Here is a 114,967-nt window from a genome sequence, read left to right on the forward strand (position 1 = left end):
TCTGAAGATAAACACTCCTGCTCAAAACATGATTGCCAGGACATGAAGATGAACCTTACAAAAATAAAAAATATCGTAGTAATCCCTGCCCTTGCTGCAAGTGTTATGCTTGGTGGTGTTGTCAATACCAGCGTGTTCTCTGATGAAGCAGAGGCTGCTACTAAGAAAAGCACCTACGTCAAGCTGATTGAACAGAAAGCTAAAAAGCACGGCGTACCACACCACATCGCGAAGGCCGTTGTTGAAGTGGAAAGTAACTTCAACGAAAGAGCTCGCGGCAGAGCCGGTGAAGTTGGTCTTATGCAGATCAAGCCAGCGACTGCGCGCGGTATGGGATACCGTGGTTCAACCAAGGCTCTTTATAAACCAGAAAATAATCTGGAATGGGGCATGCGCTATCTTGCTGGTGCTTATAAGCGCGCCGGTGGTGATCTGTGCGGAACCATTTTGCGATACAATGCTGGTCACTATGCCAAGCGTATGAACCGAATTAGTGCCAAGTACTGTAAGCGCGTTAAGGATATTATTGCTCGCAGCTAAATGCATCTTGCATATTCGGGTCGAGACCTGTAAGTTCCCAATCAAAGTTTCCTAGAATTTTATGAATGTCTGACCGACGGTCAGTCTGTCTGCAAGAAATATCAGGGGTGGGTGGTTGACCGGGCAAAGTCAACCACCCTAACTCTTAAAATTTTAGGCGAATTCCCCGAAAATTAGGCGAACTTCCGAGCGGCATTGGCTGGTGAAGCCGGTAGTTTGACGCCGTCTAGAACCTTTCCGTCATCGATCGGCTTTCCGAGGGATGTGGTCACAGGAATAACGCCTGCCCAGAGAGGAAGGGCGTAATCCTCTGCATCATCCACTGGTCCACCCTGACGGATTTTGGCTGAGGCATGCTCGATCTCAATGGCGATGACGCCGGTTGAGATCTGCTCTTTCTCAGTCATGGGGCGAACCTCATCCCATCTGCCGGGCAGGAGGTGCTCGGTGATGGCTTTCAGGGAGTCCCATGCTTCCTGGTGGTCTGTGACGAGGCGAGCCGTGCCATGAATGATGGCTGTTCGGTAATTGACGGAGTGGTGGAACGCTGAACGGGCCGCGACGATGCCATCCACGTTGGTGAAGGTGAGGCAGACTTTGGAGTCCTTGCTCATCTTCTTCACGATCCGGGCTGCTTTGGCGCCGTGGATGTAAATGGTGCGGTCCATAACTGCGAAGGCCATGGGAATGACCATTGGTCGGTCTTCGTCTAGGAAGCCCACATGGGCAACCAGGGAGCTTTCCAGAATTGGGAGGATTGTGTCCCAATCATAATCAGCGCGCAGGCTTGTTCTGACACGAGCGAACTTAGGTGGCTTAGCCTCACGAGTCTTTGTGGTCGGAGCTGCCTCAAGTGTCATTTCTGCTGTCATCGTCTTAACCGTTTCTGGTCCCCGGTTTTGAGCACAATCGGCAATATGGGACCAGTTGGCCCGGCAAGCTGTTTGAGCTTCAGCTCTCACGGCTTGCCGGGTTTTCTGTTTCAATAGAGCACTTTGCCTCCGCTGCGGGGCGAAGAAGCATTGTGCTTCTACGTATTCTCTGTAAAACTGGTTCCGCTTGTAGATCCGCTTAATCTAATTTTGGGGTGCCAGTTGTTCGAGTATGTTGTGATGATCAATCGCGAGGTCAGTACCCCGCTGTCGAGCCAGATTTATCAGCAGTATCGGGAAGCGATATTGAAGCGGCGCATCCCGGAAGGGGAACGGTTGCCTAGCTCCCGGCAACTGGCTGTCAGTCTCTCTGTTTCGCGGAATACTGTGAACACGGCTTATGATTTGCTGCGTTCTGAAGGATTGGTGGACGTACGCTCAGGTGCAAAGCCGAAGGTGGTTGCTTTGCCTGAGGTGGAAGGAACATCTGCTGAAGGCAGTGTTCGCGAAACTGCACCTCCGTTATCATCACGCGGTCAACGGTTTGCGCGGAACCATCGGTACACGAGCCCAGATGGGCGCGGCTCTTCCATGCAGCCGGGGGAGCCATCACGAGCGCTGTTTCCTAAAGAGCAGTGGGCGAGGAGCTTGCGGCGGGCTGCACGATTGCTCAATGGCATTGCGCTTGGGTACGAGCATACCTCCGGATTGCCGGAGTTGCAGCGAGTTTTGGCACAGTATCTGGCACAGGAGCGTGGCGTCGTCTGTTCGCCAGAGCAGGTACTTGCGTTTCCGACAACGCAGTCTGCGCTCTCCCTTATGTCTCAATGTTTCTCTGAGGAAGGGGATGTCGCACTGCTTGAGGAGCCGGGGTATCTGGGGGCTCGATCTGCTTTTGTTGCTGCGGGTCTGAATGTACGCGCACTCTGTGAGATTGAGCAGATTAAGCGGGCATCGCTGATCTATGTGACCCCGTCTCACCAATATCCGACAGGCAGGCGTATGGAGATGGGGGAACGGCTGACCTTGCTCAAGCAGGCCAATGAGCGCGGGGCTGTTATTCTTGAAGATGATTATGACAGTGAGTTCCTGTTTGAAGGACGGCCTATTGCTGCACTTCAGGGACTGAGTGATCGGCATTCGGTGATCTATATCGGCACCTCAGCCAAGTCGCTCATGCCGGGTATTCGTCTCGCTTACGCTGTGGTTCCCAAAGAGCATGTGGAAGGGTTGGAGTTGGCGCAGCGGGCCTCTGGTGCTTTGACGAATGTTCACGTGCAGATGGCCTTTGCTGATTTCATAGAGAGTGGCCACTTTCGTGCCCATCTGAATAAGATCCGCAGTGCCTATCATGAGAACGGTGTTGCTTTGTGTCAGTTGATTTCTGAGCGATTTGGCAATCAGGTTGGTGTTTCCATGCCCACAGGTGGCTTACAGACTTGCTTTTATCTGCCAGAGACCTGCGATGATGTTGCCGTTGCGGATGTGATGAACCAGAAGGGATTTGGCGTTAATCCGCTCTCCGTTTTCTATCTGGGAGAGCCCAAGCGCGGGCTGATTGTTGGGTTTGCGGAGGCCAACGAGAAACTTCGGGAAGGCTTCGTGCGTACGCTTGAGATGGCGCTGAAGGTGACCGGAGATCGTGTGCAAGCGTAATTCTTTACTTGACCTTTTTCCGAAGGCTCCGTAGTTCAGGTGCACCAGTCGGCCGGACGGTTGCTGCTGCTAGTGCCGAAAGGCCGCAGGGGAGGAAAGTCCGGGCTCCATGGAGACACGGTGCCGGATAACGTCCGGCGAGGGTGACCTTAGGGAAAGTGCCGCAGAAAGCAAACCGCCAGTGCATGCATTGGTAAGGGTGAAAGGGTGGAGTAAGAGCCCACCGCGTTTTTGGCAACAAAAACGGCATGGTAAACCCCACCGGGAGCAAGACCGAATAGGGGCGGCGCGGAAGTTTTCTTCCAGTCATGTTTCCAGACCTGACCGCCCGGGTTGGTCGCTAGAGGTGTTCAGCAATGGGCATCCCAGATGAATTGCCGTCACGTACAGGGGTAACACCCTGTGCCTTACAAAACCCGGCTTACAGGCCGACTGGTATTTTTCTTATTCGCGGAATAGATTGCTCGCATATTCTTAGAGCTGCTTGCTTTTGTGTAAGCTGGTTTCATTCTAATGTTTTAGTTGTTTATCGAGACAATCTGCATGTCACCGCGAAAGCCCTCCAAGCTCGTTTACTTCTGTCATGGTGTTCCAGGCAGTGAGTATGACAGCGCTTTTCTGAAAGATGCCTTGCCTGCGGATGTAGAGCTTGTTGCTCCTAACCTGTTTTTATCAAAGGGTGATCCAACAGAAGCCTGCGTCCGTCAGTTTGATGAAGTGACCGCTGGCAAGGATGTATCTGAGATTCATGTTGTTGGGTTTTCTATTGGGACCATGGCTGCTGCGCATATCGCGAGTGCCCGCGCTGACAGAGTTACCAAGCTTACTCTTGTTTCTTCTGCGGCTCCGCTGAGCCTTGGGGACTTTCTTCCCAAAACCGCAGGAGCGCCTGTGTTCAAGGTGGCAAAGTCATTGCCTCGTTTGTTGAAGATCCTGATTATGGTTCAGAGATTGATCTTCCGTGTGCGGCCAGCTCTTTTGTTGAATGGGCTGTTTGCGAAGTGCGGACCTCAAGAAAAAGAACTTATTGGGAGGCCATCGGTTTCTAGCGTGTTGTGTGCTGGGCTGGCGAATAGCCTCGTTGATCATCCAGAGGGCTATGCTGCTTATCTGAAGTCCTATGTTGCTGATTGGTCTGTTGTTCTCTCTGGTATCTGTTGCCCGGTAGACCTCTGGCATGGGACAGCTGATACATGGTCACCACTCGAGATGGCGCATGCAATCAAGGCTGCCCTACCGACAGGTGCGGATTTGCATGTAGTTGAAGGGGCGGAGCATTACTCCACGCTTCAGGCATACTCAGAGCACCTTTGTCGGAATGTGATTTCTGAGAGTGCGTAAACACAAAAGAAAACACCGCTTTGGTGGGCGGTGCTTTGGAGGTGGTGGCAAACGTTGAGGGCATTGCCACTAATGTTTGACCTGGGAAGTCTTGAGCTTGTCGGGCTTAGATGCGGATGACCAGTTTGCCCTGATTGGTGCCGTCGAAGAGTTTGTTGATGGCTTCGGGGGCTTGCTTCAGGCCCTCTACGATATCAAGGCGATACTTGATCTGGCCTTTCTGAGCGTAGGCGCTCAGCTTCTCAAAGATCTCGCCGAACCGGTGCTGTTGATCAATGATCACCAAGCCTTTCAAGGTGAGGCGTCGTGCAATGGCGCGAACCAGATGTGGGCCTACGGATGGTTCGGTGTCGTTGTAGGTGGAGATCAGGCCGCACAATGTGATTTTGCCGCCAATCTTCATGTTATCGAGCGCTACTTCCAGCACTTTGCCGCCGACGTTTTCGAAGTGGCGATCAATGCCATCCGGTGCGTACTTGGCGACCATCTCTTCGAGATTTTCGGTTTTGTAGTTGATGACAGCGTCGAAGCCGAGCTCATTGAGGAGCCAGTCTTTTTTCTCGTCGGAGCCGGTGACACCGATGACTTTGAGGCCTTCGGCTTTTGCGATCTGGCCAACGAGGGAGCCGACGGAGCCAGCTGCACCAGAGATAAGGACGGTTTCGCCTGCTTTTGGCGTGTCGATCAACTCCATGAAGCCGTGGTAAGCGGTGGCACCTGGTAGACCGAGGAGGCCCATGAAGTGTTCCAGTGGCACGTCTTCTGGAAGAGGGATCAGATCTTCGCCGGTGGTGATGTAGTGCTCACTCCAGCCGAACATGCCGTTCACTCTTGTGCCGACGGTGAAAGCTGGGTTGTTGGAGGCTTCTACGATGCCGATGCCAAAGCTGCGCATGGTTTCGCCGATGCGGACTGGCGGCATGTAGCTGCCTTCGTCATCGTCCAGCCAGCCACGCATGGCAGGATCCAGAGACATATAGACCTGCTTGACCAGAACTTCGCCGTCTTTCAGTTCCGGCAGGTCTTCCTGCACTATCTTGAAATCAGTTGGCTTGATCATGCCGTTTGGGCGGGATGTTAATGTAACTCGTGTGTTTGTCATTTCATTCTCGCGCACAGCGCGTACCTAATTGTTTTATTGGAAGGTTTGATTGAGCCAGAGCCGGGAAAACTGGTCTGGCTCAATCTGTTTGAAGGTGAGGGAAGGATTACGCGGCTACCCGAAGGCCGGAGTATTTTTCCACGTAGTCAGCGTTGCTTTTCAGAAGGCCGCGCAGGCCTTTCTTGAACTGGAACTTCATGAGAGGTGTCAGAATCTTACCGAGGATGCCCATCTTCGGAGTGAAGCTCATGGTCATGGTGACGCGGGTTTTGCTTGGGCCTTCCGGAGTGAATTCAAAGATTGCTTTGCCATCTCTGAATGGCGCATTGGTGTCGTAGATATCGATGGTGATGCGCTGATGCTCTAGGTACTCGGAGATGCGCTCTTTCAGGAAGGTTTTGCCATCGGTGAAGTCGCATTGACGAACAGCGCCAACACCGGTTTTCTGCTTTTTGCCAAGCAAGTAGGAGGCATTTAGGCCCGGGTGAAATTTGTTGATGTTGCCGTAGTCGTCCCAGCTGTCCCAGACAGTGGCGATAGGGGCATTTACGGTTTGGTGGACTGCAATCGAAACCATCTGAACTCTCCTCATGTTGAAAAGGGGGAGGCAGACAATACCGAGGCCAGAAACCACCTCTGTCATTGGGGGACGGGTCTTGTCTGCTCCCTTGAGTTCATAGATAGCGTGATGAAAAATGAACCGGTAGATAGGTAAAGATGGACATGATGGTTCAAAAATGAACCAAGTGATTTCTGCTGGTTTTGTGAGGATAGGCTGATCGCAGGATCAGGCAGATTGCCTTGTGGCTGTAATGACCAGTTCGCGAATGTTCACGTTCTGAGGCTGATTGTAGGCAAACAGCGTTGCGTCCGCCACACTTTGTGGGTCAAGTGCGCCGCCGATCTGCCTTTTTTGCTCTTCGTAATCTTCGCGGATCTTTGCATCGCGAGTGCTGTCCGGCAGGGCGGTTTCGACGAGACCGGGGACGATGGTGATGATGCGAACGTTGTGCCCCGCCACTTCCTGACGCAAGGCTTCACTGAGACCGTGAATGGCGATCTTGGTTGCGCCGTAAGCGGCTCGCATGGGGAAGGCTTTCTTGGCTGTCATAGAGCCGATGTTGATGATGGTGCCAGAACCGCGTTTGTACATTTGCTGCAGCACTGCATGAATTCCATTGAAGACTCCGCGCAGGTTCACATCGATCATCCTGTTCCAGTCTTCTGGTTTCTGGTCTTTGAGTTCGCCCAGAAACATACAGCCTGCGTTGTTGACGATTGCATCTGCCGGGCCAAGGGCCTGCTCAGCGTGGCGGATGGCTTTGGCCATTTGCTCGCGGTTGGTCACATCCACTTTGCGGCAGATTGTGTTGGGAAGGTCCATGGCGACCATAGGCTCTTTACGTCTTGCTAAAAGCAGCAGGGGGTGCCCGTCTTTGCTGAAGGTTCTTGCAATGGCTGCGCCGATGCCAGAGCTGGCACCTGTGATCACAACAAGGGGCTTTGTCATGGGTTTGCTTGGGTTCCGGTCACCGTGAGTGTCATGATCTCTAACCCATTACGCGAAATAGTTTTCTGAAGCCTGTTATGAGCGGCTAAAGTTTGTTTCTATTCGTCGGGTGCCTTTACAGAGTTTGAGCAGGGTGGAGGGGAACTGTTGGAAGATCTGAGTTTTATTCTGATGCCAGAAATGGTGAGTGTTCCAGCTGGTGTTCTTTCTCAAAAGGATGATCGCAAGGGGATGAGATGGACGGTTCAGGTTCAGTCTTTTGAGGTTGCGAAGTATCCTGTCACGCAAGCGCTGTATGGCTCAGTTTTGGGTGAGTGGCCCTCACGTTTCAAAGGAGATGAGCTTCCGGTCGAGTCTGTGAGCTGGTTTGATGCTTTGCGGTTTTGTAATGGGCTTTCGAAACGCTGTGGGCTGGAGCCTTGCTATGCTTTGTATGCGGATGATGTGGTTGAGCAGCATCCGATGAGCGGTGGGTTTCGTTTGTTGACGGATGCGGAGTGGGAGTTTGCCTGCCGTGGCGGTTCTCATGAACCGCGATATGGGCCGCTGGATGAAGTGGCCTGGTATGCTGAGAATTCCGGAGGAGCACCGCAGAAGGTTGGCCAGAAAGCTGCAAATGCTTTCGGGCTTCATGATATGCTCGGCAATGTTTGGGAGTGGTGTTGGGATCAGTATGATCCTGATGTCTATGGCGAGTACCGGATCTTCAAGGGCGGTGGTTGGGCTGATGAGGCGAGGGGATGTCTTGTCACCAATCGGCGGCGAAGCCACCCGACTTTCCGAGTTGATGATCTGGGGTTTCGCATTGCCAGGACAGTGAGGTTGACTGATACAACCTGATCAAGTACTCATGATTTATATATGTATACATTGGAATACAATATGGATTTATGGGTTTGGTTTTCTTTCGTTCTGATTTCTGCTGCGAATATTGTTACGCCGGGGCCAGCGATCCTTAATACTGTGCGGCGGGCAGCGCAGTTGGGAATGGGCAGGGTGTTTCCGACCATTCTGGGTAACACGCTTGGTCTTGCTATTGCTGGTTCCTTCTGTGCAGGTGGTGTTGCTAGCTTTGTGCTTACCTCAGAGATTTTGTGGAGCGTGTTTCGGTGGCTTGGCGTTGGGTATCTGGTCTGGCTTGGGCTCAAGTTTGTCTTCAAGCGTGAGGAGATCGATTTGTCCGGTGATGTGAGAGCCTCTGTCTCGGGCATGACGTTGTTTTGGGAGGCCTTTTTGCTGGCTGTCACCAATCCCAAGGCCATTCTTTTCTTCGTGGCTCTGTTTCCGCAGGTGATGCGTTCTGAGAGTGCGTTGCTGCCGCAAGCTGCTATCTTGGTTGCAACGTTTTGTGGGATTTCGGTTCTCTCCTTATGCAGTTACTCGGCGTTGGCATCCTTGCTGCGAGCACGCTTTATTACACAGGCCCGGTATCGACGGTTTCGTGTGGTCTCTGGCTTTGTCCTGTTTGGGTTTGCCGGGAAAATTGCTGGTGAGGTGCGTTAAAGCGGTTTGCATTTGTCAGGGGAGAGGTGTTCCTGCTTGAAACTTGATGAGGCTTCGCGCAGATAGGAGGTAACTGCAAGGAGATCTTCGATGAGAACAGAATTTGATCAGGAACTGGAAGAGCGTCTCGTTCGTTATGCTGCGATTGATACGCAGAGTGATGAGACCTGCCCAGAGTCCCCAAGCTCTCAGATCCAGCTCGACCTGCAAAAGGTGCTGCGTGCTGAGCTGATGGAGATTGGCGCAAGTGACGTTGAGCTGACTGAGTACGGCGTTGTTCTTGCAACCATTCCTGCGACTATCGAGAGTGATGCGCCTGTGATTGGCCTGCTGGCGCACGTTGATACTGCCCCTGCTTATCATGCGGAAGGCGTGAAGCCGCGTGTTCACCGTGCGTATGATGGGTCTGCGATTTCCTTCCCAGATGCTGCTGAGCTTTCTCTGTCTCCTGAAAACTCACGCTATCTGGGTGAGAAGATTGGTGATGACATCATCACCGCCAGCGGCAGCACTTTGTTGGGTGCGGATGACAAGGCTGGTGTTGCGATCATCATGTGTCTTGCGCGTCATCTGCTGGCAAACCCGCAGATCCCTCATGGCAAGCTGCGCATTGCGTTTACGCCGGATGAAGAAATCGGGCGCGGTGTTCATGACAAGCTTCCGGGTGATCTGGGTGCTGACTTCGCCTACACACTGGATGGCGGCAAAGTCGGTGAACTAAACTACGAGAACTTCTGCGCTGATGGTGCGACCGTGAAGATCACGGGTGTTTCTGTTCATCCGGGTTATGCGAAGGATAAGCTGGTCAACGCGCTGCATTTGGCGGGCAAGATCATCACCATGCTGCCGCATGCCACAATGACACCTGAGACCACGGATGGTCGTGATGGCTTCATCTTTGTTGCTGACATGGTTGGTAACGCAGCTGAAGCAGAATTGCATTTCGTTCTACGTGATTTTGAGCTGGAAGGCCTTGAAGCTAAAGCTGATTTGCTGGAGCAGGTGTGTGCTGCTGTTCAGGCGACTGAGCCGCGTGCGTCCATCACCTGTGAGGTGAAAGAGCAGTACCGCAACATGCATCACTGGCTGCGCGATGATATGACCCCAGTGGATCTGGCAAAGGCGGCTTATGAGGACATGGGCCTGACTGTTTCCTCCAAGCCGATCCGTGGCGGAACAGATGGTTCCGTTCTGACGGCCAAAGGTACATCCTGCCCGAATATCTTTACGGGTATGCAGGAAATCCATGGTCCGCTGGAGTGGATCAGTGTGCAGGATATGGCGATGGCCACACAGGTTTGCCTGAAACTGGTTGAGCGTGCAGTGAAGTAAGTTCGCTCGACCTGAAGAATTAATGGAAGCCGTCGGCTATTTGGTCGGCGGTTTTCTTTTTGTCTGTTGGCGTTTGCCGGTCGTCTTCAGCATGCGTTGAAAGGACGGGCACTCCAAATGGCTTGGGGCGGGGCAGTCGGCCACGTGGTGCAGGACATCGCGCAGGGCGGTGAGTTCCTTGATTTGCTCGTCGATCTGATCAGCACGTTCCCGGATCTGATCTCTCGGGATTTGCAGCTGACCTTGCTCTGAAAACATGCCAGCGATCTCGTTCAGCGAAAAGCCGCCTGCTTTTGCGAGGGTGATCAGGGCCAGCTTGGTCAGGATCTGCGGCTCGTACTGGCGCCTGAGGCCGTGCCGGGTGACAGACTGAATGAGCCCGACTTCCTCATAATACCGCAGGGTGGAAGGCTTTACGCCTGAGCGTTCGGTGATCTCTCCGATATCCAGCAGTTTCATGCTTGACCTCAAGTTGACTTGAAGTCGTATCCTGATCCCAACAGGGCAATTTTGCAAGAGGATAAGCAAATGAAACAAGTGCACGTGGAGCCCACACAACAGGTCTGGAAAGACCCGAGAGCCATTGCTTTGCTGATGGCGGCGACTTTGACGGTGATGGCGAATGCAACCATCAGTCCGGCGCTTGCCGGGCTGGAGGAGATGTTCAAAGATGATCCGAATGTGTTGTGGCTGTCTCGGCTACTGGTTTCGACACCTTCGCTGACCGTTATCATCTGCGCTCCGCTGGCCGGGGTGATTGCGGACCGTTATGGTCGGCGGGCGTTGTTGCTGGTTGGTGTTTTGCTGTTTGCCGTGATGGGGAGCGCTGGGCTGTTTCTGCCGGATTTGACAAGCATGCTGGTGAGCCGCTTGGGGCTTGGCGTGGCTGTTGCCATGGTGATGACGGCGCAAACGGCCTTGATTGGCGACTACTTTGTTGGCGATCAGCGCAGTTCTCTGATGGGATTGCAGACGTCTGCGCGTAACTTTGGCGGCTTTCTGTTTATCTCTATGGCTGGTGTGTTGGCGGTGAGTTCTCCGAGGTTGCCGTTTGCCATTTATGGACTGGCGTTGCTGATGGTGCCGTTTCTGTGGCGTTACATTAGTGAACCGGCAAGGCAGGCGGGTGGAGCGCGGAAAACCACCAATGCAGAAGACGATGGCGCGGTAGCCTGGGTGCTATTGCTGGCAGCACTAGCTCTGTTGCAGATGCTGACGAACATGATCTTCTTTCTGATGCCAACTCAGCTGCCATTCTTTTTGGATGCGCAAGGCTATGACAGCGCGAGTATGACGGGTGCCGCACTGGGCGCGTTGATGTTGTCTGGTGGAACGGCGGCGTTGCTTTACGGGCGGATCAAAGCGCGTGTTGGGTATAGCGGTGCGTTCACGTTGGCCTATGGATTTATGGCGGTGGGCTTGATGTTGCTGACACTGCAAAGAACGTGGAGTGTGTTTCTTGGAACTGCCGCCATGGGTGCAGGTTATGCGCTGGCAATGCCGAACTTTCCGGCTATGGCTTTGCAGGTTGCGCCGAGTTCACGCCGTGGCATGGCGGGTGGTGTTTTGACGTCCTCAGTCTTCCTCGGTCAGTTCCTTTCCGTGTTCGTTAGTATTCCGCTGATTGCAGCTGTTGGGTTTGCCGGAACTTTCCAGATCGTTGCGACTGCGCTGATGTGTATGGCTTTGGTTGGATTGCTGGTCTTTATCTGGCGTTCTTTCCGCAAAGCGACGACTGCGTTTGTAAGGCTGGAAAACTGAACTTGAGAGCTTACGAGAGCGTCAGCTTCACCGAGCAAAACTGTAGATTTTTGTTGATGCTCTTGTTTGCTCTGGAATAGTACGTAGACCGCGCAAATCGAAGCTGTCATGGTGCTCCGATTGCCGCGCTTGGGACGCGGTGAGATGAGCGCTTAGAACAGTTGGTAGGAGCCGAGATAAAGGCAGACTGTTTTAGGTGATGTAATGCCTTTGACATGGTTGCCATGTAAGAGCAGAGGCATAACTGAAAGCGTGCCTTTTAAGGCCTTATCTTGGAATAGCCGCATGAGTGATTTGCCGGTTTTAGGCGCAGCAATGTGCGTCAAACATCTTCCTCAACATCGTGAATGGTTGCTGGAACTTCCCCGAGACCTTGAGCTACAAGATTTCTATAACTGGAAATTGCTGGACAATGGGTGTGATGACCTGATCGCAGAAGCGAAGAAGCTTCTGGATGGTCATGAAGGACGTCTCGGTTTGCATGGTCCGTTCTACAATTTGGATCTGTCTGCAGCTGATCCGCTGTTTCAGCAGGCGGTTCGCAAACGGTTGGATCAGGGCATTGAGCTGTGTGCCAAGATGGGTGCAGACCAGATGGTGTTGCACAGCCCTTATACGATCTGGGATCATAACAACCTGGATATCTACGACAATGGTCGTCAGATGAAGCTGGAGATGATCCATGCCAACCTGAAGGATGTTGTTGCCAAGGCTGAGGACATGGGCTGTGTCATCGTGCTGGAGAACATTGAGGATCTGGATCCATCTTACCGGATGGACATCCTGAAGAGCTTTGACAGCGAGGCTCTGGCGCTTTCCATTGATACCGGGCACGCTCATTACATGCACTCCTGCTATGGTGCGCCGCCGGTTGATTTCTTCATCAAGTCCGCAGGCAACACTCTGCAGCACGTGCATATTCAGGACATTGATGGTTATGCAGATCGTCACTGGAACCCGGGTGAGGGATCTATTCCCTGGGAGCCGCTGTTTGCGGAGCTGGCAAAGCTGACGAGTAACCCACGTCTGATCCTTGAGATTATGGATGAGACCACTTTGCGCAAGGGTGCGGATTATCTGGTTGGGCTGGGTGTCGCCAGATAACAGAAGCGCTTGCTTTTGTGATGAGATTTTGAGGCTGGCTGAGCTGCCAGCCTCTTTGCTTATGAGCGATCCGAAGTAACCAACAAAACCAATTGTGATCGCGGCACATTGCATGCCTTTCCGGCAGAAATTATCGACTCAAGACAATCGTGGGTAGGTATGGGAAATTGTCCCACACTCCGCTAAACGGGCATGGAATTTCATGGTCCAGCATGGGAAAAGTGGCGTTTTGGCAAGGTTGATAGGTTAAATTCACTAGAGCCAATCAGCGAAATTCTTTCTTATGCCTCTGTAAAAACTGTGAGTACTTCTGGTTGTAATCGCATTTTCGATGCGTCTAACTCGCAGAAATCCCTGCGTAAACTCCTATCAATACTTCGTTTACCATAATTGGTGATAACTACCAGATGTTAAGGGGCATTCTTTTCGGTTTGAGCGGGTGGGTTCATTGACGTCCCATGCTATCCCATGGTATCCCATAGGCTCCCGGGGAAATCCGGTTTGTACTTCAGTAATCTTGTTGTTTTTGCCTGATTTTAGCGCTGGCTCTCCAAGGAGTGGAGAGTTGTTTGATGTGCCGCTGACAGATCAAGAAGATCTGGCTCATTAAAGAGGGGACCAATGGCTGGTTTTGTTTCGCACTTCACCAATCGGGTGGATGCAAAGGGTCGTGTATCGATCCCTGCGCCCTTCCGTGCGGCGTTGGCGAAAGACGGCTTTGAAGGTCTTTACTGTTTCCCATCTCCTTTTCAGGAGGCGGTTGATGCAGGTGGCAACGGACTTACCGCTGAAATCCAGAAACGACTAGATGCGTTTTCGACGCTTTCCATGGAGTACGACGCTCTGTCCACGGCGCTGTATGGCGCCAGTGAGACGCTGAAAATTGACCGGGATGGTCGGATTGTTCTGTCTGAGATGATCCGCAACCACACTGGCATTGACGGCGAAGTCACGTTTGTGGGGCAGGGGTTTAAGTTTCAGATTTGGGAACCGACCAGGTTCGCCAAGCACCGCGACGAGGCCATGAAGCGGGCGCTTGCAGTATTGTCTTCCGGCGGTGCGCCGGGGGCAGCAGCCGGAGGGGCACTATGATGACGGGCGGCGACGGAGACAAATCCGGTATCGCTGGCGGACCAGCGCGTCACATTCCAGTCCTTCTGGATCGGGTGCGGGAGGCAATGGCCCCCGCGCCGGGTGATGTGATTGTTGACGGCACATTTGGTGCCGGTGGTTACTCCAGCGCATTTCTTGAGGCTGGAGCCAGTGTGATTGGTATTGACCGGGACCCGGATGCGATCCGGGATGGTCGTGCTTTGGAACAGGCGTCTGATGGGCGCCTGAAGCTGGTTCACGGACAGTTTGTTGATCTTGAAGAGCATGCACGTGCGCTCGGCCATGATGCGGTTGATGGCGTGGTCATGGATCTTGGTGTTTCTTCCATGCAGTTGGATCAGGCAGCGCGTGGCTTCTCGTTCCGCTTTGATGGTCCGCTTGATATGCGCATGGAGCAGGATGGGCCAAGCGCTGCGGATGTGGTCAATACCATGGAACGCAAGGACCTGACACGCATCATCGGATTGCTTGGTGAGGAGAAGCGCGCTTCCAGCGTTTCTCATGCTATTTGTCAGGCGCGTGAAGAAAAGCCTTTTGAGACCACGCTTGAGCTTGCTCGCGTGATTGAAAAGGTGGTGAAGCGTAATCCGAAGAAAGCCAGCATTCATCCGGCGACACGCACATTTCAGGCGCTGCGGATTTATGTGAATGGTGAGCTGCATCAGGCAGCGGGTGCGTTGGCTGCGGCAGAGCGGATTTTGCGCCCGGGTGGTCGTCTGGTTGTTGTGACGTTCCATAGTCTGGAAGACCGCATTGTGAAGCGGTTCCTCGCGGATCGTTGCAAGACCCGCGGTGGTGGTTCTCGCCACATGCCAGAGGTGGATATTCCGCCTCCGACCTTCGAATTTATCGTGAAGGGCAATCAGGATGCCAGCGTTGAGGAGGTTTCTGAAAACCCTCGCGCACGGTCTGCTCGTTTGAGAGCAGGGCGCCGGCTGGATTCGCCTGCACGACCATTAGATATTCATGAGGCTGGCGTTCCGCGTCTTGCTTCATTCCACGGACTAGGGGGCTAGGCTATGCTGCGCTTCGTTAATCTGTTCTTTGTTGTTGCAGTGGTTATTGGTGCTGCGCTCGTTTACGACATCAAGATGTCCAACGAAAACCTTGCTGATCAGGTACGGCAGCTCTCTGCTGAGATCGCCAAGGAGAAGGACGAGATCCGCTATTACAAGGCCCAGTGGAGTGTGCTCAATCAACCGGGGCGCCTGCAGGGTATCGTTGATCGCTACAACGATATTCTCAAGCTTGAGCCTTTGCGTGCAGAGCAGATTACGACACTGAAGGCATTGCCAGTTAAGCCTGTTCTGATGGAGCCAGTTTCTGCTGATGCGATGAGCGGTTACGCCAGTCGCGTTACATCCGTGCAATAAGGGAGGAGCTCGTGGCCAGGAAAGCTGACAGCTCCTTTTTGAGGCGGTCTAACTTCAATCAAAAACATGGCACAACAGCGATGCGGGTTCGTGGCCCGGGTCGCTCTCGTATTGTTTTTGCCATGACATTGTTCGTGCTTGTGTACGGGGCGATTGCCGGTCGTCTGATCCTGCTTGGATTGCAGGATGGAGATCCGGCTCAGCGTTTCCTTGCTGCGCAGAGTACGGTTGCTCAAGCGCGCCCGGATATTGTTGATCGCAATGGTGAAATCCTTGCGACCGATATCAAGAGTGCTGCGCTTTATGCAGAGCCGCGCAAGATTCCGGATACGGATGAGGTTTTTGATGGCCTGATCTCCGTGTTGCCCGAGCTGGACACGCCTGCGATCAAGAAGCGTCTGGAAAGTAATGCGCTGTTTACGTGGCTGAAGCGTGAGATCACGGTTGAGCAGCGTCAGGCTATTCATGCGTTGGGTCTGCCGGGTGTTGGCTTCCGTGAGAGCAATAAGCGGTTTTATCCGGGTGGTCAGACTGTCAGCCACATTCTTGGTACGGTGAATGTCGACAACCAGGGCCTTTCCGGCATGGAGAAGTATGTCGATCAGGCGTGGCTGAAGGATCTGCAGGATCTTGGCTTTACGCAGGATCGCAACATGGAGCCTGTGAAGCTCTCCGTTGATCTGCGTGTGCAGCATGCGGTGCGTGATGAGCTGCGCCGCTCCATGGAGTACTACAAGGCCAAAGCGGCGATGGGTGTGGTGCTGAAGGCAGACACTGGCGAAGTGATTGCCATGACGTCTTTGCCAGACTTTGACCCGAACAACCGTCAGCAGGCGCTTGAGAAAGCGCGCATGAACCGCGTCACCGGTGGTGTCTTCGAGCTGGGCTCAATCTTCAAAGGCCTTACCATCGCGATGGCGCTGGACAGTGGCAAGGTGAAGCTGGAAGACGGGTTTGATGCGACCAAGCCGATCCGTGTTGCTGGTCAGAAGATTGATGATTTCCACGGTAAGCGCCGTGTGTTGTCTGTTCCTGAAGTTTTCATTTACTCGTCCAACATCGGCACCATCAAGGTTATGCAGCGTGCTGGTATTGAGGCGCAGAAAGAGTTCCTGTCAAAAGTTGGCCTGACCGAAAAGATGAACACCGAGATGCCTGGCGTTGCGCGGCCTTTGCTTCCTCCTAAGTGGAATGAGCTTGCTGCAATGACCATCTCGTTTGGTCATGGTGTGGGTGTAACGCCGCTGCAGATGGCTGTGGCTGGTGCAACGCTGGTCAATGGCGGCAAGTATCTTGAGCCAACCTTCCTGCCTCGCAGTGAGGAAGAGGCGGACAAACTTGCCAAGCAGGTTCTTAAACCAGAAACCAGTGAGATCCTACGGTATCTCAACCGCGAAAACGTTCTGCGCGGATCCGGTCGGCGGGCTGCTGTGCCGGGTTATGACGTTGGCGGTAAAACTGGAACAGCGCAGAAGGTTGTGAATGGCCGTTACGCGGAAGGTGTTTATCTGAACTCCTTCATGTCGGCGTTCCCGATGTCCAATCCTGAGTATCTCGTTTTGATTGTGTTGGATGAGCCGCAAAAAGTGGAGGGGCAACGTTATTCCACCGCAGGGTGGAATGCTGTGCCAACCACTGCATCTGTTATCCGCAGAATTGCACCAATGCTCGGCGTGGTGCCTGATTTCGCAGATGACGCAGAGACAATTCCGGTTTCCTATCAGAACCGGAACTAAACAGGAGAGGTGAATGGGGCAATACATGGAGATTTTGGGGAAATATGAAGACAATTATTCTCCGAAACTGCTTTGCCACATTCATGTCTCATAGGCCGGACATATCGACGCTATGTTGCTTAAAGACCTTACAAAACAAGAGATAGACTCCGCCGCAGGCGATGGGCCGGACGGCGCTGGTGCTCTCACTATTTCGGGGCTTACTGCTGATAGTCGGGCAGTGGAGCCCGGTTTTGTTTTTGCTGCCCTGAAGGGCGCGAAAGTTGATGGTGCACAGTTTATCGAGCAGGCCGTGGACGCTGGCGCTGCTGCTATTTTGATTGATGCAGACCGTATTGATGATGACATCCGCAAGAAGGCCAAACAGGTCCCTCTGATCGCTGCAAATGATGCGCGCCGGGAACTTGCTTTGATGGCTGCGGCTTTTGCTGGCAGACAGCCTGAAAAGATGGTTGCAGTCACGGGGACAGCAGGCAAAACGTCCGTTGCTGTTTTCGTTCGTCAGATCTTTGAATATGCCGGGCTTGTTTCAGCCAGCCTTGGTACCATCGGTACTGTGACCTCAACCGGTCAAAGTTATGGTGGTTTGACCACGCCTGATCCTGTGTCCTTGCATGAGGATCTGAAGCGTCTGGCAGAAGATGGCATTACCCACGCAGCGATGGAAGCTTCCAGCCACGGGCTGGATCAGCACCGCCTAGATGGTGTGCGCATTGTTGCTGCTGGCTTTACCAATCTTGGCCGGGATCACATGGACTACCACCCAACGGTGGAGGATTACTTGCAGGCAAAGCTGCGCCTGTTCCGTGATCTGCTGCCGGATGACGGTGTTGTGGTTATCGATCCGGAAGCACAATTTGCAGACCGCGTGTTGGAAGTTGCCAAAGAGCGCGGCCTGAAGACCTTTACCACCGGTTTCTTCGGTGAAGACCTGAAGGTGCGGAGCGTTCAGCCGGAAGGGTTTAGTCAGGTTCTCGAGCTTGAGACCGCTGAAGGCGTGTTCTCTGTTGCTCTGCCGCTTGCTGGTGATTTCCAAGTTAGTAATGCTTTGATTGCGGCAGGTTTGGCGATTGCTGCTGGTGTTCCGTTGCAAACTGCTTTGGAAGCGCTGACAGTTTTACGTGGTGCTCCGGGTCGTATTGAACATGTTGGTACCCGTGAGAACGGGGCGCTGGTGTTCGTTGATTACGCTCATAAGCCAGAAGCGCTGGAAAATGTGCTTGCGGCGCTACGTCCGTTTGCTCCGGGTCGCCTGATCAGCGTGTTCGGGTGCGGTGGTGACCGTGATGCTGGCAAGCGTCCACTGATGGGTGAGATTTCGGCGCGGCTTGCTGATGTTTCCATCGTGACGGACGATAATCCGCGTACCGAAAATCCAGACAGTATTCGCGAAGAGATTGTTGCTGCTTGTCCTGCTGCGCTTGAGATTGGTGATCGTGCGCTTGCCATCCGCCAGGCTGTGAAGATGCTGCAGGAAGGGGATGTGCTTTGTGTGGCCGGTAAAGGTCATGAAACAGGGCAGATTGTTGGAACTGAGGTTCTGCCTTTCTCTGATCACGAAGAAATCCAGAAAGCGCTCGCTGAAGCCTCTGAAGAAAATGGCGTTGCTCCTGTTGCTGAGAGTGGTTCGCCTGAGCTCTCCCTTGAGCTGGATGAGCTGGACCTTCTTGCCGATGAGGGTGATGAGTTAGCCGCTGCTGAAGCGCTTGATGATGACGACCTGCTGGCAGCTGTTCAGGCTGGTGTGGACGAGCTGGAAGCGGCTCTACCAGAAAATCCTGATGATGCACGTGATCAGGAAGAGGAAGACTGGCTGGCGCTGGAAGAAGAAGTTCTTGGTGCTGACGATCTGGCTGATGCGGAGCTGGCTGATGTTGAAAGCCATGACCCTGACTTTGGCAAGGATGGTTTCCCGAATGTTGCGGAAGATACACCTGATGCGCTTGAAGACGAGCTGCTGGGTGATCTAGCGGCTATCGAAGCCGAAGCCGAAGCCGAAGCCGAAGCCGAAGCCGAAGCCGAAGCCGAAGCCGAAGCCGAAGCCGAAGCCGAAGCCGAAGCCGAAGCCGAAGCCGAAGCCGAAGTTCCAGTTGAAGAGAATGCTGAGCCCGAGGTGCCGGCTGCATCTGATCAAGATGATGAGAGCACATCGGATACGGATGCATTTCTTGCGGATGGAGGTATCGAAGAGGTTGCTCCAGAGGTTGCCGAGGATGTATCGCAGTCCACTCAACCGGATGAGCAGGACGGTGCAGACGCTCTTGGTGGACTAGGTGCTTCTGAGGAACCTGCTGCTACGCCGGAAATCGCGGATTCTGAGGCTAAAAACAGCGAAAAACCACGCCTCAAGTCAGCGATAGACAAGCCTGAGTGGACTATCGTCCCCCACATCAACCTATTGGACCCGGAAATTAAGTCGGAATATGAGCGGCAAATGATTGAACTGCCTGAAATAGATCATGGGCCGCTGTGGCTGCTCAGCGATTTTCTGGAGGCGGTAGATGGGGATGTTCACGGTGATCTGGCGGATGACATAACCGGAATTTCCATTGATAGCCGAACGATCCAACCCGGAGAGGCCTTCTTCGCTATCAAGGGTGAAAACTTTGACGGTCACGCGTTTGCGGGAACGGCTGTCGAAGCTGGTGCTTCTGTGGCCGTTGTGTCGCGTGAAAAGCTTGGTGAGCTGCCGGAAGGTGGGCGCTATGTGGCCGTTGATGATGTGCTGAAAGCGTTGGAGCGCCTTGGTGTGGCTGCTCGCGCCCGTTCAAAAGCACGGATCATTGCGGTGACTGGCTCTGTCGGTAAAACAGGCACCAAAGAGGCTTTGCGTCTTTGCTTGTCCAAATCCGGCATTACTCATGCGCCTGTGGCGAGCTTTAACAACCATTGGGGTGTGCCGCTGACACTGGCGCGCATGCACGCAGATACCGAGTTTGGTATCTTCGAGATTGGCATGAACCACCGCGGTGAGATCACACCACTGGTGAAGATGGTTCGCCCGCATGTTGCGATTGTGACCACCGTTGAGCCTGTGCATCTGGAAGCGTTTAACTCCGTTGAAGATATCGCCCGTGCGAAGGCTGAGATCTTTACCGGTATTGAACCGGGTGGTGTGGCGATCCTGAACCGGGACAATCGCCAGTATGACCTGCTCCGTTATCTGGCTGCTGTGGCTGGTGTGAAGAACATCGTCAGCTTTGGTATGCAGCCGGGGGCACAGTCCATCGCCAAGAAGGTTGCGGTCAATCCTGATTGCTCCTGTCTCAATGCCAATATACTTGGGCAGGAAATTTCCTACAAAATCGGCGCTCCGGGCGCACACCATGTGATCAACTCACTGGGCGTGCTGACTGGTGTGATGGAGCTGGGTGCGAACCTTGCATTTGCGGGTCTGGCTCTGGCTGAAATGTCCGCGCCGAAAGGGCGTGGTGCGCAGACTGTTCTGGATGTGAATGGTGGGACCGCGCTGCTGGTGGATGAGAGCTATAACGCCAATCCGGCCAGCATGCGGGCAGCCATCAATCTGGTGGCTGGATTGCCAGTTGAGAAGAATGGCCGTCGTATCGCCGTATTGGGGGATATGCTCGAATTAGGTGCAGATTCTGACAAGCTGCACGCAGACCTTGCGCGTGAACTGGAGCGCGCAAAGATCGACATCGTTTATTGTGTGGGTACTCACATGAAGGTGCTCTGGGAACGGTTGCCTGCACAGACCAGAGGCGCCTATTCAGAGACCTCCGACAAACTGGAAAAAGACCTGCTGTCGGAAGTGCGTCCCAACGACATCGTGATGGTAAAGGGCTCCCTTGGAACCCGTATGGGTCCACTCGTGGATGCTTTGAAGAAACGTTTTCCTGAACCGGCTGCAACCGGTAAGTCCTGAGGTTGACTAAATGCTATATTTGCTGGCGGAGCTTTCAGAGGTTTATCCTTCCCTGTCTGCGCTGAATGTTTTTAAATACATTACGTTCCGTACCGGCGGCGCGATTATGACTGCTTTGCTGTTTGTGTTCCTGTTTGGCCCGCGCATCATTGATGCGTTGCGTTCGCGTCAGGGGCATGGACAGCCAATTCGTGAAGACGGACCTCAGAGCCATCTGCTGACCAAAAAAGGCACGCCAACCATGGGTGGCCTGATGATCCTTTCAGGGATGATTGTGGCGACGCTGCTGTGGGCTGACCTTCGCAACCCTTACACCTGGATTGTTCTGGGTGTGACTGTTGGGTTCGGCCTGATCGGTTTTTATGATGACTATCTGAAAGTCACCAAGTCTTCGCACAAAGGCTTTGGTGGTAAAGCGCGTCTTGGACTTGAGTTTTTGATTGCAGGTCTTGCTGCTTTTGCGGTGACGCTTCTGGATTCTGAGCCATTTTCCACCAGCATCGGCTTTCCGTTCTTTAAAGAATTGACGCTGAACCTTGGTCTGTTTTTCATCCCATTCGCTGCCTTTGTTGTTGTTGGCGCGGGCAATGCGGTGAACCTGACTGATGGTCTGGACGGTCTTGCGATTGTTCCAGTGATGATTGCAGCAGCAGCTTTTGGTCTGGTGGCTTATCTCACAGGTAACGCTGTGTTCTCCAACTATCTGCAGATCCATCATGTGGCGGGCACTGGTGAGCTTGCCGTTGTGTGTGGTGCAGTGATTGGCGCAGGGCTTGGGTTCCTGTGGTTCAACGCGCCACCTGCTGCGATCTTTATGGGTGATACCGGTTCTCTGGCTCTGGGTGGTATGCTGGGTGCGATTGCGGTTGCGACTAAGCATGAGATCGTTCTGGCGATCATCGGTGGTCTGTTTGTTCTGGAAGCGGTTTCTGTGATTGTGCAGGTGGCTTCGTTCAAGTTGACTGGTAAGCGTGTGTTCCGCATGGCCCCAATTCACCACCACTTTGAGCATCTGGGTTGGACCGAGAGCCAGGTGGTTATTCGTTTCTGGATCATTGCTGTTGTTCTGGCACTGATCGGCCTCGCCACACTGAAGCTGCGCTAGGAGGCCTAAAACATGATCCCTATCCGTCATTTGGCAGGTAAAGAAGTTGCGTTGTTCGGGCTCGGTGGTTCCGGGCTCGTGACTGCGCGCGCGCTTGAGGCTGGTGGGGCTCGTGTTGATGTCTGGGACGATAATGAGGCAAGTGTAGCCGCTGCTGAAGAGCAGGGGCTTGCTGCGATTGATCTGCGCGATGTGGACATGACCCGTTATGCAGCGCTGGTCGTTGCACCGGGTGTGCCGCTGACCCATCCGACACCGCATTGGAGTGTGGTGCGGGCTCAGGAAGCTGGCATTCCGGTGATTGGGGATGTGGAGCTGTTTGTGAATGAGCGCGAGGCGGTTTGTCCGGAAGCGCCGTTTGTTGCAATCACTGGCACCAACGGAAAATCCACAACCACGGCGCTGATCTCGCATGTCCTTAAAGAATGCGGCATGGATGTTCAGATGGGCGGCAATATTGGTCGCCCTGTGCTGGACCTTGAAGGTTTCTCTGAAGATCGCGTCTATGTGGTTGAGGTCTCCTCCTACCAGATCGATCTTGCACCAAGCCTTGCGCCCGATATCGGGGTGATGATGAACCTGTCGCCGGACCATCTGGACCGACATGGGAACATGGAGAACTACGCGTCCATCAAGGAACGTCTTGTGAAGGCGGCGCGTCTGGCTGTTGTGGGCGTGGATGATGAGTTTAGCGCAGCCATTGCGCAGCGCCGGGCGGAGAGTGGTGAGCCGATTGAGCTGATCTCCTGTCATGAGCCGGTTGAGTTTGGTGTTTATGCCGCTGATGGCAAGGTCATTGAAGTTTTTGATGAAGAGCAGGTGGTTGTTGCTGACCTGTCTTCCTCCAACACTTTGCGTGGCTCTCACAACGGGCAGAATGCATCGGCAGCGGTTGCTGTATGTGCAGCGCTTGGGCTGGAGCTGGACGAGATTGCCGGTGCTCTGGCAACGTTCCCAGGTCTTGCGCACCGGCTGAAGCTGGTGGCTGAAGCGGGCAAGGTTCTGTTTGTGAACGACAGCAAGGCAACCAACGCAGAAGCGGCAGCACATGCGCTGGCTGCGTTTGACCGGATTTATTGGATTGCGGGTGGCCGTCCGAAAGCGGGCGGTATTTCATCCCTGAAGGCTTACTTCCCGAAGATTGTTAAAGCGTACCTGATCGGCGAAGCGGCGGAAGAGTTTGAGCAGGAACTAAGCGGCTCAGTTGAGGCACACAAGTTCGGCAGTCTGGATATGGCTGTTGAAGCGGCAGCGCGTGATGCGGCGCGTGACAAGAGCAAAGAGGCAGTGGTTCTGCTGTCTCCGGCTTGTGCGTCCTTTGACCAGTTCAAGAGCTTCGAAGTTCGCGGGGATGCATTTGAGAGCGCAGCTGTTGCTGCTGCCAAAATGCTGAATGGTGAGGGGGCACGCTGATGGTTTCACGTACAGATCGCAGTGCGTTTGCAGAATGGCTTTGGACGATTGACCGCTACATGCTGATCGGCATCTTTACGCTGATGGTGTCCGGTCTGGTGTTGTCGCTTGCAGCCAGTCCTCCTGTTGCTGAGCGTATCGGGCTTGAGAGCTTCTATTTTGTAAAGAAGCAGGCCATCTTCCTTGTTCCAAGTGCTGCATTGATGCTGGGTGTTTCGGCGCTGTCTCCGCGCTATGTGCGACGGGTGGCTTTGCTGGTGTTCTGCGGCATGCTTGTGTTGCTGCTGGGGACGTTGTTCTTCGGGACGGACATTAAAGGCGCACGGCGCTGGGTGAGCCTGTTTGGTGTTTCCATTCAGCCTTCTGAGTTTATCAAGCCAGCACTTGTTGTGATCGTGGCGTTTCTGCTTTCTGAAGGACGCAAGGCGCAGGATGTGCCGGGGCAGCTGATCTCCATTATCCTGTTCGGGATTGTGGCGGCCATGCTGATTGCACAGCCTGACTTTGGTCAGACCATGCTGCTGACGATCGTGCTATTTGCGTTGTTCTTCCTGAATGGGCTGTCATGGCTGGCGATTGTGCCGCTTGGCGTCATGGGCATTCTTGGCGTGGCGGCTGGCTTTACGTATCTGCCTCACGTGCGTGGGCGTATCATGCGCTTCCTTGATCCTGCTTCCGGTGACACCTACCAGATTGATAAAGCAATCGACTCCTTCATTGCGGGCGGTTGGCTTGGTCGCGGTGTGGGGGAAGGCACTGTGAAGCGTATTCTGCCTGATAGTCATACGGACTTTATCTTTGCAGTTGCGGCAGAAGAATACGGCATCATCGTGTGTGTGGTGCTTGTGACTGTGTTTGCGTTTGTTGTGCTGCGCGGCCTTTACATGGCGATGCAGGATCAGGATCCCTTTGGCCGTCTGGCCTCATCCGGTCTGATCGTGATGTTTGGCCTGCAAAGCTGCATCAACATGGCTGTGAACCTGAACCTTATGCCATCCAAGGGCATGACACTTCCGCTGATTTCGTCCGGTGTGTCTTCCCTTATGGCGATTTCCCTGACGATGGGGTTTGTGCTGGCGCTGACGCGGAAGCGACCGCAGCCGCGTAAGAACCCGATTATCACTGTTACCCGCGCTGCACCTTTGCAGCACGCTTAGAGAGTTTTGTTTGTGTCGGAGAGTGAAATGAAGCCGAAGATTATGCTCACTGCTGGAGGAACGGGTGGTCACCTGTTTCCTGCGCAAGCGCTGGCCAGTGAGCTGACGCGCCGTGGGTATGGTGTTGAGCTGATCACAGATAGCCGTGCTGATAAGTATGGCAGTGCGTTTCCGGCGGACAAGGTTCATCTGGTCAAGAGTGATACCATTCGCGGCAAGAACCCGATCTCTCTTGCAAAGACTGCGATCAAGCTTGGTTTGGGTACTTTGCAGGCGATGAAAGCAATCCGCGCGGCCAAGCCTGCTGCGATTGTTGGCTTTGGCGGGTATCCGACATTTCCGCCTATGTTTGCGGGCCGCCTTCTGGGCATTCCATCCATTCTGCATGAAGCGAATGCGGTGATGGGCCGGGCGAACCGTATGCTTGCCAAAGGGGCAAGTGCTGTTGCGACCAGTTTCCCGCTTAAAACACTGCCTGCTGATCTGGCTGCCAAGGCAACTATGACCGGCAACCCACTGCGCGATAATGTGATTGCTGTGTGCGGTCAGACCTACAATGCGCCGGAAGAAGGTGGAGCGTTCCATCTGCTGGTGTTTGGTGGTTCTCAAGGTGCACGTGTGTTTTCTCAGGTTCTGCCGGAGGCGCTGAAGCAGATGGCGCCTGAAGATCGCGAGCGGCTGGTGATTGTACAGCAGGCGCGACCTGAAGATCTGGAAGGCCTTGAAGCTTCCTATCGTGAGATGGGTGTTGCAGCGCAGGTGGCGTCCTTCTTTACCGATTTGCCTGAGCGCATTGCGGCAGCGCATCTGGTTATCAGCCGTTCCGGTGCTGGTACTGTTTGTGAGCTGGCGGCGATTGGGCGTCCTTCTATTTTGGTACCTCTTCCAGGTGCCCTTGATAATGATCAGGGCCTGAATGCGAATGTGCTTGCTGAGGCAGGCGGCGCATGGCCGATCCCACAAAAAGAACTTGATCCGCAACGACTGGCCCGTGAGCTGAAAGAACTCATGGATAATCCGGGCCGTCTTGCACAGGCAGCACAGGCAGCACAGGCGCAGGGCGCGCCGGAAGCTGTACAGCGCCTTGCGGATCTGACCGAAACACTTGTTGGTGCTGCACCGGCAACTGAACAGAAAGAGATTACCTCATGAAAATGCCAGTAGACATTGGGGGAGTGCACTTCGTCGGTATCGGCGGCATCGGAATGAGCGGTATTGCAGAGGTTCTGCATAATCTTGGCTACCGTGTGCAGGGCTCTGACATGTCCGAGAATGCGAACGTTCTGCGTTTGCGTGAAAAGGGCATCAAGGTGATGGTGGGTCATGCTGCTGACAACCTTGAAGGTGCTGATGTCTGCGTGATCTCTTCTGCGATTAAAGGCAGCAATGTTGAGCTGAAGGCTGCGCGTGAAAACAACATGCCTGTTGTGCGCCGCGCTGAAATGCTGGCAGAGCTGATGCGCTTCAAGCAGGCGATTGCCATTGGCGGCACGCACGGCAAGACGACGACAACTTCCATGGTTGCGGCGCTGCTGGATGCTGGCCACATGGATCCGACTGTTATCAATGGCGGTATAATCAACGCCTACGGCACCAACGCTCGCATGGGTGAAGGGGACTGGATGGTGGTTGAGGCGGACGAGTCCGACGGAACGTTCGTCAAGCTTCCTGCCGATATTGCTGTTGTGACCAACATCGACCCTGAGCACCTTGATCACTACGGTGATTTCGATGGGGTTCGCGCTGCGTTTGCGCAGTTTGTTGAGAACGTACCGTTCTATGGTTTTGCGGTGATGTGTCTGGATCACCCTGAGGTGCAGAGCCTTGTGGGGCAGATTGAAGATCGCCGCATCATCACCTATGGCACCAACCCGCAGGCTGATGTTCGCTTTACGGATGTGTCCACCAAGGGTGGCAAGTCCATCTTCTCTGTGAGCATTCATGATCGCCGTGGAGACAAGGTGACTGAGCTGCAGGATCTGGTGTTGCCAATGCCGGGTCTGCACAACGTCTCCAATGCGACAGCTGCAATCGCGCTGGCGCATTCTTTGGGCATCTCCGGTGAGAACATCCGCAAGGGGCTGGCGAGCTTTGGAGGTGTGAAGCGTCGCTTTACGCACACGGGTTCTTGGAATGGCGTTGAGTTCTTTGATGACTACGCGCACCATCCTGTTGAGATTAAGTCTGTTCTGCATGCAGCGCGTGAAGCTGCTGAGGGTAAAGTGATTGCTGTGATGCAGCCGCATCGCTTCACCCGTTTGCAGAGCCTGTTTGAGGATTTCTGTGCTTGCTTCAACGATGCAGACAAAGTGGTGATTGCACCTGTGTTTGCAGCGGGTGAACAGCCGATTGAAGGGGCTGATCAGCCGGATCTGATTTCTGGTCTGCGCGCTGGTGGTCACCGTTCGGTTCACAGCATTGCTGGCCCGGATGAGCTGGCTGGCAAGATTGCCGAGCTGGCGGAGCCGGGTGATCTGGTGATCTGCCTTGGTGCAGGTAACATCACCCAGTGGGCTTACAAGCTGCCAGTTGAACTGGAAGCACTCTCCCCAAAAGGAGAGACTGTATGAGCCAGAGCGTAAGCTATCCTGATCTGCTGCCACTGCTGGGCGATGCTGTCGAAGATATTCGCGGTCGTCTGATCCCGAACCAGCTGCTCTCTGCTGTGACATGGTTCCGCGTGGGTGGGCCTGCGCAGTTGATGTTCCAGCCTGCGGATGAGGCTGATCTGGCCGTGTTCATGAAAGCGCTGCCTGAAGATGTGCCTGTGACTGTGGTTGGGCTGGGGTCTAACCTGCTGGTGCGTGATGGTGGCATTGAGGGCGTTGTTATTCGTCTGCCGATCCGTGGATTTGGTCAGGTTGAGTATCTGGGCGGCCATAAGCTGCGGGCAGGGGCGTCTGTTCCGGACAAAAAGCTGGCAGAAGAAGCTGCGAAGACTGGCACAGGTGGCTTTGCGTTCTACACCGGTATTCCGGGTGCTGTTGGCGGAGCGCTGCGCATGAATGCAGGCGCTCATGGTACCGAGACAAAGGACCGGGTTGTTAACGTTAACGCGGTGACAAGATCTGGCGAAATCCTCACTCTTTCCAATGAGGAAATGGGCTATGCCTATCGTCATTCTTCAGCTTCCAAAGACCTGATTTTTACCAGTGCGGTGTTTGAAGGTTTTGCGCAGAGCGAAGACGAGATCCGCGCGGAAATGGCTGATGTTGTTGCGCATCGCGAGAAAGCACAGCCAATCCGCGAGAAAACCGGCGGCTCTACTTTCAAAAACCCTGAGGGCAACAGTGCCTGGAAGGTGGTTGATGCAGCGGGATGTCGTGGATTGCAGATCGGCGGCGCAAAAATGTCGGAATTACACTGCAACTTTATGTTGAACGTTGCAGACGCTACCGCTCACGATTTGGAAATGCTTGGCGAGACCGTGCGGTCTGAAGCTCTGGCAAAGACCGGGACGCGTCTGGAATGGGAAATCAAGCGCCTTGGGGCGTTTGTGGACGGAGCGGCGATTGAGCCGTTTTTGGGTAAGGCGGACTAACTCCGTTCACGTGTTGTTTTAGGCGTTTAAATCAGGATTGGGTTTTGTGATGTCCAAGCATGTTGCAGTTTTGATGGGTGGATGGGTTGCTGAGCGCCCTGTTTCTCTGTCTTCAGGCAAAGACTGTGCGGATGCGTTGGAAGCTGCTGGTTATCAGGTGACCCGTGTGGATGTTGACCGCAACATTTCTGCTGTTCTTCAGGACCTGAAGCCGGATGTGGCTTTCAATGCGTTGCATGGACCGTTCGGCGAAGATGGAGCTATTCAGGGTATCCTTGAGGTGCTCGATATTCCTTACACCCATTCCGGTGTGATGTCCTCTGCGCTTGCCATGCACAAGGAAAAAGCGAAGGCCGTGATGAAGGCGGCTGGCGTGCCGGTTGCGAATTCCCTCGTGGTCAGCCGCGCTGACGCTGCGCGCCGTCATGTGATGGAACCGCCTTATGTGATCAAGCCAATCAATGAAGGGTCTTCCTTCGGCGTGTTGATCGTGAAGGAAGGGCAGGAGTACCCACCGCAGGAATTGACCCGCGATGATTGGGAGTATGGTGAGTTGCTTATGGTCGAGCGCTACATCCCAGGCCGCGAGTTGACGTGTGCGGTAATGGGTGATGTGGCGTTAGGGGTACTAGAAATTGTACCGCTGGGGCACGCTTACTACGATTATGATGCAAAATACGTCCCAGGCGGTTCACAACACATACTTCCTGCGGAAATTTTACCATCTGTTTACCAAGAAATACAAAAATCAAGTCTCAAGGCACATCATGCTCTGGGGTGTCGCGGCGTTACACGCGCCGACTTCCGTTTTAACGAAGGACCCGGTGGCCTAGGAGAACTGATCTGTCTTGAGGTGAACACTCAACCCGGCATGACGCCAACATCACTGCTACCGGAAATCGCGGCGCACGCCGGACATGATTTCCAAGAGTTGGTGAGTTGGATCGTGGAGGACGCAAGTTGCGGAAGATAAAGGCAAAATTTGATGCATTGCGGGAACGCACAGGCGTCTGGAGCTATCGCTTCAGAAGTCGTGGCGTATCGCGTTTGCACCAGAGACCCGCTTGGGGGGTCACTGGATTTTTTGCACTTATCCCGTCGTGGGCTCCAACTGCGAGCGCCATTGGCTTCCTTGCTTTGTCTGCCGGATACGGAATTACCCTTGGCGGACACGCCCGTGAAGTGAGCGAATCAGTTACATCTGCCGCCGGTTTTGCCGTTAACGAGATCAAAATGGAAGGTTTGCAGCGCGTCACCGAATTTCAGGTGCTGGAAGCGCTGGAACTTCATGAACGTCCTTCTCTGATGCTGTTTAACGCCAGCGAAGCGAAAGCACGTCTGGAAGGCATTGCCTGGATCCGCAATGCGTCGATCCAGAAGTTTTACCCGGGCACGCTGCGTGTGATGATCAAAGAGCAGGAGCCTTATGCGCTCTGGCAGCGGGGGAACATTACCTCCGTTATCACCAAGAAGGGCGAGGTCATCACCGATGAGGTGGATGGCCGTTATGCAAATTTGCTTCGCGTGGTCAATCACGGTGCGCAGCTGCGTGCAGGTGAGATCATGAGCGAGCTGGACAAGTTCCCGGGCATTCGTGCTCGTGTGCGCGCTGCGAAGCTGCGCTCCGAACGCCGCTGGGATCTGGCCATGGAAAATGGAATTACGGTGCGTCTGCCTGAATTTGATGTTGGTGACGCATTGGCTGAGCTGAAGAAGCTCGATGATCAGGGTGGTTTGCTCTCCCGCGATATCGTCGCGGTGGATCTGCGTTTGCAGGATCGTGTGGTGGTGCGTCTTTCCGATGATGCTGCCATTCGCCGCCAGACCACCATTGAGCAACGAGGCACCCCCTCCAGCACTGGGAGGGACACATGAGCTCGAATAAGAACGTGATTTTCCTGCCGCGTATGCGGCCTCTGCCAAGCCGTAGATCTGTTGTGGTTTCTGTACTGGACGTCGGCTCCACGAAAGTGTGCTGCATTATCGCGAAACTGGTGCCTGGTGATGAGGAAGACCTGATGCCAGGCCGCACCCACGGTGTTGAAGTGTTGGGTTACGGTTATCAGGCGTCTGCGGGCATGAAGTCTGGCGTTGTGGTGGACATGGATCAGGCTGAGCAGGCGATCCGCCGAGCGGTGGATCAGGCTGAGCGTATGGCCGGTGTGATGGTTGAAACCCTGCTGGTGACTGTGAGCTGCGGTCGCCTGCAGAGTGAGATCTTCTCTGCCACTGTGCCGCTTGGAACTGAAGGTGTTACGGAAGCCGATATTCAGCGTGTGCTGGCTGCTGGTTCTACCCATACAGCGACCGAAGGGCGGGCGGTGATGCATGCGCTGCCGATCTCCTACGGGCTGGATGGTAACCGCGGTATTCGCGATCCGCGCGGCATGATGGGCCGCAAGCTGGGCGTGGATATGCAGGTGGTTTCTGCTGAAGTGCCGCCAGTGCGTAATCTGGAGCTTTGTATCGAACGCGGTCACCTGCAGGTGGAGTCGCTGGTTGCAACGCCTTATGCGGCGGGCCTTTCCACGCTGGTGGAAGATGAGACCGAGCTGGGTGTTGCCTGCATTGATATGGGTGGCGGGACCACCACGCTTTCTATCTTTGTTGACGGTCAGATGGTGCATCTGGATGCGCTGGCTGTTGGCGGTAATCACGTCACCATGGACGTGGCGCGCGCGCTCTCCACACGGATGGAAGCTGCAGAGCGTTTGAAGGTTTTGCATGGTTCGGCCCTGCCAAGTGTGGTGGACGACCGTGATTTTATTCAGGTGCCGCCCGTGGATACGGATGGTGATCTGCCAACGCAGATTCCACGAGCGATGCTGACGCGGGTTATTCGCCCGCGCGTTGAAGAAATATTGGAGATGGTGCGTGACCGGATTGTCGCTTCCGGTTTCGCAGGCCGAGTGGGCAAGCGTGTTGTGCTGACAGGTGGGGGCAGTCAGCTGACTGGTCTTTCTGAAACCGCACGACGCATTCTTGGACGCAGTGTGCGTCTGGGTCGTCCGCTGGGTATCTCCGGTTTGCCAGAGGAAGCCAAGGGTCCGGCATTCTCGGCAGCTGTGGGCCTGCTGATTTATCCGCAGGTGGCACAGATCGAGCAATTCGAACCACGTCACCAACGCCGGGGTCTTACGGGCCGCGGGAGCTATCTGGCTCGGGTTGGGCAGTGGATTAGAGAAAGTTTCTAGTGGGGAAGCGCATAACCCCCACTATCACGAGTTTCGCCAGATGCGGCGGACGCACGAGAGGAAGAACGACATGCCCGGTTCGGGCATGTTATTAGGGTCGCGAGGTTAATATGACAATCAACCTGAAAATGCCTGATATTCAGGAATTGAAGCCCAGGATCACCGTATTCGGTGTTGGCGGCGGTGGCGGAAACGCCGTAAACAACATGGTCACCAGCGGTCTGCAAGGCTGCGACTTTGTTGTTGCTAACACAGATGCGCAGGCGCTTGCTCTTTGCCAGGCAGAGCGCGTGATTCAGATGGGTGTTGCTGTAACCGAAGGCCTGGGCGCTGGTTCCCAGCCTGAAGTCGGTGCAGCTGCTGCTGAAGAAGTTATTGACGAGATCAACGATCATCTGTCCGGCTCGCACATGGTGTTCATCACCGCGGGTATGGGCGGTGGCACCGGTACCGGTGCTGCGCCAGTTGTTGCTCGTGCTGCGCGTGAGCAGGGTATACTGACGGTAGGTGTGGTTACCAAACCTTTCCAGTTTGAAGGGTCCCGTCGTATGCGCGTTGCTGAAGCCGGCATTGAAGAGCTCCAGCGCAATGTTGACACTCTTATTGTTATTCCAAACCAGAACCTGTTCCGCATTGCCAATGCGCAGACCACCTTTGCTGATGCCTTCTCCATGGCTGACCAGGTGCTGTACTCCGGCGTTGCGAACGTCACTGACCTGATGGTTAAAGAAGGTCTCATCAACCTCGATTTTGCTGATGTGCGCTCCATTATGCGTGGCATGGGTAAAGCGATGATGGGTACTGGTGAAGCATCCGGCGAGAAGCGCGCAATTCAGGCGGCTGAAGCTGCGATTGCGAACCCGCTGCTGGACGAGACTTCCATGAAGGGTGCTCGTGGTCTGCTTATCTCCATTACTGGTGGTAACGACCTGACCCTGTTTGAAGTTGACGAAGCTGCGACCCGCATCCGCGAGGAAGTGGACCCAGAAGCAAACATCATTCTTGGTGCAACCTTCGACGAGTCTCTGGACGGTATTATCCGCGTTTCTGTTGTTGCTACTGGCATCGACAAAGAAATGCGCGAAGATATCTCTCCTGCAGAGGTTCGTATGGCTGAACTCACAGAGCGACTCCAGAGCGCTACTACGTCTACGCCCAGTCCAGCGGTAGCTGCGCCGGTAGAAGTAGCTCCTGCACCGACTCCAGTTCGTGCGATGCGCGCGATGGGCTCAGCCGCAGTTGACGCACATATGGAAGTTGAGCCTGTTGCAGCTGTAACAGATCCTGAAGTTGAGATTGCTCCTTATCAGGCCCGTCGCTACGAGCCAGTGCAGGAATATGACGCTCTTGAAGAGCCAACTCAGGTGGTTGAAGAACCAACAACCATCCCAGAACCATTTATTCCACCTGTTGCTCAGAAAGCCGAGCCACAGTCACGTATGCCACGTGTGGAAGACTTCCCGCCGATTGCGCAGCGCGAAATTCGTGCCCGCACTCCTCAGCAGGAAGCTCCAGCAGCACCAGCTCCACAGCCGGTTTCTGCTGCTCCTCAGCCAGCACCAGCCACTATGGCTCCGTCGGTTGAAGAGCACGAAGAGCATCACATGGAAGAAGAGCGCCGCCCAATGGGTCTCCTGCGCCGTCTGACTGGTGGTCTTGGCCGCCGTGAAGATGAGCACATGGAACTCCATGAGCCAGAGCAGACAGACGCATTCGCTGAGGCTCCACGCCAGCCAGCAGCGCCTCGTCCAGCCGAGCCTCAGAATCACGGTGCAACCGGGAATCTGGACGCTGGTGGACGCCCTGCGGCAGCACGCTCTCAGATGATGGAAGACGATCAGTTGGAAATCCCGGCGTTCCTGCGCCGCCAAGCCACCTGATTATCAACAGAACTCGCGCCTCTCGAGCAGCAATTCGGAGATTTCCGGATTGCTGCTTTGCGTTTTTAAGCGAAATTGTCGGTAAATGTACCTAAAATTTTCAGGACGTTACAAACCGTAATAAAGCTTTATTTTATTTGGTAAGCCCCAAGGGCTATGTTCCAGCCAACCCGGTGGGGGTATTCGAAAGTAGTGGCTCATGAGGTCTCGTATGTACCTAGAGCGGAATGATAAAGGCTGGAACATTATGGGAATGCGTGTCGAAAAACAGACAACGCTTGCAGACAGTGTAACCTTGAACGGAATTGGGGTTCACTCTGGCGGTCCAGCTTCCATTACCCTTCACCCTGCAGACGCAAACTCCGGTATTGTTTTTCATCGCAGCACCAAAGATGGGTATGTTGAGACGGAAGCAAGCTGGAAAGAAGTAACTGCAACCTCTTTGTGCACCGTACTCGGTGATCCTCATGACAGCGGCATCTCTACCGTTGAGCACCTGATGGCTGCTCTGCGCGGTATGGGCATTGATAATGTGACCGCTTACATCGATGGACCTGAGATGCCAATCATGGATGGTAGCTCCGAAGCATTCGTTGAAGCTATTGACCGCGTTGGCCTGAAAACGCTGAGCGCAAAGCGTCGTTACATCCGCGTTAAAGAAAAAGTCCGTTACGTTTCCGGTGATCAGTGGTGTGAACTCAACCCGTTTGACGGCACACGCTTTGATATCACCATTGATTTCGATCACGCAAAGATCGGTCGTCAGCAGCTTAAGTTTGACCTGACACCTGAGTTCTTCCGTGATGAGATCTCCCGCGCCCGTACCTTTGGTAGCGTGCAGGACGTTGAGAAACTCTGGAAGCTTGGCTTCGCTATGGGGTCTTCTCTTGAGAACTCCGTCGCTCTTGACGGTGACCGCGTTCTGAACCCTGAAGGTACCCGCTGGACTGACGAATTTGTACGTCACAAAAGCCTTGATGCAATTGGTGATCTGGCTCTGGCTGGTCTGCCTATTCTGGGTGAGTACCGTTCTTATAAAGGCGGCCACCGCATGAATCACTGCATCCTCGTGGAGCTGTTCAAGAACCCTGATGCCTTTGAAATTGTTGAGGCAGACGTGGCTCTGGAAGAGCGTTATGCACGCGAAAAAGGCCATGCAGAGCTCATTGGTGGGCTGCAGGCTGCTGCATTTGGTCCTGAGGTCTCCTAAGGCAAAAATAGTTATTCAACGGTTTTTGCCTCTATTCCGACATAAATTCGAGGCAAATGCTGTGGTACTACGTGACGTTATCCAAACATTGAGATAGAAGCGTGAACTTGGGAGGGATTTTACCCGAATCCCAACACGATAGGAGTCGGAGACATTGCTGCGTTCAGATGCTGCCGGGAATGCTTTGGGGGCCGATCGCCTCAAAAGAGTGATTAGATATGCCTCTTTGGCGTTGGCGCTCGTTGTTGCGGGCTGTGCCACCAAGGATGATGTTGACGACCTTGCGCTGGATGAAACTCCTGCGGAAGTGATGTTCAACGAAGCTCTAGCTCTGCGTGCTTCTGGCGATATCAGTGGTGCTGCGAAGAAGTTCTATGAACTTGATCGCGTCTATCCTTACTCCGAATTCGCGCGTAAATCGCTCATCAACATTGCTTACCTGAACTTCAAGATGGGTAAGTATCCTGAAGCGGTTGCTGCTGCGGAACGCTTTACTACGCTTTATCCTGGTAACAAGGATTCAGCATATGCGCTCTTCATCATTGGTGAATCCTACTTCCGTCAGATCCCTGACGTGGGCCGCGACCAGGCTGTGACAGCCAAGGCGCTGGATGCCATGCGTGAAGTTGTGCAGCGTTATCCAGATTCTGAATACACCAAGCAGGCTCGTCAGCGTATCCGCGCAACGGAAGACCAGCTGGCTGGTAAGGAAATGGAAGTTGGCCGTTACTATCTGGCGCGCCGTAACTACCTGGCGTCCATCAACCGCTTCAAGGTTGTTGTGACCAACTACCAGACCACTCGTCACGTTGAAGAAGCGCTGTATCGCCTGACTGAAAGCTACTACGCTCTGGGCGTGACCAACGAAGCGCAGACAGCTGCAGCGGTGCTTGGACACAACTTCCCGCAGAGCCAGTGGTACCAAGATGCCTATTCTCTTTTGAAAAAGGGTGGTCTTGAGCCTCGTGAGAACAAAGGTAGCTGGCTTAGCCGCGCATTTGGGAATATGAAGATCCTCTAAGCCTTTTAAAGGAATCGGGGTGACGTAGACTACCATGCTGGCATCGCTTTCTATTCGGGATATCGTTCTCATTCACAAGCTGGACCTGCATTTCAGCGATGGAATGAGTGTTCTGACGGGTGAGACCGGCGCAGGTAAGTCTATTCTTCTTGACAGTTTGAGCCTCGCCCTTGGTGGGCGAGGAGATGCCGGACTGGTTCGGCATGGTGAAGACCGCGGTCAGGTGACTGCGGTTTTTGACGTTCCAATGGCGCATCCTCTGCGCACTCTTCTTCAGGAAAATGATCTGGAACATGACGCCGACATCATCTTGCGCCGCGTGCAGGCGTCAGATGGTCGTACCCGTGCGTTTGTAAATGACTCGCCTGTGAGCGCTGGCCTGTTGCGGCAGATCGGAGCGCTGCTGGTTGAGGTTCATGGTCAGCATGATGATCGGGCGTTGATTGATCCTGAAAGCCATCGCCAGCTGCTGGACAGTTTCGGTGGTTTGGAAGGGGATGCTGCGAAGGTTTCAGAGAGTGCGAAGGCCGTTCGCAAAGCTGAGAAGACCTTGAAGGATCATGTTGCCCGCATTGAGGAAGCGCGCCGTGAGGCGGATTACTTGCGCTCCAGTGCGGATGAGCTGAGCACGCTGGACCCGAAAGAAGGGGAAGAGAACGAGCTCGCTCTGCGTCGTCAGGACATGATGCAGGTGGAGAAGATCGCCGGTGATCTGCGCGAAGGGTATGAGGCGCTGGATGGTCCTGCCTCTCCAATCCCAGAGCTTTCCAGCCTGCTGCGCCGTCTTGAGCGCAAGGTGGATCTGGCGCCGATTTATCTGACTAGCGTTGTGGAAGCGATTGGCGGATCTCTGGATCAGCTGGAAGAAGCGCGGAGCGGTCTGGAGCAGGCGCTGCGTGATACAGATTTTGACCCGCAGGAGCTGGAGCAGACCGAAGAGCGTCTGTTCGCGTTGCGGGCGGCGGCCCGGAAGTATTCTGTTCAGCCGGATGAGCTGGGCAAACTGCGTGAACAGATGGAAGGTGACCTTTCTGATCTGGACGCAGGTGAAGAGAAACTACAGGCGCTTGAGAGCGCTGTAGAGGCTGCCAAGCAGACCTATGATAAACTGGCCGCTGCGCTTTCAAAGAAGCGTCAGAAGACAGCCAAGGCGCTTGAAGATGCAGTCCACGCAGAGCTTCCGGCTCTGAAACTGGAACGGGCGCGGTTTATCATAGACATTGAGTGCGATGAAGAGCAGCGTGGCTCCTCCGGTATCGACACTGTTGAGTTCTGGGTACAGACCAACCCCGGCACCCGTCCGGGGCCGATGTTCAAGGTGGCGTCCGGTGGTGAACTCTCCCGCTTCCTGCTGGCATTGAAGGTGTCGCTGGCGGACAAAGGCTCTTCTCCGACACTGGTGTTCGATGAGATCGACACGGGTGTTGGCGGTGCTGTTGCTGAGGCGATTGGTGTGCGTCTGGCACGTCTGGCCAATAGCGTGCAGGTGCTGACGGTCACTCACGCCCCGCAGGTGGCTGCGCGTGCAAACGGGCACTTCCTGATCCGCAAGGATGAAGTGGAGAAAGACCGTGTGGCAACCCGCGTGACCGAGATCGCGCAGGAAGACCGCCATGAGGAAATCGCCCGCATGCTGGCTGGTTCCACCATCACCGAAGAAGCCCGCGCCGCCGCAAAACGCCTGATGGGCCAGCAAGAGCTGGTTTAAGCTTAATCCTCATGAGAGTAGCGTTACCTCATGCCCTCTACCTACCACCAGTAGGCAGGGTAGGCTGATCGCTTGCTCAGCTTCAGGAAGACCCAAGCCACAATCACCAACACGACTGCGCCAGTTAAGGTCGGGAATAGCAGGAAGTCCCAGGTTGGCTGTGCCAGAAAGATGATGACTGGGTTGGAGCCAGCTGGTGGATGAACTGTGCGGGTTGCCATCATCAAAGCAATTGCCAGTCCCGCTGCCAAAGCAAGTGACCACCATTCCGGACCAAACACGGTCAGAAACACCAGCCCTACAAAAGAGCTCAGAACGTGGCCTACCACGATGTTTCTGGGTTGAGAGAAAGGGGCTTCCGGAAAACCAAAGATAAGAACGCAGGATGCGCCGAAAGAGCCGAGTAACAAGGCTGCTTCGACACTGGCATCCATCAATGCCAGAACAGCGATGGCAACAACTCCGCCGATCCCGCCCATAAGAATGTGATTGAGGGGAGGCCTTGCAGGTAAAGGGCTGCCAGAAGACCTGAAGATGTTCTCGAACTGAGCCATTGGACTTTCCAAAGTTTGGGTTTTCGGTGAGGAGACCGATCTGTCTACTTGTGTAAGTAGACAGATCGGTATACTTCTGTCAATCAAATTCGCGTTGGGAGTAATCAGTATGTCCGCTAAGCGTCAGGAGCTGGTGCTCAGTGCCTTTGCACTGTTTTATGAAAAAGGTGTCCATGCCGTCGGTATCAATGAGGTGCTTGCGGTATCTGGCGTGGCCAAGAAGACTCTCTACAACCATTTTGCCAGCAAGGATGAGCTGGTGCTGGCTGTGCTCGATTATCGCAATGGAGCTTACTTGAACTGGCTGGGTAAGCGATTAGACCGTTTTGAGACGGGCGCTGGCAAGATTGATGAGCTGTTTGAGGCTCTTGATGACTGGTTCAATGATCGAGAGCAGGAGCTGCATGCATTTCGTGGTTGCTTCTTCATCAATGTGAGTGGTGAGTATGGCGATCCTGATAGCGCGATCTATCAAAGATGCGCAGATCACAAAGCCGCCGTTGAAGCGATGATTTCTGCGTCCGTTGAGCTGCTGCGATTGTCCAGAGAGGATAGTCTTGAGCTGACTGAAGCACTCAGTGTTTTGAAAGACGGTGCTATTTCAAAGGCACGGGTCCAAGGTGATCTCTCAGCAGCAAAGCATGCAAAAAAGGCGGCTCATCGTCTGATTACCAGTTTCCAGAGCACCTCGGTTTAAAGGTGAGAGGCGTCTCAGCTTCCTCCTCACTCATACTCCGCTTCCATGTAGATGGTGAAGCGGAGGGCTAGGATGATGGAGAGGGTTTGGGAGGCGGATATGCCGAGCATGATGGCGATCTGGTACTGGACGGCTTCGATTGGATTGAAACCGCCGAGGATCTGACCTGTCATCATGCCGGGCAGGGAGACTAGCCCCAGTGTTGCCATGCTGGCGATGACGGGGGAGGCGGCTGCACGCAAGGAAGCTTTGACGAGCGTTCGGCGGGCTTCCAACTTGGTAGCGCCCATGGTGGTGAGAAGTTCGATATGCTCCCGATCTTCCGGTGTTCTTAAGTTGAAGCGGCGCAGGGCGATGACCAGTGAACCCAGTGCATTGCCGAGCAGCATGCCGGCGATGGGAATGGTGATCTGCGCGGAGTACCATGGCACCGGGCGACTGAGCACGACGATGAACATGAGCAGCACTGGCAGCATGGCGATGAGGATGGCTGAGGTGAGCGGTATGGCAGACTTGAGCCGTGGCATCTCGGCTCGCCCAGCAGAGGTGATGGCTGCAATCAACGCCATGGCAACCAGCCAGAGGATGTTGAGGGCGAGATTGTCCAGATCAAAGACGGTTTGCAGGTAAAAGCCGATCACCAGCAACTGGATGCTCATGCGAACGATGGAAATGGCCAGATCTCTAGAGAGGTCCTTGAGGCCCATAGACCAGAGCAGGGACAGCGGGATCACCGCAATAAAGTAGAAAAACGCCAGATCACTCCATGCAACAGTTGAGGTCATTGTGAGCGTTCCTCTGTGTTGATGTGGTCTGGTTCGGGAAGCGTGATGACCCGATCTATTTCGCCTTGCAAATGAGCATCGTGGGTCACGACGAGCAAGGTTTCAGCCTGTTCTAAAAGCAGTTTGGCGCAGGCGAGGGCATGGGCTTTGTCGAGCGCAGCGGTCGGCTCATCCGTGATCCAGAGGGGACGTTTTAACAGTAAGGCACGGGCGAGGGTGAGGCGTTGGCGTTCTCCGCCGGAAAGGCTGTTGGTGGCCTGATCCAGCGCACTGTTTGGCAGGCCTGCTTTAGAGAGAGCCTCCAGCATTGTGGTGTCGGTTGGCTTAAGCTTCTGATTTGCGTGCAGCTCAAACGGAGCAAGGAGGGCGCCGCGAATGGTGTCTTCCAGCAGGCTGACACGTTGTGGCAACCAGTTGAGGTGCTTGTGTAGGTCTGCCCGGCCTCCTGACGTGAAGGCTTTGCCTTTGAAGAGCAGTTCACCGCTGTCTGGCTTGTCCAACCCGGCCAGTATGCGCAGCAGAACGGTTTTGCCGCGGCCTGATGGGGCGCTGAGGCACAGTTTGTCCCCTTCATAGAGTGTGAAGGAGAAGTGGTGGAACAGCTGGCGACCATGCTTGCTGACTGAGATGTTGCGGGCCTCGATGAGCGGCACACGCTCTGCTTCGGGAAGGGCGACCATAGGAACTCCTGATTGCAAAGGCAGAGTTTATCAGATGCCTTTGAAAATCAAGGTGCGGGTGGCAGTTAGCGAGGCTGTTTGCGTATTGTGAAGTTAGGAAAGTAAGCTTTGTTGTGTAACGCGCCAAAGCCGTGCGGTGCTGTGTAGGCAGCGGGTGCAGAACAGCACGGACTGCTATCTATTGAATGCGAGGGGCATACCTTATGCGTGAATGCCCCTCACTGGCTTTGCTCAATTAAGAAGTTGGCTTTTCTGCCTTGTTCATCATTTTAATCTCAGCAGGGGTCAGCTTACGGGAGCCTTTACCGCGCTTGAGGATGAAGTTAACCGGGTTTGGATAGTGGTCCAGAGTTGCACCGGTTGCCGCGTCAACGCCGACACCGATCACACCACCAAGCAAGACGTTACCAGCCATGCCAGCTGCGCCCTTGCCGCTGACGCGGGTCTCAACATCGATGACCTGTGTCTGGTAGCCTGGTGCAGATGCTGTGAGGGTGAACTCTTTTTTGCGTGGTACGTTGATGACACATGGTCCGACGCAGGTGTGAGCTGTTGTTGAAGTGATCTTCGCGTGCTCAGGCTCTACGTAGATCTTGATGTCTTCAGTTGTACCGCGAACAACTGTGCCGCAACCTGCGAGAAGAACGCTGGATGCAACAACGCCAGCTACTAGATAAGTTTTCAATTCCGTATACCCCATAATTACGTGGGGGCTTAGTAGGCCCGTGACACATTTCAGTCAAATTTCTTAATGAATTATCTGGTGATATCTTTATCCAATAAGTTGCGGGTAATGATTTGTTAAATTTTAGATACTTCTGAAATGCGTAGATTTATTCATCTTTATTGCGCAAACGCTGTTTCACTTTCCTAAAAGATTCTTAAATTACGTAGCGTATTCAAATAATTAACTTGGTATCTTTTAAACTCTTCGGCAACCAAGAGTTTGTGTTTGCGCAGAGCCCTTTCTGAAAACTGAAAGCAACTTAGGGGTAGCGCATAGTTGGAGGCCGGTAGATGTTTATCTCGTTCGCCCGCTTGCAGGTCTATTTTGTCATCGCGCTGCTGCTGATTGCAGTGGTTTATCCGATCTATTTGTTTGGATCGGTGATGGGGCTTGATGGATTCGATTTGCGCAGGGTGGGAGGAGACTTCTATCAGTTCCTGTTGGCCTCTCGCATGGCCGTCGCCGGACAAGCGGCGCAGCTTTATGACTTTGGCTGGTTCTATGATGAAGTTCAGCGCAATGTTGTGGGTGGTTCCGGCTTTTACGCCTGGGTGCATCCGCCGAGCCTGCTGGTGTTTCTGGTCCCGTTATCCGGCCTGACTTATCTGCAAGCCTATAGCCTCTGGATGGGCATGGGTGGTTTGCTTTCGTTTGCGGTTGCGTTCAGTCGCAAGGCGCCTATTCGGGCGTTCACGTTCTTCATCTTTGCTCCCGCCACATTGGTGAACCTGTTTTACGGCCAGTTTGGCATGCTCGCCGGTGGGTTTCTTTATGGTGGGCTGCGTTTGATGAACCGGCATCCGGCGTTGGCTGGTGTGCTGCTTGGGTGTGTGTCCATCAAGCCTGAGCTGTTCATGCTGATCCCGATTATTCTGATTGCCCATCGCAGCATCATTGCGCTGTGTGCTTGTGTGGCGACGGTGGCGTTTTTGGTGGATGCGTCTGCTGTGTTCTTCGGCTCCAGCTTGTGGTGGATCTATCTGGAAACCGTTCCGTCCTTGCTGGCGACGGTTATGGATCAGGGTGAGGGCAGCTTCCTTTATCTTATCCCGTCCGCGTTTGGTGCGATGCGGTCTCTTGGGTTCTCAGCAACAGCTGGGTATCTGGTGCAGTTGCCGTTCACGGTTATGGCGTTTGTGGTGACGTTCTGGCTGTTCATGCGGGAACGGGAGCCGGTGGCGCGCAACCTTGCTGTGACCCTGTGCGTGTTGCTGGCAACGCCGTTCCTGTTCCTGTGGGATTATGCGGTGCTTTCTCCGGCGCTCTATCTTTATGCCACCCGGACTGGCTTGTTTGATGATGATGCGGACTCCCCTTATGTGGCGCCGCTGCTTCTGTTTGCGGTTTATCTGCTGCCGATTGTCAACATTGCGCTGGCGGCGCATGGCTTCCCGGTTGGTCCAATCTTTACGGCACTGGCACTGGTTGTTGTGATCGTGCGGATGATGAGCACAGCCGAGACACAAATGAGTGTACCTGAGGATGCGCAGGAGGGGGATAACTCCTTTGCTGAGGAGCGTGAAAGCGATGAAGGGCTCGGGACGACCTGAGCCCGAGCTGCGTAAAACATAGCAACGCAGGTTTCACCCCAAAAAACGCAGAATAACGCAAAATCGCACAAAAGAACGCAAAACGAGATTAAAGCAGCTCGCATTTATGCTGAAATACGTGAACTGCTTTATCTTTTTTCTGCGTATCTTTATCCGAAAACCGGTTCCCACTTTTCGGCGATACAATCTAACTCTTTGAAATCTAACGGGATGGGTGTGGATGCCTCTCCTGATGTCGTTAAATCCTGTCTAAACTCCCCAGTACCGGGTGGTTTGTTATTCCCGGTGGCGATATGAATAATTCCCCTAATTGATGATTAAACAGGTGGGTAGACCGGTGAGCCTTGCTGATACCTCTCAAAAAGACATTGAAGCGCTGAATGCAGAAGAAGCTGCGCTGGAGCTGGAGCGGCTGGCAAGGCTGATTGCTGAATATGATGAAGCCTACCATACCCAAGATGCGCCGATTGTTGATGACGCTACCTATGATGGGCTGCGTCGCCGCAACGCGGCTCTGGAAGCCAAGTTTCCTGAGCTGGTGCGTGCAGATAGCCCGAGCAACCGGGTGGGTGGTGCTGTTGCTGAAGGCTTTGGCAAAATCACCCATGCCGTGCCGATGCTCTCGCTGGACAATGCGTTTTCCGATGAGGACGTGCAGGACTTTATTGGCAAAGTGCGCCGGTTCCTGAAGTACGACCCGCTGATGGGTGCGCTGGCTGTTACGGCTGAGCCGAAGATTGATGGGCTTTCTCTTTCCCTGCGCTATGAGAGTGGCAAGCTGGTTTATGCAGCGACCCGTGGTGATGGTGCAACGGGCGAAAATGTGACGGCTAACGCGCTGACCATTCAGGATATTCCGCAGGAGCTGCCTGCTGGCGTGCCGGATGTGGTTGAGGTGCGCGGCGAAGTTTACATGAGCCATGCGGATTTTGCGGCGCTGAATGCGCGCATGGAAGCCAATGGCGGCAAGGTGTTTGCCAACCCGCGTAACGCGGCGGCTGGTTCTTTGCGCCAGCTGAACCCGGAAATCACCAAGACCCGTCCGCTCAAGTTCTTCGCGTATGCATGGGGCGATATGAGTGAGGTTCCTGCCGATACGCAGATGGGCATGGTGGAGCTGTTCGGCGCGTGGGGCTTCCAAATCAACCCGCTGATGAAGCGCTGTGAGACAGTCGAGGCATTGCTGAAAGTCTATCATGGGATCGAGGAGGATCGTTCCGGCCTCGGTTATGATATTGATGGCGTGGTCTACAAGGTGGATCGGCTCGATTTGCAGGGCCGGTTGGGCTTTGTTTCCCGTTCTCCGCGCTGGGCGATTGCACACAAATTCCCGGCGGAGCGGGCATTTACTACCCTCAATGCCATCGAAATTCAGGTGGGCCGCACTGGTGCTTTGACTCCAGTTGCGAAACTGGAGCCTGTTACAGTCGGCGGTGTGGTGGTCTCTAATGCAACACTGCATAATGAAGACTACATCAAAGGCATCGGTCAGGATGGGGAATCCATTCGTGATAGTAAGGACTTACGTGTTGGCGATACGGTGATCATTCAGCGTGCGGGTGATGTTATCCCACAGATCGTGGATGTGGACCTGAGCAAACGGGCTGAAGATGTGCAGCCGTATGAATTTCCGACTGAGTGTCCGGTGTGCAACTCGCATGCGATTAGAGAAACTAATCCAAACTCCGGTAAGGTGGATGCGGTACGTCGGTGTACCGGTGGATTGATATGTCCTGCGCAGGCAGTCGAGAAGCTGAAGCACTTCGTCTCGCGCAATGCCTTCGATATTGAAGGGTTGGGCGAGAAGCAGATGGAGGCGTTCTACGAGTATGACATGGATAAAGGTGGTATCCGCACACCTGCGGACATCTTTACCCTGGCAGAACGGGACAAGGTTTCTCTCAATAAGCTGCGCTCCCGCGAAGGCTTTGGTGCGGTCTCTGCACGGAAATTGTTTGAAGCGATTGATAGTAAACGCCAAATCGAACTCAATCGCGTGATCTTCGGTTTGGGGATCCGACATGTGGGCGAAGGCAACGCCAAGCTTCTGGCGCGGGCCTACTCCTCGTGGCAGGGGTTCTATGACGCGATGATCGCCGCAACGGATACGACCTCAGAAGCCTATCGCGAGCTCAATGACATTGACGGGATCGGCGGCACAGTTGCCAATGCTCTGGTCGAGTTCTTTGCAGAAGAACACAACCTGACTGCTCTGGCCGCTTTGATGGAGCAGATCACACCGCTTGATGTGGTTGTGGCTGATACTTCGGGCAGCCCTGTTGCCGGCAAAACACTTGTGTTTACAGGTAGTTTGGAGCGCATGAGCCGTGATGAGGCCAAGGCGCGGGCTGAGAGTTTGGGGGCAAAGGTTTCCGGTTCTGTTTCCAAGAAAACAGATCTTGTGATTGCAGGACCAAAAGCCGGTTCCAAGCTCACTAAGGCGCAAAGCCTTGGCATTGATGTCATCTCTGAGGATGACTGGTTCGAGCTGGTTGGCGATCAATAAAAAAGCGAGGGAGCTGTTCGGCTCCTCTCGCTGCATTAGTAGGCTTGCGGCAGAGCCTACTTCTGCGCCAGTGTTGCTCTGAGGCGGACAGATGCTTCGGCACGTCCGCCGATATAGAGCATCATATTTTTCCCGTCCGTCTGAACACTCATCGGAATTGTTTTCTCGACCAGCTTCTTCAGCGGGTCATAATTTGCTTCAGCCTGCTCCAAAGCCTTGAGAGCTTTGTCGTATTCCTGGATTTTCTTCTTCACTGCAGGTTGCGCTTTGATCAGCTTTTTGAGTTCCTTAGCCGTATCGCGATAGTTGGGGTCGGTTTTCGGATCGATTTCCTTTTGCTGCAACTGGCTTTCCAGTACGCGTAACATCTTGTGTTTGGCCGAGATTTCGTCTTCCAAAGACTTCAGGCCCTGCACGAAGCGGTAGGTTCTGGATTTCTCTTTTTCCAGCGCCGCGATGTTGGAGCGGGCTTTCTTCATCTCTGGCGCATCCTCGACATGGTTGTCGTAGGTCAGCCGGATGGCAGCCTTTCCCTGGAAGATGAGTTTGTCGAAGCTTGCAGTGTCTGCCGCATGAATGTCCATCCGGCGTCTGATCTCAGCCCAGATGCTTGTGCGGTTTTTATAGAACTCGTCGTAGTTCTTATACTTGCAAATGACCTTCGGCATATCTCAAGCTCCATTCCAGTTGCGATGGAATGAGAGTGAGCAGAAAATCTTATCGAGATCTGTCGAGGGAGGCGTGCAATTGAGCCAAATTTGAAGATGTGATCGGCTCTTACAGGTGGAGATGAACGGAAACGCCAGCAAATCCGTTTGTCTTTGCCAGCGTTTCTTCATGTTTTGCAACGAGTTACCTAGCCGATCTGTTTGCGGATCTCTGCCAGCATGGCCAGATGAGTATGGATGAAAGCGACCAGAATGGTTGCCGTTGCCACATCCACGTTCACGGGCTTTTTACCTGCTTCCGGCGTTTGAACCGCCAGCAAGTCCTCATGTCCTGTGATTTCAGTCGAGATATAGAGGCGGTCAAAGTCATCGCCAGACGCGGCCTCCAGCTTCTTGTAGATGTCTTCCAGAGCGGTTGGGCGCGGTGGTGGTGTTGCACCTGTGGACTCGATGATCATGGAGACAGCGGCCTGTTCCTCGCGTTCCAGCTCCGCAAACTGGCGCACCAGCGGGTTGCTGGCCTTCATGGTCGCCATTTCACTGATAGCGAGTGAGAAGGGACTGATGGTGAGGGTTTTGTTGGTGTAGTCCGTAGAACCGTGATTGTCGGCCAAAGCGGAAGAGACCAGAGCAGGGGCGGCAATGAGTGAGCCGGACATGCCAAGGAGAGCGTTTCTGCGCGTCAGGTGTAACTTACCAGTCTTCATTGTTTTTCTTTCAGGTTGTTACAGTGATTTTTATGGTTTGAAAGTGAAGTTCGTCCCATTGATCAGTTCTGGAAATTTCAGGTCCAGATATACGCAGTCTTCCTCTTTAAATCGCTAAGGCAGCACTTGATTTTTCAAGTATCTGGGATCTGGCTTGATAAAACACCACAGAGCAAAGCAAGTTTCACCCAAGAGTTACTGGGCGAAGATGTGCTGATGCGCAAAACGATGTGTATCTCTTTGCTGACGCCTCGCTTCTTCAATGTTGTTGCTATATTGTTCTTCGTGAACTATTGGAGATTCTCCCTCTGATTTGAGAGGGGTATGCGTTCAAAGGATCCAACGAGCTCAATGGCAAATTCTTCTGGCCCACTACATCGCGGAATGCCTTCCAACCCTGCTGATCCTCTGGCTGCACCACAGCCCAAGGCAGGTGGTATAGCAGCGAGGGCCATGGCAGCACGGCAAACGACCATGCCTGCCTATATGGAAGGATTGAATGCGGAACAGCGCCTTGCTGTTGAGACGATCAATGGTCCGGTGCTGGTGCTTGCTGGCGCAGGTACGGGTAAGACCCGCGTTCTGACTACGCGTATTGCTCATATTCTGGCGACAGGGCATGCCACTCCGGGGCAGATCCTTGCAGTGACCTTCACCAACAAAGCGGCTCGCGAGATGAAGGAGCGCATCGGCGCTTACATTGGCGAGAACGTGGAAGGCATGGCATGGCTGGGTACGTTCCACGCGATCTGTGTGAAGATCTTGCGCCGTCATGCTGAGCTGGTTGGTTTGAAGTCTTCGTTCTCCATTCTGGATACGGATGATCAGGTTCGCCTGATCAAGCAGATCATTCAGGCGGAAGGTCTGGATGAAAAGCGTTGGACTGCAAAGACTTTTGCTGGATTGTTGGACAGCTGGAAGAACCGCGGGCTGACGCCGGAACAGATTTCTGCTGGCGAAGCTCAAGCTTTTGCGAACGGTTTGGGACGCAAGCTCTACCAGACCTATCAGGAACGGCTTTCCATTCTGAATGCCTGCGACTTTGGTGACTTGCTGCTGCACTGCATCACCATTTTCAAAGAGCATGATGATGTTCTGAAGAGCTTCCAGAGCCGTTTCCGCTACATGCTGGTGGACGAGTATCAGGATACCAACATTGCGCAGTACATGTGGCTGCGTTTGCTGGCACAGGGCAACTCCAACGTTGCCTGTGTGGGTGATGATGACCAGTCGATCTATGGTTGGCGTGGTGCTGAAGTTGATAACATCCTGAGATTTGAGCAGGATTTTCCGGGTGCGACTGTGGTTCGTCTGGAGCGGAATTACCGCTCGACCAGCCATATTCTGTCTGCTGCCTCTCATTTGATTGCCCACAATCAGGGCCGACTGGGCAAGACCCTCTTCACCGATCAGGTGGGATCTGAGGATGAAGATAAGGTGCAGGTCGCCTCTGCCTGGGACTCTCAGGAGGAAGCGCGCTCCATCGGTGATGAGATCGAAGCGCTGCAGAACCATGGCCATTCGCTGAATGAGATGGCCATTCTGGTGCGAGCTTCGTTCCAGATGCGAGAGTTTGAAGACCGGTTTGTAACGCTTGGCCTGAACTACCGCGTGATTGGCGGTCCGCGCTTCTATGAGCGCATGGAAATCCGTGATGCGCTGGCCTATTTCCGCTGTGTGATGCAGCCCTCTGATGATCTGGCGTTTGAGCGTATTGTGAACACGCCGAAACGGGGGCTTGGTGAGGCCACTTTGAAGATTGTGCATGCCTATGCGCGGGAGCGGGCTATTCCGTTGATGATTGCGGCGGGAGAGCTGGTGCAGACCAATGAGTTGCGCCCAAAAGCGCGTGCTGCTTTGGCTGATGTTCTTGGCATGTTTGAGAACTGGCGCAATCAGGTTGAGACCATGAGCCATACGGAGCTTGCGGAAATCATCCTTGATGAGAGCGGTTATACCCAGATGTGGCGTCAGGACCGGTCTGCGGAAGCACCGGGACGACTGGACAACCTGAAAGAACTTATCCGCTCCATGGAAGAGTTCGAGAGCATGGCTGGGTTCCTTGAGCACATCTCGCTTGTGATGGATAAGGACAGCGATGTGGAAGAGGATGCGGTGTCCATCATGACGCTGCATTCCGCAAAAGGCCTTGAGTTTGACACGGTTTTCCTGCCGGGCTGGGAAGAGGGCGTGTTCCCGAACCAGCGGGCACTGGATGAGACCGGACAGGCCGGTCTGGAAGAGGAGCGGCGTCTTGCGTATGTGGGTCTTACACGTGGTCGTAAGCGTGTGAAGGTGTGGTTCACCTCCAACCGCCGCATTCATGGCTCCTGGCAGTCCTGTATTCCTTCCCGCTTCCTGGATGAGTTACCCGCGGACAGTGTTGAGGTTGTTGAGGCCTCCAGCTCCTACGGTGGCTATGGTCTGAACAGCGCTGGTGGCGGTTATGGTGCCAGCCGGTTTGACAACAGCGACCCGTTCCAGAGCAAGTACTCCACCCCAGGCTGGCAACGCGCCCGCAAGGCGCAGGCTTCTGGTCAGCAGTATGGCCGGATGCATGGCGGGAACCAAACTCGCCGTGCCAAGAAGGCTGGTCCGATGACCATTGAGGGTGAGCTGGTGGCCAAGAGCGTTACTGAGGTTGGCAGTGATTTTGCCATTGGTGAGCGCATCTTCCATATGAAGTTCGGGTACGGTGCCATCAGCGACATTGAGGGGAATAAGCTCACTGTCGACTTTGAAAAGGCTGGCCAGAAGAAAGTGCTCGATAGCTTTGTCGAGCGGGCATAACCTGCAACTCAAGCGTTACTTACCTTTAGGGCAATTTGTGCTATCTCTCTCTTAAGTTGTGTTGGGAGGTGGCAATGGACAGTGTGGTTATCGCGCTTGCGATGATTGGTGTGGCAGGTGTAGGCGCCCAGTGGCTCGCCTGGCGATGGTCGCTTCCTGCTATTGTCCTGCTGCTTGTTGCGGGCTTCCTGATTGGTCCTGCAACGGGTATTCTCAACCCAAATGCGTTGTTTGGTGATTTATTGCGTCCAACTGTTGCGCTTGGCGTTGCAGTCATTCTGTTTGAGGGCGGTCTTTCCCTTAATTTTCAACGTATTGGTGGTGTTGAGAAGGCCGTTTGGCGGCTTGTGTTGCTGGGTGCGTTTATTGCGTTCTTATTGGGCGCGCTCAATGCCCATTATATAGCTGAATTAAGTTGGCCCTCAGCCCTTGTGTTTGCTGCCATCCTGATCGTGACCGGCCCGACCGTCATCATCCCACTTCTGCGTCAAGCCCGACTGGAACGCCGGGTAAGTTCGTTGCTGCGCTGGGAAGCTATTCTGGCTGACCCTCTTGGCGCGCTGCTCGCGGTGTTCATGTTTGAGGGCTATCTGGTTTATCACGGTGATCATGGCTTCTGGGTTCTTGCCGTGCGCGCGGTGGCTGGGTTGCTGATTGGTGGTGTTGGTGGCTGGGCGCTGGGGCGTGGGTTGATCTGGCTGTTTGTTGGTGGCCGGGTTCCCGAATTCCTGAAAGTTCCGTTGATCTTTGTGAGTGTGATGGGCGCTTATGCGCTTTCTGATCTGGTGCTTGAGGAATCCGGCTTGCTGACCGTGACTGTTCTGGGATTGGTGCTCGGCAACTCGCGCCTTGCCAGCCTTGAGGAGTTGAAGCGATTCAAGGAAGCGGTGACGATTATTCTGGTGTCTTCTGTCTTCATCGTTTTGACGGCTTCTGTTCAGCTGGGCAGTCTGGCTGAGTTTGGGCTGGAGGATCTGGCGTTTGTTCTGGTTCTGCTGTTTGTGATCCGGCCTATTTCCGTTTGGGTTGGCACGATTGGTGCTCACCTGAGCTGGAAGGAGCGTTTGCTGGTGGGGTGGATCGCGCCGCGCGGTATTGTAGCAGTAGCAGTGTCTGGCTTGTTTGCACGCTCGCTGGTGGAACATGGCGCCCCGGATGGTGAGCGGCTGGCGGTGCTGTCGTTTGCCGTGGTGGTTGCCACTGTGTTTGCCCACGGGTTCACGCTCGGGCCGTTTGCACGGTGGCTGGGGCTTTCCAGTCATTCAGGGCCTGGGCTGCTGATTGTCGGGGCAAGCCGGTTCAGCGTTGCGCTGGCGACCAAGCTGAAGACGCTGGATATCAACTCGCTTACCGTGGACCGCAACTGGGGCAAGCTTCGACTTTCCCGGAATGCGGGGTTGGCGAACCATTATGGCGAGGTTCTTTCTGAAGAGGTTGAGAACGAACTGCCGCTTGAGAACTATAGTGTTTTGCTCGCTGTAACTGACAATGACGATTACAACGCGCTGGTGACCACAAACTTCGGGCCGCTTATGGGGCGAGGGGAGGTCTATCAGTTTGCGCCGTCAGAAGAGCAGAGTGAGAAAGAGAAGTTTCGCCGTGTCGTGACGCTTGGTGGACGTCCGTTCCTGACACAGGAGCACAGCTACAACGACCTTGAAACGAAAATCCGCGAGGGCTGGTTTATTAAGGCCAGTGAGTTGACCGATACCTATGGCTGGGATGCGTTTCAGGAAGCTCTGCCCGAAAAAGCAATTGTGCTGATGCTGATTGAGCCGACGAAGAAGCTGCGCCCCATGAACAGCTCCGTGCCTGCGACGGTGGCTTCGGGTTCAACAATACTTAGCCTTGTTCCCAGTGAATATGCGGCAGAACGCGAGAAAGCCTCGTGAGCTCTGGCTTTTCGGCGCTGTGCATTCTATACGCCTATGCAAAGATATTGTTTGAGTTTTGATAGCTCATCGTAACTAAGGGTTTTTGCATGGACACGATCCGGGTTCGCATTCCGGCGCCTGAAGCTGAAGCAAAGGCACTCTCCGATATTATGGAGGCCCGCTTTGAAGATGATGGTTTTCCGGTTGCTGTTTTTGAAAGCTCCACTGATGGAACCATCTGGACAGCTGAGGTGCTGGTGCTGGAGTCCACGGTTGATGACGCAATCAATCTGGTAGAAATGCGCCTGTTTGATCAGTTTGAAGGTGGCGTCATCCCAACTTCGGCTGAAGTTGAAGCACTGCCGGATATCAATTGGGTTGCCAAGTCTCTTGAAGGTTTAAAGCCGGTTCGTGCAGATCGCGTTATTGTGCATGGGGCGCATGATCGTGATGCGGTCAACAAATCTGATATCGGTATCGAGATTGAAGCGGCGCAGGCATTTGGCACGGGTCACCATGGTACGACCGAAGGTTGCCTGCTGGAACTGCAGCGTCTGCTGAAGCGCCACAAGTACCATCGCATGCTTGATCTGGGTACCGGCACCGGTGTTCTGGGTATTGCTCTTGCAAAGCTTACCGGTTCTGAGGTTCTGGCAACGGATATTGATCCGATCGCGATTGAAGCTGCGATTGACAATGCGCGCAAGAACAATGTTGGTCCGCTGTTCAAAGCCTTTACAGGCGCTGGTGTGGAAGATCGTCGCTTCAACGAGTTTGGACCGTTTGATCTGGTTGTTGCCAACATCCTTGCAAAGCCATTGGTGCAGATGTCTGCCAAGCTGTGCAATCACCTTGCGCACAAGTCCACGCTGGTCCTTTCCGGATTGCGCATAGAGCACGGCCCGCGGATTATTTCCGCTTACGGCCAGCAGGGCCTGAAGCTGGTGCATCGCCGTGAGATTGATGGTTGGCTGACCCTGACTTTTGCTAAGGGCAACTGGGCGCCATAAGCTCATTTGCACTGTGAATAATTCAAAACCCTCTTTGCTTCTGCTTAGAGGGTTTTTTGATGTCTGATTGTTGGGTTGCAGAAAACAAAAAACCTTTGCTTCCTGATCCGGCAAATTGGGAGGAGGTTGCCGGGGAAGCAAAGGTTTTTTTGTGTGCCAAGCAACTGGGAGGAATTTGCTTAGCTTGCTAGATATTGGGAGGAGGTATCTAGCTATATGAGTGGCATTTCTAGCGCTTTATCAGCTGCTGATGGCTGCCGGCCATTGGTGTCGTGCGCATCACATTGGGAGGAGGTGTGATCCGCCGGTTTGCTTTGGGAGGGAAGCGCCCCGTCGACGAGAGGACTTATCCATTATTTTAGTTTGTAAAAAAAGAGATAGTTTCGCATGACACTTATGCATTTTTTGCATGTCTTGGGATTGTCATGATCTGAATTTGCATGGAGTACATAGCAGATCTGCGTATACGGCATGGATTGTGTACTTCTGTATCCTTTTGGCTTATTATGAGAGCATAAAATCCTCTGAGGAGGCTTGTTTGTGTGGTTGAGTTGCGCCGCGATCAGCATTAGCCTTCCGGCATGTTTCAGAGCTTTGACACAGTAAATGATAAATCTCGCGGGCCGGTTCGGTTGGCCGCTCTGCGGGAAGAGCTGGCCTCTCGCGGGCTTGATGGCTTTTTGGTGCCGCGTGCAGATGCACACCAGGGCGAGTATGTGCCTGACAGTGACTGCCGCCTTGAATGGCTGACCGGTTTTACCGGGTCTGCCGGCATTGCTGGCGTACTCAGTGACAAGGCTGCGATCTTTATTGATGGTCGCTACACCATTCAGGTGCGGGATCAGGTGGATGAAGAGGCGTTTGCCTATCGTCATCTGATTGCAGAGCCGCTGACTGACTGGCTGCGTGAGAATGCACAGGAAGGCCAGAAGATCGGTTATGACCCGATGCTGCATCCTGTTCGTCAGGTGCGCTCCCTGAAAGCGGCTTGTAAAAAGGCTGGTGCTGAGCTGGTTGCTGTTGACAGTAATCCAGTGGACGGGGTCTGGAATGACCGTCCAGCAGCGCCGCTTGGTGCGGTCAACATGCATCCAATGCAGTTTGCGGGTGAAAGCGCCGCTGACAAGATCAAACGTATTGGTGAGCTGATTGCTGAAAAGGAAGCTGATACTGCGCTTCTGACCCAGCCGGACTCCATTGCATGGTTGCTCAACATTCGCGGCAGCGATGTGATGCATACGCCGTTGCCTTTGTCTTTTGCTCTGGTACCGACCAAGGGCAAGCCATCCTTGTTCATTGATGGGCGCAAGCTTTCCAATGAAGTGCGTGATGAGCTGAGTTCTCTGGCGGACATCGATGAGCCGGGCGGACTCGCTCCAGCACTGAAGGCGCTTGGAACGGATGGCAAGCGGGTTCTGATTGATACCGGGCTTGCTGGTCAGGCGCTTTACGATGCGGTTGCTGACAATGGCGGCCATGTTGTGGAGGGGCAGGAGCCAACCCTGCTGCCGAAAGCGATCAAAAATCAGGCTGAGATTGAAGGCACCAAAGCGGCTCATCTGCGTGATGGTGTTGCGTATGCACGCTTCCTTGCATGGTTTGAGAAGACCGCACCGCTTGGTGGCCTGACTGAGGTTGTTGTTGCTGAGAAGCTTGAGGAGTTCCGCCGTGAGACGGGTGCTCTGAAAGACATCTCCTTTGACACTATCTCTGCAGCTGGTCCTCATGGTGCGATCTGTCACTACCGTGTGAGCTATGACAGCAACCTGCCGATTGAGCTGAACAGTGTCTACCTGATTGACTCTGGTGCGCAGTATGAAGACGGCACGACCGATATCACGCGTACGCTGGCTGTTGGAGCTGTGACTGCTGAGCAGTGCAAGCATTTCACGCTTGTTCTGAAAGGGCACATTGCGATTGCGACAGCGCGCTTCCCGGTTGGAACAACAGGTTCTCAGCTGGATACGTTGGCTCGCATCGATCTCTGGAAGCAGGGGCTCGATTTTGACCACGGCACTGGCCATGGTGTTGGTTCTTATCTGGGTGTGCATGAAGGTCCGCAGCGGATTGCGAAGGCACCGAACAGCATTGCGCTGAAGCCGGGTATGATCCTTTCCAACGAGCCGGGATACTATCGTGCTGATGAGTATGGCATCCGCATTGAGAACCTTGAGCTGGTGACACCTGCTGCTGCCATTGAAGGTGGAGACCAGAAGATGCTTGGCTTTGAGCCGCTGACATTGGCGCCGATTGATCTGCGCATGGTGGACACCAAGCTTCTCTCTGAGTTTGAGCTGAACTGGCTGAATGCTTATCACGCGCGCGTACGTGAGCTGGTTGGCCCACTGCTTGATGATGAGACCAAGGCATGGCTGGAAGAGGCGACCCGTCCGGTTTCCTGATCATGATCTGCTTTGTTATGAGATAAAGAAAACCCCGCTTCAAGGAGCGGGGTTTTTGCTTAGATGACAGCGAGTGCCATTCTTAAGACCACGACACTGACAACGCCGATTGTCATGGCTGCCAGCATGGGCAGACGTAGGGCTGCGACGGCGGTGATAGCTGTGGCAGCGGTTTCTGCTATGCCGGTTGCAAAGGCGGTTGGGGCGACAACCGACATGAGGATTGCCGGAGGCACGGCCTGCAGAGCTGCTTCTGTTCTGCCGGAGAAGGTGACGAACTTTGTCAGTACCAGTCCTGCAATGCGGGTCAGGTAGGTTCCGGCTGCCATAACCAGAATGGTGAAGAGCACGAGCGGATCAACTGCGAAGATTTCTGAGGTCATGACTGGAGTGCCTCCGCAGAGTTCTTAAGCCCGTTCGGATTGTCGTCATATTGAATGGCAGCTGCAATGACGCCAGCAACGGCCCCGGCAATTATGTACCAGGCACCCGGCACAAATTTGTGTGTGAGAACAGCTGCAAGACCGCTGGCTGCGAGGACTACGCCTGTCTTTCGGCCCTGCCAGAATCCCATCACCAGGCAGATGAAGAGAGCGGTGAAGGCAAAATCCAGGCCGTAGCGGGACGGATCGCCCATGACTGCGCCTATCAGGCTTCCTGCAACTGAAGCGGCTTGCCATGTGATGAAGAGAGTGAGACCAACACCCATGTAGAAGCTGAAGGTTGTGTGCTGTTTCATGGCGCGCTGCTCAGACAGGGCCCAGACTTCATCTGCCAATATGAAGAAGCCGAGGTATTTTTGCAGAGGCGTCCAGTGCCCCAGCTTAGGGGCCAGAGAGGCACTCATGAGTACGTGGCGCAGGTTGATCAGGAACGTTGAGAAGGCAATGGTGAGCCAAGGCAGTGGGTCTGCCCACAGATCCAGTGCGAGGAACTGGGAGCCACCTGCGAACACGAACGAGCCCATCAGCAGCACTTCTAAAGGAGACATTCCTTTTTGTGCTGCGAGAGCGCCAAACAACAGGCCGATGGGCGTTGCGGCGAACACCAGTGGGAAGAACGTGGTGACGCCGAGAAAGAATTCATTGGGGCCAGCGTTGATCGCTGATTTGTTTTGGTTGCTTTTCACAAAACCCTCCTAAAAGCATGGAGTGTTTTTAAGGCAGAGCGGCCGGAGCCGTCTTGAACGAAATTGCGCTTCTACTACCAATTGGTGGTAGGTCGCGGATATTAAATGGAAATCACGGACCGCTGGAAGGCTGCCGGAGTGGTACCGACGCGGGATTTGAACTGGCGTGTCAGATGCGCTTGATCCGCAAAGCCACAAAGTGAGGCTGTTTCGCTTGGTGAGGTGCCTCTGACAAGCAGGCGTCTTGCATTGCGCACGCGAACGTCTGTCAGATAAGCATGCGGGGTCTGGCCCGTAGCCTTTTTGAAGGAGCGGATGAGGTGGTATTTGGAGCGGCCTGAGATGTTCACCAGATCATCCAGATGCACGTTGCCCATGAAGCTTTCTTCCAGATACTCACGTGCTCTTCTCACCGCGACCGGATCTTTAGAGTTCATGTCACTTTCGCGGAAGCTGCCGTATTTGGCGAGCATCTTGGCGAAGATCATGTAGAGCGGTTCTTCGGCTTCCAGATCGATGGAGCGGTTCTGTATGGACTTGTGAGCTGCAATGAACTCCTGACAGAGCTCAGGGTCATGGACGCAAGCCTCCGGGAAGTACGGTGTCCCGCTTTGCGGCTTGTCTGTCAGGTCTTCGGCGATCTTCTGCAGCAAGGATATGCTTGGGTAGGTCATCCGGTAGGTGTAGCCGTAGCCTTCCGGTATGCCGTCGTGCAACTCGAAGGGGTTCACGAACACCAGATCTCCGGGACCGGCAAATATCTGCTCGCCCCGTTGCCAGTAGCACTGACAACCCTGGAGAATTCCGCCGACAACGAAGGTGTCGTGGGTGTGGGGTTCGTAGACGTGGGTTCTGAAACTCGCCGCAAGACATTCCAGTCCGTCAAAGTTGGGAGCGCTCCAGAACTGAGCGTTTTCTCCCGTATTGAGCGGAGTTGCTTCCAATGCAGCTTTTTGAGTGACCGGTTTCATAGACCCAAATTACCCAGCGAAGACAATGATGTCTTGAACGAGATTGCTGTTTTTTACGGATGGGTCAATGGAGATTATCTGGGGTTTGGCTAGCGGTGCTCCTCAACATTCGCCTGAATAAGGGCGGAGTTGAAGTAGCGTAGCGCCTTCACGTGGCTTGCATAGCCAATGACTTGCGTTGGGTTTTTGGGGTCTATGACAGGCAGCGTGGCCTTGCCGGCATCGTCGAAGGCCTTGAGGGCTTTTTCCAGCGTATCCAGCGGTGCGAGGAACGGTTCTTCTGACTCTGGATCGAAGGTGGTATCGGTGTCCGGGCGGGGAGGATCGGCGAAATCTTCCACGTGCACGATGCGGACGAGCCATTTGTGGGCTCCATCCTGCAGCATCACGCCGCGCATTTCCAGCTGCCAGTGGAAATAGGAGCGGCCATGGATTGCCTGATTGAGGCCAGTTGCGATGGAAACTGAGATCAGCAGTGCGATGGAAAGCTCGTAACCGCCTGTCAGCTCGAACACGATCATGGTGGTTGAGATCGGTGCTCCCAACACTGCGGCGGCCACTGCACCCATGCCGAGGATGGCGTAAAGACCATGGCTGGAGGCCATCTCTGGCAAGTGGTTCGCGGCGATAAGGCCAAAAGCACCGCCGGTCATGGCGCCCAGATAAAGAGAGGGCGAGAAGATGCCGCCGCCGAAGCGGGAGGCGAGGGTGATGGCCGTTGCAGCTGTTTTGGCAACCAGCAGCGACAGCATCAAAGTGAGCGACAGTTCTGAGTTAAGTGCGCCATCCGTTGCTTCATAGCCAACACCAATGACTTCCGGATAGAAGACAGCGATAGAGCCGACAAGCACACCGCCAACAACCGGACGCAGCCAGATTGGCATCTTGACGTTTCGGGCGACCCAGTCGGACCCGATCAGAGCAAACTGGAAGGTGATCGCTACAATCGCGCAGATGATGCCGAGCAGGACGAAGGCCGGGAACTCCCAGTAGGTGTTGATTTGATAGTGCGGCAGGATGAATGCGGCCACATCGCCAAAATAGAGGCGGGAGACCAGCGTTCCCATGGCAGATGACAGCACAATTGGCACGAAGGCTGACATGGCGTAGTGGCCGAGGATCACTTCGTGAGCGAACAAAACACCTGCAATCGGTGCGTTAAAGCTGGCGGAGACTGCGCTGGCGACACCTGCTGCCAGCAGGATACGCATTGTTGAATCGGGCAGATTCAACCGAGAAAAGACTGAGGTGCCAAGGGTCGCGCCCAGGTGCACCATTGGGCCTTCGCGGCCCGCGCTGGCGCCACTGCCAAGAGAGATGACGGTAATCAGAGCAGAACTGATGCCGGGCCAGAAGGGGAGGCCAGTGCCGCCGTGAGCGCGTGCTTCAATCACATCTGCTACACCACCGGCGCGTTGTTTCTTCTGGATGGTTTGCAGCAGCAAGCCAACGATGGCGCCGCCGATGACCGGGGCCAGAACAATCACATACCAAGGCTGTGCGTTGGCAGCGCTGATCATGCGCTCTGAGGCTGTGCCGAGCCAGGTCCACTGGATCAATCCGATGCCGATACGGAACAGGATTGCTGAACCACCCACTGCGGCCCCGATGATGAGTGCGAGGAACCAGACAAGCGGAAGCCGCGATGACAAAAACAAACGTAAATTTGGTTCGACCCATTTATAGGCTATACGCATTGCGATTTTCAGCGGGTTAGCTTGGTTCTGCATACTAGATTAAGCGATAAGACAATGAACGATTGGCACTGTCTTTAACGAGATTCCCCGGGAAACGCCAATCAGGATATGCTCTGATCTTCGAAATTCGGCTCATTATTTTCGATAAGCACTGAGAAACACTTAAGGCGTCTCCAGAGACCGCTACGTAAGGGCGGGTTCTGTCTTGCCAAAAGCTCAATAATGACGACCATGCAGAATACTATAATTCCAATAAATGCCGAGTCGTGGCCTTGGGTTTCGACTATACGCTTGCATGAGCGCTTTCTGGGGGAAGCATCTGGAATATGAGGGAGGTCTGCCATGTCTTTGACAGGGATGCAGCTAGAGGTGACACGCAATGCAGAGGGGATCGACAAAGCGATCGCGACCCTCACAGAACGGTTTGGAGACCGCTGCCAGACTTCCTTGAGTTTACGGGAGCAGCATGGACACACGACGTCCTGGCTGCCGAACCAGCCACCGGATGCTGTTGTTTTTGCCCAGTCGACAGAAGAAGTCTCTAAGATCGTAAAGCTTTGTGCTGAGCTGCGTGTGCCGATCATTCCGTTTGGCAGCGGATCTTCTCTGGAAGGGCATCTGAATGCACCGGGCGGCGGTATCTCGCTGGATCTTTCCCAGATGAATGAGGTTGTTGCCGTTCATCCTGAGGATCTGGACTGTGTGGTGCAGCCGGGTGTGACGCGTAAGCAGCTCAATGCTTACCTTCGTGATACCGGTTTGTTCTTTCCGATTGATCCGGGCGCCGATGCCACCATTGGCGGCATGACGGCAACGCGTGCCTCAGGCACCAATGCGGTTCTTTATGGCACCATGAAAGATATGGTTCTGGCGCTGACTGTTGTCATGCCGGACGGGACCATCGTGAAGACCGGTAGCCGCGCCAAAAAATCCTCTGCGGGCTACGACCTTACCCGTCTGATGGTCGGCTCTGAAGGTACGCTTGGAGTGATCACCGAAATCACGCTGAAGCTGAAGGGGATACCTGAAGCGATTTCAGGCGGAATTGCCTCGTTCGACAGCATCGCGGATTGCTGTAACACTGTGATTGAAGCTGTTCAGTATGGCATTCCTATTGCCCGCATTGAGCTTCTGGACACACTGACTGTCAAATCAGTCAATGCCTATTCGAAGCTGGATTTGCCAGAATCACCATTGCTGCTTGTGGAATTCCACGGCTCTGAGGCTGGGGTTCGGGAACAGGCTGAGCGATTTGGTGAGATTGCTGCTGAAAACTCTCTGAAAAAGTTTGAATGGGCAACTGATCCTGAAGAGCGCAACAAGCTTTGGGCTGCTCGTCATGATGCCTATTGGGCAGGGCTGGGGTTGGCTCCGGAACGGACCGGTCTTTCAACGGACGTGTGCGTGCCGATCTCGCGTCTGGCTGACTGTGTGACTGCTACACACGATGATATCGAAGAAAATGGCTTGATTGGTCCGATAGTTGGCCATGTTGGTGACGGCAATTTCCATGTGCTTGTGCTGACGGACCTGAATGATCCGGAAGACATTGCCAAGTCAGAAGCCTTTGTTGAGCGCCTCAATTATCGTGCCATTGAGATGGGTGGAACCTGTACTGGTGAGCATGGTGTGGGGCAGGGCAAGATGAAGTATCTGCCGAAGGAACATGGTGCCGGGGTTGCGGTGATGGCCGCGGTGAAGCGTAGTCTTGACCCGCTGAATATCATGAATCCGGGCAAGATCGTTGCCTTAGATGCCGAGTAAAGAAGTGCCATAAATACGCACTTGCTTCGTTCCATTCATAAACATTGCCTTAAGTCGTTGCTGTCGTCTTGTTCCTGCTGTAATTCACTTAGATAAACAAGTGTTTGCATGCAGCTCATAGGCGAACAGCGCGGCAAGGTATGCGGTTCGAAGTGGGTAAAGGAGCTTAACGTTGAATTCGGTTTATATCACCGTTGGTGGGACTTTGATCTTAGCGCTGGTCATCGCGCTTGTTGGCCCTTTGGTCATCGATTGGTCAGCTTATCGTTCCCTGTTTGAAAGCTATGGTGAGAAAATTCTGGGGCATCAGGTTACGATCCTCGGAGAAACTGACGTTCAGCTGCTGCCTGCCCCTTATGTGAAGCTCTCTGACGTTCGCGTTGGTGCTGTCGAAGACCCGCTGATGACCATCAAAGGGTTTGAGGGACGTATTGAACTGCCTTCGTTGCTGCGCGGCGAAGTGCATGTGACTGAGATGAAGCTCAATGAGCCCGAGCTCAACCTTTCTCTTGATGAGGGCGGTCGCCTTGATGTGCTGCAAACCAACTCCCGCCGCTCCGTTATCTCTGAAATCGATCCGACATCGCTTATCCTTGAAGATGTGAGCGTTCGTAACGGTTCTATCGTGCTGACTGATGCGCGCACCGGTGAAGTGCGCCGTGCAGGCAATGCAAATCTGGAGCTTTATGCCGGCGGTTTGCAGGGCCCGTTCAAAGCGGAAGGCGCGATGCTTTATGAAGGCGTGCCGTACACGTTGAAGATCGGCAGTGGCCGCTTGGAGCGTAATGGTCAGATCCGCGTTAAGACCCAGGTTTCTCCCGCTAATGTTGCTGCGCAGTTTTCGACTGATGGTTTCCTGAGACACCAGAATGGGGTTGTCTCCTACTATGGTGATGCAGAGGTTCAATCGGTCACCAGCGAAGGTTCTGATGATCTGGAATGGGCTGGTAAGAGTAAGTTCAATCTGGATGGTGAACGGCTGGAGCTGACCGAAAGCACGTTGCGCCTTGGTTCAGAAGATCGCCCGATCACTGCTGAAGGCGGCGGTGTTTACAGTTTTGGCCCTGAACCAGAGTTTCAGGCCGTTGCGCAGTTCAAGCAGGTGGATTTGGACCGCATGATTGGTGGCGGGCCGCAACGTCCGCTGGTTCCATCCGAAGCTGTGATGGCGCGATTGGCCGGTGGCCTGCGCTCTTTGCCACTGCTGGATGTGAAGGGCCACATGGATCTAAACATTCCGGTTGTTGTAGCTGGCGGTTCTGTTGTTTCCAATCTGAGTACGCTGCTTGAATCCACCGGTACTGGATGGAAGATTGATGAGCTTTCCGGTGAGCTGCCGGGTCGTAGCCAGTTCAAAACCAGTGGTTATCTGGATCTGCGCAATTCTGCTGGATATCAGGGCGACTGGGAGATTTCTTCCCGTCAACCACATCAGCTGGCGCATTGGTGGCTGGGTGAACGCAAGGATGCGTCCAAGCGTTTGTCTCCTGTTGCGTTGAAGGGGCGTGTTGAAGCTGGGTCTGGTGCTCTGCGTCTTCCTGACTTGCGGATTGATGCGGGTGATGTGCGCAGTGTTGGTTTGATTTCCTTTGAACATCCACTCGACCGTAGTCCGTTGATCACCGTTGATATGGATAGTGACCGTGTCAATCTGGATGAGATCCAGCGCTATGTGGAAGCGTTTACGGGTAAGACAATCAAACCAAGTGCGGTTGATATGTCCATGCGGCTTTATGCAGATGAGCTGGTTGCCAGCGGTGTGAAAGCCAAGAGCTTGGCTGTGAGTGCGAGCCTGAGCCGAGATGCGCTTTCTATTGAACAGCTGAAGATCCGCGACTTTGCTGGTGCCTATATCGATATGAAGGGGCGCATTGATGATCTGAGCACCACGCCTCAGGGGAACATCAAAGGTACGCTAACGGCCTCCTCCCTGAGTGGTGCTGTGGCTGTGCTGGAGGAGTATGCGCCTGAACATCCATTGATTGAGCGCTTGAAAGTAGCAGCTCCTGATCTTGCACCTGCCAACCTGAAAGCTGAGCTTTCTGCATATGCTGAGAAGGGGCGGACGGATATGTCCCTGAACCTTTTTGGTGAAGTTGGTATGAGCGATCTGGATCTGAACGGCACCTTTGAGGGCCGTATTGACGATTTTGCTGAGGGTGATCTTTATGCAGAAGTGACCCTTGGCGGCAAAGATGGTGTGAAAGTGCTGCGCCAGCTTGGATTTGAGGCGATCCCGATTACTCAGCTGCAGCCTGGTGAAGTTCGGCTGTCGTTGTCTGGTAGCCCACGTGATCAGCTGGCCTTTGGGTTCTCCAGTGATCTTGTCGGGATGAAAATCCTTTCTGACGGTACTGTTCGCATTCCAAGCCGTTCTGCTGCCGTATGGTCTGCCAAAGTGGCGCTGCAATCTGATGATCTAGCGGATTATGGGCTGGCATTTGGCAAAGTTTATCCGATTTACTCTGGCCCGTTGACCGCAAATCTGACTGGGCAGGTTGAAGGGCGCGGTCGTGACTTCACCGTTTCAGAGTTGAAAGGTCAGCTTGCAAGTATGGATCTGAAGGGTGACCTTGAAGGTACTCTTGAAAAGAATGGTCCGCTGAAGGCCTCCGGTAAGCTGGAGCTTTCTGAGCTTGATATGCGCAGCCTGAGCGAGCTGCTGCTGGGCTCTAATGTCTGGGCGGGTGTTCTTCAGGAGGATTCTGTCTGGTCTTCTCAGGCGCTGGGGCAGAGCCTTGCCGATGGTGTGGATCTGACGCTTGATGTGACCAGTGATCGTGCGATGTTTAGTGATGAGTTCCGTTTGGATGCCGCCAGCGGCCAGCTGCGTTTGCGCTCTGATCTGCTTTCCATCAATGAAGGTAAAGGCCGTTTTGCTGGCGGTGAGTTCTCTGGTGCGTTTGATTTACAGCGTGATCAGGGACAGGCGACACTTTCTGGTCGTTTCCGTTTGGATGATGCGGACTTTGAAGAGCTGGCCTGGACTGATGAAGGCCGAGCGCTGGCGACTGGTAAACTGCAGGCCATTGCCGAGTTTGAGGGGAGTGGTCGTACGATCTCAGGTCTTGTTTCTGGTCTTTCCGGTGGCGGTACATTCAGTGTGACGGATGGTGAAATCCGCCGGGTTAACCCGGCAGCTTTTGATCTGGTGATCAAAGCAGCGGATGCGGGGATGGAGCTGGATGAGGCTGCAATTCAGAGTGTGTTTGCTGATCATCTGGACGCGGGTTCCGTGACCTTCAACCGCGTTGATGGTTCTATAGGTATTGCCAGTGGCCGTATTCGTGCACGCAACATCTCTGTTGATACAGCTGGCACCACGTTGTTTGGTTCTGCGCTGATTGATCTTGAGAAGTGGGCACTGACTGGTGATGTCTCCATGAAGACCCGCGATGAAGCGCAGAAGGTTGCCGGGGCAGAGCCTCAGGTGGCTATCCTTTACTCCGGGCCATTGGAGAATCCTGCGCGCAAGCTGGATACGGGACCATTGCTTTCCTACCTCAACCTGCGTGCGATTGAGCTGAATGTGAAGCGCATTGAGGAAGAGCAGCGCAAGATTGCCGAGCAAGAGCGCATGCTTGATGAGCTGAAGAAAAAGCAGGATGAGGAAGCTGCGCGCAAGGCCAAGGCGGCTGAAGAAGAGAAAGCCCGTCAGGCTGCTGAAGCGGAAGCTGCTGCGGAGCGTGAGCGTCAGGCTCAGGCCGAACGGGAAGCTGAGGCGCGTGCGGCTCAGTTGGCAGCAGAAGAAGACGCTCGGAAAGCAGAGGCGTTAGCTGCTGTAAAACGTGCAGAAGAGGCTCAACGTGCTGCAGAAGCCAAAGCAGCTGAGCAAGCGCGTGCAGAGGAAGCCAAGAAGAGCTCTGTTCAGGATTTCAGTGCGCGTATCCGGTCTGTGCTTGATGGAGATGCTGCTGAAAAAAAGCCCAATAGTCCCTCTGTTTCCATCGTTGACCCTCCCAAACCACGTGCCAAGTCCAGCTTACCTGCTCTGGAAGCTCCAGTGACCATTGGCGGTGTGAATGAGGCAACTGTGCCAGCAGGGGAGGTCGATCTGCTCGGGCCAATCATTCAGTCCGGTGCGCCGAAGAACCTTGGTGTGCTTGAAGCGGGAAATGATAATCAGGTGCTGCGTGGTCCGCTTCCAGACTTGCCAACTGATGAGCGTGGCACGCCGAAGTTTATTGAACTGCCGGGTGGGCGGTTGCTGCAGGTTAACTGATCAGTTGGCTTTGAAAGTGCTTGAGCACGGCAACGCGAATGCAGCTTGAGAGATTGTTCTCAGGATTTCTTTCATCATCGATGCCAGCGATGGTCGCTGTGATGTTTTTTCCCTGACTGCGTGCGAGATCTTCCAGACCTGACCAGAACTCAGGCTCCAGCGTAATGCTGGTTCTGTGGCCGTGCAGGGTTATGGAGCGCTTCTTGAGGCTCATGATTGCCTCAGTCTTCGTCTTTACGGGAGGAGATGGAGGTGAGCTTGTGGCCCTCAAAGCGCTTGGTCTCCAAGGTGGCTTCAGCTTCTTCCTGAGATTTTTCGGCTTTGGTGCGCCCGAACTTCCGGCGATTTTCTGCAGCGGACTGGGCTTTTGTGTCTCTGGCCTTTTGCTTGCGGGCCTGACGTAGATTAATAACGGTCGCGCTCATTCAATCATCCATACGTTGGGTTGATGAGCCGACCGCTCTTTTCTTGATCGGAGCGATTAGCTCTTTTTGCGGAATGCATCCAAGGAAACAACCTGAGCACTGCCGCTTTCTTCGGAAGAAGTTTCGTCAGCTTCAGACTTTTCTTTGTCTTCTTCAGCATCGCCAGCTGTGTCTTCGGCTGTGGAAGCGGTTTTGGCTTCTTCCTCTTCAGCTTGCTCAACAGCAGTTTCCAGACGTGCATGGAACTCTTCAACGGAGTCCAGATCACGTTCTGCGATGCGGAATTCTGCAGGCAGTTCTTCCCCGGTTTTGCCCGGCTCAAACTCAAGAGCGAACTGGACGGATGGGTCGAAGAAGCCTTTGATTGCAGAGAACGGAACATAAAGATGCTCCGGAACACCACCAAAGGACAGGCCAACCTCGAAAGCATGCTCAGTGATCTGCAGATCCCAGAACTGGTGCTGCAGCACGATCGTCATTTCTTTCGGGTAGCGTTCCTTCAAGCGGCTTGAAATCTTGACGCCAGGGGCCGTGGTTTCAAAGGCAATATAAAAATGGTGCTCTCCGGGAAGTCCTGCCCGGTTGACCTCAACCAATATCTTTCGAACTGCGCTTCTCAGCGCGTCCTGAATGATGATGTCATAGCGGATTAAATCTTCAGCCATGCTCGGCACCGCTCATCCTTTGCGTTCTTATTCGGCCTAACTATAGCGTAGAGGCGACAAAAAGGCCTGTCTTTTATTTCTATACCCTGAATCGGCGTAGAATAAGGAAAGAGCCTTTTAACACTAAAGTGGAGGCTTCTGTTGCCAGGTGCCCCCGAACCCCGCCTGAAGGTGCTAACCAACAGGACTTAGTGGACTACCGGAACCGCATTACGCAGCTACAGCGTTGTCCATAGCGTAGTTGTCATTTGCAACTATCATTTTGGTCCGATAACGGTGGTACCATGCCGAGCAAAAGCAAAGCCTTTACGCCCTCGTCGATCCTATTTCGCCCCCCCGAAGACCGCTGGAGTACAACGGGCTTTGGTGGAGGCGCCGGGTACCGCCCCCGGGTCCGAATGGTTTATTGCGCTCGCAATTTATTGCCGTAGCCAGTGAACTGGCAGGGGGAATATAGGTGCACGCACTGCCAAATGGAAGTGCAAAAGCTCATGGTTGTTGGCGCAAGACTAAGAGAAGCTGTTGACAAAGCGGCATATTCACAGGGCAATTTTAACAAGTGGCGTCACTGAAGATTTGTAAATGACGCATTTGCAGGGAATTGTCGGAAGCAGATGATCTCTTGGCGTTTTCATGGTCTTTTTATCGACGGAAGCTTGGGGTAAGACCGCTCTTGCAAGATGGCACAGAGGCGTTTTTCAGGAGATTGGCTATACTGTGCGCGAGCCGAATCGTAGAACAGGAGATGACCCTTCGTGCAGCAATATCTAGAGCTGATGCGCCGCATCATGGATGAAGGTGTGGTCAAGGAAGATCGCACGGGTACAGGCACAAAATCAGTCTTTGGTCATCAGATGCGATTTAATCTGTCTGAAGGCTTTCCGGTTGTTACGACCAAGAAGCTGCATCTGAGATCCATCATTCATGAACTGCTGTGGTTTTTGGCGGGTGATACCAACATCAAGTACCTTAAAGATAATAAGGTGCGTATTTGGGATGAGTGGGCAGATGAGAATGGCGACCTGGGGCCAGTTTATGGCTATCAGTGGCGCTCCTGGCCCAAGCCTGATGGCAGTTCTATCGACCAGATTGCCAATGTAGTACAGCAGATCAAAACCAATCCTGACAGTCGCCGCCTCATTGTATCAGCCTGGAATCCGGCTCTTGTTGATGATATGGCGCTGCCGCCGTGTCACTCGCTGTTCCAGTTCTATGTGGCGAACGGCAAGCTCTCCTGCCAGCTTTATCAGCGTTCCGCCGATGTGTTTCTTGGTGTTCCGTTTAACATTGCGTCTTATGCGCTGCTGACCATGATGATCGCTCAGGTCTGTGATCTGGAGCCGGGCGACTTCGTGCACACGCTGGGTGATGCTCATCTTTATCTCAATCACATGGAACAGGCTGAACTGCAGCTCTCACGGGAGCCGCGGGCTTTGCCTGTCATGCGTATCAATCCAGCAGTGAAGGATATCTTCGCATTCCGCTATGAAGACTTTGCTCTGGAAGGTTATGACCCGCATCCACACATCAAGGGTGTTGTTGCGGTTTAGTTGTCTTTGACTTTCAAAAGGAGTTCCCATGCGAACCCTTATTTGCGTTCCTGCGCGCATTGGCTCAACTCGTTTTCCTCGTAAGCCACTGCATCCTATCAGTGGGCGTAGCTTGCTGGAGCGTGTTGTGCAGGTTGCCCGTGTGGCTGCCAAGCAGACCAACTCTGATTACGTGGTTGCTGTTGATCATGAAGAGGTCGCTGAGCACTGCCGCCATATTGGTGCACCGTTTGTGATGACCGATCCTGAGCATCCGTCCGGGACTGATCGTGCGCTTGCTGCTTCCAAAGCGTTTGGCACGCATCCTGAGTTTGTGCTGAACCTGCAGGGGGATGCGCCGTTTACACCACCGGCACATGTGGCAGCACTCATTAAGGCTGCGGAAGCGCGGCCTGATGCGGATGTGTTTACCCCGGTTATCCGGCTCGACTGGGAAGGGCTTGACGTGCTGCGTGAGCACAAGAAGGCTCATCCGTTTTCCGGCACAACTTGCGTGCGCAAGGATGACGGCACTGCTTTGTGGTTCTCCAAGAACATCCTGCCTGCCATCCGCAAGGAAGAGAAACTGCGTGAGACGGACAAGCTTTCTCCTGTGTTCCGTCACATCGGGCTTTATGGCTACCGTGTGGATGCGCTTGAGCGTTTCAATAAGCTGGGCCTTGGCTACTACGAGCAGATGGAAGGACTGGAGCAGCTTCGCTTCCTGGAAAATGGCATGGTTGTTCATGCGGAAGAAGTTCAGCCACCGAAGCTTTCTATGTCTGGCGTGGATACGCCAAGTGATGCTGAGCTTGCAGCGCAACTGATTGCTAAGTTTGGTGACCCGTTTGATCATCTGGAGACTGGCCTGTGACGCGTATTTATATTCTCAGACACGGCAACACCTTTGATAAAGGCGATGTTGTCACGCGTGTTGGTGGCCGGACGGATCTGCCTCTGAGTGTTTCCGGTCTGGAGCAGGCTGAGAAGCTTTCTGAGCACTTTGCTGAGCTTGGTGTGTCCTTTGATATGGCCTTCTGCTCGCCGCTTCAGCGCACCAAGCAAACCGCTCAGATTGCGCTTAAGACTCAAGCTGAAGAAGTTGACCTCAAGGTTCTGCCGTTTTTGGTGGAGATCGACTACGGGCCTGATGAAAACAAGCCTGAGGAAGAGGTGCGTGCCCGCATTGGCGAGGATGCTCTTCGTGCGTGGGAAGAAGAAGGTGTGCCGCCCAATGGTTGGCATATTGATCCACCAGCGGTGATTGGCCGTTGGCAGGAGTTCTTTGCGAATGCACCAAAGAAGTATCCGGGCAAAACCCTCCTGGTGACCACCAGCAATGGCATCGCACGTTTTGCACTGAAAGCCTTGGCTGATGGTGGTGCTGGCGCTGACCTGAAACTGAAGACAGCTGCCTATGGTGTGTTCGATGTTACAGACGATGGCAAGCCGTTAATGCTTAGTTGGAATGTGAGGCCGTAGGCTCGTTCTACTGTCTTGAACTGGTTTGGATGAGAGCAGCCATGCTCTCGTCTCTCGACTGCCCCATGTCTCTTGCCGATTGAGGATAGGATGAAGCAAATTTCAATGATTTCAGCTGTTGCTGAAAATGGTGTGATTGGCGCGAACAACGACATGCCATGGTCTGTTTCTACCGATCTGAAGTTCTTTCGCAAAACGACGACAGGCAAGCCAGTCATCATGGGGCGGCGTACATTTGAGAGCATTTGCACGACGCTTGGTAAACCTCTGCCGAACCGCAAAAATATCGTGATTACGCGTGATCCGAATTACGCCTATGACGGTGTTGAAGTGGTGAGTAGCCTTGGGGATGCGCTTACTCTGGCTAATGATATTGCCGAGAATGATGATGTCGACGAGATCATGATTGTTGGTGGCGGGCAGATCTACAAAGAAGCCATGCCGAAGGCCTCGACGCTTTACATCACCCGTATTCATGCTCAGCCGGATGGTGACACCAAATTTCCTGAAATCCATGAGGATGAGTGGGAACTTGCGGAGCGCACGCCGTTTGATCGTGGAGAAAAAGACTCTGCAGATTCCTCACTGGAAATCTACCGCCGTCGCCTCTGATTAGTTGCCGCGGGCTGAGGATTTGGTCGAGAGATCAGCACGTAAAGCTAACCGGTGTGCAGTGTGGGCGTTTTGAGAGTTGTTGGTACTTGGTAAACGCCCATGGAAACCTGTTCTATCCCAGATCAGCAATGTGTTTGCTTGAACATTAAGCGGTAGGAGTGGTGGCAGGTCCAGCTCCTGCAGGTCGCTAAGCCCTGTGATGGGGGACTCTTCTTCTTCATCTATTTCTGCAAGATCGATATGTCGCTGGTACTCCCAGAAGATACGCTGCTCTGTCATTCGGTGAGAGCCGGGGATATAAAATAGGGCGCCGTCTTCTGGTGTGATGGTTTCCAGAAACAGTAGCGCTGTTGCACCGGGTGCGCGTGCGTCATGCTCAATTTCAAATGGTGGAGTGCTGTTTCCATCCGTTTCAAAGCGGAAGGCAGGTGCACACTGAGCCATTGCCTCCAGCTGATACATGGGTTTGCCTTTTCGCCCTGCTGCATATTGCAAGGGCGGAGGGATCAACTCGTCGGTGATCGCTGATTGCAGGAATGGTTGCCTCAGCAGATGCGTGTAGTTGAGCGGAAGTGTGAAACTCTGCGCGTTGTGCCAGTTGGACAGGAGGCGCTTGTTGCGATCTCTTTGCCCCACGAAATAATCGAACGCCTCGAACTTCAGTCTGCGGAAGAACTCTCTGGGTAACGCGTTGTGTTTGATCCAGATGCCATGAGTTTGCAGAGCCTGCGCGCAGGAGGCGGGCAAGGTCATATGCAGTTTGGCTTGTTTTTCGCGTTTCTGGTGATGCAGGTCTGAGAGCTCATGATGGAACCAGCTTGGTACCGTTTCCTCATCCCATTCTGACTGGTAGGCGGAGGATGGCAGAAATCTGCGCTGCAAGCTGTTCATCAGGTATTTTGGCTTCATTGCCCGCATACGCATCCCCGCCTCTATTCATTAACAAGAGGTTAAGGGGATCGGCGCGTGCGGTCTTTCCTTCTGTTTCTGCGTGTGAAATCTGCCTAAAGATTAGTTTTTGGCAGCAATTCCCTTGCAAAATGAACGCTGAAGACCAACATAACAGAGGGTTTGAGGCTTGCTCCGTGGGAGTAAGCTGCGGAATTTTTGAGGTGGAATGTCCCAGTTTCTTGAGCTTAAAGACTTCAACGAGTTCAGTCTTGAACAGCTGTACTCGCTGCTGAAGCTTCGGTGTGATGTGTTCATTGTTGAACAGGAATGTGCTTATCCTGACGTTGACGGGCTGGATCCGGTCGCCAAGCATGTGTTGGTGCTGAATGATGCAGGCGAGATCATCGGAGCATTGCGGATTCTCCTGAAGTACGAAGATGGCGATGTGTTCAAGATTGGCCGCGTGATCGTTGCCAAGGAGGCACGAGGGCAGGGCATTGCACGGAAACTGATGGATGCAGCGCTTTCTTATTGCGCCGCCACCAATAATGACGCCCGCGTTGAGCTGCAGGCTCAAGCCTACCTTCAGGATTTTTATGGTCAGTGCGGTTTCTTTGCGATTTCCGAGATTTATCCGGAAGATGGCATTCCGCATGTGGACATGCGTTTGAGGTTGCCGCCTGAAAGCTGAGAGGGTGTGAACCTGCACGTTTCTGCTGTGTCTTGGGGTGGTTTACGTTTTGTTGAGCAAAACAGCAAGAATTTGCCAGAATATGCCTTTAATTCTTACAGCTGAAATTTGTAAGTGAGCTTTTGAGCGTCGGTTGAAACGCGCGAAAGAAGGCTTATCTTCTTCAATAATGTCCGGTTTCTGTGGGGTTTGGGTGTTTTTCCATAAAGTGCAGCCTTTTGGCTTATCTGCATTCGTTGAAAGGCGCTGGTAACTTGCCTATAACCCTAATCAAGTAATAGTTGGCTTAGTCCAACTCTCATTTATTTGTCGGTTTGTCCGGCAGCATACCTAGTAAAGGGATCTCTCTATGCCTTGGAGCAATCAAAGCGGAGGTGGCGGCAATAACGGCGGCCCTTGGGGGAACTCCGGCGGCAACAAGGGCGGTGGTGGCCCTTGGGGCGGTGGCGGCGGCCCACAGCGTGGCGGCGGTAACAACGGCGGTAACCCACCTGATTTCGAGGAAATTTTAAAGCGTGGCCAGGATCATCTGAAGACTGTTCTTCCAGGTGATGGCGGTGGCCTTGGCTTTAAAGGTGTTCTGTTCGCGATCCTCGTTGCTGTTTTGATTTGGATGGCTACCGGCCTTTATCGTGTTGACGAAGGTTATGTGGGCGTTCCTATGGTGTTCGGTAAGGTCGTGGGCCAGACCGGTCCAGGTCTGAACTACAACTGGCCGTATCCGATTGGTTCTGTTGAAACGCCAAACGTACAGGGTGTTCGCGAAACCACCATTGGTCTGCAGCAGTTCTCCGGTCGCAGCGCGGTTTCTACACGCGATGTGCCTGAAGAAAGCCTGATGCTGACTGGTGATGAAAACATCGTTGATGTTGACTTCAAGGTTCAGTGGGTCATCCAGAACACTCCTACTGGTGTTCAGGAGTTTCTGTTTAACATTCAGAACCCAGAAGGCACCGTTAAAGCTGTTGCTGAAAGTGCGATGCGTGAAGTCGTTGGTAGCTCTCAGATTGATGCGATCCTGACTGAAAGTCGTACACCGATCCAGCAGGCTGTTCAGAAGCTGATGCAGGAGACTCTGGACAACTACAAGTCTGGTATCCAGATCACCAACGTGCAGATGCAGAAGGTTGACCCGCCAGCGCAGGTTATTGAAGCGTTCCGTGATGTTCAGGCAGCGCGTGCTGACCAGGAACGTGTACAGAACGAAGCGCAGGCTTATGCAAACCGGATTGTTCCAGAAGCGCGCGGTTCTGCTGCTCGCGTCTCTGAAGCAGCACAAGGTTACCGTGATAAAACTGTTGCGGAAGCAAAAGGTCAGGCTGATCGCTTTACCAAAATCTATGAGGAATACGCGAAGTCTCCGGACGTTATTCGTCAGCGCCTCTATCTTGAGACAATGGAAGAGGTCTTGAGTAAAAATCCAAAAATTATCATTGACGGAAACGGTCAGCAGAATGGCGTGGTGCCATACCTGCCGCTTGACCAGCTGAACAAGCGTGCTGGAGGAAACAACTGATGAAAAGTGGTCTTCTTGGCATTGCAATTGCTATCGTTGCGCTGGTTCTTTACTGGTCCACATTTAGCCTGAACCCAGCACAGCAGGCATTGGTTCTGCAGTTTGGTGAAGTACGCGGCGTTCAGACAACTCCGGGTCTCAAGTTCAAAGCTCCTTGGCAGAACGTTCTGATCATCGACAAGCGTATCCTTGATCTGAACATGCCTCCAATCGAGCCAATCCTTGCTGACAAAAAGCGTCTTCTGGTTGATGCGTTTGCGCGTTACCGGATTTCCGATCCAGTCCGCTTCTATCAGTCCGTGAACAATATCCCTGCGGGTGCTTCCCGTCTGGCTACGTTCCTAGATTCCAGTCTGCGTGGCGTTTTAGGTAACGCAACTCTGGAGCAGGTGGTTCGTGATGATCGTTCCAACCTGATGGAGCAGATCCGTCAGGACGTTGATAAACGTGCTGCTGCGATTGGTATGGACGTGATTGACGTGAAGATCCGCCGTGCGGATCTTCCGGAAGCGAACTCCCAGGCGATTTTCCGCCGCATGCAGACCGAGCGTCAGCGTGAAGCGACTGAAATCCGCGCACAGGGTGAAGAGCAGTCCCGCCGCATTAAGTCCCGTGCGGACCGTGATGCGACCGTTATTGTTGCCGAAGCTGAGCGTGATGCGCAGGTGATCCGCGGTGATGGTGATGCGGCTGCCAACCAGATCTTCGCTGAAGCTTATGGCAAAGACCCAGGCTTCTTCGAGTTCTACCGCTCTATGCAGGCGTACCGGACCGCAATGGAGAAGGGTGATACCTCTCTGGTCCTGTCTCCGGACTCTGACTTCTTCCGCTACTTCAACGATCCACGCGGAAATGTAAGTGCTCCGGCGGCTGGTGCTGCCCAGTAATGAATGATTTTATTGTGGCTCTGGGGCTTGTCCTCGTTGTTGAGGGAGTGGTCTACGCTCTTGCCCCGGGTCATTTGAAGGAGTTCATGCGGAAGGCTCAGGAAATTCCTGATCAGTCTCTCCGTCTTGGTGGTGTCGCAGCAATGGCGTTGGGTGTTCTGATTGTATGGTTGGTGCGTTCGCTGAGTGGCTAGACGCAGATTTGCCAATGATACAACTGCGAGAATTCAGCCTGACGCTGTAAAAAAATAAATGTTAGTTTTGCCCGCGCTTTATTAACCAAGCGCGGGCATATTTGTTTTCAGAATGCGTTCTGGTGGCGCGTGTATGCTCACCTGATAATCTGAGGAGATGGCTTATGGCCGGTGTTTTCCCTCGCCTTGAGCTTGGACGATCAATCAAGGCAATTGTTTTTGCGAGCGTGCTTGGAGTTGCGGCAGTGACCGGCAGCTTTAATAACGCTCAGGCACGTGGCCCTGAATCTCTGGCGGATCTTGCGGAAGAACTTGGCGATGCGGTGGTGAATATTTCCACTGCGCAGCGTGTGAAAGCTAAGCGTTCTCTTCAGTTGCCGGATGTTCCGGAAGGATCTCCATTCCAGGAATTTTTCGAAGAGTTTTTCAACGGGCAAGAGCCTGAAGGTGAAAGTCCTCAGCGGGTTCAATCACTTGGTTCAGGGTTCGTGATCGATGGTGATGAGGGCATCATTGTTACGAACAACCATGTGATTGAAGGTGCTGATGAGATCACCGTCAACTTCAATGATGGCACCAAGCTTTCTGCAGAGCTGCTTGGCTCGGATGAAAAGACTGACCTTGCTGTTTTGAAGGTTGAGCCTCAGTCCACACTGGACTCAGTCAAGTTCGGCAGCTCCGAAGTGCTGCGTGTTGGTGACTGGGTGATGGCGATTGGTAACCCGTTTGGCCTTGGTGGCACTGTGACAGCTGGTATCGTTTCAGCGCGTAACCGTGACATCAATTCAGGTCCGTATGACAACTTCATTCAGACCGATGCTGCGATCAACCGCGGTAACTCTGGCGGTCCGCTGTTCAACATGGACGGTGAGGTTGTGGGCATTAACACGGTGATCTTCTCACCGTCTGGTGGGTCTATCGGTATTGGCTTTGCTATTCCTGCTGAAACCGCAACTCGTGTGATTGCGCAGCTGCGTGAGTTCGGTGAAACCCGACGCGGTTGGCTGGGCGTTCGTATTCAGCATGTGACTGACGAGATTGCCGAGAGCCTTGGTATGGACAACGCGCAGGGTGCGTTGATTGCCGGCGTTTCTGAGGATGGTCCTGCAAAGGAAGCAGGCATCATGCCGGGTGATGTGGTGCTCACCTTTGATGGTCGTGAAGTGCCTGAGATGCGTGATCTGCCGCGTATGGTTGCGACCACCACAATTGGCAGCACCGTGCCGCTGACTGTTCTTCGCCGCGGAGAGGAAGTTGAGATCGAAGTTACGCTTGGCCGCCTTGATGAAGTGGCTGAAGTAGAACAGGTTGAAGAAGAGCAGGAAAGCCCGAAGGATAAAGCTGACGAGACCGTTGTGCTGGGTCTGTCTCTTGCCAAGATCGATGAACCACTTCGTGAACGCTTCGCGCTTTCTGATGAGATCGAAGGCGTAGTGATCACCCGCGTGGCTGAAGGCAGCTCTGCTGAAGATAAGCGGGTGCGTGCTGGTGACGTGATTGTTGAGGTCGCTCAGGAGCCTGTGGCTTCACCGAAAGACGTGGTTGATATGGTTGAGGCTCTGAAAGCCGACAAGCGCCGCTCTGCGTTGCTGTTGCTTTCAAATGGTGCTGGTGAGCTTCGCTTCGTTGCGGTTCGCATCGAAGAGTAAGACGCTCATATAAGACACGAAAAAAGCCGCTCCCGGGATTGGGAGCGGCTTTTTTGTTGGTGGGTGAAGTTTAGTTCTTCACGAACTCATTATAGCTGTAACCCTGCAGATAGAGCAGGGCGGTCAGATCGCCATGGTTGATCATAGCGCGTGCTTCAGCCGCGACCTTTGGCTTTGCGTGGAAGGCAACACCGAGGCCTGCAGCGCAGATCATGGCAAGATCATTTGCGCCATCACCGACTGCGATTGCATCTTCCAGAGCGATGTTCTTTTCTTCGGTCAGCTCGTTCAGGCGATCCAGCTTAGCCTGCTTGCCGAGAATTGGCTCAGCAACCTCTCCAGACAGCTTGCCATCCGCTTCCAGAAGGGTATTGGCTTTGTTTTCGTCAAAGCCAATGACCTCAGCGATCTTCCGGGTGAAAGACGTGAAACCACCTGAGACCAGTGCTGCGTAGCCGCCATTGGCTTTCATGGTCTGGACGAGTTCTCTGCCACCTGGTGTCAGAGTGATGCGGTTTTCGATGGTTTTTCCGATCACCTCGGTGCCGAGGCCTTTCAGCAGGGCAACGCGTTCACGCAGAGCAGGCTCAAACTCGATCTCGCCGCGCATAGCACGTTCGGTGATGTCGGAGATCTTTTCCTTCAGTCCCAGCTCAGCTGCCAGTTCGTCGATGCACTCCTGCTGGATCATGGTGGAATCCATGTCTGCGATCAGGAGTTTCTTTCTGCGGCCATTCTGGGGTTGAATGAAAACGTCAACTGGTGCATCTGCAAGGTTTGTGCGAATAGAGCTTTCGAGCTCTTCAGCATCTGCAGGTGCTTCGACTGCCAGATCAACTGCGATCTGTGGTCGGAGAACTTTAACCTGAGGAGCTGCGGGCAGAAGGGCACTGATCTTTTCGATAAGGTCTTCAGTGACAGCAGGTTTGGCTGGATTGGAAATGAGCGTGACAACAAACGACATAAGCAGCTCTCGAACTGTGCAAGTGAATGGCACTGGGAAAAGGCCTGTTGCCGTGTTGATAGCCGGACCGACGGCCAGCGGCAAGACAGCTCTTTCCATTCAACTGGCAAAAGAGCTGGATGCGTGGGTTGTTAATGCAGATTCCATGCAAATCTATTCTGATCTGCACATTTTGAGCGCCCGACCGAGTGCGGAAGAAGAATCGCAAGCACCTCATTACCTGTTTGGCCATGTAGCCAGTGAGCAGCCTTACAGTGTGATGAACTGGCTGACCGAGTTTGGTGAGCTGTTGGCGAAGGCTCGTGAGAATAATCGTCCGCTGGTGGTTGTTGGTGGAACCGGGCTGTACTTCAAATCAGCTTTGGAAGGCCTCTCTTTATTGCCGGATATTCCAGAGGGCATTCGCCAGCATTGGCGCACCTTTGCGCAGGAAGCTACTTCTGAGGAGCTTCATGGGGCACTTGGAGAGCGTGATACGGCTATGGCAGAGCGGTTGCACCCTTCGGACACACAGCGCATCGTACGGGCTCTGGAGGTCATTGAGGGGACAGGTAAGTCACTTTCCATTTGGCAGAATGAGCGAAGCACACCTTTGCTTGCTGCTGATGAGGCAATGACCGTTGTGCTCTCGCCGGACCGGAAGGTGCTGCATGATCGTATCCATCGCCGGTTTGATATGATGGTGGAGCAGGGGGGCGTTGAAGAAGCTTGTGCGCTCTGGGCCAAGGGCCTTGATCCAAACCTTCAGGTGATGAAGGCGATTGGGGTGAAGCAGCTTGCTGAAGCTGCCAGTGGACTCACCACGATGGAATGGGCGATTGAGAAAGCGAAGACGGAGACTCGCCGCTATGCTAAGCGACAATCCACGTTCTTCAGGGGACAACTTTCCAGTTGGTCGAACCTTGATCCGCTGAATCCTGATGATGTTGCCGAGTTTGTCGAAACTGTGAAGACAGCTTTCTCAGAGAAAGCGTGACGCCCGATTTTATTGATAGGCGAAATTCCCTGTTAAAATTGGCAGATAGATAGTTTTACGAATGAATTTCTGAGTGACAACTTTCTATGGTTTCTTTAAAGAGAGGCGCACGTTTGGCAGAGGCCGCCAAGCAAGCCATACTTTTTTCCGAGAATTTAAATATGCGGCGGAGCTGAGGCTCCTTAGAGCTCTGGTCGGTGTGAGATTACTCCACCGACCAGTACTAATTTTAAGTGATTGTTACGGGTGCTGTTAGGGTTGGTTTACCTTAAGTCATTGTGCGGATCGCATAAATAGCGTTATCCGGCAAATCTATGGTAATTTAAGAACGTAATTTTGCCGCAATAAATGTTGTCTGCATACTTTCTTCGAGAAAATCCTACTGAATTTCAAAGGATTGCATGAAACAAGGGTTCTGACGCTTTTTAGACATATTAAAGTGCCATCAAGCACTCGCCTTTAAGTTTCGCCCATGCTTATGAGCATAGCGCATGCATTAAAAGTGGTCTTTCTTCGGGAAACTGATCTCCGAAAATGACCAGAGGCTGTTGGTCTCACGTGGCCTGTTTTCACGGACTGGCTGGCGTGTGATTATAATGGAGGAAGCGAGCGTGACACTCCCAATTCTGGAAACCAAACGGCTCCGGGCACGTCCTTTTACCTCTGATGATCTGGCAGATCTGGTTTGCCTCCATAGTAACCCGGTCGTTAACCGGTATCTGCAGCCCACCAATGTGGCCTGGGACATCTCTACCGTGAAAAAGCGGTTGGCTGGTTTCATTGAGACGCAGGAGCTGATGGGCTTCAGCAAGTGGCATCTATCTACGCGTGATGGTGAGTTTGTTGGACGAGCCGGCTTCTCTCTTTATGAGAAGACCGCTGAAGTCGAGATGGGCTATACCCTGCATCAGCACTACTGGAACCAGGGGCTAGGCAGTGAGATTGCGCAGGCGCTTGTGGAGTGGTTCTTTGAAAACACCTACTACTCCCATCTGCTTGCCTTTGCGCATCCGGAAAACCATGCCTCCAAGAAGGTGATGACACGTGCTGGCTTTGAGTTCCGTGAAACCCGGATGGTGGATGGTATGCCCTGCGAGTTCTATCAGGTGCTGAGCCCAAGCTGCCAGAAGCTGGCTGTTCCTGCCTAAGCAGGCACAAAAAAGCGCGGGCATTCAACCCGCGCTCTTTCCTTGAAATTGTATAGGCTTAAACGCTGATTGCGTCCTCTACGTTCACCTGACGCTGGCGGCGAATGGCCAGTTTGTTCAGTGCGGAAACATAGGCGCGAGCGGATGCGACCAGTGTATCGGTGTCGGCACCTTTACCAGTTGCGATCTTGCCATTGTCTTCCAGACGAACGGATACTTCAGCCTGCGCATCGGTGCCTTCGGTCACTGCATGTACCTGATAGAGGGACATGGTTGCATCGTGTGGCCAGATTGCCTTGATGGCATTGAAGGTTGCATCGACAGGGCCGTCGCCAGTAGCTTCACGTGTTTCGTGCTTGCCGTTGACGTCCATGGTCAGGATGGCCTTCTGTGGTCCGCCGGTGCCTGCGATCACGGTCAGAGCGATAACCTTGACGCTTTCGCTTTCGATGGTGATCTGGTCTTCAACCAGTGCTTCAATGTCTTCGTCGTAGACGTTTTTCTTACGGTCTGCCAAGTCTTTAAAGCGACGGAAGGCTTCCTGCAGAGCGTTGTCGCCTAACTCGTAACCCAACTCAGACAGCTTGTCTTTGAATGCATGACGGCCAGAGTGCTTGCCCATGACCAGAGAGGTTGCGCGAACCCCCACGTCTTCCGGACGCATGATTTCGTAGGTTTCTGCGTGTTTCAACATGCCGTCCTGGTGAATGCCGCTCTCGTGAGCAAATGCGTTCTTGCCTACGATGGCTTTGTTGTACTGGACGGGAAAGGACGAAACGGCGGAAACCAGCTTGGAAGCGCGGGTCAGGTAGGCTGGGTCGATGGAGCACTCGTATGGCAACACATCGCTGCGGGTGCGCAGGGCCATGACGATTTCTTCCAGAGCCGCGTTACCTGCACGCTCGCCCAAGCCGTTGATTGTACATTCGATCTGACGTGCGCCACCCGCGACACCAGCCAGAGAGTTTGCAGCGGCCAGACCCAAGTCATTGTGACAATGCACTGAGAACACTGCTTTATCTGAGTTCGGAACGTTCGCGATGATCTGCTCGAACATGCTCTGATATTCAGCAGGCGTTGCGTAGCCGACGGTGTCTGGCAGGTTGATGGTGGTTGCGCCTGCGTTGATAGCGGCTTCCACGCAGCGGCTCAGATACTCGATGGAGGTACGGGTGGCGTCCATGGCGGACCACTCGATGTCATCGATCAGGTTACGAGCCTGTGTCACGGTTTTGGTGATGATCTCCAGAACCTGCTCTTCGGTCTTGTTCATCTGGAACTGCAGATGGATCGGAGAGGTGGAGACGAAAGTATGGATACGGCCTTGATTTGCCAGCTTAATCGCTTCTCCAGCGCGATCGATGTCTGCCGGAATTGCGCGGGCCAGACCTGCGATGATGGAGTTCTGTGAGCGTTTGGCGATTTCACTGACCGCTTCAAAGTCACCCTGAGACGCAATCGGGAAGCCAGCCTCAATGATGTTAACGCCCATTGTGTCAAGTAATTCTGCGACTTGCAGCTTTTCTTCCAATGTCATGGACGCGCCTGGAGATTGTTCTCCGTCGCGCAGGGTGGTGTCGAAAATAACTACTTGGTCTTTAGCGGATGCGGTCATTGGTGATGCCTTCAACTTTGCCCCGACAGCTTGCTTGTCCTGAATAGCGCCTGGGGATTTTCCTTCAATCTCAGATATTTAGATGATCCCCTAAGTGCCCGCCCAGATACGGGGCAGCCGACGCCTAGGGGCATCTAAGTAGAAGGAGGGTGCGTAGGAAGAGGCCGCCATGCGGGCGCATGGTGCTGTTTTCATTCAGATTGTCGCGGTTCGCGATCATTATCTGTCAGCTGCCTTTTCGTCGCTATGGCTCAGAATCAAACGTTTCTAATCACTTAGGTGTCAGATACTCGTCTGAAATTACTAGCCAATTCTTCTTTAAGCGTTACCGAGTAAGTCTCGTTTTTGCCAAATCTGTAATTTTCCTAGCGGATATGAGGTGGAAACGCAAGAATTTTACTCAAAGACAGGGCTCTGATTACTCAAAAGTATATGCAGCTCACGCTGAGATAATCTCAATTGGTTCACAGTGCTGCGGGAAAGCAGAGGAGGCTTGAAGCGCCCCTCCGGAATAATCGATCAAAGCAGCAGTTCGCCGCGGGCGAGGACAACTGCCTGTCCGCCAATGCGGTGCGCGTGGATTTTGCCGGACTGCATCTCCATTTCCAGTGAGATGGAGGAGGGGCGACCCATCTTGAAGCCCTGCTCGATGAGATACTTGTGTGTGCCATCCAGCGGGGCATCAAACTCGGCAATGGACCCGGCGAAGGCAGCGACTGCAGAACCAGTTGCAGCGTCTTCCCTTGGCAGGCCGTTTTCCAGATAGACCATGCGGGCGTGGAAAGCGCTGTCCACATGGATGGTCTGGCGGCAATAGGCGAAGGCGTTGTTGTGTGCGATATCGCCGAACGCTTCGTCCCAGTACTTGTGTACGGGCTGGATGCGGTTGATGGCGTCCATGTCAGCTACCGGAACAAATGCAAATGGAACACCAGCTTCCCAAGCTTTCGGCTTGTGGTTTTCGAAAGTGATTTCATTTGGTTCCAGCGAGAGCGCTGCGGCGATTACATCTTTATCGCCCAGTTTCTGCGCTGGCTTCGGCAGCCTTGGCACATCAAATTCAGCGGAGGTGGCTTTACCTTTTTGCAGGGCAACAGCACAGCGAACCAGACCGACTTTCTCTTCCAGCAGTACCAGCATATCCATGTCGTTGTCCGGTGCACCAAAGCGGTTCTCAGCCAGCAGCACTGCAGTGCCGACGGTTGGATGACCTGCGAATGGCAGTTCCATGGATGGTGTGAAGATGCGGATGGAGGCGTTGTGGGCGGGGTTTTCCGGCGGCAAAACGAACACGGTTTCAGAGAGATTGAACTCGCAGGCGATCCGCTGCATCTGAGAGTCTGATAATCCTTTTGCGTCCAGAACGACTGCAAGCGGATTACCTGCCAGCGCCTTATCAGTGAAAACGTCTAGCAGGGCATAAGGTCTGGCCATTTTAAAGTCCAATTATCTCAGTTTGGTGCTGGGCTGATGGCCTTGGAGCATGAGCCCAGCATGCGAAAAATGTTAGCTTGAGCGCTACTCAAGATTGTTTTGGCACCAAATACAAGTCTGCAAATGAATATAGCTCGTTAATTTAACAGATGTGCGGTGAGCGCGATTGCATAAGGTGGCACGCTATAGGCCTTAAGATCTTCCGGTGATGTAATGATAACTGCTTCTTCCAACTCAGGTTTTTCCTGGTTTGCGTTGAAATGTGAGATTTTTGAAAGGATTTCGTCTGAGCTGAGTTGCAATGTTAAAATACGGGCAATGGCCAGCCGTGGTCCGTCTTCAATGGCGAGCACCTCACCCAGATCACCCTGATCGAGTGTGAGACCGGTTTCTTCTTCCAGCTCACGAGCAATGGAGCCAAAGATATCCACCTCACCGGAGGGAGTGATATCATTGAGATCAAGATTTCCACCTGGTGGGTAAACCTGACCGGCGGTTGCGGTGTTGTCAGCCATTTTACCAAAGACCAAGTGACCTTCTCTGGAGCGCAGTACAGTGCAGCCGAACAGGTTCTTTGCACTTCTGTCTGGGAAGCCCCAGTCGCGCCATGCCAGAAATTCTGAGTAGTTGATCTCTACCAGCTCGCCAGTGAACTGGGTGTTGTCGAAGGAGTATTGATAGAGTGACAGAACCTTGCCATCCCAAAGATCCGGATTGTCAGAGATCAGGGTCTGCCAATTGGCTTTGATTGCTTCGCTGTTGCGGGTCGCAAAGTCCCAGGTGGCGGCCATATCGAACTTCAGGTCAATTTCGGAGACCTTGTGGATCTGAGGTGTGAGATCCTTCTGCATGTGCTCAATCGGGCCAGCACCCTGAAAGGCACTCGGCCTGTTGCTGGTGCTATGGTAGCCGTGATGAGCATAGAACGGAGCTGCATTTGCATCTGATTCAAGGCGTAGCTGGGTGCATTGCATGCGTTTGGCGATTTCCTCTGCGCCTTCCAGCAGCCATGCGCCATGGCCTTTTCCGTGTGCCTCTGGCAACACAAACAGACAATCGAGCAGCGCAACCTCCGTGCTTTCTTTGAGAACACGGGCAAATCCGATGGGATGATCTTCCTCCGAGATCACAAGGATCGGATCTTTGTCGATCATTTCTGGTGTGATCTTCCAGTGGTCGCAGAACTCCTGCATGTCCTGAGGATCATAGCCCCAGTGGCCTTTGGCTGCGTGCATTATGTTTGTGAGGGCAATGGCTTGGCTTTTTTCAGCCGGGCGCATTTGGCAATGCATTCTTCTTGGTTCTCCAAAAAACAACTTATGACGAAAAGCAATAGTGCCCGAGGAAGTCGTGGCTCTGGATTCGCCAGCCTTCTTTTCGGTCTAGTTGAAACAACCAGCCAATAGTGGCCCAAAAGAGGAAATGGTTTCAAGTGACCAACGCGATTTGAAGGATACCCAACCCGAAAAGATTAACGATTAACTACTTGCATGAGGTTCGTTGGCTGACAAGAGCTTTCCGGGCAGGCAGACCCTGTTTGACCCTATCGCATGGCGCTCTTTGTGACCCGTGACAATCACAGTTGAGAAGGTTCTCATGCGCATTCTGGTTTCACTCCTATGCTTGCTTGCGGTTGCCAAAGGGCTGCCTGCTTATGCTGTGAGCTGGCAGGCGACCGGGAGTGAAAAGGAATTGCTGCTGACCAAGGGCGTTGGTGGATTGACGCTGTTGCATAACAGAGCAGGGAAGATCCATCGTTCCACACGGGCAGAAATGTCCAAGAGTGCGCTCATCAACTCACTGAGTGCAGAGGCCCTTGCGGGCAATGCGCAGGCTGTCTTTGGACTGGCTGTTGCGCATGAGATGGGCCATGGGGTGCCGCGTGACTTGCCGGTTGCCATGGAGCTTTATGAGCGAGCAGGCGAGATGGGGCTTGCTGCGGCTTACAACAATCTGGGTGAAATCTACCGACAGGGGAAGCATGGCGAAGCTGACCCTGTGAAGGCGCGGGAGCTGTACCAGCTTGCTGCGGATTGGGGCGATGCCTGGGCGCAGAACAATTTGGGCCTTTTGTATCTGCATGGCATTGGTGTTGCGCGTGACCCGAAGCTGGCTTTTTATTGGGTGAAGGGTGCCGCTATGGCGGGGTTGATGCAGGGCATTGAGAACCTTGCTGGCCTTTATCGGGATGGTGTTGGTGTTGAGCGGGATGCGATGCGCTCTCGTGCGCTTTATAAAAAGGCGATTGCACTGGGTTCCATTGATGCGCATGTGCCATTGGGCGAGCTGCTTGAGAATGGAGATGGCGGGAAGGCTGATCTGATGGGGGCCATTCGCCATTACCGGGTTGCGGCGGATGCAGGGCACCTGCTGGGGAACCATTATCTCGGTACGCTTTATGAGGATGGAGTTGGCGTTCAGCGGGATCTGGAGCTGGCGTTTTATCATTATGAGCGGGCGGCGAAGCGTGGTTTGGCCCGCTCTCAATTTGCTCTTGGGCGGTTCTATCTGCTTGGGCAGGGAACGAAGCCGAACCTGAAGAAAGCCATTGGCCTTTACAAAGCAGCTGCCAAGCAGGGCAATGCGCAGGCATTGAATGATCTAGGTGTGCTTTATGAAAATGGTCGCGGGGTTCCGCAATCCTACGAGTTGGCACTGGAGTTCTATACGGCGTCCTCTGCCCGGTTTCCGTTTGCACTGACCAATGCAGGGCTGCTCTATCTCAATGGGCGCGGTGTACCGCAGGATATTGAGCGGGCCAAGGATCTGTTCCGGGAAGCATCTGAGCGCGGGGAGCCTGTGGGGGATGTGCTGCTGGGCAAAGTCTATTTGCAGGGCTTTGATGAGGAGCCGAACCCGAGTGAAGCGGCGCGGATGTTTTTGCTTGCAGCTTCCAAAGGCGTGCCGGAAGCCTTTTATCTGCTGGGTTATTGCCATGAGAGCGGGCGGTGTATGGACCGCAATCTGGTGAAAGCTCGTGATTTTTATAAGATGGCGGCAGAGCAGGGCTATCGGGATGCGGAGCGGGCGCTCAACCAGCTTGAATGGCGATTGCGAACCCAGCCACATAATTAAAGCGTATTGCTGAAAAGTGGTAGCCGGTTTTCAGATTAAGATACGCAGAAGCAAAGACAAAAAGAGCCGGTTTCAAACCGGCTCTTTTGCTTCACCGTGAGAGATGACTGTTACTTACTGGTGCCGCCCTGATTGGCTTTGTCCAATGGCACTGGGCGAACGATGTTGAACCAGAAGTCAAAGGTATCCAGCATGCCGAGCAGATCGGTGAGCTTGGAGGCTTCTCCATCAACTGAGATCATGCCGGATTGGATTGCTTCTTCAAAGGTTTCCATGCCAAGCATGATGTTGTCGAGGGTGCTTCTGTCCATGGTGACGGTCGCGTCAGCATTGTCCAGCTGATAGCCTGCGATGTGGCTGAGCGCTGCGTTCTGCAGTTCCATAGCGTACTTCTGATCGGTATCCGGGAAGACCCAATTCAGTTTGATTTGCTGGTTGCCTGCCTTGGTGTTGTTCAGACGCATGGCTGCATAGTCGAACAGCAGATCAATATCCATGGAGCGGATGATATCGGGGCTGGCGGTGTCGACAGCGGGCAAGTCTTCAATGCCGCTGCGCAGTTCCTGAGCGCCTGATAGGTAGAAGTTGCGCCACGGACCAGACTCCGCCTGATAGCCGAGCTGCTCCAAAGCATCTGCCTGCAGTTTGGCGGCATCCTTGTTATCCGGTTGAGCGAAGACCAGGTGGTTGAGCACTTCCACGACCCAGCGATAGTCGCCTTCATCGTAGGATTCCTGCGCCTTTTGCAGGAGGACGGCCGGACCGCCCATGAACTCAACGTATTTGGGGCCGGAGATGCGTTCAGGGTACTCGTGCAGGGTAGCCGGGTTGCCGTTGAACCAGCCGAGATAGCGCACGTAGGTGGATTTGACGTTGTGATTGAACGACCCGTAATAGCCGCGTGCACTCCAGTCGTGCTGCAGGGTTTCCGGCACTTCCAGTATCTCCGCGATCTCCGTCATGCGGAAGCCGTGGTTTGCCAAGCGCAGTGGCTGATCGTTGATGTAACGGTAGAGATCGCGTTGGTTGCGCAGGTGCTCCATAATCTTGTCATTGCCTGACAGATGCCAATGGTGCGGAGCAAAGAGGATCTCTACATCCTTGCCGTACTTGTAGATGGCCTCATTGATGTATTTGGACCAGCCCAGAGGATCTCTCAGTTTCGCTCCACGCAATGAGTATGTGTTGTGCATTGTATGGGTGGCATCTTCAGCCGTGCACAGCGCTTTGAGCTCTGGAATGTAGAAGAAGAACTCAGAAGGGGCTTCAGAATCCTGCGCCATCCAGAAATCGAAGGTGAGGCCGTCGATGGTGTGAGTTTCGCCGTTGTCCTTGATGATGTCCGTTGGCGGAATGAGGGTGACGGTGCCGGTTGATGTGGTTGGGCCGAGGCCTGCGCCCACTTGTCCTTGCGGGGAATGGGGCAGCAGGTTGCCGTACATGTAAGAGGCTCGTCTGCTCATGGCGTTACCGGCCATCACGTTTTCCGAGACGGCGTGTTCCATGAAGCCTTCTGGCGCGTAGATCTTTACTTTGCCGTTGATCACGTCCTGCTCATCCACCACGCCGCGCACACCGCCGAAGTGGTCGACGTGGCTGTGGGTGTAGATGATGGCTTTGACTGGCTTCTTGCCACGTTGCTCGTAGTAGAGCTCCAGAGCGTAGCGGGCGGTTTCCTCGGAGATCAGCGGATCGACGATGATGATGCCTTCGTCGCCTTCAATGAAGGTGATGTTGGACAGGTCTGCCGCGCGGACCTGGAAGATACGCTCTGACACCTGAAAGAAGCCGCTGAGCAGGATCAGCTGAGACTGGCGCCAGAGGCTTGGGTTGACGGTTTCCGGGGCGATGGAGCCCTGCATGATGAAATTGAACTTGGAGAGGTCGTAGACGATCTCGCCCTTGGCATTCTTCACCACACCGCCATCTGGCAGAGGGGCGAGATAGCCGGCCTGCGCATCCTTGAAGTCTTCCTCATCAGCAAAGGGCAGCTGCTTTAAGATGTTCTCGTAGATCTCACCTGTGAAGCGCGTTGCTGGGTTGGTGACAGTTGCAGCCATGGTTGCTGTGAGGGACAGGGACCAGGCCACGCTGACACCAAGGGTCGTGCATAGGATTTGGCGGGCAAAGGATTTTTTGGTTTTGTTGAGCGTCATTCCCGACCTCCGGAGTAGAGTTGCCTTTTCCTTATCGCGTTGCAGTTAAGGGGGAGGCTCAACCAGTGTTTGAAATGAGGTTTTTGGTTGCTGAAGGCCTAATCGCATGCTGCAACCTTGGGTTATTACGTTTAGGGGTTGCGTGGTTTTGATTGACTTCCGATTGGAGGGGAGTGAATGATTGCCTAGTTATATTTAAAGGTGCTGTTTCAATGATTTCGCGCGTTCTTTCTGCCTTTCTCCTGACCAGTGTCTGCATGGGTTTTGTGCAAGGCGTCTGTGCGGCTCCCTATGCTGAACAGGAACGTGGGGCGGGGTTGCGTGAGGTACTGGAACAGCGTGGCTATAAGCGCTCCGTTCTGGAAGAGCATCGCAGCAAAGTGGAGAGCATCGATTTTGATGAGCTGCGGCTGCGGGCAGAGCAGGGTGATGTGAATGCTCAGTACCAGCTGGGGGAGTCGTTCTGGCTGGGAGACGGCGTAGCGCTGGACTATGAGCAAGCGCATTACTGGCTGACGAAAGCGGTTGAACAGCAGCACGTTGACGCCAAGGTCCTGTTGGCGATCATCTATGAGCGCGGACACTTCGTGGTGCCTGATCCTGAACGGGCTGCTGAGCTTTACTTTGAAGCTGCGCAGCTGGGGGATGACTGGGCGCAGGCGCAGTTGGGGCGGCTGTATGTGGATGGCGAAGGCGTTCGCAAGGATGTTGCTTATGGTCTGAAGATCCTGAAACAGCTTGCGGCTCTTGAGCATTATGTGGCGCTGGATTTTCTTGGTGACTTTGCCAAGGAGGGGATCTTGGATGGCTCTCCGGATTACGAAAAAGCTGCTGAGTATTACGAGCGTGGCCGGGAGGCCGGAAGTGATGTGGCAGGCTCCCGACTGGCTGAGCTAATCTATGACGGGCATCTGGGTGAGGTCGACATTGAGCGGGTACTCAGCCTGCTAGAGGAAGAGCTGGAACATTCCTCTCCCGGCGCTGCTAGCGATTTAGCGGATATCTATCTGGAAGGGCGCGACGTTCCCAAGGATATTGCCAAGGCGGTTGAGTATTTTGAGCTGGCTGCCGAATGGGGCTCCTCTTACTCGCTGGTGAGGATTGGTGAGCTTTACGAGGAAGGGGATCTTGGGGAGCCCGATTATGGGAAGGCCGCGGAGTACTATCAGCTGGCCCGTAAGCAGGGGAATGGAACGGCTTCTGGCTATCTAGCCTATCTCAAGAGGTATTTGACGCCTGAGGACAGCACTCCTGAGGAAGTGATTGCGCTTTATGAGGAAAGTGTCCTGCGAGGTGCCCGGTCTGGTATGGTTGGACTGGGGGATTGCTTCCGCGATGGTTACGGCGTTGAGACTGATCATGCCAAGGCGCGGGAGTATTATCTGCAAGCGGTGGAGGTGGGGTCTTCACTGGCTCTGGTGCGGCTGGGTAATGTTTATGATGAGGGCCTTGGCGTTGAAAAAGATTACCTGAAGGCTCGGCAGTACTACGAAGACGCGATTGCGGAGGGGTATACCAACGCGAATGCGGATCTGGCATTTCTTTATCAGCAAGGGCTGGGTGTTGAGAAAGATGATCAGAAAGCCATAGAGCTTTATGAGTTGGCGCGAGAGGGAGGAAGCACCTTTGCTGCCTATCGTCTTGGTATGATTTCCTATTACGGGGATGGCGCAGAACAGGACTACTCCCGCTCGCTAAAGATGTTCCATGAAGCGACGCGTGGCGGAAGCAAAAGCGCCTACGATTATCTTGGCTTCCACTATCACTATGCGCTGGGCGTAAGGGCGGATTATATCGAGGCGCGGTATTGGTACGATGCAGCGCTTGCCGCAGGTATTGATGATGTGAAGATCGATCTGGCGTTTCTGGAAGAGGATGGTCTTGGTGGACCACGGAACAAAGCCCGTGCCAAGCGTCTCTACAAAGAAAGTATCGAGATCAACTCAGAAGCACGCTTCCACCTTGTTCGTATGGAAGATGAAGCTGACATTCTGGATTTAAAACAGGATGAGCATGTTGCAGCCTATAAAGCTGCGATGGAAAAAGGCAGTCAAGCTGCCAAGCTTGAACTTGCCAGCATCTACTTGTTCTCATCGGACAAACACAAGGATGTTGAGGCGGCAAAGCAGTTGCTGCAGGAACTCGTGAAGGATGGCTACTCAGATGCCTACGTCTACATGGGGGCGTACTACGACGAGGTGAGCCCTGAGCAGGACAATGCAGTGGAGCACGCCGTTAAGTGGTTTAGCAAAGCGGCGGACCTTGGGAGCCACTATGCTGCAAAGCGACTGGTCTGGATCGTTGAGAACAATCCCCCTGATGGTGAGCGGCCAGATAAGTTGGCCCATTGGCGTCAGGTTCAGGGGCTGAATGGGGATGCTGTTGTGGCGCTGGAGGCCGCGAAGGATCTGGAATACAGCCGGATTGATCAGGACTTAAAACTGCAGGAACGCCTATACACTGTTGCGGCAAATGCTGGTCTTTTACAGGCGCAACTGGATCTTGCAAGGAAGTACATCTTTGGCTCTGAGTTCCCCGGCAACTATGAAAGAGGCATTGAGATATTGCGGGAGGCAGTTGGCCTTCATGGTCCTGCGCAAGCCTACGAGATTACCCATCAGCTTTCCGGTGGGATGACGGTTGATGAGATGCTGAAGACGGATGGCACCAGCAGAGACTGGGACAGGAAGCATCTGACAGCAGTGAACCTGCTTTATGGTCTAACAGTGCCGAAGAACGTTGAGTTGGCAGAGAAACTGGTTCGCTCTGATCCGGATCGCTGGGTGTATTCTCCAGAAACACGATATACCCTTGCCAATATTGTTTTTTCCAAGGAGACACCTACTCAGACCGAGGTTGAAGAAGCCCTGCAGGCTTTGGAGATCTCCGCAAACAGTGGTTACATCAGTGCGCAAAGAAAGCTGGCGGAGCTTTATGAAGAAGGGCGCCATGTTGACCAGAACTATCGCAAAGCGGGTATGTGGTATCGCATTGCTTCCTCCAAAATCCCGTCCCTTAAGATCCATGTTGCAAGGCTGATCCTCAACGGAAAAGTGGACGCCAACTATGGTGAGAATGCCTTGGACATTTTGACGAGTGCGGCTGAGCAGCAAGACTTGCTGGCGATTGAATTGCTGATTGAGTATTGGGCAGAGGAAGAGCCTGATGGCTATGAGCACAAGCGGTGGGCGCGCCGATATAAAACGTTGAGCAATCCGTCTTCTTAACTGTGGCGGCTTACGAGTTTTTTGTTGAAGCGGACCATCAGACGTTTTGAGGGATCCATTCTGATAAACCCGAACTGGCTATAGAGTTCATGGGCATCAGCCTTTTGCCGGGTGGTTGGCACCCGGCAAACAATGACTGAGTATTCGTGCGGACTGGTGCTTCTAGGAGGTCTGGTAGACCGTTTTGTTGTGGCGCTCCATCATTCGATCTGGTGTGCTCAATGGGGTGAAGCCGAACTGTTTGTAAAGCTCATGCGCGTCTGCTGTGGCTAACATGAAACGGCGCAGGCCCTGCAGGTCCGGGTGTGCGTCGATCGCTTTCATGAGATTTTTGGAAATGCCTTTGCCGCGCTGGGCCGGGGTGACGAAAACGTCCGCCAGATATGCAAAGGTGGCTTGATCAGTCACCACGCGAGCAAAGGCCACCTGCTCTCCGTTTTCCAGATAGGCGCCAAAGCAGATGGAGTTGGCAATGGCTTTGTCAAACGTCTCTCTCGGCAGACCTTTGCTCCAATAGGCTTCCTCTGAAAGAAACTGGTAGATCTTGTTCAGCTGTAGTTTGTTCTTATCGGTTGAGATTTCAAGTTCAAGAATTTCTGTCATTTCAATGGCTTAGTTAGGAGGATGTTTGCAGGCTGGTTTCAGGTTTGGGTGCGCGGATCATCAGGAGGATGCCTGCGGAGAGGAGGGTGAGGAGGGCGGAAAACTGGATCGTGTTTCCGAAGGAGGTGATGCTGGCCACCGTACCTGTGGTCATGTTGCCAATCAAGCCGCCGGCAAAGAGCGCATTGGTGTAGTAAGCCGTGGCGATGCCGGGTCTGTGCGGTGCGTAAGATTGGATGAAGGTGAGACCAAGCCCAACGTTGATGCCGTAATAGAGCCCTTCCAGTGCGCAGAGCAGATAGACCTGTGTTGGGTCAGTTGCCCGAACGATCAGCAGGAAGAAGAGTGTGCCGAGCATTGCTGAAAACAGCATGGCATTTCTCTGCCCGATCTTTTGAGCGGGTTTGACCACGAAGAAGATCGCAATCACCTCCACAAAGCACTTCACTGAAAAAGCCAGGCCTGGTGTTGCGGTTGGGAAGCCCATTTCCTCAATGAAGAAGACTGGCCCTGCTGACACAAAGGTGGTGTTGGCAGCGGTGAGCGCAAAGATTGGCAGACAGGCAAAGATGAGCGCAAACGGCACGGGTTCGATACCGCCGCCGTTGCTGGCTTTTATCGGATGGTGTGTGGTGAAGCCTTTCGGAACGATCATAGCGCCCATGGCCAGCCACAGAATGCTGAGCACGCCAGCAGTTGGGAAAATGGAGCTGACACCAAAGATGCCATAGAGCGTGAAGGCCAGCGGTGTGCCGATCATCCAGCCTAAAGACATGGAAATGCGCAGGTGGGAGTTGAACTTGGCAGGCTCCCGGTTGGTTTGCTCTGCAAACAGGCGGCCAAAAGAGAACATGGTGGAGAGCACTCCACCGGAGACCCCCATAAGCGGCACACCGAGCAGCAGTATCCAGTAGGACGGAATAGCGGACTGCAGGCCCATGTTGAGCATGTACAGCGTGGTGCACAGGATCAGAATTGGCTTCAGGCGGGCGCCCGCATCAATGCGCGCGCCGAAGTAACGGTTTGAAAACAAAGTCACAATGGTGGAGCTGGCGATGTAGATGGCAAGCTTCCAGGCTGGTTCGCCCAGCTCTGTTACTACGTAAGAACTGTAAAGCGGGATGAGACAGGCCACGGCCAGCGAGCCGATGAGCATGTACGCATGAATCAAAAAGGGAAAGCGATCCAGCATTGCCAGAGCAGCGGGAATTGAGCGCATGGGAAATCCACGGGTGATGGGAAAAGAATTACGAGAAACGAGGGGATGTACGTATTGATACATCTCCCTGCAGGAAATGCAAGCAGGAGATGTTAGAGTGCGCTTTTACGTGCTTGTAGGACGCATGCGTTAGCTTAAGAAGTTTGCGCGATCTGCTCGCTTTGCGGTGGCTTGATCACCAGCAGAATCAAGGTGGCTAAGGCTGCGAGGACAACGCTGCTCAGGATCGTGTTCTGGAAGCTGGTATAAGATGCAACGATACCCGTGAGAATGTTGCCGGCCAGCCCACCAACGAAGATGGCGTTGACGAAGTAAGAGGTGGCAATGCCGGGTTTGTGGCGGGCATAGTTCTGGATGAACGTGATGCCAACACTGGCGCAAATGCCGTAGTACATGCCCTCGATGATGCAAAGCATCAGAACCTGATTGATGGAGGTGGCGCTGGTGATGGTGGCGAAGAAGAGTAGTGCACCCAAACCGGAAAGCAGCATCATATTGCGCTCGCCAATACGCTCTGTCGGCTTAATGGCGAAGTAGATGATGACGACTTCAAACAGGCTTTTGGTGGCAACAGCCCAGCCGGGAACAGAGGCTGGCAAACCCATTTCTTTGATGAAGTAGACTGGCCCAGCCGAGAAAAAGATGCTGTTGGCTGCTGATAAGGCAAACACAGGAATGCAGGCGATCAGCAGCATGGCTGGGACTGTATCAGCAGCGCTGTTTTGCTGAGTCTGCTTTTTGATGTGCGTTTTGAGCGTTGCCGGAATGAACAGAAGACAGAGAGTGAGCCAGATGAACGCAGAAGCAGCGGCTGCAAGGTGGATCTCTCTGAAGCCATAGGTGCCATAGAGCAGGAAGGCTACTGGTGGACCGAACACCCAGCCCAATGACAGGCAGATGCGCATGTGCAGGTTGAAGGTGCCCGGATGGCGCCCGGTCTGTTCTGCAAACAAGCGGCCCGTGGAATACATGGTCGACAATGCACCAGCGCTGATGCCGATGAGCGGAATGCCGAGAATGACGAGGGTCACATAAGACGGGGCTGCGATCTGGATGAGCGCATGGAGCGTGAAGGCGCAGATGTTGATGAGGAGCAGCGGCTTGACCCGATTGCCGGCATCAATGAGCCCACCAAAGACGCGGTTGGTGACGAGAGACACCAAAGAAAAGCCGCCGATGACCAGCGCAAGGTTGAACGCTGGTTCTTCCAATTCCTCAATGATGTAAGTGCTCAGCAAAGGGATTACGAAGGCAATCGAAAATGCGCCAAAGAACATCACTGCAAAGAATAAAATCGGAAACTTATCAAGTCTTTGTAAGGGACCGCTAATAGGATTCAAGAAAAACTCCACGCCCTGACCTTGCAAATATTGGTTTCGGGCTAATTGCTCTAATACTACGTAAATTACCTGATGGGCTATGCGTGTAAAGTGAGCAATTTTAAGCACAAAAAAACCCGGTTCTGGACCGGGTTTTTCTGGATATCGCGTATATCTAAGCCTCTGGAAGATTATTGATTATTGCTGACTTAGTATAGCTGAGCTGGATTAAGGTTGCATTCCGTAGGGTTGACTTGGAAGGGCCCCTTTGGGCCAGCTCAACCTCGAAGCAGCTTGATTTGCTTGTGCATTCAGACCGCTTCGAGTTTTGCTTTTCGCGTTGTCTTATCCGGGAACTGCTGAGCAGTTCTGTCGGATAGTCGCTTAGTTCTTGGACTTGTCGACCAGCTGGCCAGCAGAGATCCAAGGCATCATGCCGCGGAGCTTTGCGCCAACTTCTTCGATTGGGTGCTCGTCGTTCAGACGACGGGTTGCTTTGAACTTCGCGCCACCAGCCTTGTATTCCTGGATCCACTCAGAGGTGAAGGTACCGTTCTGGATTTCTTCCAGGACGCGCTTCATCTCTGCTTTGGTCTCGGAGGTCACGATGCGTGGACCGGTCTGGTACTCACCCCACTCAGCAGTGTTGGAGATGGAGTAGTTCATGTTCGCGATGCCGCCTTCGTAGATCAGGTCTACGATGAGCTTCACTTCGTGCAGACACTCGAAGTATGCCATTTCTGGTGCGTAACCAGCTTCGGTCAGGGTCTCAAAGCCTGCGCGGATCAGCTCAACCAGACCGCCGCAGAGAACTGCCTGCTCACCGAACAGATCGGTTTCACACTCTTCGCGGAAGGACGTTTCGATGATGCCGGAGCGACCGCCGCCAACGCCGGATGCGTATGCCAGACCGAGGTCTTTTGCGTTGCCGGTTGCGTCCTGGTGAACAGCGATCAGGCAAGGTACGCCGCCGCCCTTCTGGTATTCGCCGCGTACGGTGTGGCCTGGGCCTTTTGGTGCAACCATCAGAACGTCGATAGAAGCTTTTGGCTCGATCAGACCGAAGTGTACGTTCAGGCCGTGTGCGAATGCGATTGCAGCGCCGTCACGGATGTTGCCTGCGATTTCGTCTTTCCAGATGTCTGCCTGCAGTTCATCAGGAGTTGCCATCATCATCAGGTCTGCATCTTTTGCAGCTTCTGCAACGGTCTTACAGGTGAAGCCGTCTGCTTCTGCTTTCAGACGCGTGGTGGAACCTTCGCGCAGAGCGATGGTGATGTCGGTCAGACCACTGTCTTTCAGGTTCATTGCGTGTGCACGGCCCTGGGAACCGTAGCCAATGATGGTGACTTTCTTGTTTTTGATCAGGTTCAGATCGCAATCGCGGTCGTAATAAACGCGCATGGTATTACCCCTTGTTTCCCTCGTGCCTTTCCCAAAGCATGTATGGTTTGTTTCTAATTCCGTGCTCCGTAGAGCTGTATGAACTGTTTGACTGCTGTTTGGGCAGCCAATTCCAAGTCTTTTGCCGATGCCTGAGCAGTGCCGCCCAGAAGCATGCGGATGTGCTGGTCGCGAACAACCAGCCCGTAAAGTGTGCTGTAGGCTTCCTGCGGGTCTTCGCAGTGCAGGTAGCCAAGTGTGCATCCCTTTTCCAGCAAAGCTGTGGTCTGTCTGCCGATGCGGGCGCGGCCACTCTTTTCGAGGATGGCGCCAAGACCGGTTTCAGATTTGCTGGCTTGCCCGATGGCAAGTCTGTTCAGGGCCAGAGAAACGTCACCGGAGATGGTCTCCAGCAGGTTTCTGGCAAATTCTTCCAATGCGGCGCGCAGGCCGTCTTCGCTCATGTTGGCTGCAGGATCAGCACCCGGAATAACCTTGGAGGCCTGACGGGTGACGATTGCGGCCAGCAATCCATCGCGATCTCCAAACCACTTGTAGAGGCTCTCCTTGGAGCATCCCGCAGCGCGGGCGATAGCAGCTGTTGTCAGCGCTTTTTCGCCACCTTCCACGAGCAGCTCCAAAGCTTTGTCCAGCACCGCGCGCTGACGGTCTGTAAAGTCTGGTTGTTCTGGCTCAGTGGACATATGCGGTTCTAATTCCAGCGGTTTGGCTTGTTTGATTTTCTGTACCGTACGGTACGGTTCGGTTATGGCGCAGAATCGAAATGGATGCAACAGGAAAGTGAGGGGAAATGCAGAGTTGACGCAATAAAATTAGGTGTCTTTAGGTGAGCTTGGTTTGATCCTTTCAAAACCGCGCAAAAAAATGCCCCGAAGGTCTGTGCTCCTCCGGGGCATTGCTGATCTGAACCAAAGTCAGTTCAGTTGGGGGCTCTTAAGTTAAGCATGCGCCGCGTTTGAGTTGACGGATGCTTCCTTGTTCTGATCCATGCCGCGATCCACTTTCCATGGGCGATACATTTCCAGTGCGATCATGACGACGACGAGGGCTGCTGCGGTGATGAGGCCGAGCATCCAGAAGGGCAGGGATGGGAACAGATCAGCGTAGGTGATCTTGCCGAAGCTGCCCATGTCCAGCGCGCCGTCGATGAGTGATTTGTTGTAGCCGTAAAATGCTGCGCCCATGATACCACCGATGACGGTGAGCCATGCATCTTTGTAACCGCGGCCAATCTGGGCGAAGACTGTGCCCGGACAGGCGCCAGCGATAGCGATGCCAACGCCCAGAATGGTGCCGCCGACGATGATATTGCCGACAACGAAGCTCTTTGGATGCAGTTCAGCAAGGCCGAGTGCCGTCAGGCCGGAGAGGGCGACTAGGCCGGTGGCTGTGGCTGCGAGGAACATCTTGAGCATGGTGTAGTCTTTGAAGAGGAACTGACCGATGAGAACGCCGGGTTCCATGACGCGAGACTTTTCCAGTGCAATGCCGAAGATGATGCCCATGGTGAGGCCGAGAATAACAAGCCAGAAGATTTCCATGTGACCTCTCCTTAGGATGTGCGTTTGTAAAGAAGGTTGGCTGCGACGATGCCACCGGTGAACATGGCTGCAACAGCTACACTGGAGCCAACGCCAAGCTGTGCGAGGCCGGAGATGCCGTGGCCTGAGGTGCAACCGCCTGCGATGCGGGCACCGACCAGCAGAACAAAGCCGCCGATGAAGCCTTGCAGAAGTCGGATGACCGGTGCTGAACTTGCGCCGATGGTTTTCCAGCTTGGAGAAGAGAAGCTGGCTTTACGACCGCTGGCTTTGTAGGAAATCAGTGCTCCCAGAGCGATGCCGATGACCAGTGCGCTTTGCCAGAAGTATTTGTCCTTGGACATGTACTTGGCGAAGTACTTGATCTCCGTGATGCTGGAATCGAAGAGTGAAAAGATGAAACCGGTGCCGGTGACGAAAGAAGATGAAGCGCCCAGTGCGGTATCAACCAGCAGGAAAGCCGGGATTTGCAGGAGCCCAATAATTATGCCCGCCAGATAGGGGGACCAAACGTTTTGCCTGAGAAGATCCAATTGATTGCCCTCCGATCTCTCTTTAATTTAGAATATTAATATATACTAATAAACTAAAATACAAGAGGAGTTTGCAAGAAATTGTGGCTTCGCTCCGACAGCAGAACTTATCGTTTTCGCAAGATTTTCCAGCCTTTTCTCAATGCAATCAAATGCGTTGGTTAGTTTGTTTGATGCGCGGGTGATGAAGTTCTCCGGTGATTTTAAATATTGGAAATATGAAATTCATACTCCGAGTATTGGTTATTGTGAGACCTGCGTTTTCCTTCAGGATGTAGCTGCTTTGCATTTGGGAGGGATAATGTCTTTATTTGAGTATAAGGGAAATGATGCTCGGCAACTTATGTCCGATGCTTTGGACTTGATGCTTTATAGCTATCATGGGTTGGATGATGCGCTTGGGAGTGCGTATCAGGCCAATGGCTTTTCGCTGGCAACGCTGGTTGGAACCCTTTGGGGCACTGAAGATCAGGCGGGCTTGCTGAGCGGGGAGAGTGAGCAAGCGGCACGTGACCGGATTGAGGAGAAGGGGTGGACGGTCCTTTCTGCTGAAGATCTTGGTTATGAGGGCGCACTTGTCGATCATAATGGGACGTTTCAGGGGGAGACGTTCAAGTTCAAGGATGCGCAGGCAGACGTGCTGGCCAAGTATGATGAGCATGGCAATGTTACTCAGGTGGCCTTGGCGTTTCGTGGAACGACGGGAACTTTGGACAACATTGTTACCGACACCATTGGCGATGTGATTGACTATCTTGAGTTCTTCAAGGATGAGCCGCATTACGTGGAAGAGGCGTTTGGTGGGCTGCTTGCTGCGCTTAAAGACTTCATGGTGGGGCATGGTCTGGACGGCAGTGACCTGATCGTCACCGGGCACTCTTTGGGTGGTGGTGCTGTTGCCAACATGGCAGAGCGCAGCAACGACTGGCTGGATGGGTTTTTCGTGAATGCCAATTACATGGCGTTTGCCAGCCACTATGCGCCAGAGGATGGTGCTGCGGTGTTGAGCAGCGGAGCTGAGCTTTTCAGTTTCGACCTGGAGAATGATCCGGTGCCATCGGCGATTTCCTCCGATGGTCTGGACCTGACCGGCAATGACACAGACTATGGCTATGACACCAGCAATATCGTCATCTTCAATGATTGGTATGATACGCCGCTGTTTTGGGATGGTGGCGGTTTGCTCAACCTGCCAAGCTGGTCAGCCCATTTGCCGTTCAACTACAGCACAGCGTTTAACGCCATCAATGCCTCTGAGTTTTACAGCGAAATGAACCGGGACAGTGTGGTGATCATCTCCGGGCTTTCTGATCAGAAGCGCGATGATACGTGGGTTGAGGATATTCAGATCCCACTGGACCCAACCGGGCACCATGGACAAGACGCCTACATTCTTGGGTCAACCTCCGATGACTTGTTGCGCGGCAATGATGGTGATGATGCGCTGGAAGGCTTTGCCGGGAATGACCATCTGCGCGGCGAGGATGGCAACGATCGTTTGCTGGGTGGTGCTGGTGATGATGTTCTGGAAGGCGGGGACGGTAACGACGTTCTCCATGATGGAGCTGGCCGTGACTTCCTTGTTGGAGGGGATGGTGCAGATACGTTCTGCTTTGCGGATGATGGCGTGAAGGATGTGATCGACGACTTTAAGGTTGGCGAGGACACCATCGATCTTTCAGCAGCCGGGGTAAGCTCGTTCTCACAGCTCGATATCGACGAGAGCCTGCTTGGTGGCTGGATCACGATCTCCTACGGCAATGATGTGCTTGAGGTGGATACGGGGTGGTTGTTCACCTACAGCCTGAGTTCTGAAGACTTTGTGTTTGCCTGATCAACAACAGGCTTCTCTCGCTGTTTGGGCGAGGGGAGCCTAACTCACAGTTGCTGAGGCTCGTGTCTGAGCATGATAGGCTCGTTCGTTCTTCAGTAACTGAGGAGCATTGAGGGTGCTGATGGGGACGGACTTGTCCTTCGGGATGTCATCGGTCACCTGCAATGACAGATAGCGAAGGCAACATACGCGCAGGAAGCTGGTGAAGTTGCCGAGGTCATGTCCGGCTTCAATGGACTCATTGTGCAAGCGCGTCAGGAGCTGGCCGACGGACATGTCATCTCGCCGGGCGATTTCTTCCAGAATGGTCCAGAAGTAGGTTTCAAGTCGCACACTGGTGACCATACGGTCTATGCGAAGGGAGCGTGTGGTGCTCTCCCACAGATCAGAATCTGCCTTGATGAACAGCTCGCACATGGTCCCCTCCGCTTTATCCCGTGCTATGCCTCAAGCATAGGCAGGCTGGTTGAGCAGGGCAAGGAACTGCTTGAGCCATGCTGGGTGAGCTGGCCATGCAGGGGCTGTCACCAGATTGCCGTCTGTGACTGCATCGGCCACATCGATATCGGCAAACTTGCCGCCGGACATGATGACCTCAGGTGCGCAGGCTGGGTAAGCGGAGCAGGTTCTACCTTCCAGAACGCCAGCAGCGGACAGGAGCTGTGCGCCATGGCAGATGGCGGCGACGGGTTTGTTTTCAGCGAAGAAGTGGCGGACCATGTCCAGCACTGCCGAGTTCAGGCGCAGGTACTCAGGGGCACGGCCGCCCGGAATGACGAGGGCGTCATAGTCTGCTGGATTGATGTCGCTGAAGGTGGCGTTGAGAGTGAAGTTGTGACCGCGTTTTTCGGTGTAGGTCTGGTCACCTTCAAAATCATGGATGGATGTTGCAACGGTGTCGCCAGCGCTTTTGTCCGGGCAAACGGCGTGAACATCATGACCAACGGCGCCCAGTGTTTGAAATGGCACCATGGTTTCGTAATCCTCGGTGAAGTCACCGGTGATCATAAGAACTTTCTTTGCGGACATGTTTCCCTCCCAGATGTCGCTGTGAGGGAAACCTAGCAAGGGATGGGACTGAGCGGGTAATAACGTATTACTACATAGCCCAGTCACATCTTGAGGTCTTAGTCGACTTCGTTGGTGGAGAGTGAAATCCAGCGCTTCAGCTCTGGCAGATCAGAGCCAGCAGCGGTGCGGTCGTTTTCCTGCAAGGTGGATGTGCCGAACTGGAAGAACGCGCCAAAGCGGAACTCATGGACGACTGGTTCGTCGGACTCATCCCCTTTGATCTGGAAGTCATGACCGTTGTAGGACGCGCTGAGGCCAACTGGCAGAGCGGTGAAGTTCTGCTTGAACTCTGCACCCCAGCTGAAGATGTTGACTTCACCGTCACGTGCATCACCTGGGTTTGGACGATTGTAACGATCGCCATTGACGTAAGACAGAGAGCCGGTCAGCTTGGTGTTTGGCGTGAAGTAGTAGCTTGCACCACCGCGTGCAAACAGGCCGTTGTCGATGGTTTCGTACTGGTCATCGTCGCCATCGAGGAAGCCAGCCTGACTGAACAGGGTGATGTCCTGAATGTAGTACTGGCCTTCAAGACCGATGAACTGGAAGGTCTTGTTGGAATCGTCGTCGCCACCGTCAACCGTCGCACCACCACCAGCGAAGACGCCAAACAGGCCTTGCTGCGGGTCTTTGTAGGAGAAGTGAACTGCTCCCAAACCGTCGCGCAGGGTGTTGTCGCCGTCTTTGGTGTCGAACTGATAAAACTCGATATCACCATCTACCTGCAGGCTGAAATGCTGGAAGAGTGGGATGGCGTAGGAGCCGTAAAACCCGAGGGTTTCTGGCTGGTGATCTTTGGTGTCAACCTGATCAGCCTCAAGATATGTGCGGCCAACGTTGACGCCGACGAAGCCGCCCGCCTGCAGCTCTGTTGGTGCTGAGGTCTGTGGCGCGGCTTCCTGCGCACTGAGGGGATGTGCGGCGAGGGCAAGTGGCAAAGCTACGAGATACAAATGACGCATGGTTCTATTATTCTTGATGGGGGTATCCTTAGGGAATGTCTAACCTAGCAGAAATCCCTATCTCAGCAATTTGAGGGTAATAAACTATTAGTTATCGTTACGGAGTGTTGCTAATTTGCATGGCGGGTTCAGGCGCTATTATTTTCATTGTTTCATAGGCTTGATGTGATTTTGGTCGATAATCTCTGATTTTCTGTCTGTGTATGAAAGTTACTGTCTAGGTAGTCTTCTTGTGTTCTTTGCAACCTATGCGGAGTGGGTGATTTAGTTCAAAGGTCTCTGATTTCTTCTACGGTTTGCACTCTGCGTTGGCTTTAAGGTGCCTGGTACATCTTGGAGTAGATCAGACATGACGCAGTTTTCTCAGATGCAGTCTGCCTCAAAAGACGCGCTGGCCAAGCAGATAGGGCAGCTGAAGCAGCGGGGCGTGCATTCGGTTATCACGCAGGTGCCGGATATGAATGGACTGCTTCGCTGTCGGCTTCAGCCGCTGGATGGGCTGGAGAAGGGTTGCTCCACTAACTCCTCGCTCTATCTCATCCCCCATGGTGATGGTCAGCCAGCGGGAGAGTTGATCTACGAGTCTCCGCATGTCTGGTATCACACCGGCTTTGGCAATCTGTACAGTCTAGCGGATAGCAACACGCTGTTTCAGTTGGGCTGGCGGCCCGGGATCAGTGAGGTCTTGCTCAACTGCTATAACCGGGATGGGACGCGCTTTGTGCTGGATGTGCGCCGGCCCCTGGAGATGCTGGAGGAGCGGCTTGCTGAGATGAAGCTGACCATGAAGGTTGGTCTGGAGTTTGAGCTTGGGATTTTCCATTTTGACCGCGCGCTGGTGGAGGCTGGAGAACATCACAAGCTGAAGCCATTCGGGCATTCCTTGCAGTATGATTCCGTAAATCGTGATCCCGACTACATGGACCTGATGGACGCCTTCCGGGAGCGGATGGAAGGGCTTGGGATTGGCGTGTCTTCCATGGAGAGCGAGATTGGCTGGGGGATGTATGAGGTTGCCCTTGAACCTGCCAGTCCGTTGCAAGCCGCTGACAATGCGGTGCGGGCGCGGCATCATCTGAAGGAGCTGTGTCGGGAACGGGGGCTGATTGCCACCTTCATGGCGCGTTATCAGCCGATGGGGCAGGATTCAGCCAATGGCACCCATGTGCATGTGAGCCTTTACGATGAGATGGGGCATAACATCTTTTATGACAAAGACGCTGCGTTGAGCGAGCAGGGCCGACATTTCGTGGCGGGTCTTCTGGCGCAGATGAAGGCGTCGCATCTGGCGTTTCGGCCAACCATCAACTCCTACCGGAGGCTTTCACGGTTTACGGGATGTCCTGAAGAAGTGTGTTGGGGGGAGGAGCATCGTGTGAGTGCGGTGCGAGTGATCTCCAGTCCCGATCCTCAGGCGATCCGGTTGGAGCATCGGTGCTCAGGTGCTGATACGCATCCCTACATCATTCTGGCACTGATTGGTGCCGCTGGGCTGGATGGCCTGCAACAGCGGGAGGAGCCGCCTGCGATGCTGATTGGGGATCCGGGCAAGGATGAGGATCTAGAGAAACTGCCGCGCTCTTTAGAGGAGTCGCTTGAGCTCTTCCGGGAAAGTGAATTTGTGCAACAGGCGCTTGGTGTGGCCTTGGCAGATCAGTACGCGCGGAGCCGGGAGAATGAGCTGAAGGCGTTCCGGGCGTGGATTGAGAAGGACATCACCAGCTTTGAGTTTCTGCGATATTTCGAAGGTGTTTGAGGCTGTGCCCAGGCACAAAAAAAAGCCTGCGATGCGGGGCACGGCAGGCTTTCTTGAAACTTGATAGGCTCTTATAGCTCGACTGGCTCACCAAGCGCTTTGCGGAAACGGCGGACGCTTTGGGTGAAGCCGTGTTCCAGAGCATCGGCGGTGAAGCCGTGACCGATGGAGACTTCGGAGATGTAAGGTACGCGCTCGATCAGAGCTGGCAGGTTTTCAACGGTGAGGTCGTGGCCTGCGTTGACCATGAGGCCAGCGGCTTTTGCAGCTTCTGCTGTTGCGACGACTTTCTCCAGCTCAACCTTTTCAGCTTCTTTATCAGAATGGCAAGCGCCATAAGGGCCGGTGTAGATCTCGATCCGCTCTGCACCTGCTTCAGCTGCGAGCGGTGGCTGGCTTGGCTCTGGATCTACGAAGAGAGATGTACGCACGCCCCAGGACTTTGCCTGAGCGATGACGTCTTTCAGGAGATCCATGTTCTCGGAAAAGTCCCAGCCATGGTCTGAGGTCTGCTGGGATGGATCGTCCGGTACAAACAGAACCTGTGTCGGGCGGACTTCTTTCACCAGTTCCATGAAGCGCTCATCCGGATAGCCTTCGAGGCACAGCTCCTTGCCGTGCAGTTCCTCGCGCAGCATCTTGGAGATGTCTTCAACATCCGTGCGGCGGATGTGGCGCTCGTCCGGGCGTGGGTGCACGGTGATGCCTTTGGCTCCTGCGTTGAGGGCGAGGGCTGCCAGATGCGTCACGCTTGGCCACGGAACGTCGCGGCGATTTCGCAGAACAGCTACAGCGTTTACGTTGACGGATAAGCGACTTGGCGTCTTCATGGGGGCTACTCTTTATTGAGTTTGTATTTTAAAATAAAACGGCGTCTTCACAGACTTGCAAAAGACGCCGCTTAATATCAATAGGACAAAATTGTCCTCTAACTGTTAAATTTCGTCGTGAAGATCTTTGAGACCCTGACCACCACGTGCAAGTGCGGCAACACCCGTACGCGAAACCTCTACGAGGCCCAGTGGAGTGAGGATTTCAATGAACTGATCGATTTTATTTGTACGGCCAGTGATCTCGAAAACGAAGTGATCAATGGTTGCGTCAATAACAGTTGCCTTGAAGGCTTCTGACAAGCGCAGTGCTTCCAGACGCTTTTCGCCTTCACCGCGAACCTTAATCAGGGCCAGCTCACGCTCAAGCGGCTTTTCCTGATTGGAGTTCTTTGCAGCCACTGTCAGATCGCGGACGATGTGAACCGGTACGAGGCGGTCCAGCTGGTGGCGGATCTGCTCAATCACCTGCGGGGTACCGGTGGTGACGATGGTGATGCGGGACACGTGCTTTTCGTGTTCTGTTTCAGACACGCTGAGGCTGTCAATGTTGTAGCCGCGGCCAGAAAACAGGCCGATCACTCGGGCAAGAACGCCCGGCTCGTTATCTACAATGATTGATAGAGTATGTGTTTCCAAAACATCGCTGGTCTCAGCTAGGAAGTAAGCTGATAGTGCGTCAGTTTTTTGTGCGTTCATAATGAATCTCCCAGCTTTATCCTATACCAATGACTTGCCTGCGGTGTCGATGGCATTTGCAACGGCTTCATCAGTTGCTTCGTCCGGCAACAACATTTCGTTGTGGGCTTTGCCTGACGGGATCATCGGGAAGCAGTTGGTCAGCTGAGCGACGCAGCAATCGAAGAGGACTGGCTCAGGAGATTCAATCATTTCCTGAATAGCATCATCCAGTTCACCCGGCTTGGTCACGCGGATGCCCTTTGCACCATACGCTTCTGCCAGTTTTACAAAGTCCGGCAGGCTGTCGGTGTAGGAGTGGGAGAGGCGGTTGCCATGCAGCAGCTGCTGCCACTGACGAACCATTCCCATGTAAGAGTTGTTCAAGATGAACGTTTTAGGCGCCAGACCGTGCTGAACAGCGGTCGACATTTCCTGAATGTTCATCAGGATGGAAGCATCCCCTGCAACGTTGATGCACAGTGCGCCCGGATGAGCGACCTGAGCACCGATGGCTGCTGGCAGGCCGTAGCCCATGGTGCCAAAGCCACCTGAGGTCAGCCAATGGTTTGGAGATTCAAAGCCCAGATACTGGGCAGCCCACATCTGGTGCTGTCCAACCTCGGTTGAGATGTAAACGTCTTTGCGGCCTTTGATGGCTTCGTTCAGGCGCTGCAAAGCGTACTGAGGCATGATGACGTCATCGCTGTGGCGGTAGGACAGACAATCCCGGGCGCGCCACTTCGCAATCTGTGTCTGCCATCCCTTCAGCTCTGGCTGGGAATGGAAGCTGGACGCGCGCCAGATGCGAACCATGTCTTCCAGAACGTGGGCAACATCACCAACGATTGGCAGATCAACGTGCACGATTTTATTGATGGACGATGGGTCGATGTCCACGTGGATCTTGGTTGAGTTCGGAGAGAAGGCGTCCAGACGGCCTGTGATGCGGTCATCAAAGCGTGCACCGATACAGATCATCAGATCACAGTCGTGCATCGCCATGTTGGCTTCATAGGTGCCGTGCATGCCCAGCATGCCGAGCCACTGTTCGCCAGATGCCGGATAAGCGCCCAGACCCATCAGGGTTGAAGTGATCGGGAAGCCTGTCAGGTCTACCAGTTCGCGCAGCAACTGGCTTGCAGCCGCGCCGGAGTTGATGACGCCGCCGCCAGTGTAGAACACCGGGCGTTTGGCTTTGGACATCAGCTCAACAGCCGCGCGAATGGCGTTCATGTCGCCTTTCAGCTGTGGACGGTAGCTCTTGTGGTTGCTTGGGTTTGCCTGAGGGCCTTCATAGGTGCCGGTTGCAAACTGAACATCCTTTGGAATGTCGACAACAACAGGGCCCGGACGACCGGACTGTGCAACGTAGAAGGCTTCATGCAGAATTCGTGGCAGATCATTAACGTCCTTCACCAGCCAGTTGTGCTTGGTGCAAGGGCGGGTGATGCCAACGGTGTCACATTCCTGAAAGGCGTCAGAGCCAACCAGATTGGTTGGAACCTGACCGGTGATGCAAACCATCGGGATGGAGTCGAGCATCGCGTCTGTCAGCGCGGTGACCATGTTGGTTGCGCCCGGACCAGAGGTTACCAGAGCAACACCGGCTTTACCGGTGGAGCGTGCATAGCCTTCAGCAGCGTGGCCTGCACCTTGCTCATGACGGACGAGGATGTGCTGGATCGAGTCCTGCTGGATCAGCTCATCATAAATGGGTAGGACTGCACCACCAGGGTATCCAAATACATGTTCCACCCCGTTGTCCTTCAGCGCCTGGAGAACCATTTCAGCGCCTGTCATCTCCCGTTGCATCATCAAGTCCTTGTTGCCTGTATCTGCTCGTTTCGCCCGATTGAAGGGTGTGCAATCAATCCAGCTGTTTGTTTTGCAGAGCTGCTCTTTTAAACATCTCTGCGAATTAGCCATAAAAAAAGGAGCCGTTTGGCTCCTTGTGCGCGTCTAACCGTTCCGAGTGAGCTAGCTCACTCCGGCGACGCGCTTCCCACCACGATAAGAAGAATTGAAGTTTGCATTCTGGTATTGGGAGCCTCAGGGCTCCACTCTCCCTTAACATAATTCCAACCGTGTAAGAGATTACCGCGCTTCACCATTGAATCGCTCAGGTAAACTCTAAAATTCGGGGTGAGATTAGGCTTAGATACGTAAAAGCGTCAAGTGGCTTCTTCTTAATGTTGCGCCGCAATGACCTCTTGTTTTCTTGAGTTATCTGCAAGTGTCGGGGTGCTTTGCGAAAGTTGCGCAACGTCAGAAGATGCTCGTTGTGTTTGCATCGGGTTCTGCCGGTGCATTTGGTGCGCTTTGGAGAACCCGCAGAATTGTGCGATTTTGCAGTGCGGTGACGTCTTATGTCTTTCAGTTGCAGTGCGGTGTCCTACTGCTCCTGTTTGCAGGTGTAGGAGGGAGCAACACAATTTTGGCGTGGAGTGGGTGTTGGACTAATTACTAACAGGGCTAACAACCTCAAATTGGATTGTTTTTTCGCGTTTCACACTCTGCAATTGTATTTGTGCTGCCAAAATTCGTAGATTTGCATAGGTTAGTCTGGGATAAGTTTACTTTACACAAGACATTTTTGAAAAGTTGCAGTTAGGGCCTTGCGCTCTCGCAAAAGGCTTTATATACACCCGCCATCGCTTCGGCGGGAAACGTTTGGGTGTATAGCTCAGTTGGTAGAGCATCTGACTCTTAATCAGACGGTCCCGGGTTCGAATCCCTGTGCACCCACCAAGCGTATCACGTCATGTGAGCCCGTAGCTCAGCTGGTAGAGCAACTGACTTTTAATCAGTAGGTCCACGGTTCGAACCCGTGCGGGCTCACCATTTTCTCCCCGAAAATTGGTGACTGTTTCACAAAGGCTTATAAGCCTGTGATGCTTGTGCGTAGCTTGTTTCTGCTGTTCGCCTCCTCCTCTTTGCTTTCCTTGTTTGAATTTTGCTGATTGTGTCTTAGCGAGGTCTCATGCCGCGTTTTGTCATCACCGGTGCGTCTGGTGCCGGAAAATCTACATTGCTGAACTCATTAAAGCTGCTTGGGTACGACTGCCAAGAGGAGGTTGGACGGCAGGTGGTTCGTGAGCAGCTTGCATCAGGTGGGTTAGCTCTTCCTGATAGGGATGCAGTTGCTTTTCGGGATTTGCTGTTTGAGCGATCAATTGCTGCTTTTGATGTTGCCCCAAGTTCGTCAGATGCTGCGGTGTTTCACGATCGTAGCTTTCTTGAGGCCATCGCGTATAGCAGGATCATCGGGGCTCCTGTCTCAGAGGAGATGAATGCAGCTGCGCGAGCGAGGCGGTTTGCGGATCCGGTGTTTGTTTGTGCGCCATGGGAACAGATTTTTGAGAAAGATGCGGAGCGGACGCACGATTTTGAGTTCGCTTGTCGTGACTATGAAGCGAATGTTGCTGTCTATCGGGCATTTGGATACGAGTTGATTGAAGTGCCGCAGATGCCAGTTGAAGAGCGCGCCCAGTTTGTGACTGAGCAGGCTGTGAGAGCGCTCCAGACCTAATTTCCAGAATCGGCCATGTCACAAAAAGAGAGCTGGGCTGTCTATTAAGGGCAGGGTGAAACTCGGTCTATGAGATTGGCCTTATGCCTTTTCCGGGTTGTGTGAGGTTTAGAATTACACCTTATAGGTTGTTAACAGGCGTGCATCGTGTTTCAGGTTGTGTTGTAAATCTGCAAAGTGTGTACGGTGAAGTGGCGTAAGTATCTGGAGCATATCAAACTTTTTTTGTTGCTTTGAGTGTATTTACTGAAGGTTGTAAGCATCAATTTATACAACCCATAAAATTGCGATGGTTTTCCAAAAACAAGAATATCCGTAGCGTCAATCGTATCGAAACGGACAATTTCTCTCGAAATAAAGTTGATGTCAGAGCGCTGGGGCGGTGTTGCTGTACCTGCTGCGATGTCTTGCTGAAATTATCTGGAGGTTTGTCTGTAATACATTGAGGTGTGGCGGATGTATTACAAGAATACACGACTTGAACATCTTGATGGGCGTCAGGACCTAACGCCTGTTTGGAAATACTGGAACGAGCATAGGAAAAAGATTTTTGGCAGAGCGTTTCACCTTACGGGTGGTGACATGGATGCTGCCGAGGAGTTGATGTCAGCAACCATTATCAAGGTGGCGTCTCACTTTGAGCAGCGCCCCCTGAATATGCGGGAGCCGATTGCGTTCTTCATGTATGCGCTCAAGAACGAGTTCATCAGCCAGTATCGCAAGAAGCGCTATGAGTATCAGTTCAGAGATGGCGAAAAGGATGTTTACGATGAGCACCTTGCCAACGCTGAGGTGGAAGCGGCACCGCAAGAAGTTCTGCTGGCGCAAAAGGAAGAGCTTGCATTGATTGGCAAAACGCTGGAGCGGCTGCCAGTTATCTACCAGCAGATTTTTTCTCTCAAGTTTGCCGAGGATCGCAGTTACAGCGACATCTCGGAGGAGCTGAACATCTCTCAGGCTCTGGCACGCAAGCGGGTGCAGTTCCTGCGTGAAAAGCTGCGGGATGCGCGCAAGAAGAAGCGCAGAAGGTTCAATTGATCAGATTGTGTTCACAGGAGGGATGTGAGTGCGTCTCTCCGAATAGTTAACGATTTCAGACTGCGAGGGCACTAGCATGGCGGAAGAGACTGTAAATGCTCAGGTGACGGATGCCGTTACCCAGACAAATGTGAAGGTGGTGGGCGAGGCGCCCTCTCAGGCAATCGCTAATTTGTATCAGGTGGTTAGCAATGCAACGGGGCTCTCGGTGCAGAATGCGACCCATGCCCAGCAATCCATGAACCAGATCTCGACAGCCGTGGTTTCCAAGGGCGTGCAGCTCATAATGGAGATCGGTCCAACGTCTGGCTCTGAATCTACCCCATCAGGTGGCTAGTTTGAGGGAATTTGATGGTGAGGGAGAGAGGTGAGAGTACAGCTTCTCAAGAGTATGAGAATGCGATTACGCGTCGTCGGCGCATGATCTCTCTGCTCCAAGGGCCTGTGAGTGATAATAGTTTGCGTTCCTCAGCTCAGGCCACTGCTGCATCCAGAACACAGGATGTGAAGCAATCCTCCCCGGCAGTCAAAATGTCCTCACAGGCGGAGCAGCAAGCCGTCAACCCAGCAAGTGAGAGCAACAGTCAATCCGGAGCGCAACAAACCATGATCATGGATAGTGAAAAGGGATCTGCTGGCGGTGCTGGCTTTGAGGCTGCCACTGGTGCTGGCGGTCAGTCGCAAGGCGTAGAAGCCAGCAAGGGATCCGAAAAATCGTCTGGCCCATCCTATCCTCCGTTGCCAACCACAGCGCCCGCGACACCTGCTTTGAATGATCAGATCACTCAGGCTGTGCAGTTCACGAACTTCCAGAACTTTCAAGGTCTGGAGACCATGATCTCGGTGCCTGAAGACGTGATGACCAAGCAGTCCAGCGGGCATGCCTCGCAGGATGCAGAGACCTACATGAACGGGGTGATGCAGATCTCTATGGCCGCGCAGGCGATTGTGGCGGCGAAGATTGCGCAGGATCCGGCACTTGCGGCAACGCCGGCGCTGACTGAGCTCAACACCATGGTGACCAACGCGATCTCTGCCTTTCAAGAGGTGAGTGAGTGATCTGCCGGGAGAAGGATGGATGAGCGCTCGTGCTGAACGGCCCCGTTATGGCTTTGAAGCTGCTGCAGATGTTCGGTCTGAACCGGATGATGTGGAGGTGGATGAACTGGCGGAGTTGGTTCGGGAGGTCACACGGTTGTTTCAACGAGACTACATTTTGCTTGCGACTTTTCTTCGGGCTCTGACGCGATAGACAGACCCCTGTCAGCTCAAAAGGTGAGATATGGAACGGGACGTTACATACATTCGAGAGGAATTGGAGGAGGTGATCCTCAATCAGTTGCGCCGCTGGGAAGGAGTTATCGAGCAGGAAGAAGTGCGAACATTGTCCCGGTCTGGCGTTGAGGGGTTACCGGGGATGCTGTGCCACCTGAGCCTAGCGCGGGATGCTTTGGTGAAGGCTGAAGGGATGCTTGGCAGTGAGGGTGAGATTTCGGCGGCGGATCTGGTGCTTGGGTTCCGGGATGAGCGGCTTCAGGAAGAGGCAGATCGGTATGACGACCGGGATGATGAAGAGCGGTTGGTGCAGGACGGGGTTGAAGAGGAACTCCTTGCCCGGTTTACCTCGACTGGTGACATCGAGTTTGAAGAGCGGAGCGAGGAGCGCGGGCCGGACCGGAACTCTGACTACAACTGGTAAGACAGGACGTGAGGAGTGGGGCGATGAGTACAGCCGTGAATGGAACGCAAGACGCTGGTCCGCAGAAGGTGACGGCGACACCGGGGCCGGAGCTCAACTCTGCGCTGGATGATGCTGTGGTGCAGCTCACCAAGGTGAAGGAGAATGTGGATCAGGCCGCCAGCGAGTTTGCTCAGCTGCGTCAGGGCATTCCCAACTACAACGAGGTGGTGGCGGAGATCCGGCAGCAGCAGGCGCAGATCAACAGGGCCTGTGAAGATGCCACCACATCCGCTCAGAGCATTGTGTCGGAGGTGGAGCAGGCGGCGGCCAAGCTGTGTACCTCCATTGATGAAGAGATCAATACGATCAAGAGCGTGATTGGCACCGGGAGCGAGCAGGCGGAGGCGCAAACACCGCAGACGCCTCCGGTCCAGCCGCCACCGCAGCTGGCGCCGGGGCAAGGTGTACCTCCGCCTCAGGCTGGGGCCGGGATGGCACAGTTTCCGATGACTGGGCAGCCGGTTCAGGGCGGTGTTGCCAATCAGGAAATGATGGCCGTTCAGGTGGCGGAAGCTCTGCGGGATTATCTGAAGAAGGAGATCAACTCTGAGATTTCCAAGCAGATTGGGCCACTTAATGAAAAGCTCTCAGAGCTTCTGATTGGGTATCTGCAGCAGCGGTCTCGTGATCGCTAAGTGAATTGTGAAGGAAACCTTAGCGAAGGCTGGGGCTCTTAGGAAAGAGTTCACAAATGAGGAGGAGCGGCGTCAATAGTCTGTAAATGGCAATAATAACAAGCATATTGGAGAAAAAATGCCAAAGACTATTGAAGAACAATGTGGCTCAACAAAACCCTCCGATAGCGGAGCCGTTGATGCTGATATCATTGCCCTTCTGGGAGTAGCGCCAGCGTTTGCGCTGGGGCTTACCTTTCTGACAGCGGCGCAATCAACGGGGGTGCTTTTTGAGAATTCTGTCGCGAATGCACAGCGCCAGAATATCATTGCACAGACGGCGTTAAGCCAGGGAATTTTGCATACTTACTCTGTTGGTTCCATGGCTGCTGCAAACAGCATTTCGCATATGGATCCGCAAGAGATCGAGCAGGTGAATGAGAGTTTGCTTGAAACATTGCGTCGGTACTTTTCGCGTTAAAGCGTATTGAGAAGTCACTCCCACATTTCGGGAAGGCTTTTCCAGTTTTCTAAATCATTGAGAGTTTGCCTCTGGTCAGTGCACTGCCTGTGTCTGATCAGGGGTGAAGCAGGGCTGCGTTTTTCCGAACTGCTCTTGAGTTCGGTTGTTTAGAGCATGTCGCGTTCATTCGCATTCACGCATCATGCTCAAACATTGTTAGTTGAGCGAATTCTTGTCGTTTGATTGAACTCAATCAAACGGAAAGCGCTCTAGGTGGGAGTGACTTTATGGCGGATCTACCGGGGATTTGTCCCGTAATACCAGAGGATGGCATGGTGACAGATGCTGTGACGCAAACCCATGTGTCTGTGATTGGGGCTGCGCCTGCTATTGCAATGGGGAACCTTTACACATCTCTCGCTCATTCGACGGGCATACTCTTTCAAAACTCCGTTGCGACGGCTTCTCAATTTTCAACTCTTGCGCAGGCGACGACCAATCAGGGCGTCATGCAAATCTACTCAGTCAATACAACGGCCGGGGCATCGGCCACGGAAAAGGTTGCTCAGATCGGGACATCTGATCAGCTGAACACGCTGCTGACTACCTTGCGTAGTCTCAATCAATAACCGGAACTTTCGAGCTTCGCTTTCTGGTGCAAGGCCAGAGCGATGAGAATGGTTCTGATGCATCCTTTCAGTTGTAGTAGTGCGTACTCCTTTGGAGCCAGTTCAAGGAAAAGCAGAACCGGATTTTGACCAGAACTGTATGAAAGAGGACTATTAGAATGCCAACTACTGTTAGCCCAATGATCACTGACGCTGTTACCCAGTCCAACGTAAAGGTGGTTGGTGAAGCCCCTGCAATGGCAATGGGCAGCGTCTATCAGACAATGGCTCATTCCACCGGAATTCTCTTTGAGAACTATGTTTCTGCAGCACAGCAGCAGAACATTCTTTCTCAGGCTGCAGCTAACCAGGGAGTTATGCAGATCTACTCCATGGATACGATGGCTGGTGCTGGTGCTACCGAAAAAGTTGCTCAGAGCGGCACACCAGATCAGCTGAACACGCTGCTGACAATTCTGCGCGTATTCAACCCGACCTAATAGGTTCTGGCGTCGCCGTCCGGCGGCGTTTTCTCAAACTGCTGTTTAATGGTGTCCGGTTGGTTTTCAGTTGGGCATGCCCTTGGTGGTTCTCTGCAAGACCACCGGACACGACCTCTCTCTTTTGTATTGAAGGATGATGACTATGCCAGATACGGTTAGTCCAATGATCACAGACGCTGTGACCCAGGCGAATGTGAAGGTGGTTGCAGAAGCACCTGCCATGGCAATGGGGTCGCTGTTTCAGACTATGGCGCATTCCACCGGAATTCTCTTTGAGAATAACGTAGCTGCCTCTCAGCAGCAGAATACGCTGGCACAGGCTGCAACCAACCAGGGTGTCATGCAGATCTACTCCATGGACACCATGGCCGCAGCTGGGGCAACGGAAAAGGTTGCTCAGTCTGGTACGCCAGATCAGTTGCAAACTCTGCTCACGATCCTGGAAGCTTTCCGTCCGCGGTAATCTCCGCACCTCGGAAATTCCAGAGTTCGATGACACAATGGGCGGTTTGCCCCGGAACCTTCCCTGCCTCGGTAGGGGAGGTTTTGTCGTTTTGGGAGAGTCTCTCTTGCTGACAGACAGGGGGGAAATGAGTATAGGTATTCTCACGAATAATGCCAAAAGGCTGAGAATGACACCTACACTGACCCCCATTTTGGTCTGTGCGCTCTATAAGTTTGTTGAGTTTGCAGACTACGAAGACATGCGCGAACCGCTGCTTGCGTTCTGTAAGGAGCGAGGCATTCGCGGCAGTCTTCTTATTGCCCGTGAAGGCATTAACGGCACCATCGCTGGTGAAGAGCAGCAGATGCGTGAAGTGATTGCGTACTTGCGCAATGATCCACGTTTTGACGATATCATCGTCAAGGAAAGCTGGGCGAAGAAGCTTCCGTTCAAGCGCATGAAGGTGCGGTTGAAGAAAGCCATCGTGAACATGGGCCTCAATCATATTGATCCGAACGACCTTGTGGGCACCTATGTTAAGCCAGAGGACTGGAATGCGCTGATCTCCGATCCTGAGACGGTCGTGATTGATACGCGCAATGATTATGAGTTTGCGCTGGGCACGTTTGAGGGTGCTCTTGATCCTGAAACGGAGACGTTCAACGAGTTTCCTGAGTGGGTCAAACGCAACGACAACTCTCTGCGCGCTAAGAAGAAAGTTGCCATGTTCTGCACGGGCGGTATTCGCTGTGAGCGAGCGACCGGCCTGATGCTGGAGCAGGGGTTTGATGAGGTTTATCACCTTGAAGGTGGCATTCTGAACTATCTGGAGAAAGTGCCTGAAGAGGACAGTCTCTGGAAAGGTGAGTGCTTTGTGTTTGATGACCGTGTGTCCGTCGATCACAAACTGGATGCAGGCTGGGGCAAGAACCTGCCTGAAAAAACCAAGAAGGTTCTTGCGCCTTATCAGATTGACGATAAGCCATCTGAGCCAAGTGAAGGCTGAAGCTGAGAGTTTTGAGGGGCAGTTTGACTGCCCCTTTTTCTTTCCGGCTGCAGAAAAACTTATCCCCGCTGACAGTGCATGACCCATACTTATCTCATGTCCACGTAAACGGGCAGCTGGCGGACCGACCGTCAGTGCGGCGTGGGCTGGGCGGGGCTACCGGGTGAAGTAACGCATCATCCGGCGGGTCCGTTGAAACACCCCTTGAAAGTCTTTAGTGCAGGGACCAAGCGGAAGCTGGCCACCCGATGGGCGTCTACACTGGCAGCTGCAGCTGTCACGGACAGGTCAAACTGTTCCAGATAGCAACTGCTCAGAGGGGGAGGTTCTGATCAAAGCCTTGTGCTTTGTGAGGGCTGATCCTGATGGGTAGGCACCTGCTCCCAATGCCTTTCGGTGGAGATCTTGTTTCATGCAAAAACGCCCGGGCGAGGCGAGCAGCCAATGCCGAAGAAACTAACCTACTTACAATGCGCAGGCACTGCCTGCTCGCCTTGCTCACCCCGTATCTGGGGCAAAACGAAAACACCGCCAGCATGAGCCAGCGGTGCTAAAAGTGTTTGTCTCTTCGTGCCGGTTTGCCTTTCGGCAGGTTGTTTTATCCAAAGCGGTAGGTTGGCAGGCCTTTGTGTTCCACATCCATTGCGAAGATGCCGCCGGACTTTGGGAACTCTTTGAGGAGTTCGTCATCGCCATGCGGGCGCAGGCTGGCGACAACAAGCGTACCCAAGTTTGGTCCTGCAAAACACGGGATTGTCGGGCGCGGCACTGGCATTGCGATGGACTGCAGCAGTTGGCCATCTGGTGCAAAGCAGTTGATGTTGCCAGCGGAAACGCCTGCGGACCAGTAGTTTCCATCTATGTCAACGGTCGCGCCGTCCGGTCTGCCAACGGTGTTGTCCAGCTGTGCGAACTTGCGCTGGTTGGTGACAGCGCCGAAATCGCGGTCAAAGTCATAAGCGAAGACTTCACCTGAACCGGTGTCGGAGTGGTACATAGTCTTGGTATCCGGGGACCATGCTAGACCGTTGGATGTGCGGATCTCTGTGGCGATCTGGGTGACATTGCCGTCTGGTGCCACGCGGTAAAGGCTGGCGATTGGAGTTCTTGGGCTGATGTCATCCATGGTGCCCACCCAGAACGCGCCGTCTGGTCCAACCTTACCGTCGTTGAGGCGGGTGCGTGGATTGTCCGGTTCAATCTTTGCGATGACCTCGTAGATTTTGGTCACGGTGTTGAACAGGATGATCTCGTCCTTCATTGCCACAATGAGGCGGCCATCCTTGCAGAGGCCGAAGGAGCCGACGACTTTCGGGAAGTCCCATGTGGTGACTTCTTTGGTATCCCAATGCATTGCGTGGATCTGTTTTCCAAGGATGTCGCAGAAGAACAGGTGTTTTGTCAGTTCATCCCAGAGGAGACCTTCGGCCAGCTCGAAGCGACCGTCCAGCAAGCAAGTGATAATTGGGGTCAAAGTCGTGCTCCATACTCATGCAGCTCGGGAGAGCTACAAGCGAAATACAATTGAGCGTTGTTATAGTGTGGTTTGGCAGAAGCGTCGAGTATGCCTGTGAGAAAAACGCAAGGTTTATGAAGGCGGTTTAGCCTTCCGAGATAGGTAGAGCGCTGCCTTGTTTGGTGGAGCGAATTGCGAAGGAGGAGCGCATACGAACAACGCCGGGCAGGCGGGTGAGGTGGTCTCGGTGAATGCGCTCAAAATCGACCGGATCATCTGCCATGACACGCAGGATGTAATCCGCATCGCCGCCCATCAGATGGCACTCCATGATTTCGGCGGAGCGGTCCACGGCCTTCTCGAATGTGGAGAGGGCTTCTTCTGATTGGGAACCAAGGGAGATCTCGACAAAGACACTCATACGCTTGCCGAGCTTCTTGGGATTGAGCAGGGCGACGTACTTCTCGATAACGCCTTCTGACTCCAGTGTGCGGACACGGCGCAGGCAGGCAGAGGCGGAAAGGCCCACATGATCTGCTAGGTCAGAATTGGAAATACGGCCATTGTCCTGCAGAGCGCGAAGGATCTTTTTATCAAGCTTGTCGAGTTTCATAGCTTTGCCGTTTTCGCAGATTATTGTGTCTGAACGATGTTTATTCGTAGAAGTTTGCTAAAATGTACCGTGTTGAACGCACATTGCAAGCATCTGCCACCGAGATTTCCATAAGCTATGTAGAAACACAGGTCCGAAGCTGATTGGGAGAAAAACATGCTTGTAGGTGTTCCTAAGGAGATTAAAAACCACGAGTACCGCGTTGGTCTGACACCAGACAGCGTGCATGAAGTTGTTGCTCATGGTCACGAAGTGGTTGTTGAAACCA

The 114,967-nt window shown here is 53.7% G+C and carries 102 protein-coding genes, 2 tRNA genes and 2 other RNA genes (1 of these 106 only partly in view); 66 read left to right on the top strand and 40 right to left on the bottom strand.

What is annotated here, in order from left to right; translation table 11 throughout:
- The first annotated feature begins 42 nt into the window (after positions 1-42).
- Entirely contained in the window at positions 43-540 is a 498-nt protein-coding gene (locus PJE062_RS05470) for a lytic transglycosylase domain-containing protein (RefSeq protein ID WP_008547682.1), read from the top strand.
- 173 nt (positions 541-713) lie between these two features.
- Here PJE062_RS05470 and PJE062_RS05475 read toward each other — a convergent pair whose 3' ends face one another.
- On the bottom strand, positions 714-1,400 hold the full coding sequence (locus tag PJE062_RS05475; protein ID WP_208982176.1) for a pyridoxamine 5'-phosphate oxidase family protein: 687 nt from the start codon (positions 1,398-1,400) through the stop codon (positions 714-716).
- A 234-nt stretch (positions 1,401-1,634) separates the two neighbouring features.
- Here PJE062_RS05475 and PJE062_RS05480 point away from each other — a divergent pair, with 234 nt between their 5' ends.
- From PJE062_RS05480 to PJE062_RS05485, 3 genes are all read left to right on the top strand, one after another.
- A complete protein-coding gene (locus PJE062_RS05480; protein WP_208982177.1) occupies positions 1,635-3,068 on the top strand; it encodes a PLP-dependent aminotransferase family protein in 1,434 nt (477 codons plus the stop codon).
- Positions 3,069-3,112: 44 nt separating this feature from the next.
- An RNA gene (gene rnpB / locus PJE062_RS25760) (RNase P RNA component class A) lies at positions 3,113-3,508 on the top strand.
- A 103-nt stretch (positions 3,509-3,611) separates the two neighbouring features.
- A complete protein-coding gene (locus tag PJE062_RS05485) occupies positions 3,612-4,409 on the top strand; it encodes an alpha/beta fold hydrolase (protein WP_037036143.1) in 798 nt (265 codons plus the stop codon).
- Positions 4,410-4,515: 106 nt separating this feature from the next.
- Here PJE062_RS05485 and PJE062_RS05490 read toward each other — a convergent pair whose 3' ends face one another.
- The 3 genes from PJE062_RS05490 to PJE062_RS05500 form a co-directional block, all read right to left on the bottom strand.
- A complete protein-coding gene (locus PJE062_RS05490) occupies positions 4,516-5,511 on the bottom strand; it encodes an NADP-dependent oxidoreductase (RefSeq protein WP_083793218.1) in 996 nt (331 codons plus the stop codon).
- Positions 5,512-5,617: 106 nt separating this feature from the next.
- A complete protein-coding gene (locus PJE062_RS05495; RefSeq protein WP_008548053.1) occupies positions 5,618-6,088 on the bottom strand; it encodes an SRPBCC family protein in 471 nt (156 codons plus the stop codon).
- Positions 6,089-6,298: 210 nt separating this feature from the next.
- Positions 6,299-7,021, bottom strand: a complete 723-nt coding sequence (locus PJE062_RS05500) for an SDR family oxidoreductase (RefSeq protein ID WP_037036146.1) — start codon at positions 7,019-7,021, stop codon at positions 6,299-6,301.
- A 147-nt stretch (positions 7,022-7,168) separates the two neighbouring features.
- Between PJE062_RS05500 and PJE062_RS05505 the strand changes: the two genes are divergently transcribed.
- The 3 genes from PJE062_RS05505 to pepT all read left to right on the top strand — a co-directional run bounded on the left by PJE062_RS05505 (position 7,169) and on the right by pepT (position 9,856).
- Positions 7,169-7,861, top strand: a complete 693-nt coding sequence (locus PJE062_RS05505; RefSeq protein WP_008547523.1) for an SUMF1/EgtB/PvdO family nonheme iron enzyme — start codon at positions 7,169-7,171, stop codon at positions 7,859-7,861.
- Between the two features lie 42 nt (positions 7,862-7,903).
- The gene (locus PJE062_RS05510; RefSeq protein WP_208982178.1) at positions 7,904-8,524 is read left to right on the top strand and encodes a LysE family translocator; all 621 of its coding nucleotides are present in this window, start codon (positions 7,904-7,906) and stop codon (positions 8,522-8,524) included.
- Between the two features lie 90 nt (positions 8,525-8,614).
- Positions 8,615-9,856: a peptidase T gene (pepT, locus tag PJE062_RS05515; RefSeq protein WP_008548028.1), complete on the top strand. Its 1,242-nt coding sequence runs from the start codon at positions 8,615-8,617 to the stop codon at positions 9,854-9,856.
- Between the two features lie 36 nt (positions 9,857-9,892).
- Here pepT and PJE062_RS05520 read toward each other — a convergent pair whose 3' ends face one another.
- On the bottom strand, positions 9,893-10,315 hold the full coding sequence (locus tag PJE062_RS05520) for a helix-turn-helix domain-containing protein (protein ID WP_008548141.1): 423 nt from the start codon (positions 10,313-10,315) through the stop codon (positions 9,893-9,895).
- Positions 10,316-10,384: 69 nt separating this feature from the next.
- On the opposite strand from PJE062_RS05520, the gene PJE062_RS05525 reads away from it, so the two are divergent.
- The 20 genes from PJE062_RS05525 to recN all read left to right on the top strand — a co-directional run bounded on the left by PJE062_RS05525 (position 10,385) and on the right by recN (position 37,058).
- Complete coding sequence (locus PJE062_RS05525) at positions 10,385-11,617, top strand: MFS transporter (protein ID WP_008548089.1); 1,233 nt, start codon at positions 10,385-10,387, stop codon at positions 11,615-11,617.
- Positions 11,618-11,902: 285 nt separating this feature from the next.
- A complete protein-coding gene (locus PJE062_RS05530) occupies positions 11,903-12,721 on the top strand; it encodes a sugar phosphate isomerase/epimerase (protein ID WP_037036149.1) in 819 nt (272 codons plus the stop codon).
- A gap of 621 nt (positions 12,722-13,342) precedes the next feature.
- Positions 13,343-13,813, top strand: a complete 471-nt coding sequence (locus PJE062_RS05535) for a division/cell wall cluster transcriptional repressor MraZ (RefSeq protein WP_008547354.1) — start codon at positions 13,343-13,345, stop codon at positions 13,811-13,813.
- On the top strand, positions 13,813-14,850 hold the full coding sequence (gene rsmH / locus PJE062_RS05540) for a 16S rRNA (cytosine(1402)-N(4))-methyltransferase RsmH (protein ID WP_208982202.1): 1,038 nt from the start codon (positions 13,813-13,815) through the stop codon (positions 14,848-14,850). Before PJE062_RS05535 ends, rsmH begins: the two co-directional genes overlap by 1 nt.
- Positions 14,851-14,853: 3 nt before the next feature.
- Positions 14,854-15,207, top strand: coding sequence for a hypothetical protein (locus PJE062_RS05545; protein WP_008547620.1), 354 nt, complete (start codon positions 14,854-14,856; stop codon positions 15,205-15,207).
- An 11-nt stretch (positions 15,208-15,218) separates the two neighbouring features.
- Positions 15,219-16,943: a penicillin-binding protein 2 gene (locus PJE062_RS05550; RefSeq protein WP_008547988.1), complete on the top strand. Its 1,725-nt coding sequence runs from the start codon at positions 15,219-15,221 to the stop codon at positions 16,941-16,943.
- A gap of 112 nt (positions 16,944-17,055) precedes the next feature.
- Positions 17,056-20,829: a UDP-N-acetylmuramoylalanyl-D-glutamyl-2,6-diaminopimelate--D-alanyl-D-alanine ligase gene (locus PJE062_RS27050; protein WP_008547707.1), complete on the top strand. Its 3,774-nt coding sequence runs from the start codon at positions 17,056-17,058 to the stop codon at positions 20,827-20,829.
- A gap of 10 nt (positions 20,830-20,839) precedes the next feature.
- A complete protein-coding gene (mraY, locus tag PJE062_RS05560; protein WP_008548111.1) occupies positions 20,840-21,934 on the top strand; it encodes a phospho-N-acetylmuramoyl-pentapeptide-transferase in 1,095 nt (364 codons plus the stop codon).
- Positions 21,935-21,946: 12 nt separating this feature from the next.
- Positions 21,947-23,347, top strand: a complete 1,401-nt coding sequence (gene murD / locus PJE062_RS05565; RefSeq protein ID WP_008548036.1) for a UDP-N-acetylmuramoyl-L-alanine--D-glutamate ligase — start codon at positions 21,947-21,949, stop codon at positions 23,345-23,347.
- Positions 23,347-24,504, top strand: coding sequence for an FtsW/RodA/SpoVE family cell cycle protein (locus PJE062_RS05570; protein ID WP_008547934.1), 1,158 nt, complete (start codon positions 23,347-23,349; stop codon positions 24,502-24,504). Before murD ends, PJE062_RS05570 begins: the two co-directional genes overlap by 1 nt.
- A gap of 27 nt (positions 24,505-24,531) precedes the next feature.
- Positions 24,532-25,656 (top strand): undecaprenyldiphospho-muramoylpentapeptide beta-N-acetylglucosaminyltransferase, encoded by a 1,125-nt coding sequence (gene murG, locus PJE062_RS05575; protein ID WP_008547994.1) that lies wholly within the window; start codon positions 24,532-24,534, stop codon positions 25,654-25,656.
- Entirely contained in the window at positions 25,653-27,074 is a 1,422-nt protein-coding gene (murC, locus tag PJE062_RS05580; RefSeq protein WP_008547727.1) for a UDP-N-acetylmuramate--L-alanine ligase, read from the top strand. The genes murG and murC overlap by 4 nt, the downstream gene beginning before the upstream one ends.
- Positions 27,071-28,045 (top strand): UDP-N-acetylmuramate dehydrogenase, encoded by a 975-nt coding sequence (gene murB / locus PJE062_RS05585; protein WP_008548027.1) that lies wholly within the window; start codon positions 27,071-27,073, stop codon positions 28,043-28,045. Before murC ends, murB begins: the two co-directional genes overlap by 4 nt.
- Positions 28,046-28,091: 46 nt before the next feature.
- Positions 28,092-29,018 carry a D-alanine--D-alanine ligase gene (locus PJE062_RS05590; protein WP_208982179.1) on the top strand — a complete coding sequence of 309 codons (927 nt, stop codon included), beginning with the start codon at positions 28,092-28,094 and terminating at the stop codon, positions 29,016-29,018.
- Positions 29,006-29,920 carry a cell division protein FtsQ/DivIB gene (locus PJE062_RS05595; RefSeq protein ID WP_208982180.1) on the top strand — a complete coding sequence of 305 codons (915 nt, stop codon included), beginning with the start codon at positions 29,006-29,008 and terminating at the stop codon, positions 29,918-29,920. The genes PJE062_RS05590 and PJE062_RS05595 overlap by 13 nt, the downstream gene beginning before the upstream one ends.
- Positions 29,917-31,239 carry a cell division protein FtsA gene (gene ftsA / locus PJE062_RS05600; RefSeq protein WP_008547536.1) on the top strand — a complete coding sequence of 441 codons (1,323 nt, stop codon included), beginning with the start codon at positions 29,917-29,919 and terminating at the stop codon, positions 31,237-31,239. Before PJE062_RS05595 ends, ftsA begins: the two co-directional genes overlap by 4 nt.
- Before the next feature lie 110 nt (positions 31,240-31,349).
- Positions 31,350-33,119, top strand: coding sequence for a cell division protein FtsZ (ftsZ, locus tag PJE062_RS05605; RefSeq protein ID WP_008547922.1), 1,770 nt, complete (start codon positions 31,350-31,352; stop codon positions 33,117-33,119).
- A 247-nt stretch (positions 33,120-33,366) separates the two neighbouring features.
- Positions 33,367-34,329, top strand: coding sequence for a UDP-3-O-acyl-N-acetylglucosamine deacetylase (lpxC, locus tag PJE062_RS05610; protein WP_008548064.1), 963 nt, complete (start codon positions 33,367-33,369; stop codon positions 34,327-34,329).
- A gap of 154 nt (positions 34,330-34,483) precedes the next feature.
- Entirely contained in the window at positions 34,484-35,350 is an 867-nt protein-coding gene (locus tag PJE062_RS05615) for an outer membrane protein assembly factor BamD (protein WP_008547487.1), read from the top strand.
- A 34-nt stretch (positions 35,351-35,384) separates the two neighbouring features.
- Positions 35,385-37,058 (top strand): DNA repair protein RecN, encoded by a 1,674-nt coding sequence (recN, locus tag PJE062_RS05620; RefSeq protein ID WP_008547436.1) that lies wholly within the window; start codon positions 35,385-35,387, stop codon positions 37,056-37,058.
- 41 nt (positions 37,059-37,099) lie between these two features.
- Here the strand turns inward: recN and PJE062_RS05625 are convergent, their stop codons facing one another.
- The gene (locus tag PJE062_RS05625) at positions 37,100-37,612 is read right to left on the bottom strand and encodes an HPP family protein (protein ID WP_008547964.1); all 513 of its coding nucleotides are present in this window, start codon (positions 37,610-37,612) and stop codon (positions 37,100-37,102) included.
- Between the two features lie 109 nt (positions 37,613-37,721).
- Between PJE062_RS05625 and PJE062_RS05630 the strand changes: the two genes are divergently transcribed.
- Complete coding sequence (locus PJE062_RS05630) at positions 37,722-38,309, top strand: TetR/AcrR family transcriptional regulator (RefSeq protein WP_008547644.1); 588 nt, start codon at positions 37,722-37,724, stop codon at positions 38,307-38,309.
- Positions 38,310-38,335: 26 nt separating this feature from the next.
- Here the strand turns inward: PJE062_RS05630 and PJE062_RS05635 are convergent, their stop codons facing one another.
- The 3 genes from PJE062_RS05635 to PJE062_RS05645 form a co-directional block, all read right to left on the bottom strand.
- A complete protein-coding gene (locus PJE062_RS05635) occupies positions 38,336-39,094 on the bottom strand; it encodes an ABC transporter permease (RefSeq protein ID WP_008548084.1) in 759 nt (252 codons plus the stop codon).
- Positions 39,091-39,774 (bottom strand): ATP-binding cassette domain-containing protein, encoded by a 684-nt coding sequence (locus tag PJE062_RS05640; protein WP_008547891.1) that lies wholly within the window; start codon positions 39,772-39,774, stop codon positions 39,091-39,093. Before PJE062_RS05640 ends, PJE062_RS05635 begins: the two co-directional genes overlap by 4 nt.
- Positions 39,775-40,009: 235 nt before the next feature.
- Positions 40,010-40,474 (bottom strand): hypothetical protein, encoded by a 465-nt coding sequence (locus PJE062_RS05645; protein WP_008547687.1) that lies wholly within the window; start codon positions 40,472-40,474, stop codon positions 40,010-40,012.
- Positions 40,475-40,791: 317 nt separating this feature from the next.
- Here PJE062_RS05645 and PJE062_RS05650 point away from each other — a divergent pair, with 317 nt between their 5' ends.
- Positions 40,792-42,051 carry a glycosyltransferase family 87 protein gene (locus PJE062_RS05650; RefSeq protein ID WP_008548113.1) on the top strand — a complete coding sequence of 420 codons (1,260 nt, stop codon included), beginning with the start codon at positions 40,792-40,794 and terminating at the stop codon, positions 42,049-42,051.
- Positions 42,052-42,364: 313 nt separating this feature from the next.
- Positions 42,365-44,557 carry an NAD-dependent DNA ligase LigA gene (ligA, locus tag PJE062_RS05655; protein ID WP_208982182.1) on the top strand — a complete coding sequence of 731 codons (2,193 nt, stop codon included), beginning with the start codon at positions 42,365-42,367 and terminating at the stop codon, positions 44,555-44,557.
- A gap of 56 nt (positions 44,558-44,613) precedes the next feature.
- Here ligA and PJE062_RS05660 read toward each other — a convergent pair whose 3' ends face one another.
- Both PJE062_RS05660 and PJE062_RS05665 read right to left on the bottom strand, forming a co-directional pair.
- A complete protein-coding gene (locus tag PJE062_RS05660) occupies positions 44,614-45,225 on the bottom strand; it encodes a hypothetical protein (protein WP_008547845.1) in 612 nt (203 codons plus the stop codon).
- Between the two features lie 188 nt (positions 45,226-45,413).
- Positions 45,414-45,932 carry a DUF4142 domain-containing protein gene (locus PJE062_RS05665; RefSeq protein ID WP_008548066.1) on the bottom strand — a complete coding sequence of 173 codons (519 nt, stop codon included), beginning with the start codon at positions 45,930-45,932 and terminating at the stop codon, positions 45,414-45,416.
- Positions 45,933-46,316: 384 nt separating this feature from the next.
- On the opposite strand from PJE062_RS05665, the gene PJE062_RS05675 reads away from it, so the two are divergent.
- The 4 genes from PJE062_RS05675 (at position 46,317) to PJE062_RS05690 (ending at position 54,008) form a co-directional block, all read left to right on the top strand.
- Complete coding sequence (locus tag PJE062_RS05675) at positions 46,317-48,722, top strand: ATP-dependent helicase (protein WP_037036269.1); 2,406 nt, start codon at positions 46,317-46,319, stop codon at positions 48,720-48,722.
- Between the two features lie 74 nt (positions 48,723-48,796).
- On the top strand, positions 48,797-50,614 hold the full coding sequence (locus PJE062_RS05680) for a sodium:proton antiporter (protein WP_008547857.1): 1,818 nt from the start codon (positions 48,797-48,799) through the stop codon (positions 50,612-50,614).
- An 89-nt stretch (positions 50,615-50,703) separates the two neighbouring features.
- Positions 50,704-51,606: a 50S ribosomal protein L11 methyltransferase gene (locus PJE062_RS05685; protein ID WP_008547706.1), complete on the top strand. Its 903-nt coding sequence runs from the start codon at positions 50,704-50,706 to the stop codon at positions 51,604-51,606.
- A gap of 581 nt (positions 51,607-52,187) precedes the next feature.
- A complete protein-coding gene (locus PJE062_RS05690; RefSeq protein ID WP_008548048.1) occupies positions 52,188-54,008 on the top strand; it encodes an aminopeptidase P family protein in 1,821 nt (606 codons plus the stop codon).
- A 59-nt stretch (positions 54,009-54,067) separates the two neighbouring features.
- Here PJE062_RS05690 and PJE062_RS05695 read toward each other — a convergent pair whose 3' ends face one another.
- The 4 genes from PJE062_RS05695 to PJE062_RS05710 all read right to left on the bottom strand — a co-directional run bounded on the left by PJE062_RS05695 (position 54,068) and on the right by PJE062_RS05710 (position 57,838).
- The gene (locus tag PJE062_RS05695) at positions 54,068-54,391 is read right to left on the bottom strand and encodes an AzlD family protein (RefSeq protein ID WP_008547628.1); all 324 of its coding nucleotides are present in this window, start codon (positions 54,389-54,391) and stop codon (positions 54,068-54,070) included.
- A complete protein-coding gene (locus PJE062_RS05700) occupies positions 54,388-55,137 on the bottom strand; it encodes an AzlC family ABC transporter permease (RefSeq protein ID WP_008548077.1) in 750 nt (249 codons plus the stop codon). The genes PJE062_RS05695 and PJE062_RS05700 overlap by 4 nt, the downstream gene beginning before the upstream one ends.
- 101 nt (positions 55,138-55,238) lie before the next feature.
- Positions 55,239-56,108 carry an AraC family transcriptional regulator gene (locus PJE062_RS05705; protein ID WP_008547347.1) on the bottom strand — a complete coding sequence of 290 codons (870 nt, stop codon included), beginning with the start codon at positions 56,106-56,108 and terminating at the stop codon, positions 55,239-55,241.
- A gap of 89 nt (positions 56,109-56,197) precedes the next feature.
- On the bottom strand, positions 56,198-57,838 hold the full coding sequence (locus PJE062_RS05710; protein WP_008547427.1) for a chloride channel protein: 1,641 nt from the start codon (positions 57,836-57,838) through the stop codon (positions 56,198-56,200).
- 309 nt (positions 57,839-58,147) lie between these two features.
- On the opposite strand from PJE062_RS05710, the gene PJE062_RS05720 reads away from it, so the two are divergent.
- Positions 58,148-59,569 (top strand): FAD-binding oxidoreductase, encoded by a 1,422-nt coding sequence (locus PJE062_RS05720; RefSeq protein WP_008547668.1) that lies wholly within the window; start codon positions 58,148-58,150, stop codon positions 59,567-59,569.
- Between the two features lie 172 nt (positions 59,570-59,741).
- Positions 59,742-63,791: an AsmA family protein gene (locus PJE062_RS05725; protein ID WP_008547610.1), complete on the top strand. Its 4,050-nt coding sequence runs from the start codon at positions 59,742-59,744 to the stop codon at positions 63,789-63,791.
- Here PJE062_RS05725 and PJE062_RS05730 read toward each other — a convergent pair.
- The 4 genes from PJE062_RS05730 to ssrA form a co-directional block, all read right to left on the bottom strand.
- Positions 63,784-64,005, bottom strand: coding sequence for a ribbon-helix-helix domain-containing protein (locus tag PJE062_RS05730; RefSeq protein ID WP_008547767.1), 222 nt, complete (start codon positions 64,003-64,005; stop codon positions 63,784-63,786). The two genes, PJE062_RS05725 and PJE062_RS05730, sit on opposite strands and share 8 nt — an antisense overlap.
- A 7-nt stretch (positions 64,006-64,012) precedes the next feature.
- Positions 64,013-64,216, bottom strand: a complete 204-nt coding sequence (locus PJE062_RS05735; RefSeq protein WP_008548122.1) for a DUF4169 family protein — start codon at positions 64,214-64,216, stop codon at positions 64,013-64,015.
- A 56-nt stretch (positions 64,217-64,272) separates the two neighbouring features.
- A complete protein-coding gene (locus PJE062_RS05740; RefSeq protein WP_008547938.1) occupies positions 64,273-64,881 on the bottom strand; it encodes an SspB family protein in 609 nt (202 codons plus the stop codon).
- Positions 64,882-65,008: 127 nt separating this feature from the next.
- Positions 65,009-65,364, bottom strand: a transfer-messenger RNA (tmRNA) gene (ssrA, locus tag PJE062_RS25965).
- Between the two features lie 272 nt (positions 65,365-65,636).
- Here ssrA and PJE062_RS05745 point away from each other — a divergent pair.
- From PJE062_RS05745 to PJE062_RS05760, 4 genes are all read left to right on the top strand, one after another.
- The gene (locus PJE062_RS05745) at positions 65,637-66,431 is read left to right on the top strand and encodes a thymidylate synthase (RefSeq protein WP_008547423.1); all 795 of its coding nucleotides are present in this window, start codon (positions 65,637-65,639) and stop codon (positions 66,429-66,431) included.
- Between the two features lie 28 nt (positions 66,432-66,459).
- Positions 66,460-67,284, top strand: coding sequence for a 3-deoxy-manno-octulosonate cytidylyltransferase (locus PJE062_RS05750; RefSeq protein ID WP_037036156.1), 825 nt, complete (start codon positions 66,460-66,462; stop codon positions 67,282-67,284).
- The gene (locus PJE062_RS05755) at positions 67,281-67,892 is read left to right on the top strand and encodes a histidine phosphatase family protein (protein WP_008547595.1); all 612 of its coding nucleotides are present in this window, start codon (positions 67,281-67,283) and stop codon (positions 67,890-67,892) included. Before PJE062_RS05750 ends, PJE062_RS05755 begins: the two co-directional genes overlap by 4 nt.
- 90 nt (positions 67,893-67,982) lie before the next feature.
- Positions 67,983-68,504, top strand: coding sequence for a dihydrofolate reductase (locus PJE062_RS05760; protein WP_037036158.1), 522 nt, complete (start codon positions 67,983-67,985; stop codon positions 68,502-68,504).
- On the opposite strand, the gene PJE062_RS05765 is transcribed toward PJE062_RS05760, so the two are convergent.
- On the bottom strand, positions 68,505-69,431 hold the full coding sequence (locus PJE062_RS05765) for a phytanoyl-CoA dioxygenase family protein (RefSeq protein ID WP_008547966.1): 927 nt from the start codon (positions 69,429-69,431) through the stop codon (positions 68,505-68,507).
- 193 nt (positions 69,432-69,624) lie between these two features.
- Between PJE062_RS05765 and PJE062_RS05770 the strand changes: the two genes are divergently transcribed.
- From PJE062_RS05770 to PJE062_RS05790, 5 genes are all read left to right on the top strand, one after another.
- Entirely contained in the window at positions 69,625-70,089 is a 465-nt protein-coding gene (locus tag PJE062_RS05770; protein ID WP_008547612.1) for a GNAT family N-acetyltransferase, read from the top strand.
- 349 nt (positions 70,090-70,438) lie between these two features.
- Positions 70,439-71,605, top strand: a complete 1,167-nt coding sequence (gene hflK / locus PJE062_RS05775) for an FtsH protease activity modulator HflK (protein WP_008547520.1) — start codon at positions 70,439-70,441, stop codon at positions 71,603-71,605.
- Positions 71,605-72,492: a protease modulator HflC gene (hflC, locus tag PJE062_RS05780; RefSeq protein ID WP_008547935.1), complete on the top strand. Its 888-nt coding sequence runs from the start codon at positions 71,605-71,607 to the stop codon at positions 72,490-72,492. The genes hflK and hflC overlap by 1 nt, the downstream gene beginning before the upstream one ends.
- Positions 72,492-72,686, top strand: a complete 195-nt coding sequence (locus PJE062_RS05785) for a DUF2065 domain-containing protein (RefSeq protein ID WP_014286578.1) — start codon at positions 72,492-72,494, stop codon at positions 72,684-72,686. Before hflC ends, PJE062_RS05785 begins: the two co-directional genes overlap by 1 nt.
- Before the next feature lie 164 nt (positions 72,687-72,850).
- Complete coding sequence (locus PJE062_RS05790; RefSeq protein WP_008547606.1) at positions 72,851-74,335, top strand: DegQ family serine endoprotease; 1,485 nt, start codon at positions 72,851-72,853, stop codon at positions 74,333-74,335.
- Positions 74,336-74,405: 70 nt separating this feature from the next.
- On the opposite strand, the gene serB is transcribed toward PJE062_RS05790, so the two are convergent.
- On the bottom strand, positions 74,406-75,299 hold the full coding sequence (serB, locus tag PJE062_RS05795) for a phosphoserine phosphatase SerB (protein WP_008547478.1): 894 nt from the start codon (positions 75,297-75,299) through the stop codon (positions 74,406-74,408).
- Between serB and miaA the strand changes: the two genes are divergently transcribed.
- Together miaA and PJE062_RS05805 are read left to right on the top strand one after the other, a co-directional pair.
- The gene (gene miaA / locus PJE062_RS05800; RefSeq protein ID WP_208982183.1) at positions 75,277-76,275 is read left to right on the top strand and encodes a tRNA (adenosine(37)-N6)-dimethylallyltransferase MiaA; all 999 of its coding nucleotides are present in this window, start codon (positions 75,277-75,279) and stop codon (positions 76,273-76,275) included. The two genes, serB and miaA, sit on opposite strands and share 23 nt — an antisense overlap.
- A gap of 611 nt (positions 76,276-76,886) precedes the next feature.
- Positions 76,887-77,423 (top strand): GNAT family N-acetyltransferase, encoded by a 537-nt coding sequence (locus tag PJE062_RS05805; RefSeq protein ID WP_008547740.1) that lies wholly within the window; start codon positions 76,887-76,889, stop codon positions 77,421-77,423.
- A gap of 58 nt (positions 77,424-77,481) precedes the next feature.
- On the opposite strand, the gene PJE062_RS05810 is transcribed toward PJE062_RS05805, so the two are convergent.
- The 3 genes from PJE062_RS05810 to PJE062_RS05820 all read right to left on the bottom strand — a co-directional run bounded on the left by PJE062_RS05810 (position 77,482) and on the right by PJE062_RS05820 (position 81,752).
- Complete coding sequence (locus PJE062_RS05810; RefSeq protein WP_008547692.1) at positions 77,482-79,038, bottom strand: 2-isopropylmalate synthase; 1,557 nt, start codon at positions 79,036-79,038, stop codon at positions 77,482-77,484.
- A 519-nt stretch (positions 79,039-79,557) separates the two neighbouring features.
- Positions 79,558-80,472 carry a PhzF family phenazine biosynthesis protein gene (locus PJE062_RS05815; protein WP_008547952.1) on the bottom strand — a complete coding sequence of 305 codons (915 nt, stop codon included), beginning with the start codon at positions 80,470-80,472 and terminating at the stop codon, positions 79,558-79,560.
- A 137-nt stretch (positions 80,473-80,609) separates the two neighbouring features.
- Positions 80,610-81,752, bottom strand: a complete 1,143-nt coding sequence (locus tag PJE062_RS05820) for a GNAT family N-acetyltransferase (protein ID WP_008547666.1) — start codon at positions 81,750-81,752, stop codon at positions 80,610-80,612.
- Between the two features lie 316 nt (positions 81,753-82,068).
- On the opposite strand from PJE062_RS05820, the gene PJE062_RS05825 reads away from it, so the two are divergent.
- On the top strand, positions 82,069-83,547 hold the full coding sequence (locus PJE062_RS05825; RefSeq protein ID WP_008548004.1) for a tetratricopeptide repeat protein: 1,479 nt from the start codon (positions 82,069-82,071) through the stop codon (positions 83,545-83,547).
- Positions 83,548-83,657: 110 nt separating this feature from the next.
- Here the strand turns inward: PJE062_RS05825 and PJE062_RS05830 are convergent, their stop codons facing one another.
- Positions 83,658-85,703: an alkyl/aryl-sulfatase gene (locus PJE062_RS05830; protein ID WP_008547993.1), complete on the bottom strand. Its 2,046-nt coding sequence runs from the start codon at positions 85,701-85,703 to the stop codon at positions 83,658-83,660.
- Between the two features lie 212 nt (positions 85,704-85,915).
- Here PJE062_RS05830 and PJE062_RS05835 point away from each other — a divergent pair, with 212 nt between their 5' ends.
- Positions 85,916-88,930 carry an SEL1-like repeat protein gene (locus PJE062_RS05835; protein WP_008547547.1) on the top strand — a complete coding sequence of 1,005 codons (3,015 nt, stop codon included), beginning with the start codon at positions 85,916-85,918 and terminating at the stop codon, positions 88,928-88,930.
- A 162-nt stretch (positions 88,931-89,092) separates the two neighbouring features.
- On the opposite strand, the gene PJE062_RS05840 is transcribed toward PJE062_RS05835, so the two are convergent.
- From PJE062_RS05840 to PJE062_RS05870, 7 genes are all read right to left on the bottom strand, one after another.
- Positions 89,093-89,533, bottom strand: coding sequence for a GNAT family N-acetyltransferase (locus PJE062_RS05840; RefSeq protein ID WP_008547600.1), 441 nt, complete (start codon positions 89,531-89,533; stop codon positions 89,093-89,095).
- 13 nt (positions 89,534-89,546) lie between these two features.
- A complete protein-coding gene (locus tag PJE062_RS05845) occupies positions 89,547-90,752 on the bottom strand; it encodes an MFS transporter (RefSeq protein WP_008547921.1) in 1,206 nt (401 codons plus the stop codon).
- Between the two features lie 134 nt (positions 90,753-90,886).
- Positions 90,887-92,092: an MFS transporter gene (locus tag PJE062_RS05850; protein WP_208982184.1), complete on the bottom strand. Its 1,206-nt coding sequence runs from the start codon at positions 92,090-92,092 to the stop codon at positions 90,887-90,889.
- Between the two features lie 363 nt (positions 92,093-92,455).
- Positions 92,456-93,475, bottom strand: a complete 1,020-nt coding sequence (ilvC, locus tag PJE062_RS05855) for a ketol-acid reductoisomerase (RefSeq protein ID WP_008548157.1) — start codon at positions 93,473-93,475, stop codon at positions 92,456-92,458.
- A 53-nt stretch (positions 93,476-93,528) separates the two neighbouring features.
- Positions 93,529-94,158, bottom strand: coding sequence for a TetR/AcrR family transcriptional regulator (locus tag PJE062_RS05860; protein ID WP_008547454.1), 630 nt, complete (start codon positions 94,156-94,158; stop codon positions 93,529-93,531).
- Positions 94,159-94,413: 255 nt separating this feature from the next.
- Positions 94,414-95,016 (bottom strand): YeeE/YedE thiosulfate transporter family protein, encoded by a 603-nt coding sequence (locus tag PJE062_RS05865; RefSeq protein ID WP_008548051.1) that lies wholly within the window; start codon positions 95,014-95,016, stop codon positions 94,414-94,416.
- 11 nt (positions 95,017-95,027) lie between these two features.
- The gene (locus PJE062_RS05870) at positions 95,028-95,549 is read right to left on the bottom strand and encodes a YeeE/YedE thiosulfate transporter family protein (RefSeq protein ID WP_008547807.1); all 522 of its coding nucleotides are present in this window, start codon (positions 95,547-95,549) and stop codon (positions 95,028-95,030) included.
- 301 nt (positions 95,550-95,850) lie between these two features.
- Between PJE062_RS05870 and PJE062_RS27015 the strand changes: the two genes are divergently transcribed.
- Positions 95,851-97,383 (top strand): triacylglycerol lipase, encoded by a 1,533-nt coding sequence (locus PJE062_RS27015; protein WP_305803883.1) that lies wholly within the window; start codon positions 95,851-95,853, stop codon positions 97,381-97,383.
- 39 nt (positions 97,384-97,422) lie between these two features.
- Here the strand turns inward: PJE062_RS27015 and PJE062_RS05880 are convergent, their stop codons facing one another.
- From PJE062_RS05880 to PJE062_RS05890, 3 genes are all read right to left on the bottom strand, one after another.
- The gene (locus tag PJE062_RS05880; RefSeq protein ID WP_008547971.1) at positions 97,423-97,800 is read right to left on the bottom strand and encodes a ribbon-helix-helix domain-containing protein; all 378 of its coding nucleotides are present in this window, start codon (positions 97,798-97,800) and stop codon (positions 97,423-97,425) included.
- Positions 97,801-97,830: 30 nt separating this feature from the next.
- Complete coding sequence (locus PJE062_RS05885; RefSeq protein ID WP_008548060.1) at positions 97,831-98,412, bottom strand: DJ-1/PfpI family protein; 582 nt, start codon at positions 98,410-98,412, stop codon at positions 97,831-97,833.
- A 98-nt stretch (positions 98,413-98,510) separates the two neighbouring features.
- A complete protein-coding gene (locus tag PJE062_RS05890; protein WP_008547675.1) occupies positions 98,511-99,416 on the bottom strand; it encodes a hypothetical protein in 906 nt (301 codons plus the stop codon).
- Positions 99,417-99,765: 349 nt separating this feature from the next.
- Between PJE062_RS05890 and PJE062_RS05895 the strand changes: the two genes are divergently transcribed.
- A complete protein-coding gene (locus PJE062_RS05895) occupies positions 99,766-101,172 on the top strand; it encodes a glutamine synthetase family protein (protein ID WP_008547554.1) in 1,407 nt (468 codons plus the stop codon).
- Between the two features lie 71 nt (positions 101,173-101,243).
- Here PJE062_RS05895 and PJE062_RS05900 read toward each other — a convergent pair whose 3' ends face one another.
- From PJE062_RS05900 to PJE062_RS05910, 3 genes are all read right to left on the bottom strand, one after another.
- On the bottom strand, positions 101,244-102,002 hold the full coding sequence (locus tag PJE062_RS05900) for a pyridoxine 5'-phosphate synthase (RefSeq protein ID WP_008547662.1): 759 nt from the start codon (positions 102,000-102,002) through the stop codon (positions 101,244-101,246).
- 105 nt (positions 102,003-102,107) lie between these two features.
- Positions 102,108-102,701 (bottom strand): acetolactate synthase small subunit, encoded by a 594-nt coding sequence (ilvN, locus tag PJE062_RS05905; RefSeq protein WP_008547637.1) that lies wholly within the window; start codon positions 102,699-102,701, stop codon positions 102,108-102,110.
- Positions 102,702-102,722: 21 nt separating this feature from the next.
- Positions 102,723-104,495 (bottom strand): acetolactate synthase 3 large subunit, encoded by a 1,773-nt coding sequence (locus PJE062_RS05910; RefSeq protein WP_037036273.1) that lies wholly within the window; start codon positions 104,493-104,495, stop codon positions 102,723-102,725.
- An 860-nt stretch (positions 104,496-105,355) separates the two neighbouring features.
- On the opposite strand from PJE062_RS05910, the gene PJE062_RS05915 reads away from it, so the two are divergent.
- From PJE062_RS05915 to PJE062_RS05975, 14 genes are all read left to right on the top strand, one after another.
- Positions 105,356-105,431 (top strand) — tRNA-Lys (locus PJE062_RS05915).
- Positions 105,432-105,448: 17 nt separating this feature from the next.
- Positions 105,449-105,524, top strand: a tRNA-Lys gene (locus tag PJE062_RS05920).
- A 139-nt stretch (positions 105,525-105,663) separates the two neighbouring features.
- On the top strand, positions 105,664-106,212 hold the full coding sequence (locus PJE062_RS05925; RefSeq protein ID WP_008548114.1) for an AAA family ATPase: 549 nt from the start codon (positions 105,664-105,666) through the stop codon (positions 106,210-106,212).
- Between the two features lie 456 nt (positions 106,213-106,668).
- Positions 106,669-107,250 carry an RNA polymerase sigma factor gene (locus PJE062_RS05930; protein ID WP_008547590.1) on the top strand — a complete coding sequence of 194 codons (582 nt, stop codon included), beginning with the start codon at positions 106,669-106,671 and terminating at the stop codon, positions 107,248-107,250.
- 76 nt (positions 107,251-107,326) lie between these two features.
- Positions 107,327-107,587 carry a RebB family R body protein gene (locus PJE062_RS05935; protein ID WP_008547676.1) on the top strand — a complete coding sequence of 87 codons (261 nt, stop codon included), beginning with the start codon at positions 107,327-107,329 and terminating at the stop codon, positions 107,585-107,587.
- Positions 107,588-107,601: 14 nt separating this feature from the next.
- Entirely contained in the window at positions 107,602-108,309 is a 708-nt protein-coding gene (locus PJE062_RS05940) for a hypothetical protein (protein ID WP_008547802.1), read from the top strand.
- A gap of 19 nt (positions 108,310-108,328) precedes the next feature.
- Positions 108,329-108,502, top strand: a complete 174-nt coding sequence (locus tag PJE062_RS26320) for a hypothetical protein (protein WP_008547374.1) — start codon at positions 108,329-108,331, stop codon at positions 108,500-108,502.
- Positions 108,503-108,532: 30 nt separating this feature from the next.
- On the top strand, positions 108,533-108,949 hold the full coding sequence (locus tag PJE062_RS05945; protein ID WP_037036164.1) for a hypothetical protein: 417 nt from the start codon (positions 108,533-108,535) through the stop codon (positions 108,947-108,949).
- 23 nt (positions 108,950-108,972) lie between these two features.
- Entirely contained in the window at positions 108,973-109,626 is a 654-nt protein-coding gene (locus PJE062_RS05950) for a hypothetical protein (protein ID WP_008547924.1), read from the top strand.
- 118 nt (positions 109,627-109,744) lie between these two features.
- The gene (locus tag PJE062_RS05955) at positions 109,745-110,086 is read left to right on the top strand and encodes a RebB family R body protein (protein WP_008547519.1); all 342 of its coding nucleotides are present in this window, start codon (positions 109,745-109,747) and stop codon (positions 110,084-110,086) included.
- Positions 110,087-110,400: 314 nt separating this feature from the next.
- Positions 110,401-110,697 (top strand): RebB family R body protein, encoded by a 297-nt coding sequence (locus PJE062_RS05960; protein WP_008547366.1) that lies wholly within the window; start codon positions 110,401-110,403, stop codon positions 110,695-110,697.
- 158 nt (positions 110,698-110,855) lie between these two features.
- Complete coding sequence (locus PJE062_RS05965; RefSeq protein WP_008547907.1) at positions 110,856-111,176, top strand: RebB family R body protein; 321 nt, start codon at positions 110,856-110,858, stop codon at positions 111,174-111,176.
- Between the two features lie 139 nt (positions 111,177-111,315).
- Positions 111,316-111,642, top strand: a complete 327-nt coding sequence (locus PJE062_RS05970) for a RebB family R body protein (protein ID WP_037036168.1) — start codon at positions 111,316-111,318, stop codon at positions 111,640-111,642.
- 169 nt (positions 111,643-111,811) lie between these two features.
- Positions 111,812-112,630, top strand: a complete 819-nt coding sequence (locus PJE062_RS05975; protein ID WP_008547524.1) for a rhodanese-related sulfurtransferase — start codon at positions 111,812-111,814, stop codon at positions 112,628-112,630.
- Positions 112,631-113,228: 598 nt separating this feature from the next.
- Here PJE062_RS05975 and PJE062_RS05980 read toward each other — a convergent pair.
- Together PJE062_RS05980 and PJE062_RS05985 are read right to left on the bottom strand one after the other, a co-directional pair.
- Positions 113,229-114,104 (bottom strand): SMP-30/gluconolactonase/LRE family protein, encoded by an 876-nt coding sequence (locus PJE062_RS05980; protein WP_008547950.1) that lies wholly within the window; start codon positions 114,102-114,104, stop codon positions 113,229-113,231.
- A 127-nt stretch (positions 114,105-114,231) separates the two neighbouring features.
- A complete protein-coding gene (locus tag PJE062_RS05985) occupies positions 114,232-114,699 on the bottom strand; it encodes an Lrp/AsnC family transcriptional regulator (protein ID WP_008547557.1) in 468 nt (155 codons plus the stop codon).
- A 156-nt stretch (positions 114,700-114,855) separates the two neighbouring features.
- Between PJE062_RS05985 and ald the strand changes: the two genes are divergently transcribed.
- Positions 114,856-114,967 carry the beginning of an alanine dehydrogenase gene (ald, locus tag PJE062_RS05990; protein WP_008548105.1) on the top strand. 1,022 nt of this gene lie beyond the right edge of the window, so 112 of the gene's 1,134 nt are visible here — the first part of the coding sequence; it begins with the start codon at positions 114,856-114,858; its stop codon lies beyond the right edge, outside the window.

This window comes from Pseudovibrio sp. JE062, from assembly GCF_000156235.1.
GTDB lineage: Bacteria > Pseudomonadota > Alphaproteobacteria > Rhizobiales > Stappiaceae > Pseudovibrio.

Coding starts and splice junctions, on each gene's coding strand:
- PJE062_RS05470 (WP_008547682.1), top strand. CDS start 43: ATGAAGATGAACCTTACAAAAATAAAAAATATCGTAGTAATCCCTGCC.
- PJE062_RS05475 (WP_208982176.1), bottom strand. CDS start 1,400: ATGACACTTGAGGCAGCTCCGACCACAAAGACTCGTGAGGCTAAGCCA.
- PJE062_RS05485 (WP_037036143.1), top strand. CDS start 3,612: ATGTCACCGCGAAAGCCCTCCAAGCTCGTTTACTTCTGTCATGGTGTT.
- PJE062_RS05490 (WP_083793218.1), bottom strand. CDS start 5,511: ATGACAAACACACGAGTTACATTAACATCCCGCCCAAACGGCATGATC.
- PJE062_RS05495 (WP_008548053.1), bottom strand. CDS start 6,088: ATGGTTTCGATTGCAGTCCACCAAACCGTAAATGCCCCTATCGCCACT.
- PJE062_RS05500 (WP_037036146.1), bottom strand. CDS start 7,021: ATGACAAAGCCCCTTGTTGTGATCACAGGTGCCAGCTCTGGCATCGGC.
- PJE062_RS05510 (WP_208982178.1), top strand. CDS start 7,904: ATGGATTTATGGGTTTGGTTTTCTTTCGTTCTGATTTCTGCTGCGAAT.
- pepT (WP_008548028.1), top strand. CDS start 8,615: ATGAGAACAGAATTTGATCAGGAACTGGAAGAGCGTCTCGTTCGTTAT.
- PJE062_RS05520 (WP_008548141.1), bottom strand. CDS start 10,315: ATGAAACTGCTGGATATCGGAGAGATCACCGAACGCTCAGGCGTAAAG.
- PJE062_RS05525 (WP_008548089.1), top strand. CDS start 10,385: ATGAAACAAGTGCACGTGGAGCCCACACAACAGGTCTGGAAAGACCCG.
- PJE062_RS05530 (WP_037036149.1), top strand. CDS start 11,903: ATGAGTGATTTGCCGGTTTTAGGCGCAGCAATGTGCGTCAAACATCTT.
- PJE062_RS05535 (WP_008547354.1), top strand. CDS start 13,343: ATGGCTGGTTTTGTTTCGCACTTCACCAATCGGGTGGATGCAAAGGGT.
- rsmH (WP_208982202.1), top strand. CDS start 13,813: ATGACGGGCGGCGACGGAGACAAATCCGGTATCGCTGGCGGACCAGCG.
- PJE062_RS05545 (WP_008547620.1), top strand. CDS start 14,854: ATGCTGCGCTTCGTTAATCTGTTCTTTGTTGTTGCAGTGGTTATTGGT.
- PJE062_RS27050 (WP_008547707.1), top strand. CDS start 17,056: ATGTTGCTTAAAGACCTTACAAAACAAGAGATAGACTCCGCCGCAGGC.
- mraY (WP_008548111.1), top strand. CDS start 20,840: ATGCTATATTTGCTGGCGGAGCTTTCAGAGGTTTATCCTTCCCTGTCT.
- murD (WP_008548036.1), top strand. CDS start 21,947: ATGATCCCTATCCGTCATTTGGCAGGTAAAGAAGTTGCGTTGTTCGGG.
- PJE062_RS05570 (WP_008547934.1), top strand. CDS start 23,347: ATGGTTTCACGTACAGATCGCAGTGCGTTTGCAGAATGGCTTTGGACG.
- murG (WP_008547994.1), top strand. CDS start 24,532: ATGAAGCCGAAGATTATGCTCACTGCTGGAGGAACGGGTGGTCACCTG.
- murC (WP_008547727.1), top strand. CDS start 25,653: ATGAAAATGCCAGTAGACATTGGGGGAGTGCACTTCGTCGGTATCGGC.
- murB (WP_008548027.1), top strand. CDS start 27,071: ATGAGCCAGAGCGTAAGCTATCCTGATCTGCTGCCACTGCTGGGCGAT.
- ftsA (WP_008547536.1), top strand. CDS start 29,917: ATGAGCTCGAATAAGAACGTGATTTTCCTGCCGCGTATGCGGCCTCTG.
- ftsZ (WP_008547922.1), top strand. CDS start 31,350: ATGACAATCAACCTGAAAATGCCTGATATTCAGGAATTGAAGCCCAGG.
- lpxC (WP_008548064.1), top strand. CDS start 33,367: ATGGGAATGCGTGTCGAAAAACAGACAACGCTTGCAGACAGTGTAACC.
- recN (WP_008547436.1), top strand. CDS start 35,385: ATGCTGGCATCGCTTTCTATTCGGGATATCGTTCTCATTCACAAGCTG.
- PJE062_RS05625 (WP_008547964.1), bottom strand. CDS start 37,612: ATGGCTCAGTTCGAGAACATCTTCAGGTCTTCTGGCAGCCCTTTACCT.
- PJE062_RS05630 (WP_008547644.1), top strand. CDS start 37,722: ATGTCCGCTAAGCGTCAGGAGCTGGTGCTCAGTGCCTTTGCACTGTTT.
- PJE062_RS05635 (WP_008548084.1), bottom strand. CDS start 39,094: ATGACCTCAACTGTTGCATGGAGTGATCTGGCGTTTTTCTACTTTATT.
- PJE062_RS05640 (WP_008547891.1), bottom strand. CDS start 39,774: ATGGTCGCCCTTCCCGAAGCAGAGCGTGTGCCGCTCATCGAGGCCCGC.
- PJE062_RS05645 (WP_008547687.1), bottom strand. CDS start 40,474: ATGGGGTATACGGAATTGAAAACTTATCTAGTAGCTGGCGTTGTTGCA.
- PJE062_RS05650 (WP_008548113.1), top strand. CDS start 40,792: ATGTTTATCTCGTTCGCCCGCTTGCAGGTCTATTTTGTCATCGCGCTG.
- ligA (WP_208982182.1), top strand. CDS start 42,365: ATGATTAAACAGGTGGGTAGACCGGTGAGCCTTGCTGATACCTCTCAA.
- PJE062_RS05660 (WP_008547845.1), bottom strand. CDS start 45,225: ATGCCGAAGGTCATTTGCAAGTATAAGAACTACGACGAGTTCTATAAA.
- PJE062_RS05665 (WP_008548066.1), bottom strand. CDS start 45,932: ATGAAGACTGGTAAGTTACACCTGACGCGCAGAAACGCTCTCCTTGGC.
- PJE062_RS05675 (WP_037036269.1), top strand. CDS start 46,317: ATGCCTTCCAACCCTGCTGATCCTCTGGCTGCACCACAGCCCAAGGCA.
- PJE062_RS05680 (WP_008547857.1), top strand. CDS start 48,797: ATGGACAGTGTGGTTATCGCGCTTGCGATGATTGGTGTGGCAGGTGTA.
- PJE062_RS05685 (WP_008547706.1), top strand. CDS start 50,704: ATGGACACGATCCGGGTTCGCATTCCGGCGCCTGAAGCTGAAGCAAAG.
- PJE062_RS05690 (WP_008548048.1), top strand. CDS start 52,188: ATGTTTCAGAGCTTTGACACAGTAAATGATAAATCTCGCGGGCCGGTT.
- PJE062_RS05695 (WP_008547628.1), bottom strand. CDS start 54,391: ATGACCTCAGAAATCTTCGCAGTTGATCCGCTCGTGCTCTTCACCATT.
- PJE062_RS05705 (WP_008547347.1), bottom strand. CDS start 56,108: ATGAAACCGGTCACTCAAAAAGCTGCATTGGAAGCAACTCCGCTCAAT.
- PJE062_RS05710 (WP_008547427.1), bottom strand. CDS start 57,838: ATGCAGAACCAAGCTAACCCGCTGAAAATCGCAATGCGTATAGCCTAT.
- PJE062_RS05720 (WP_008547668.1), top strand. CDS start 58,148: ATGTCTTTGACAGGGATGCAGCTAGAGGTGACACGCAATGCAGAGGGG.
- PJE062_RS05730 (WP_008547767.1), bottom strand. CDS start 64,005: ATGAGCCTCAAGAAGCGCTCCATAACCCTGCACGGCCACAGAACCAGC.
- PJE062_RS05735 (WP_008548122.1), bottom strand. CDS start 64,216: ATGAGCGCGACCGTTATTAATCTACGTCAGGCCCGCAAGCAAAAGGCC.
- PJE062_RS05740 (WP_008547938.1), bottom strand. CDS start 64,881: ATGGCTGAAGATTTAATCCGCTATGACATCATCATTCAGGACGCGCTG.
- PJE062_RS05750 (WP_037036156.1), top strand. CDS start 66,460: ATGCGAACCCTTATTTGCGTTCCTGCGCGCATTGGCTCAACTCGTTTT.
- PJE062_RS05760 (WP_037036158.1), top strand. CDS start 67,983: ATGAAGCAAATTTCAATGATTTCAGCTGTTGCTGAAAATGGTGTGATT.
- PJE062_RS05765 (WP_008547966.1), bottom strand. CDS start 69,431: ATGCGTATGCGGGCAATGAAGCCAAAATACCTGATGAACAGCTTGCAG.
- PJE062_RS05770 (WP_008547612.1), top strand. CDS start 69,625: ATGTCCCAGTTTCTTGAGCTTAAAGACTTCAACGAGTTCAGTCTTGAA.
- hflK (WP_008547520.1), top strand. CDS start 70,439: ATGCCTTGGAGCAATCAAAGCGGAGGTGGCGGCAATAACGGCGGCCCT.
- hflC (WP_008547935.1), top strand. CDS start 71,605: ATGAAAAGTGGTCTTCTTGGCATTGCAATTGCTATCGTTGCGCTGGTT.
- PJE062_RS05785 (WP_014286578.1), top strand. CDS start 72,492: ATGAATGATTTTATTGTGGCTCTGGGGCTTGTCCTCGTTGTTGAGGGA.
- PJE062_RS05790 (WP_008547606.1), top strand. CDS start 72,851: ATGGCCGGTGTTTTCCCTCGCCTTGAGCTTGGACGATCAATCAAGGCA.
- miaA (WP_208982183.1), top strand. CDS start 75,277: ATGAGCGTGACAACAAACGACATAAGCAGCTCTCGAACTGTGCAAGTG.
- serB (WP_008547478.1), bottom strand. CDS start 75,299: ATGTCGTTTGTTGTCACGCTCATTTCCAATCCAGCCAAACCTGCTGTC.
- PJE062_RS05810 (WP_008547692.1), bottom strand. CDS start 79,038: ATGACCGCATCCGCTAAAGACCAAGTAGTTATTTTCGACACCACCCTG.
- PJE062_RS05815 (WP_008547952.1), bottom strand. CDS start 80,472: ATGGCCAGACCTTATGCCCTGCTAGACGTTTTCACTGATAAGGCGCTG.
- PJE062_RS05820 (WP_008547666.1), bottom strand. CDS start 81,752: ATGCGCCCGGCTGAAAAAAGCCAAGCCATTGCCCTCACAAACATAATG.
- PJE062_RS05825 (WP_008548004.1), top strand. CDS start 82,069: ATGCGCATTCTGGTTTCACTCCTATGCTTGCTTGCGGTTGCCAAAGGG.
- PJE062_RS05830 (WP_008547993.1), bottom strand. CDS start 85,703: ATGACGCTCAACAAAACCAAAAAATCCTTTGCCCGCCAAATCCTATGC.
- PJE062_RS05835 (WP_008547547.1), top strand. CDS start 85,916: ATGATTTCGCGCGTTCTTTCTGCCTTTCTCCTGACCAGTGTCTGCATG.
- PJE062_RS05840 (WP_008547600.1), bottom strand. CDS start 89,533: ATGACAGAAATTCTTGAACTTGAAATCTCAACCGATAAGAACAAACTA.
- PJE062_RS05845 (WP_008547921.1), bottom strand. CDS start 90,752: ATGCGCTCAATTCCCGCTGCTCTGGCAATGCTGGATCGCTTTCCCTTT.
- ilvC (WP_008548157.1), bottom strand. CDS start 93,475: ATGCGCGTTTATTACGACCGCGATTGCGATCTGAACCTGATCAAAAAC.
- PJE062_RS05860 (WP_008547454.1), bottom strand. CDS start 94,158: ATGTCCACTGAGCCAGAACAACCAGACTTTACAGACCGTCAGCGCGCG.
- PJE062_RS05865 (WP_008548051.1), bottom strand. CDS start 95,016: ATGGAAATCTTCTGGCTTGTTATTCTCGGCCTCACCATGGGCATCATC.
- PJE062_RS27015 (WP_305803883.1), top strand. CDS start 95,851: ATGTCTTTATTTGAGTATAAGGGAAATGATGCTCGGCAACTTATGTCC.
- PJE062_RS05880 (WP_008547971.1), bottom strand. CDS start 97,800: ATGTGCGAGCTGTTCATCAAGGCAGATTCTGATCTGTGGGAGAGCACC.
- PJE062_RS05885 (WP_008548060.1), bottom strand. CDS start 98,412: ATGTCCGCAAAGAAAGTTCTTATGATCACCGGTGACTTCACCGAGGAT.
- PJE062_RS05890 (WP_008547675.1), bottom strand. CDS start 99,416: ATGCGTCATTTGTATCTCGTAGCTTTGCCACTTGCCCTCGCCGCACAT.
- PJE062_RS05895 (WP_008547554.1), top strand. CDS start 99,766: ATGACGCAGTTTTCTCAGATGCAGTCTGCCTCAAAAGACGCGCTGGCC.
- PJE062_RS05900 (WP_008547662.1), bottom strand. CDS start 102,002: ATGAAGACGCCAAGTCGCTTATCCGTCAACGTAAACGCTGTAGCTGTT.
- ilvN (WP_008547637.1), bottom strand. CDS start 102,701: ATGAACGCACAAAAAACTGACGCACTATCAGCTTACTTCCTAGCTGAG.
- PJE062_RS05910 (WP_037036273.1), bottom strand. CDS start 104,495: ATGCAACGGGAGATGACAGGCGCTGAAATGGTTCTCCAGGCGCTGAAG.
- PJE062_RS05925 (WP_008548114.1), top strand. CDS start 105,664: ATGCCGCGTTTTGTCATCACCGGTGCGTCTGGTGCCGGAAAATCTACA.
- PJE062_RS05930 (WP_008547590.1), top strand. CDS start 106,669: ATGTATTACAAGAATACACGACTTGAACATCTTGATGGGCGTCAGGAC.
- PJE062_RS05935 (WP_008547676.1), top strand. CDS start 107,327: ATGGCGGAAGAGACTGTAAATGCTCAGGTGACGGATGCCGTTACCCAG.
- PJE062_RS05940 (WP_008547802.1), top strand. CDS start 107,602: ATGGTGAGGGAGAGAGGTGAGAGTACAGCTTCTCAAGAGTATGAGAAT.
- PJE062_RS26320 (WP_008547374.1), top strand. CDS start 108,329: ATGAGCGCTCGTGCTGAACGGCCCCGTTATGGCTTTGAAGCTGCTGCA.
- PJE062_RS05945 (WP_037036164.1), top strand. CDS start 108,533: ATGGAACGGGACGTTACATACATTCGAGAGGAATTGGAGGAGGTGATC.
- PJE062_RS05950 (WP_008547924.1), top strand. CDS start 108,973: ATGAGTACAGCCGTGAATGGAACGCAAGACGCTGGTCCGCAGAAGGTG.
- PJE062_RS05955 (WP_008547519.1), top strand. CDS start 109,745: ATGCCAAAGACTATTGAAGAACAATGTGGCTCAACAAAACCCTCCGAT.
- PJE062_RS05960 (WP_008547366.1), top strand. CDS start 110,401: ATGGTGACAGATGCTGTGACGCAAACCCATGTGTCTGTGATTGGGGCT.
- PJE062_RS05965 (WP_008547907.1), top strand. CDS start 110,856: ATGCCAACTACTGTTAGCCCAATGATCACTGACGCTGTTACCCAGTCC.
- PJE062_RS05970 (WP_037036168.1), top strand. CDS start 111,316: ATGACTATGCCAGATACGGTTAGTCCAATGATCACAGACGCTGTGACC.
- PJE062_RS05975 (WP_008547524.1), top strand. CDS start 111,812: ATGACACCTACACTGACCCCCATTTTGGTCTGTGCGCTCTATAAGTTT.
- PJE062_RS05985 (WP_008547557.1), bottom strand. CDS start 114,699: ATGAAACTCGACAAGCTTGATAAAAAGATCCTTCGCGCTCTGCAGGAC.